The sequence below is a fragment of the Rhodococcus sp. KRD197 genome (assembly GCF_017168235.1).
In the GTDB taxonomy this organism is placed as follows: Bacteria; Actinomycetota; Actinomycetes; order Mycobacteriales; family Mycobacteriaceae; genus Rhodococcoides.
Genome location: NZ_JABFAO010000002.1, coordinates 516488 through 631830 on the forward strand (window position 1 = coordinate 516488; position 115343 = coordinate 631830).

The 115343-nt window shown below is 64.8% G+C and carries 107 protein-coding genes, 2 tRNA genes, 1 other RNA gene and 2 pseudogenes; 55 read left to right on the top strand and 57 right to left on the bottom strand.

What is annotated here, in order from left to right:
• The first annotated feature begins 7 nt into the window (after positions 1 to 7).
• Both J1M86_RS04625 and tgt read left to right on the top strand, forming a co-directional pair.
• Positions 8 to 1894, top strand: a complete 1887-nt coding sequence (locus tag J1M86_RS04625) for an ABC transporter ATP-binding protein (protein ID WP_206509148.1) — start codon at positions 8 to 10, stop codon at positions 1892 to 1894.
• A gap of 79 nt (positions 1895 to 1973) precedes the next feature.
• The gene (gene tgt, locus J1M86_RS04630) at positions 1974 to 3218 is read left to right on the top strand and encodes a tRNA guanosine(34) transglycosylase Tgt (protein ID WP_206508977.1); all 1245 of its coding nucleotides are present in this window, start codon (positions 1974 to 1976) and stop codon (positions 3216 to 3218) included.
• Here the strand turns inward: tgt and J1M86_RS04635 are convergent.
• The 7 genes and pseudogenes from J1M86_RS04635 to J1M86_RS04665 form a co-directional block, all read right to left on the bottom strand.
• The gene (locus J1M86_RS04635) at positions 3169 to 3915 is read right to left on the bottom strand and encodes a MerR family transcriptional regulator (RefSeq protein WP_206509149.1); all 747 of its coding nucleotides are present in this window, start codon (positions 3913 to 3915) and stop codon (positions 3169 to 3171) included. The genes tgt and J1M86_RS04635 overlap by 50 nt on opposite strands.
• A gap of 34 nt (positions 3916 to 3949) precedes the next feature.
• A complete protein-coding gene (locus J1M86_RS04640) occupies positions 3950 to 5458 on the bottom strand; it encodes an NAD(P)/FAD-dependent oxidoreductase (protein WP_206508978.1) in 1509 nt (502 codons plus the stop codon).
• Entirely contained in the window at positions 5455 to 6375 is a 921-nt protein-coding gene (locus J1M86_RS04645) for a reductase (protein ID WP_075838607.1), read from the bottom strand. Before J1M86_RS04645 ends, J1M86_RS04640 begins: the two co-directional genes overlap by 4 nt.
• Position 6376: 1 nt before the next feature.
• Positions 6377 to 7213, bottom strand: a pseudogene (locus J1M86_RS04650) (SDR family NAD(P)-dependent oxidoreductase).
• Between the two features lie 143 nt (positions 7214 to 7356).
• Positions 7357 to 8097 (bottom strand): queuosine precursor transporter, encoded by a 741-nt coding sequence (locus J1M86_RS04655; protein ID WP_075838608.1) that lies wholly within the window; start codon positions 8095 to 8097, stop codon positions 7357 to 7359.
• A 45-nt stretch (positions 8098 to 8142) separates the two neighbouring features.
• Positions 8143 to 9024, bottom strand: coding sequence for a tRNA glutamyl-Q(34) synthetase GluQRS (gene gluQRS, locus J1M86_RS04660; RefSeq protein WP_206508979.1), 882 nt, complete (start codon positions 9022 to 9024; stop codon positions 8143 to 8145).
• Complete coding sequence (locus tag J1M86_RS04665; RefSeq protein ID WP_230557359.1) at positions 9021 to 9971, bottom strand: LysR family transcriptional regulator; 951 nt, start codon at positions 9969 to 9971, stop codon at positions 9021 to 9023. The genes gluQRS and J1M86_RS04665 overlap by 4 nt, the downstream gene beginning before the upstream one ends.
• Before the next feature lie 134 nt (positions 9972 to 10105).
• On the opposite strand from J1M86_RS04665, the gene J1M86_RS04670 reads away from it, so the two are divergent.
• Both J1M86_RS04670 and J1M86_RS04675 read left to right on the top strand, forming a co-directional pair.
• Positions 10106 to 11497, top strand: coding sequence for an MFS transporter (locus J1M86_RS04670; RefSeq protein ID WP_206508981.1), 1392 nt, complete (start codon positions 10106 to 10108; stop codon positions 11495 to 11497).
• Positions 11494 to 12240, top strand: coding sequence for a 3-hydroxybutyrate dehydrogenase (locus tag J1M86_RS04675; RefSeq protein WP_206508982.1), 747 nt, complete (start codon positions 11494 to 11496; stop codon positions 12238 to 12240). The genes J1M86_RS04670 and J1M86_RS04675 overlap by 4 nt, the downstream gene beginning before the upstream one ends.
• A gap of 303 nt (positions 12241 to 12543) precedes the next feature.
• Here J1M86_RS04675 and J1M86_RS04680 read toward each other — a convergent pair.
• Positions 12544 to 12631, bottom strand: a tRNA-Ser gene (locus J1M86_RS04680).
• Positions 12632 to 12982: 351 nt separating this feature from the next.
• Between J1M86_RS04680 and ffs the strand changes: the two genes are divergently transcribed.
• An RNA gene (gene ffs, locus J1M86_RS04685) (signal recognition particle sRNA small type) lies at positions 12983 to 13077 on the top strand.
• 63 nt (positions 13078 to 13140) lie between these two features.
• On the top strand, positions 13141 to 14427 hold the full coding sequence (locus tag J1M86_RS04690; protein ID WP_206508983.1) for an aminotransferase class I/II-fold pyridoxal phosphate-dependent enzyme: 1287 nt from the start codon (positions 13141 to 13143) through the stop codon (positions 14425 to 14427).
• Positions 14428 to 14476: 49 nt separating this feature from the next.
• On the opposite strand, the gene J1M86_RS04695 is transcribed toward J1M86_RS04690, so the two are convergent.
• Positions 14477 to 15997 carry an MFS transporter gene (locus J1M86_RS04695; RefSeq protein ID WP_206508984.1) on the bottom strand — a complete coding sequence of 507 codons (1521 nt, stop codon included), beginning with the start codon at positions 15995 to 15997 and terminating at the stop codon, positions 14477 to 14479.
• 105 nt (positions 15998 to 16102) lie between these two features.
• Here J1M86_RS04695 and J1M86_RS04700 point away from each other — a divergent pair, with 105 nt between their 5' ends.
• Together J1M86_RS04700 and J1M86_RS04705 are read left to right on the top strand one after the other, a co-directional pair.
• Positions 16103 to 16783: a TetR/AcrR family transcriptional regulator gene (locus tag J1M86_RS04700; protein WP_206508985.1), complete on the top strand. Its 681-nt coding sequence runs from the start codon at positions 16103 to 16105 to the stop codon at positions 16781 to 16783.
• Positions 16784 to 16984: 201 nt separating this feature from the next.
• Positions 16985 to 18304, top strand: coding sequence for a lipase family protein (locus tag J1M86_RS04705; RefSeq protein WP_241259549.1), 1320 nt, complete (start codon positions 16985 to 16987; stop codon positions 18302 to 18304).
• A 24-nt stretch (positions 18305 to 18328) separates the two neighbouring features.
• On the opposite strand, the gene J1M86_RS04710 is transcribed toward J1M86_RS04705, so the two are convergent.
• A complete protein-coding gene (locus J1M86_RS04710; protein WP_206508986.1) occupies positions 18329 to 18658 on the bottom strand; it encodes a YnfA family protein in 330 nt (109 codons plus the stop codon).
• A gap of 134 nt (positions 18659 to 18792) precedes the next feature.
• Between J1M86_RS04710 and phoU the strand changes: the two genes are divergently transcribed.
• Genes phoU through J1M86_RS26805 form a run of 4 tightly spaced genes read left to right on the top strand, consistent with a single transcriptional unit; the run spans position 18793 to position 22695 of the window.
• Positions 18793 to 19446 (top strand): phosphate signaling complex protein PhoU, encoded by a 654-nt coding sequence (gene phoU / locus J1M86_RS04715; protein WP_206508987.1) that lies wholly within the window; start codon positions 18793 to 18795, stop codon positions 19444 to 19446.
• A 53-nt stretch (positions 19447 to 19499) separates the two neighbouring features.
• Positions 19500 to 20303, top strand: a complete 804-nt coding sequence (locus J1M86_RS04720) for a transglutaminase family protein (RefSeq protein ID WP_075838523.1) — start codon at positions 19500 to 19502, stop codon at positions 20301 to 20303.
• Positions 20304 to 20341: 38 nt separating this feature from the next.
• Entirely contained in the window at positions 20342 to 20917 is a 576-nt protein-coding gene (locus tag J1M86_RS04725) for an HhH-GPD-type base excision DNA repair protein (protein ID WP_206508988.1), read from the top strand.
• The gene (locus J1M86_RS26805) at positions 20914 to 22695 is read left to right on the top strand and encodes a helicase-associated domain-containing protein (protein ID WP_206508989.1); all 1782 of its coding nucleotides are present in this window, start codon (positions 20914 to 20916) and stop codon (positions 22693 to 22695) included. Before J1M86_RS04725 ends, J1M86_RS26805 begins: the two co-directional genes overlap by 4 nt.
• Here J1M86_RS26805 and J1M86_RS04735 read toward each other — a convergent pair.
• A complete protein-coding gene (locus J1M86_RS04735) occupies positions 22692 to 23126 on the bottom strand; it encodes a helix-turn-helix domain-containing protein (protein ID WP_206508990.1) in 435 nt (144 codons plus the stop codon). The two genes, J1M86_RS26805 and J1M86_RS04735, sit on opposite strands and share 4 nt — an antisense overlap.
• A 100-nt stretch (positions 23127 to 23226) precedes the next feature.
• Between J1M86_RS04735 and J1M86_RS04740 the strand changes: the two genes are divergently transcribed.
• The 5 genes from J1M86_RS04740 to J1M86_RS04760 all read left to right on the top strand — a co-directional run bounded on the left by J1M86_RS04740 (position 23227) and on the right by J1M86_RS04760 (position 29571).
• Positions 23227 to 23610 carry a nuclear transport factor 2 family protein gene (locus J1M86_RS04740; protein WP_206508991.1) on the top strand — a complete coding sequence of 128 codons (384 nt, stop codon included), beginning with the start codon at positions 23227 to 23229 and terminating at the stop codon, positions 23608 to 23610.
• A 126-nt stretch (positions 23611 to 23736) separates the two neighbouring features.
• Complete coding sequence (locus tag J1M86_RS04745) at positions 23737 to 25941, top strand: DNA polymerase III subunits gamma/tau (protein ID WP_307786523.1); 2205 nt, start codon at positions 23737 to 23739, stop codon at positions 25939 to 25941.
• A 154-nt stretch (positions 25942 to 26095) separates the two neighbouring features.
• Positions 26096 to 26809 carry a hypothetical protein gene (locus J1M86_RS04750; protein WP_241259649.1) on the top strand — a complete coding sequence of 238 codons (714 nt, stop codon included), beginning with the start codon at positions 26096 to 26098 and terminating at the stop codon, positions 26807 to 26809.
• A 36-nt stretch (positions 26810 to 26845) separates the two neighbouring features.
• Positions 26846 to 28927 carry a histidine kinase gene (locus J1M86_RS04755; protein ID WP_206508992.1) on the top strand — a complete coding sequence of 694 codons (2082 nt, stop codon included), beginning with the start codon at positions 26846 to 26848 and terminating at the stop codon, positions 28925 to 28927.
• Positions 28924 to 29571, top strand: a complete 648-nt coding sequence (locus J1M86_RS04760) for a response regulator transcription factor (RefSeq protein WP_206508993.1) — start codon at positions 28924 to 28926, stop codon at positions 29569 to 29571. The genes J1M86_RS04755 and J1M86_RS04760 overlap by 4 nt, the downstream gene beginning before the upstream one ends.
• Positions 29572 to 29573: 2 nt before the next feature.
• On the opposite strand, the gene J1M86_RS04765 is transcribed toward J1M86_RS04760, so the two are convergent.
• Positions 29574 to 29804 (bottom strand): hypothetical protein, encoded by a 231-nt coding sequence (locus J1M86_RS04765; protein WP_075838498.1) that lies wholly within the window; start codon positions 29802 to 29804, stop codon positions 29574 to 29576.
• Between the two features lie 227 nt (positions 29805 to 30031).
• On the opposite strand from J1M86_RS04765, the gene J1M86_RS04770 reads away from it, so the two are divergent.
• Positions 30032 to 31243: an acetyl-CoA C-acetyltransferase gene (locus J1M86_RS04770; protein ID WP_075838497.1), complete on the top strand. Its 1212-nt coding sequence runs from the start codon at positions 30032 to 30034 to the stop codon at positions 31241 to 31243.
• A gap of 8 nt (positions 31244 to 31251) precedes the next feature.
• Entirely contained in the window at positions 31252 to 33387 is a 2136-nt protein-coding gene (locus J1M86_RS04775; RefSeq protein WP_206508994.1) for a 3-hydroxyacyl-CoA dehydrogenase NAD-binding domain-containing protein, read from the top strand.
• 69 nt (positions 33388 to 33456) lie between these two features.
• Here the strand turns inward: J1M86_RS04775 and J1M86_RS04780 are convergent, their stop codons facing one another.
• The 14 genes from J1M86_RS04780 to J1M86_RS04845 form a co-directional block, all read right to left on the bottom strand.
• Positions 33457 to 34137 (bottom strand): GntR family transcriptional regulator, encoded by a 681-nt coding sequence (locus J1M86_RS04780; protein WP_075838496.1) that lies wholly within the window; start codon positions 34135 to 34137, stop codon positions 33457 to 33459.
• Between the two features lie 208 nt (positions 34138 to 34345).
• Complete coding sequence (gene mihF, locus J1M86_RS04785; protein ID WP_026347388.1) at positions 34346 to 34660, bottom strand: integration host factor, actinobacterial type; 315 nt, start codon at positions 34658 to 34660, stop codon at positions 34346 to 34348.
• 222 nt (positions 34661 to 34882) lie between these two features.
• Entirely contained in the window at positions 34883 to 35353 is a 471-nt protein-coding gene (locus J1M86_RS04790; RefSeq protein WP_206508995.1) for a hypothetical protein, read from the bottom strand.
• Positions 35350 to 36567 carry an MlaD family protein gene (locus J1M86_RS04795; RefSeq protein WP_206508996.1) on the bottom strand — a complete coding sequence of 406 codons (1218 nt, stop codon included), beginning with the start codon at positions 36565 to 36567 and terminating at the stop codon, positions 35350 to 35352. The genes J1M86_RS04790 and J1M86_RS04795 overlap by 4 nt, the downstream gene beginning before the upstream one ends.
• A complete protein-coding gene (locus J1M86_RS04800) occupies positions 36564 to 37586 on the bottom strand; it encodes an MCE family protein (RefSeq protein ID WP_241259551.1) in 1023 nt (340 codons plus the stop codon). The genes J1M86_RS04795 and J1M86_RS04800 overlap by 4 nt, the downstream gene beginning before the upstream one ends.
• Positions 37583 to 38647, bottom strand: a complete 1065-nt coding sequence (locus J1M86_RS04805) for an MCE family protein (protein WP_206508997.1) — start codon at positions 38645 to 38647, stop codon at positions 37583 to 37585. The genes J1M86_RS04800 and J1M86_RS04805 overlap by 4 nt, the downstream gene beginning before the upstream one ends.
• On the bottom strand, positions 38644 to 39621 hold the full coding sequence (locus J1M86_RS04810; protein WP_206508998.1) for an MCE family protein: 978 nt from the start codon (positions 39619 to 39621) through the stop codon (positions 38644 to 38646). Before J1M86_RS04810 ends, J1M86_RS04805 begins: the two co-directional genes overlap by 4 nt.
• Positions 39618 to 40634, bottom strand: coding sequence for an MCE family protein (locus J1M86_RS04815; protein WP_206508999.1), 1017 nt, complete (start codon positions 40632 to 40634; stop codon positions 39618 to 39620). Before J1M86_RS04815 ends, J1M86_RS04810 begins: the two co-directional genes overlap by 4 nt.
• On the bottom strand, positions 40631 to 41809 hold the full coding sequence (locus tag J1M86_RS04820; protein WP_307786526.1) for an MCE family protein: 1179 nt from the start codon (positions 41807 to 41809) through the stop codon (positions 40631 to 40633). Before J1M86_RS04820 ends, J1M86_RS04815 begins: the two co-directional genes overlap by 4 nt.
• A complete protein-coding gene (locus J1M86_RS04825; protein WP_206509000.1) occupies positions 41806 to 42654 on the bottom strand; it encodes an ABC transporter permease in 849 nt (282 codons plus the stop codon). Before J1M86_RS04825 ends, J1M86_RS04820 begins: the two co-directional genes overlap by 4 nt.
• Positions 42654 to 43463, bottom strand: coding sequence for an ABC transporter permease (locus tag J1M86_RS04830; protein ID WP_206509001.1), 810 nt, complete (start codon positions 43461 to 43463; stop codon positions 42654 to 42656). Before J1M86_RS04830 ends, J1M86_RS04825 begins: the two co-directional genes overlap by 1 nt.
• A 3-nt stretch (positions 43464 to 43466) precedes the next feature.
• Entirely contained in the window at positions 43467 to 45062 is a 1596-nt protein-coding gene (fadD5, locus tag J1M86_RS04835) for a fatty-acid--CoA ligase FadD5 (protein ID WP_206509002.1), read from the bottom strand.
• 143 nt (positions 45063 to 45205) lie between these two features.
• Entirely contained in the window at positions 45206 to 46003 is a 798-nt protein-coding gene (locus J1M86_RS04840) for an enoyl-CoA hydratase (protein WP_206509003.1), read from the bottom strand.
• Positions 46000 to 47013 (bottom strand): nitronate monooxygenase family protein, encoded by a 1014-nt coding sequence (locus J1M86_RS04845; RefSeq protein WP_206509004.1) that lies wholly within the window; start codon positions 47011 to 47013, stop codon positions 46000 to 46002. The genes J1M86_RS04840 and J1M86_RS04845 overlap by 4 nt, the downstream gene beginning before the upstream one ends.
• A gap of 199 nt (positions 47014 to 47212) precedes the next feature.
• Between J1M86_RS04845 and J1M86_RS04850 the strand changes: the two genes are divergently transcribed.
• The 4 genes from J1M86_RS04850 to J1M86_RS04865 all read left to right on the top strand — a co-directional run bounded on the left by J1M86_RS04850 (position 47213) and on the right by J1M86_RS04865 (position 51205).
• Positions 47213 to 48418 (top strand): TetR/AcrR family transcriptional regulator, encoded by a 1206-nt coding sequence (locus tag J1M86_RS04850; protein ID WP_206509005.1) that lies wholly within the window; start codon positions 47213 to 47215, stop codon positions 48416 to 48418.
• A gap of 64 nt (positions 48419 to 48482) precedes the next feature.
• Positions 48483 to 48911, top strand: coding sequence for a DUF4334 domain-containing protein (locus J1M86_RS04855; protein WP_241259652.1), 429 nt, complete (start codon positions 48483 to 48485; stop codon positions 48909 to 48911).
• A 2-nt stretch (positions 48912 to 48913) separates the two neighbouring features.
• Entirely contained in the window at positions 48914 to 50005 is a 1092-nt protein-coding gene (locus J1M86_RS04860; RefSeq protein ID WP_206509154.1) for an NAD(P)-dependent alcohol dehydrogenase, read from the top strand.
• Between the two features lie 57 nt (positions 50006 to 50062).
• Entirely contained in the window at positions 50063 to 51205 is a 1143-nt protein-coding gene (locus tag J1M86_RS04865) for an acyl-CoA dehydrogenase family protein (RefSeq protein ID WP_206509006.1), read from the top strand.
• Here the strand turns inward: J1M86_RS04865 and J1M86_RS04870 are convergent.
• Positions 51193 to 51807: a TetR/AcrR family transcriptional regulator gene (locus J1M86_RS04870; RefSeq protein ID WP_206509007.1), complete on the bottom strand. Its 615-nt coding sequence runs from the start codon at positions 51805 to 51807 to the stop codon at positions 51193 to 51195. The genes J1M86_RS04865 and J1M86_RS04870 overlap by 13 nt on opposite strands.
• Before the next feature lie 87 nt (positions 51808 to 51894).
• Here J1M86_RS04870 and J1M86_RS04875 point away from each other — a divergent pair, with 87 nt between their 5' ends.
• Complete coding sequence (locus J1M86_RS04875) at positions 51895 to 52722, top strand: oxygenase MpaB family protein (RefSeq protein WP_075838518.1); 828 nt, start codon at positions 51895 to 51897, stop codon at positions 52720 to 52722.
• 18 nt (positions 52723 to 52740) lie between these two features.
• Here J1M86_RS04875 and J1M86_RS04880 read toward each other — a convergent pair whose 3' ends face one another.
• Both J1M86_RS04880 and J1M86_RS04885 read right to left on the bottom strand, forming a co-directional pair.
• Positions 52741 to 53418: a serine protease gene (locus tag J1M86_RS04880; protein ID WP_206509008.1), complete on the bottom strand. Its 678-nt coding sequence runs from the start codon at positions 53416 to 53418 to the stop codon at positions 52741 to 52743.
• A gap of 417 nt (positions 53419 to 53835) precedes the next feature.
• On the bottom strand, positions 53836 to 54777 hold the full coding sequence (locus J1M86_RS04885; RefSeq protein ID WP_206509009.1) for a DUF808 domain-containing protein: 942 nt from the start codon (positions 54775 to 54777) through the stop codon (positions 53836 to 53838).
• 100 nt (positions 54778 to 54877) lie between these two features.
• Here J1M86_RS04885 and J1M86_RS04890 point away from each other — a divergent pair, with 100 nt between their 5' ends.
• Positions 54878 to 55939, top strand: coding sequence for a S9 family peptidase (locus tag J1M86_RS04890; protein ID WP_083667503.1), 1062 nt, complete (start codon positions 54878 to 54880; stop codon positions 55937 to 55939).
• Here J1M86_RS04890 and J1M86_RS04895 read toward each other — a convergent pair.
• On the bottom strand, positions 55889 to 56863 hold the full coding sequence (locus J1M86_RS04895; RefSeq protein ID WP_206509010.1) for an oxygenase MpaB family protein: 975 nt from the start codon (positions 56861 to 56863) through the stop codon (positions 55889 to 55891). The two genes, J1M86_RS04890 and J1M86_RS04895, sit on opposite strands and share 51 nt — an antisense overlap.
• Positions 56864 to 56866: 3 nt before the next feature.
• On the bottom strand, positions 56867 to 58363 hold the full coding sequence (locus J1M86_RS04900; protein ID WP_206509011.1) for an aldehyde dehydrogenase family protein: 1497 nt from the start codon (positions 58361 to 58363) through the stop codon (positions 56867 to 56869).
• Between the two features lie 265 nt (positions 58364 to 58628).
• Between J1M86_RS04900 and J1M86_RS04905 the strand changes: the two genes are divergently transcribed.
• Complete coding sequence (locus tag J1M86_RS04905) at positions 58629 to 59297, top strand: GntR family transcriptional regulator (RefSeq protein WP_206509012.1); 669 nt, start codon at positions 58629 to 58631, stop codon at positions 59295 to 59297.
• A 30-nt stretch (positions 59298 to 59327) separates the two neighbouring features.
• Here J1M86_RS04905 and J1M86_RS04910 read toward each other — a convergent pair.
• The 3 genes and pseudogenes from J1M86_RS04910 to J1M86_RS04920 all read right to left on the bottom strand — a co-directional run.
• A pseudogene (locus J1M86_RS04910) lies at positions 59328 to 61610 on the bottom strand (FdhF/YdeP family oxidoreductase); the annotation flags it as partial.
• 42 nt (positions 61611 to 61652) lie between these two features.
• Complete coding sequence (locus tag J1M86_RS04915; protein ID WP_075838484.1) at positions 61653 to 61913, bottom strand: acyl-CoA-binding protein; 261 nt, start codon at positions 61911 to 61913, stop codon at positions 61653 to 61655.
• 31 nt (positions 61914 to 61944) lie between these two features.
• Positions 61945 to 62523 (bottom strand): TetR/AcrR family transcriptional regulator, encoded by a 579-nt coding sequence (locus J1M86_RS04920; protein ID WP_206509014.1) that lies wholly within the window; start codon positions 62521 to 62523, stop codon positions 61945 to 61947.
• A 51-nt stretch (positions 62524 to 62574) separates the two neighbouring features.
• Between J1M86_RS04920 and J1M86_RS04925 the strand changes: the two genes are divergently transcribed.
• Positions 62575 to 63507, top strand: a complete 933-nt coding sequence (locus J1M86_RS04925; RefSeq protein ID WP_075838483.1) for an oxygenase MpaB family protein — start codon at positions 62575 to 62577, stop codon at positions 63505 to 63507.
• 69 nt (positions 63508 to 63576) lie between these two features.
• Here the strand turns inward: J1M86_RS04925 and J1M86_RS04930 are convergent, their stop codons facing one another.
• Positions 63577 to 64893 (bottom strand): class I SAM-dependent methyltransferase, encoded by a 1317-nt coding sequence (locus tag J1M86_RS04930; protein WP_075838482.1) that lies wholly within the window; start codon positions 64891 to 64893, stop codon positions 63577 to 63579.
• Entirely contained in the window at positions 64890 to 66326 is a 1437-nt protein-coding gene (locus tag J1M86_RS04935; protein ID WP_241259656.1) for an FAD-binding oxidoreductase, read from the bottom strand. The genes J1M86_RS04930 and J1M86_RS04935 overlap by 4 nt, the downstream gene beginning before the upstream one ends.
• A gap of 275 nt (positions 66327 to 66601) precedes the next feature.
• Here J1M86_RS04935 and J1M86_RS04940 point away from each other — a divergent pair, with 275 nt between their 5' ends.
• Positions 66602 to 67036 (top strand): SRPBCC family protein, encoded by a 435-nt coding sequence (locus tag J1M86_RS04940; protein ID WP_206509155.1) that lies wholly within the window; start codon positions 66602 to 66604, stop codon positions 67034 to 67036.
• Here the strand turns inward: J1M86_RS04940 and J1M86_RS04945 are convergent.
• On the bottom strand, positions 67033 to 67680 hold the full coding sequence (locus tag J1M86_RS04945; protein WP_230557336.1) for a hypothetical protein: 648 nt from the start codon (positions 67678 to 67680) through the stop codon (positions 67033 to 67035). The two genes, J1M86_RS04940 and J1M86_RS04945, sit on opposite strands and share 4 nt — an antisense overlap.
• A 210-nt stretch (positions 67681 to 67890) precedes the next feature.
• Here J1M86_RS04945 and J1M86_RS04950 point away from each other — a divergent pair, with 210 nt between their 5' ends.
• The 4 genes from J1M86_RS04950 to J1M86_RS04965 all read left to right on the top strand — a co-directional run bounded on the left by J1M86_RS04950 (position 67891) and on the right by J1M86_RS04965 (position 70695).
• On the top strand, positions 67891 to 68511 hold the full coding sequence (locus J1M86_RS04950) for a siderophore-interacting protein (RefSeq protein ID WP_241259555.1): 621 nt from the start codon (positions 67891 to 67893) through the stop codon (positions 68509 to 68511).
• A gap of 77 nt (positions 68512 to 68588) precedes the next feature.
• Positions 68589 to 68930 carry a YbaB/EbfC family nucleoid-associated protein gene (locus tag J1M86_RS04955; protein ID WP_075838479.1) on the top strand — a complete coding sequence of 114 codons (342 nt, stop codon included), beginning with the start codon at positions 68589 to 68591 and terminating at the stop codon, positions 68928 to 68930.
• A gap of 10 nt (positions 68931 to 68940) precedes the next feature.
• The gene (gene recR / locus J1M86_RS04960; RefSeq protein WP_206509017.1) at positions 68941 to 69558 is read left to right on the top strand and encodes a recombination mediator RecR; all 618 of its coding nucleotides are present in this window, start codon (positions 68941 to 68943) and stop codon (positions 69556 to 69558) included.
• A 114-nt stretch (positions 69559 to 69672) separates the two neighbouring features.
• Positions 69673 to 70695, top strand: a complete 1023-nt coding sequence (locus tag J1M86_RS04965) for a type IV toxin-antitoxin system AbiEi family antitoxin domain-containing protein (RefSeq protein WP_206509018.1) — start codon at positions 69673 to 69675, stop codon at positions 70693 to 70695.
• A gap of 18 nt (positions 70696 to 70713) precedes the next feature.
• On the opposite strand, the gene J1M86_RS04970 is transcribed toward J1M86_RS04965, so the two are convergent.
• A complete protein-coding gene (locus tag J1M86_RS04970; protein WP_075838476.1) occupies positions 70714 to 71424 on the bottom strand; it encodes a type 1 glutamine amidotransferase in 711 nt (236 codons plus the stop codon).
• A complete protein-coding gene (locus J1M86_RS04975; protein WP_075838475.1) occupies positions 71417 to 72682 on the bottom strand; it encodes a MurT ligase domain-containing protein in 1266 nt (421 codons plus the stop codon). The genes J1M86_RS04970 and J1M86_RS04975 overlap by 8 nt, the downstream gene beginning before the upstream one ends.
• Positions 72683 to 72776: 94 nt before the next feature.
• Between J1M86_RS04975 and J1M86_RS04980 the strand changes: the two genes are divergently transcribed.
• Positions 72777 to 73160 (top strand): nuclear transport factor 2 family protein, encoded by a 384-nt coding sequence (locus tag J1M86_RS04980; protein ID WP_075838474.1) that lies wholly within the window; start codon positions 72777 to 72779, stop codon positions 73158 to 73160.
• 28 nt (positions 73161 to 73188) lie between these two features.
• On the opposite strand, the gene J1M86_RS04985 is transcribed toward J1M86_RS04980, so the two are convergent.
• Positions 73189 to 74097, bottom strand: a complete 909-nt coding sequence (locus J1M86_RS04985; RefSeq protein ID WP_206509019.1) for an EamA family transporter — start codon at positions 74095 to 74097, stop codon at positions 73189 to 73191.
• Between the two features lie 72 nt (positions 74098 to 74169).
• Here J1M86_RS04985 and J1M86_RS04990 point away from each other — a divergent pair, with 72 nt between their 5' ends.
• Complete coding sequence (locus tag J1M86_RS04990) at positions 74170 to 75072, top strand: LysR family transcriptional regulator (RefSeq protein WP_075838473.1); 903 nt, start codon at positions 74170 to 74172, stop codon at positions 75070 to 75072.
• Here the strand turns inward: J1M86_RS04990 and J1M86_RS04995 are convergent.
• The 4 genes from J1M86_RS04995 to J1M86_RS05010 all read right to left on the bottom strand — a co-directional run bounded on the left by J1M86_RS04995 (position 75050) and on the right by J1M86_RS05010 (position 80592).
• Positions 75050 to 75427, bottom strand: a complete 378-nt coding sequence (locus J1M86_RS04995) for an SHOCT domain-containing protein (protein WP_075838515.1) — start codon at positions 75425 to 75427, stop codon at positions 75050 to 75052. The genes J1M86_RS04990 and J1M86_RS04995 overlap by 23 nt on opposite strands.
• Before the next feature lie 144 nt (positions 75428 to 75571).
• The gene (gene leuA / locus J1M86_RS05000) at positions 75572 to 77383 is read right to left on the bottom strand and encodes a 2-isopropylmalate synthase (RefSeq protein WP_206509020.1); all 1812 of its coding nucleotides are present in this window, start codon (positions 77381 to 77383) and stop codon (positions 75572 to 75574) included.
• Between the two features lie 176 nt (positions 77384 to 77559).
• Positions 77560 to 77787 (bottom strand): hypothetical protein, encoded by a 228-nt coding sequence (locus tag J1M86_RS05005; RefSeq protein WP_206509021.1) that lies wholly within the window; start codon positions 77785 to 77787, stop codon positions 77560 to 77562.
• Positions 77788 to 77919: 132 nt separating this feature from the next.
• Positions 77920 to 80592 carry a LuxR C-terminal-related transcriptional regulator gene (locus J1M86_RS05010; RefSeq protein ID WP_206509022.1) on the bottom strand — a complete coding sequence of 891 codons (2673 nt, stop codon included), beginning with the start codon at positions 80590 to 80592 and terminating at the stop codon, positions 77920 to 77922.
• Between the two features lie 391 nt (positions 80593 to 80983).
• Between J1M86_RS05010 and J1M86_RS05015 the strand changes: the two genes are divergently transcribed.
• Complete coding sequence (locus tag J1M86_RS05015) at positions 80984 to 82249, top strand: aspartate kinase (RefSeq protein WP_206509023.1); 1266 nt, start codon at positions 80984 to 80986, stop codon at positions 82247 to 82249.
• Positions 82250 to 82253: 4 nt separating this feature from the next.
• Positions 82254 to 83276: an aspartate-semialdehyde dehydrogenase gene (locus J1M86_RS05020; protein WP_075838514.1), complete on the top strand. Its 1023-nt coding sequence runs from the start codon at positions 82254 to 82256 to the stop codon at positions 83274 to 83276.
• Positions 83277 to 83327: 51 nt separating this feature from the next.
• Here J1M86_RS05020 and J1M86_RS05025 read toward each other — a convergent pair whose 3' ends face one another.
• Positions 83328 to 84404: an ABC transporter ATP-binding protein gene (locus J1M86_RS05025; RefSeq protein WP_075838513.1), complete on the bottom strand. Its 1077-nt coding sequence runs from the start codon at positions 84402 to 84404 to the stop codon at positions 83328 to 83330.
• A 238-nt stretch (positions 84405 to 84642) separates the two neighbouring features.
• Here J1M86_RS05025 and J1M86_RS05030 point away from each other — a divergent pair, with 238 nt between their 5' ends.
• The 10 genes from J1M86_RS05030 (at position 84643) to J1M86_RS05075 (ending at position 95856) form a co-directional block, all read left to right on the top strand.
• Positions 84643 to 86448, top strand: coding sequence for a multicopper oxidase domain-containing protein (locus tag J1M86_RS05030; RefSeq protein ID WP_307786535.1), 1806 nt, complete (start codon positions 84643 to 84645; stop codon positions 86446 to 86448).
• Positions 86449 to 86614: 166 nt separating this feature from the next.
• The gene (locus J1M86_RS05035) at positions 86615 to 87196 is read left to right on the top strand and encodes a TetR/AcrR family transcriptional regulator (protein ID WP_206509025.1); all 582 of its coding nucleotides are present in this window, start codon (positions 86615 to 86617) and stop codon (positions 87194 to 87196) included.
• Positions 87193 to 88680 (top strand): NAD(P)/FAD-dependent oxidoreductase, encoded by a 1488-nt coding sequence (locus tag J1M86_RS05040; RefSeq protein ID WP_206509026.1) that lies wholly within the window; start codon positions 87193 to 87195, stop codon positions 88678 to 88680. The genes J1M86_RS05035 and J1M86_RS05040 overlap by 4 nt, the downstream gene beginning before the upstream one ends.
• A complete protein-coding gene (locus J1M86_RS05045; RefSeq protein WP_206509027.1) occupies positions 88677 to 90380 on the top strand; it encodes a GMC oxidoreductase in 1704 nt (567 codons plus the stop codon). The genes J1M86_RS05040 and J1M86_RS05045 overlap by 4 nt, the downstream gene beginning before the upstream one ends.
• A complete protein-coding gene (locus J1M86_RS05050) occupies positions 90368 to 91018 on the top strand; it encodes an acetoacetate decarboxylase family protein (RefSeq protein ID WP_206509028.1) in 651 nt (216 codons plus the stop codon). The genes J1M86_RS05045 and J1M86_RS05050 overlap by 13 nt, the downstream gene beginning before the upstream one ends.
• A 55-nt stretch (positions 91019 to 91073) precedes the next feature.
• The gene (locus J1M86_RS05055; RefSeq protein WP_075838469.1) at positions 91074 to 91544 is read left to right on the top strand and encodes a Fur family transcriptional regulator; all 471 of its coding nucleotides are present in this window, start codon (positions 91074 to 91076) and stop codon (positions 91542 to 91544) included.
• Between the two features lie 91 nt (positions 91545 to 91635).
• Positions 91636 to 93177, top strand: a complete 1542-nt coding sequence (locus J1M86_RS05060; RefSeq protein ID WP_075838511.1) for a catalase — start codon at positions 91636 to 91638, stop codon at positions 93175 to 93177.
• Between the two features lie 28 nt (positions 93178 to 93205).
• Entirely contained in the window at positions 93206 to 93679 is a 474-nt protein-coding gene (locus J1M86_RS05065; RefSeq protein WP_075838468.1) for a Dps family protein, read from the top strand.
• An 85-nt stretch (positions 93680 to 93764) separates the two neighbouring features.
• Positions 93765 to 94442, top strand: coding sequence for an HAD family hydrolase (locus J1M86_RS05070; protein ID WP_206509029.1), 678 nt, complete (start codon positions 93765 to 93767; stop codon positions 94440 to 94442).
• Positions 94443 to 94536: 94 nt separating this feature from the next.
• Positions 94537 to 95856: a ClC family H(+)/Cl(-) exchange transporter gene (locus tag J1M86_RS05075; RefSeq protein WP_206509030.1), complete on the top strand. Its 1320-nt coding sequence runs from the start codon at positions 94537 to 94539 to the stop codon at positions 95854 to 95856.
• Between the two features lie 53 nt (positions 95857 to 95909).
• Here J1M86_RS05075 and J1M86_RS05080 read toward each other — a convergent pair.
• Positions 95910 to 95983: transfer RNA gene (locus J1M86_RS05080), tRNA-Pro, on the bottom strand.
• Positions 95984 to 96001: 18 nt separating this feature from the next.
• Entirely contained in the window at positions 96002 to 96940 is a 939-nt protein-coding gene (locus J1M86_RS05085) for a metallophosphoesterase (RefSeq protein WP_206509156.1), read from the bottom strand.
• Between the two features lie 146 nt (positions 96941 to 97086).
• On the opposite strand from J1M86_RS05085, the gene J1M86_RS05090 reads away from it, so the two are divergent.
• Positions 97087 to 97563 carry a GatB/YqeY domain-containing protein gene (locus J1M86_RS05090; RefSeq protein ID WP_075838466.1) on the top strand — a complete coding sequence of 159 codons (477 nt, stop codon included), beginning with the start codon at positions 97087 to 97089 and terminating at the stop codon, positions 97561 to 97563.
• Positions 97564 to 97666: 103 nt separating this feature from the next.
• On the opposite strand, the gene J1M86_RS05095 is transcribed toward J1M86_RS05090, so the two are convergent.
• Complete coding sequence (locus tag J1M86_RS05095) at positions 97667 to 100021, bottom strand: transglycosylase domain-containing protein (protein WP_075838465.1); 2355 nt, start codon at positions 100019 to 100021, stop codon at positions 97667 to 97669.
• Positions 100022 to 100381: 360 nt separating this feature from the next.
• Here J1M86_RS05095 and J1M86_RS05100 point away from each other — a divergent pair, with 360 nt between their 5' ends.
• Positions 100382 to 100705 carry a WhiB family transcriptional regulator gene (locus tag J1M86_RS05100; protein WP_075838464.1) on the top strand — a complete coding sequence of 108 codons (324 nt, stop codon included), beginning with the start codon at positions 100382 to 100384 and terminating at the stop codon, positions 100703 to 100705.
• 37 nt (positions 100706 to 100742) lie between these two features.
• Here J1M86_RS05100 and J1M86_RS05105 read toward each other — a convergent pair whose 3' ends face one another.
• The 3 genes from J1M86_RS05105 to J1M86_RS05115 are packed head-to-tail and all read right to left on the bottom strand — an operon-like array spanning position 100743 to position 104312.
• On the bottom strand, positions 100743 to 101873 hold the full coding sequence (locus tag J1M86_RS05105; RefSeq protein WP_206509031.1) for an ArsA family ATPase: 1131 nt from the start codon (positions 101871 to 101873) through the stop codon (positions 100743 to 100745).
• Entirely contained in the window at positions 101870 to 102877 is a 1008-nt protein-coding gene (locus J1M86_RS05110) for an ArsA-related P-loop ATPase (RefSeq protein WP_206509032.1), read from the bottom strand. The genes J1M86_RS05105 and J1M86_RS05110 overlap by 4 nt, the downstream gene beginning before the upstream one ends.
• 49 nt (positions 102878 to 102926) lie before the next feature.
• On the bottom strand, positions 102927 to 104312 hold the full coding sequence (locus tag J1M86_RS05115; protein WP_206509033.1) for a wax ester/triacylglycerol synthase domain-containing protein: 1386 nt from the start codon (positions 104310 to 104312) through the stop codon (positions 102927 to 102929).
• Positions 104313 to 104362: 50 nt separating this feature from the next.
• Between J1M86_RS05115 and J1M86_RS05120 the strand changes: the two genes are divergently transcribed.
• Together J1M86_RS05120 and J1M86_RS05125 are read left to right on the top strand one after the other, a co-directional pair.
• Positions 104363 to 104530, top strand: a complete 168-nt coding sequence (locus J1M86_RS05120) for a DUF4177 domain-containing protein (RefSeq protein ID WP_075838463.1) — start codon at positions 104363 to 104365, stop codon at positions 104528 to 104530.
• Positions 104527 to 104991, top strand: coding sequence for a RidA family protein (locus J1M86_RS05125; RefSeq protein ID WP_206509157.1), 465 nt, complete (start codon positions 104527 to 104529; stop codon positions 104989 to 104991). Before J1M86_RS05120 ends, J1M86_RS05125 begins: the two co-directional genes overlap by 4 nt.
• Here J1M86_RS05125 and J1M86_RS05130 read toward each other — a convergent pair.
• Positions 104944 to 105837, bottom strand: coding sequence for a Gfo/Idh/MocA family protein (locus tag J1M86_RS05130; RefSeq protein ID WP_206509034.1), 894 nt, complete (start codon positions 105835 to 105837; stop codon positions 104944 to 104946). The two genes, J1M86_RS05125 and J1M86_RS05130, sit on opposite strands and share 48 nt — an antisense overlap.
• Before the next feature lie 34 nt (positions 105838 to 105871).
• On the opposite strand from J1M86_RS05130, the gene J1M86_RS05135 reads away from it, so the two are divergent.
• Positions 105872 to 106654 (top strand): MBL fold metallo-hydrolase, encoded by a 783-nt coding sequence (locus tag J1M86_RS05135; protein ID WP_206509035.1) that lies wholly within the window; start codon positions 105872 to 105874, stop codon positions 106652 to 106654.
• Here the strand turns inward: J1M86_RS05135 and J1M86_RS05140 are convergent.
• Together J1M86_RS05140 and J1M86_RS05145 are read right to left on the bottom strand one after the other, a co-directional pair.
• Positions 106651 to 107325, bottom strand: coding sequence for a Crp/Fnr family transcriptional regulator (locus tag J1M86_RS05140; protein ID WP_019662947.1), 675 nt, complete (start codon positions 107323 to 107325; stop codon positions 106651 to 106653). The genes J1M86_RS05135 and J1M86_RS05140 overlap by 4 nt on opposite strands.
• A gap of 223 nt (positions 107326 to 107548) precedes the next feature.
• Complete coding sequence (locus J1M86_RS05145; RefSeq protein WP_075838459.1) at positions 107549 to 107800, bottom strand: hypothetical protein; 252 nt, start codon at positions 107798 to 107800, stop codon at positions 107549 to 107551.
• Positions 107801 to 107961: 161 nt separating this feature from the next.
• Between J1M86_RS05145 and nth the strand changes: the two genes are divergently transcribed.
• From nth to J1M86_RS05165, 4 genes are read left to right on the top strand one after another with little or no spacing between them, the layout of a single operon-like run.
• Positions 107962 to 108648 (top strand): endonuclease III, encoded by a 687-nt coding sequence (nth, locus tag J1M86_RS05150; RefSeq protein ID WP_241259664.1) that lies wholly within the window; start codon positions 107962 to 107964, stop codon positions 108646 to 108648.
• Positions 108645 to 109304: a TlpA disulfide reductase family protein gene (locus J1M86_RS05155; protein ID WP_206509037.1), complete on the top strand. Its 660-nt coding sequence runs from the start codon at positions 108645 to 108647 to the stop codon at positions 109302 to 109304. The genes nth and J1M86_RS05155 overlap by 4 nt, the downstream gene beginning before the upstream one ends.
• Positions 109305 to 109318: 14 nt before the next feature.
• Positions 109319 to 110044, top strand: coding sequence for a CoA pyrophosphatase (locus tag J1M86_RS05160; protein WP_075838508.1), 726 nt, complete (start codon positions 109319 to 109321; stop codon positions 110042 to 110044).
• On the top strand, positions 110041 to 111231 hold the full coding sequence (locus J1M86_RS05165; RefSeq protein WP_075838458.1) for a MarP family serine protease: 1191 nt from the start codon (positions 110041 to 110043) through the stop codon (positions 111229 to 111231). Before J1M86_RS05160 ends, J1M86_RS05165 begins: the two co-directional genes overlap by 4 nt.
• Before the next feature lie 48 nt (positions 111232 to 111279).
• Here J1M86_RS05165 and J1M86_RS05170 read toward each other — a convergent pair whose 3' ends face one another.
• The 3 genes from J1M86_RS05170 to acs form a co-directional block, all read right to left on the bottom strand.
• On the bottom strand, positions 111280 to 112227 hold the full coding sequence (locus J1M86_RS05170; protein WP_206509038.1) for an alpha/beta fold hydrolase: 948 nt from the start codon (positions 112225 to 112227) through the stop codon (positions 111280 to 111282).
• Between the two features lie 21 nt (positions 112228 to 112248).
• Positions 112249 to 112785, bottom strand: a complete 537-nt coding sequence (locus J1M86_RS05175; RefSeq protein ID WP_139318027.1) for a phage holin family protein — start codon at positions 112783 to 112785, stop codon at positions 112249 to 112251.
• Positions 112786 to 112919: 134 nt separating this feature from the next.
• Complete coding sequence (gene acs, locus J1M86_RS05180; protein WP_206509039.1) at positions 112920 to 114863, bottom strand: acetate--CoA ligase; 1944 nt, start codon at positions 114861 to 114863, stop codon at positions 112920 to 112922.
• Positions 114864 to 115343 lie beyond the last annotated feature (480 nt).

The following is a 115343-nucleotide window of genomic DNA, read 5'->3' on the forward strand; positions in this document are numbered from 1 at the left end:
CCCCAGCATCGCCCCCAAGGCGCCCGTGCCGGGTACGAGGGCACTGAACTTCAAGCCCTCGCTCAAACGCCTCCTCGGGTTGCTTCGCCCCGAGAAGGTGCTGCTCGGTGTGATTCTGGTGTTCGCCATCGCCAGCGTCGTGCTGACGGTCGCCGCGCCGTCGGTGCTCGGCCACGCCACCAACCTGATCTTCAACGGTGTGGTCGGCGAACAGCTGCCCGCTGGCTTGTCCAAAGACCAAGCGATTGCGGAACTTCGAGCGGACGGCCAGAACACCACCGCCGACATGGTCTCCGGCATGGATGTCGTTCCGGGCGTCGGTATCGACTTCTCCGCCGTCGGCTGGGTGCTGATCTTCGTGCTGGTGCTGTACGTGGCGTCCTCGCTGCTCGCGTGGGCGCAGGGTTATATGCTCAACATCGCTCTGCAGCGCACCATCCGCAACCTGCGTGCCAGCGTCGAGAAGAAGGTCCACCGACTGCCGCTGAAGTACTTCGATTCCCACACGCGCGGTGAGCTTCTCAGCAAGGTGACCAACGACGTCGACAACGTCTCCACCAGCCTGCAACAGACACTGAGCCAGCTGATCACCGGCGTGCTGACCGTGCTCGGCATCCTCGGTGTGATGATCTGGATCTCGCCGCTGCTGGCGCTGGTCGCGCTGCTGACCGTGCCGGCCTCGTTCGCCGTCACCGCGGTCATCGCCAAACGTTCGCAGCCGCACTTCGTCGACCAGTGGAAGCACACCGGCAAGCTCAACGGTCAGATCGAGGAAACCTACACCGGGCACGAGCTGGTCAAGGCGTTCGGCCGTCAGGCCGAGGTCGAACGCGAATTCGGCGAGCGCAACGACAAGCTGTTCCAGTCGAGCTTCCGTGCCCAGTTCATCTCCGGGATGATCATGCCGACCATCATGTTCCTCGGAAACCTGAACTACGTCATCATCGCGGTGGTCGGTGGCCTGCGGGTGGCGTCGGGCACCATCAGTTTGGGTGAGGTGCAGGCGTTCATCCAGTACTCGCGTCAGTTCACCCAGCCCCTCACCCAGGTCGGTGCGCTGGTCAACCTCGTCCAGTCGGGCGTCGCGTCCGCCGAGCGCATCTTCACGTTGCTCGACGCCGAGGACGAGAAGCCCGACCCTGCGGACGCGCGTGTTCCCGCAGTCGACACCGGCCGGGTCTCGTTCGAGAACGTTTCCTTCCGCTACCACGACGACCAGCCGCTGATCGAGGACCTCTCGCTCGTCGCCGAACCCGGACATCTCGTCGCCATCGTCGGCCCGACCGGTGCCGGAAAGACGACGCTGGTCAACCTGATCATGCGGTTCTACGAGATCGACTCCGGCCGTATCACCATCGACGGAGTCGACACCCGCGAGATGACTCGCGACGAGCTGCGCGAGCGAACCGGCATGGTGTTGCAGGACACCTGGCTCTTCGGCGGCACCATTCGCGACAACATCGCCTACGGCGACCCCAGCGCATCGGAGGAGGAAATTCTCGAGGCCGCACGGGTCAGCTACGTCGACAAGTTCGTCCACTCCCTGCCGAACGGGTACGACACCCTCATCGACGAGGAGGGCAACAATGTCAGTGCAGGTGAGAAGCAGCTGATCACCATTGCCCGGGCCTTCCTCGCCAAGCCGCTGATCCTCATCCTGGACGAGGCCACCAGCTCGGTGGACACCCGTACCGAACTGCTCGTGCAGAAGGCCACCGCGGCCCTGCGCAGCGACAGGACGAGTTTCGTCATCGCGCACCGGCTCTCCACCATTCGCGACGCCGATCTCATCGTCGTCATGGAGGACGGCCACATCGTCGAGCAGGGCGACCACGATTCGCTCCTCAGGAAGCGTGGGGCGTACCAGCGGCTGTATTCCTCGCAGTTCAGTTAGGCGCTCCGCGCATGTGCGCGGAAATACATGACCTGACACGTATTTCCGCGCACATGTGCGAAGCGCATAGGGTGGGCCCGTGAGCTCCCCGAACGACCCGTTCTTCAGTATCGACACCCGCCTCGACGACCGCCTCGGTCGCACCGGGACGATCCACACCCCGCACGGCGACATCGCGACCCCCGCGTTCATCGCCGTCGGCACCAAGGCGACGGTCAAAGCGGTCCTGCCGGAGGCGATGAAGGAACTCGGCGCCCAGGCCGTGCTCGCCAACGCCTACCACCTGTACCTGCAACCGGGTTCGGACATCGTCGACGAGGCGGGCGGTCTGGGTGCGTTCATGAACTGGGACGGCCCGACGTTTACCGACAGCGGCGGCTTTCAGGTGATGTCACTCGGGGTGGGCTTCAAGAAGGTCATCTCGATGGAGGTGGACCGCGTCGAATCCGACCACGTCATCGCCGAGGGCAAGGAACGGCTCGCACACGTAGACGACGACGGGGTGACCTTCAAATCGCATCTGGACGGTTCGCGTCACCGCTTCACCCCCGAGGTGTCGATGCAGATTCAGCATCGGCTCGGCGCCGACATCATGTTCGCGTTCGACGAGCTCACCACTCTGATGAACACCCGCGGGTACCAGGAGTTGTCGGTCGATCGCACCCAGGCCTGGGCGGAGCGCTGCGTGCTCGAGCACGAGCGGCTCACCGCAGAACGCGTCGGCAAGCCGTATCAGGCGCTGTTCGGGGTGGTGCAGGGCGCGCAGTACGAGGATCTGCGCCGCAAGGCCGCTCACGATCTCGAGACCATCACCGGGGAGACCGGGCGGGGTTTCGACGGCTACGGCATCGGGGGAGCGCTCGAGAAGCAGAACCTCGGCACCATCACCCGGTGGGTGAACGAGGAACTGCCCGAACACAAGCCGCGGCACATGCTGGGCATCAGCGAGCCGGACGACTTCTTCACTGCCATCGAGAACGGCGCCGACACCTTCGACTGCGTCAATCCCTCACGCGTGGCGCGCAATGCGGCAATCTACGTCCCGACGGGGCGGTTCAACATCAATACTGCCAAGCACCGCCGAGATTTCACGCCGATCGACGAGAACTGCGACTGCTACACGTGCGCGCATTACACCAGGGCCTACATCCATCACCTGTTCAAGGCGAAGGAGATGTTGGCTTCCACGCTGTGCACCATTCACAACGAACGATTCACGGTGAAACTGGTCGACGATATTCGAGCGTCGATCCAGCAGGGCAGTTTTCACGAGTTCAAGGACGAGTTTCTGGGCCGCTTCTATTCGACTCCATCGCTACGGTGAGGTAGTCGCCGAGTTCGCGCTGCAGGTTGTCGTCGAGGCTGCGCGCGAGGAGCGAGTTGACCGACCGCACCGCGAGTTCACGCAGCTGATCGAGCATGTCCGTCGTCGCGCCGACCTCGTCCTCGCCGGGTAGCCAACCGTCGCCGTGCTCGTCGACGATATGGCCCTTCGCGGTGGCGATCATGTCCTTGGCGATGCCGTCGATCGCACGGTGGATCCGCTCGTGCACATCGATGAGCGCTCCGATACGAAAGCCGAACTCGGACAGGGACATGATGCCTTCGAGGAGTTCACGGTCGGTGAACACACACGTCTGACCTTCCATGCGAACCAGACCGAGTGCCTCCAGACGTCCCAACTGCTCGCTCCCGCCGAGGAACTCATCTACCAGCGACATCGGAATCTCGAGCGAATCGTCGGTGGACCAATGCTCGGTGACGGCGTTCTGCAGCCCCAGCACCTCGGCTAGATCCTTGCCATTCTCCCACCCAGTGATGAAGTCGCCGATGTGTGAAGTGGTGAAACCGCGCTGCAGCAAGAGATCGATCAAACGCAGTCTGGCCAGGTGCGAGTCGCCGTAGATCCCCACACGGCCACGCTTCTCGGGCGGTGGCAGCAGGCCACGCTCGCGGTACGCGCGGACGTTGCGCGTGGTCGTGCCGGCGGCCTGGGCAAGTTCATCGATCCGATACTCCACCTGAAAAGGCCCTTCCGCCGGCACGACTGCTTTGCTACACGGTAGCGTCCAGGCGCGACGCCGACGTCGACGGTAGGTACTGCGTCACCGTGTAATCGTCGTAGTCGACCTCGGCGAGCTGGCCGACGTACTGGCTCGCGAAGCCGGGGAACATCGTCGCGTTGAATCCGTCCTCGGTGAGGTACCAGCTCGAGCAGCCCGAGTTCCACGTCGTCTTCTGCAGGCGTCGCTGCAGATCGGTGTTGTAGTCGAGTTGACGGTCCGCTCGCACGTCCAACACGGCCTCGCGGGCGAGTCCGTAGGAGATCGCGTCGACGAGATAGTCGATCTGGGCTTCCATGTACACCAGCGCCGAACTGTGGCCCGGTCCCGAGTTCGGGCCGAACGTGAAGTACATGTTCGGGTAGCCCGAGACCGCGATCGACTTGTAGGCCTTGGCGCCTGAGCTCCACTCGTCGGCGAGCACGCGCCCGTCCCGACCGGTGACGGGTACCGGCGTACCCGTCTTGGACACATCGAACCCGGTCGCGAAGACGATGACGTCGGCCTGATGCTCGATGCCCTCGACGGTGCGAATTCCCTTCGGCGCCAACCTGGCGATCGGCCAGGTCACCAACGTGCAGTTGTCCTTCTGCAGGGCGGGGTAGAAGGCGCTCGTCATGAGCAGCCGCTTGCACCCGGCACGGAAGTCCGGGGTGAGCTGGCGTCGCAGCCAGGGGTCCTTGACCTGGCGTCGGAGATGCATTTTCCCGACGCCTTCGACGACGCGGGTCAGTGGCGAATTCCAGACCACCCCGAGCGCGACGGACTCGTGTCCCCAGAACCAGGCCTTGCGGGCGAGCGTCTGGGTGGCGGGGAAGCGCCGGTAGATGTCCTTGGTGCGCTGGCTGGTTGCGAAATTGGTACGCGGCAGAGCCCAACCGGGCGTGCGTTGGAAGACTTTCACCGATTTCGCGACCTTCACGAGCTCGGGCACGATCTGGACTCCGGACGCACCGGTGCCGATGACGGCCACCTTCTTGTCGGTGAAGTCGTAGTCGTGATCCCAGCGGGCACTGTGGATCTTGTGACCCTCGTAGGATTCGATGCCGCGGATGGACGGGAAGCTCGCGTTGGCGAGCGGGCCGGAGGCCATCACCACCGATCGTGCTCGTACCGGGACCTGGTCGGTGAACGAGAGTTCCCACACCTGTTCGGCGTCGATCCAGCTCACACCGGTGACGTTGTGGCCGAGCCGCAGGAATGGACGTACGCCGAAGTCTTCGACCATGCGCTCGATGTACTGAAGGATTTCGGCGCTGCCGGAGTAGGTGTGCGACCAGTCGGGATTGGGTGCGAAGCTGTAGGAGTAGAGGCGGGACGGGATATCGCATGCCGCGCCGGGGTAGGTGTTGTCGCGCCAGGTCCCGCCGACGGCCGTTCCGCGCTCGAACACCGCGATGTTGTCGATGCGCTTCTGCTTGAGTCTGATTGCGGTGCCGATCCCGGCGAAGCCGCCGCCGATGATGGCGACCGAAAGCGGGAGTGGGCCAGTCTTGCTCATGCGACCGGCTCGTAGGTGAGTTCCTTGGACCAGGTCGGCTGGGGCCGCAGCATTCGCTTGGGATATTTGGCGGTGATCTTGACGAGGGAGTCGGCGAATTTGTGGTACGGATGTGCCCGGTTGATGACGACCCCGGAGTGCCAGCTGATGAAGCGGTACATCGGTAGGCGATTCGGGAATTCGCTTCTCTCGCCGACCTTCTTGAATCGACGCATTGCGGTGTAGAGGCGCTCCTCATCGACGCCCATGGCCACGATGTTGTCACGCATCTTGTTCAACAGTGGGATGTAGCGCAAGGTCCCGATGATCAGCGACGGATTCATCCAGGCGCCGGCGGTCTCGACCAGGATCTTGCGCATCTTGGCATGGCCGAGAAGCTCGATGACCTGGAAATCGACTGCGAGATGGCGAGATTCGTCGGAGTTGATCCTCTTGAATACTTCCTGACAGACGGGGTCGTCGATCTCGTCGACGATGAACTTCACCAATGCGCCGTCGAGCGCGACCTCGAGCATCGGGATGACGGTGCCGAGGACGGCCAGCGAGGTCTGGTCGGAGTACTTGTCCAGCCAGTCGATGACGAGTTTGACGTTGACGTTGGGCTGTGGGATCTCGTCGCCGTCGAGCATGCCCCACCGACGCATCAGCGCGAGTTCGGCATTGGCGTGCTTCTGCTCCTCGGCATGGAAATAGGTGTAGATCTCCTTGAGCGTGTCGGTCGGAGCCTTCTGTGCCATGGCCGCGAAGCCGCGCGCACCGACGTTCTCGATCCACATCAGGTCAGCCATGAACGGCTTGAGCTTGGTCCACAATTCATCACTGATGGTCTCGGCGCCCGGTGCGTCCCAGTCGATATCGGCCAACGCCCACTGCTTGTCCTTGATCTTGACGAGCATGTCGTCGAAATCGAACGCCATGTCAGACTCCTGCCTTCTCGGTTGATTCCTGTGGTGCGAACCGCCCCAGCAGCCCGAGGGTGCGGGTGTAGAGGGCCGGTGCGATGCGTTTGAGACGCCAGATGAGCTTGGCGTCGATCTGCGGGACGACATAGAGGCGTCCGCGGTCGTACTTGTTCAAGGTGTCCACGGCGATGCGTTCCGGGCTGAAACCGGTGCTCGCCATGAGCTTTCCAGCCAGCTTTGTTCCCGTGTCGGTGATCCGGCCGTCGATCGCGACATTGGTCTTGACGAACGTAGGGCACAGCACGGTGACGCGAATGCCGGTGCCGGACAGCTCGGCGGCCATGGTCTCCGACAGCGACATCACGCCTGCTTTGCCCACGTTGTACGGGCCCATCAGCGGGGCCGCGGCGAATCCTGCGGCGGAGGCGACGTTGATGAATCCGCCCTTCCCGGCGGCCCGCATGCCGGGGGTGAAGATCTCGCAGCCGTGGATGACGCCCCACAGGTTGATGCCGAGGGCCCAGTTTCAGTTGTCGAATCCGATGTCACCGACGGGTGTGCCGCCGATCCCGACTCCGGCGTTGTTGATCACCAGGGTGGGTGCCGCGCCGAAGGTCAGTTCGGCGAAGAGGGCGAGGTCCTCGACCTGTTCGCGAGAGGCGACGTCGCAGACGACGGGGTGGGCGGTGCCGCCGTTCTCGGCAATGAGTTGGACAGTTTCCTCGGCTCGGGCAAGGGAGATGTCCGCGCAGACGACCTCACCTCCGCGCTTGGCCAGTTCGAGTGCGAAGGCGCGGCCGATGCCGCTGCCCGCGCCGGTTACGACGGCGCGAGCGTTGTGGGACTCAGTCATGAGATCAGACTCACCCTAACCATGCCATTTGTCAATGGCGCAGTTTTCGACGGCGCCGTAATACGTGTCGGGGACGCGCGCTCGGGCGACGAAAAAGGGCCCGACCGGCTGTGCGGTCGGGCCCTGCTCGAAAGAGAAAGTGGTTACGCGTTCACGGGCTGCTGGTAGGTGGGCTCACGCTTCTTGATGTAGCCGATGACCTGGTAGGTGATGGGAAGCACGAGAATCTCGACGAGGGTCTTCCAGACGAATCCGACGATGACGTAGTTGATGAAGTCGTGCCACGTCGTGATGCCGATGACGCCCGCGGCAATGGCGCAGAAGATCAGCGTGTCAAAAAACTCGCCGACGATCGTCGACCCGATCAGGCGCGCCCACAGGTGCTTTTCCTTGGTGCGTTCCTTGATGGCAACGAGGACGAGCGAATTGAGCATCTGCCCGACGAAATAGCCCGCCAGGCCTGCAAGTACGAGGCGTGGCACGACCCCGACCACCGTTTCGAGGGCTTCCTGATTCTCGTAGAAGCCCGCCACCGGGAGTTCGATGACGATGAAGAAGCACACTGCCGTCAAGATGATCGACCCGAAGCCGAGATAGATCGCGCGTCGGGTCGCCTTGAAGCCGTAAACCTCACTGAGCACATCGCCGAGGATGTAAGCGAGAGGAAACAGGAAGAAAGCGCCGTCGGTATTGATCGGCAACACCTGGAACGGGCCGAGGAAGAAACTGGAATCACCGAAGAACGCGACGCCCTTGCTCGCCGTCACATTCGAGATGATGAGGACCGCCGTGAACAGGGCCACGAGCGTCGGATAGTAACCACGGCTGACGTGGGCGAATCGCGCCACGGCTCCGGGTGCGTCATCGAATTTCTGAGCTGTCACTCGCCAATCCAAGCACGACAAAACCCCAGGAGAGAATCGCGTCCTTTATGTCTCGATAATCCACGGGGTGCGGGGAAGTGCGGCGGGATCGAAGCGTCGCAGCAGCTGCTCAACCGTGACGGGCTCGTCCGGAGCAGCGAGCTCGAGCGACTGAGCCATGATCGAGAGCACGTCCCGAGGCCCCAATCCCAGCGCGGCTTGATCCTCGAGCGTGACTGCGCCGTCGCGCTTGGCAAGCCTGTTTCCCTGCGAGTTCAGCGCGAGCGGCACGTGCGCGTAGGTCGGAACCGTGATGCCGAGCAGCGTGGCCAGATATGCCTGACGCGGCGAGGACGACAACAGGTCGTCGCCGCGCACCACCTGGTCAACCCCCTGATCTCCGTCGTCGACGACGACAGCGAGGTTGTAGGAGGGCACGCCGTCTACACGGCGGAGCACGACATCGTCGACCTGCCCGTGAAACCTTCCGACCACGACGTCGTCGACGGCGAATTCGGTCACCTCGGCGCGCAGACGCAGGGCCGGCGGACGGGTCTGCGCTGATTTCTGCGCCTCGGTCAGATTCCGGCAGGTTCCGGGATAAGCCCCGGCCGGAGCGTGCGGAGCCGACGCCGCCTCGAGAATCTCCCGACGCGTGCAAAAACACTCGTACGTCAGGCCGGCTGCGGTGAGGAACGCGATCGCGTTCTCGTAGAGCGCGGTGCGCTGCGACTGACGCACCACCGGTCCGTCCCAGTCCAACCCGATTGCCCGCAGGTCCGCGAGTTGCCGGGCCTCGGAGCCCTCGCGGACGCGATCGAGATCCTCCATGCGCATCAGGAACCGACGGCCGGACGAACGCGCGAAGAGCCATGCCAGCAGCGCCGTGCGCAGGTTGCCCAGATGCAGGTCACCCGAGGGACTCGGAGCGAAGCGGCCTGACGTCACGACGGTGTCCTTTCCGGGTGGCCGAGTAGCGCGGACTGCTGCGCCGCCGCCGACGACCGAATGGCGTCGACGACGTGTGCCACCTCGGGTCGTCGTAGCGTCTCCGCTCGCGAGACCAGCCAGTAGTCCAACCGCACGGCCACCTCCTGTGGGAGCAAGCGGATCAGGTCGTCGTGGCGGTCGGCCATGAAGCAGGGGAGCAGGCCGATCCCGGCTGCCGCGCGGGTCGCCTCGACGTGGACGAAGACATTGGTCGAGGTCACCGATTCACGCATGAACGGCGCAAAACCGGGTGCGATATCGAGATCGTCCACCTGCAGCATCGAGTCGATGAAGTAGACCAGGGGATGGGCGCGTAGGTCGTCCTTGGATTCCGGCGTGCCGTTTTCGTCGAGGTAGGTCTGCGAGGCATAGAGGCCGAGGTAGTAGTCGCTGAGCTTGACCGCTTCCGCCCGGTGCACCTGTGGTTCCCCGACGACGATCTCGACATCCATTCCCGAGCGCTGCTGCGAGGCTCGTCGCGTGGTGGCGACGATCTCGACGGAAATCCCCGGATGACGACGCCTGACCTGCGCAACGGCCGGTGCGATCACGAACGCGCTGAAGCCGTCCGTCGCGGAGACTCGCACGACACCCTCGGCGTCTTCGTTCGGGCCGATCAACGATCGGACCGCCGCTTCGATGTTCTCGGCTGCGGTCAGCGCGTCTCGGCCGCGTGCGGTCAGTTCCCATCCGCTACCGGACCTGGCCAGGACGCGGCCACCGAGGCTCGTTTCCAGGGCGGCGATCCGTCGGGAAATGGTGGTGTGGTTGAGCCCGAGAATGTCGGCCGCGGCGTTGTACCTGCCCGTACGGCCGACAGCGAGCAGTATCAGCAGGTCGTCTGCGCTGGGTAGCCTGCCGGAATCTGCCTGACCGAAAGTCACGTGTGCATTCTTGCAGATCATGGGTGCGTTGTTGGTCATTGTGGTGCGCACTTGTATGCATCGATACTCGGGCTTATCGCTTTCGATGTGGGCGCGGTCACAATCGCCACGCCTGCGAATCCACATCACTGAAGCCACATCACTGAGGGAGCAGCATGAGCGTCGACCAACACACACCGGGAGGCCCGGACCCGGACGCCACCCCCACCGGGCTCAAGAAGGTCGTCGGGGCATCGATGGCCGGCACCATCGTCGAGTGGTACGAGTTCTTCCTCTACGGAACCGCCGCGACCCTGGTCTTCTCCAAGGTGTTCTTCGCAGCCGGCACCAGCGAGCTCGACGCCATCCTCGCCGCTTTCGTCACCTACGCCGTCGGCTTTTTCGCCCGACCGCTCGGCGGAATAGTCTTCGGCCACTTCGGTGACAAACACGGTCGCAAGAAGCTGCTCCAGTTCAGTCTCGTCCTCGTCGGCGGCGCAACATTCCTCATGGGCTGCCTACCGACGTTCAACCAGATCGGCTACTGGGCCCCCGCCCTCCTCGTGGCGCTCCGTTTCATCCAGGGCTTCGCGGTCGGCGGTGAATGGGGTGGTGCGGTGCTGTTGGTGGCCGAGCACAGTCCCAACAAATCACGTGGCTTCTGGGCCAGCTGGCCGCAGGCGGGCGTGCCCGCCGGCAACCTGCTCGCCACCGTCGTGCTGCTTGTCCTCACCGCCACACTGTCCGACGAGGCCTTCCTCAGCTGGGGCTGGCGCGTTGCCTTCTGGCTCTCCGCCGTCATCGTCTTCGTGGGCTACTACATCCGCACCAAGGTGACCGACGCCCCGATCTTCCTCGAGGCGCAGAAGCAGGCCGAGGTCATCAAGGCCGCGTCGTACGGCGTCTTCGAGGTGCTCAAGCGTTACCCGCGCGGGGTGTTCACGGCCATGGGCCTGCGGTTCGGCGAGAACGTCATGTACTACCTCGTCGTCACGTTCACGATCACCTACCTCAAGGTCGAGGTCGGGACGGATACCCAGACGATCCTGTGGTGGATGCTCGTCGCGCACGCAGTGCACTTCGCAGTCATCCCGCTCGTAGGCAAGCTGGCCGACCGCATCGGCCGACGACCGGTCTACATGTTCGGCGCCATCACAGCCGGCACCTGGGGCTTCTTCGCGTACCCGATGTTCAACAGCGGCCACAACGCCGTCATCATGGCCGCGATCATCATCGGCCTGGTCTGCCACGCCTTCATGTACGCCACGCAACCGGCGATCATGGCCGAAATGTTCCCGACGCGGATGCGCTACTCCGGGGTGTCCCTCGGCTACCAGGTGACGTCCATCGTGGCCGGTTCGCTCGCACCCATCATCGCGGTGTGGCTGTTGAACAGGTACAGCTCCGCGGTACCGATCGCGTGGTACCTGGCCGGGGCCTGCGCCATCACCGTAGTAGCCGTCTTCGCAGCGCGTGAAACGAAGGGCCTGGCGCTGGAGACGATCGACCTCGCCGACGCCAAGAACCTCGCAACCGAAGCCGAATTGTTGAACGCGGGCCTCAAGTGACGACCCTTTCCGGACGTTCCGCGCTGGTCACAGGCGGAGCGTCCGGTATCGGGGCCGCGTGCGCGCGCGAACTGGCTGCGCGTGGCGCGACGGTGACCATCGCCGACGTCGACGAGGTCGCAGCCAAAGAACTCGCGTCGGAACTGGGCGGTGACGCCTGGGCGGTGGACCTGCTGGAAACGGCCTCCTTGGAAGAGCTGACGCTCGACGTCGACGTCCTCGTCAACAACGCCGGGATCCAAACCGTCGCGCCGATAGTCGATTTCGATCCCGCAGCATTTCGACGAATCCAGACGTTGATGGTCGAGGCGCCGTTCCTGCTGATCCGGGCAGTGCTGCCTGGCATGTATTCGCGCGGGTTCGGCCGAATCCTCAATGTCTCCTCGGTGCACGGCCTGCGAGCCTCGCAGTACAAGGTCGCCTACGTCACCGCCAAGCACGCCCTCGAAGGACTGTCGAAGGTGACCGCCCTCGAAGGCGGCGGGCGCGGTGTCACAAGCAACTGCGTCAACCCCGGCTACGTCCGAACGCCTTTGGTGGAGAAACAGATTGCCGATCAAGCCGCGGCACACGGGATCGACGAGCATCAGGTGCTCGAGCAGGTCATGCTGACCGAGAGTGCGATCAAGCGACTCGTCGAGCCTTCCGAGGTCGCCTCCCTGGTCGGGTGGCTGGCGTCCTCGGATGCCGGGATGGTCACCGGAGCGTCGTACACCATGGACGGAGGGTGGTCGGCGCGCTGAGGTTCTGGCGTTGGCTGTTTGCCGGTTGCCGGTTCGCTGTTTGCCGTTTGCCGTTTGCCGCATGAATGGACCATTGCAACTGTCTGAGCGTTGTGATGGCACATTCATGCGGGTCTACAGACGGCGCGGCGCGCAGCCGGAACCGAATTCCGACAGCTTCCGTCCCCTGGCTGAAACTTGAACTGCCGGGCCTCGGGTTCGGGACCGCACGCTCGGATGCCGCCGCCGGTGACCGTCGACGCAGCCACCGACAAGAGCAGCGGATGAGAAAACCCCCGCAACTCGATGAGTTGCGGGGGTTTCTGGCGGAGGATAGGGGATTTGAACCCCTGAGGGCGTTAACCCAACCCGCGTTCCAGGCGAGCGCCATAGGCCACTAGGCGAATCCTCCGTGGATCACCATACCGGGTAACCCCCTCCAGATCCCAAATGGGCTCACCCGGCGACCGCATCGGTGCTGCTCGCGACCGCTTCGGGGGGTGCTCGCGACCGTATCGGGGGTGGCCGCGACCGTATCGGGGGTGGCCGCGACCGCATGAATGGTCCATTCATACGCCCAGACGGCTTGAATGTGCCATTCATGCGGCGGGGTGGGACTCATGCGGCGGGGTGGGACGGGTGCGGCGGGGTAGGACTCATGCGGCGGGGTGGGACGGGTGCGGCGGGGTGGGACGGGAACCGGCCCGGGTGCAGCCGCCGAGGGGGACCGATGAGCCGCGGGGAGAGGACGGCTACACTCTTCAATGGATCCCGCGCGGCGCGCATCCTGTGAACTCCCCCAGGGCCGGAAGGCAGCAAGGGTCAACGGGCTCTGCCGGGTGCGCGGGGTCCCCTTTACTTTCAGGGACCAGACGCTCAGGGGTCTGCACGAACTGCCCCGACACGGAAAGGCCGCTCCACATGTCAGCGCAAACCCAATTGGGGTTGATGAACCATGAGGAGCTCGCCTCGGAGCATGAGCGCCAGACGGCGAAGTACTCCCAGCTGAAGTCCGAGAACCTCGCTCTCGATCTCACCCGCGGCAAGCCCTCGCCGGAGCAGCTCGATCTCGCTGCCGACCTGCTGACGCTCCCCGGTGACGACTACCGCGACGGCAAGGGCACCGACTGCCGCAATTACGGTGGCCTCGCGGGTCTGCCGGAACTTCGCGCAATCTTCGGTGAGCTCCTGGGCATTCCCGTCGAGAACCTGCTGGCAGGCAACAACGCGAGCCTCGAGATCATGCAGGACCTCGTGGTGTGGGCGCTGCTACATGGCGTGCCCGACTCCCCGCGGCCGTGGTCGGCCGAACCGAACATTCGCTTCCTGTGCCCGGCCCCCGGTTATGACCGCCACTTCGCGATCACCGAGAGCTTCGGCATCGACATGATCCCGATTCCGATGCTTCCCGACGGTCCGGACATCGCCGAGATCACCACGCTGGTGGCGTCGGATCCGTTGATCAAGGGGATGTGGGCCGTCCCGAACTACGCCAACCCGACAGGCGCGGTGTACTCCGAGAACGTGGTGCGCACGCTGGCGACGATGCCCGCAGCCGCACCGGATTTCCGGTTGTTCTGGGACAACGCATATGCAGTGCACCCGCTGACCGAGGAATTCGCGCCCTCGTACGACATTCTCGGTTGGGCCGCCGAGGCCGGCAATGCCAATCGTCCATTCGTCTTCGCATCGACGTCCAAGATCACTTTTGCCGGCGCGGGCGTCAGCTTCCTGGGCGGCTCCGACGTGAACCTCGAGTGGTACCAGCAGCATTTGGGCAAGAAGAGTATCGGTCCGGACAAGCTCAATCAGTTGCGTCACTTGCGATTCTTCGGTGATGCCGAGGGTGTCCGTGCGCACATGGCCAAGCACCGCGAGATCCTGGCGCCGAAGTTCGCGCGGGTACTGGAAATCCTCGACGACCGCCTAGGTGCGTCGAAGATCGCCTCGTGGACCGAGCCGAAGGGTGGCTATTTCATCTCCCTCGACGTGCTCGAAGGCACCGCGACTCGGTCCATCGAGCTGGCGAAGGACGCCGGCATCGCGCTGACCGCGGCAGGCTCGGCCTTTCCGTATCGAAACGATCCCGAGGATCGCAATATCCGACTGGCTCCGAGCTTCCCGTCGCTCGATGAGCTCGAGAAGTCGATGGACGGGGTGGCGACCTGCGTGCTCCTCGCCGCAACGGAAAAGCTGCTCCGCATGTGAGTGGAAATACGTGTCCCACTGTGTATTTCCACTCACATGCGCGAAGCGCCTAGTGCCCGACGACCACTGCGCCCTCGGGGGCCTCAGGTAACAGTCCCGGCTTGAGGACGACGGCGGAGATGACAGCCCCGAGCAGGAAGATGCCGGTGGCCCACCAGAATGTGGTGGTGTAGCTGGCGATCTCGGCATTGGCCTGCAGCGCGAGCGCATCGGTCGCCGTCGCGACGTTGTCGGTGACGTAGTTCGCTGCCGCAGTGGCCCCGATGGTGCTCAGCAGGGCGGTGCCGATGGAGCCGCCGATCTGTTGCATCGTGTTGACGGTCGCCGACGCGACTCCCGAGTCGTCGGGGTCGACTCCCGAGACAGCGCCCTGCATGGCTGGTGCCATCGTGGCTCCCAGGCCGACGCCCATCACGACAAGGCCGGGCAGGATGTGCGTCGTATAGCTGCTGTCGACTCCGATCTGCGTCAGATATCCCATCCCGGCAGCCGCCAGGATGAGGCCGGTGGTCATCAGCACACGCGGTCCGAAGCGCGGTAGCACGATCGAGGTGGACAGCGTGGCGGTGATGATGAGCGAGACGATCATCGGCATGAAAGCGAAGCCGGTGCTGATCGGGGTGAAACCGAGCGTGTTCTGCAGGTAGTACGTGAGAAACAGGAACACTGCGAACATTCCTGCCCCGGTGACGAAGACGGCGAGGAACGACCCTGCGCGCGTCCGGTCGAGGATGATTCGCAGCGGCAGCAGCGGGTGCTCGACGCGCCTCTGAATGGCGAAGAACGCTCCGAGCAACACGACACCGGCGACCAGGAACGCGATGGTGACGTTGTTTGACCAGCCGTCGGATTCGGCGTGAGCGAAACCGTAGACGATGGCGAAGAGCGCGGCGGAGACGGTCACCGTGCCGGGGATGTCGAGCCGCGGACGGACGTCGACTTTGTGCTTGGCGAGCAGGATGAACCCGGCCACGAAAGCGAAGGCCGCGAAGAACAGATTGACGTAGAGGCTCCAGCGCCAGCTCGCCCATTCTGTGAGCATGCCCCCGAGCAGCAGTCCCAATGCACCGCCGCCGCCTGCGATGGCACCGAAAATACCGAATGCTCGTGCTCGTTCCTTCGGGTCGGTGAACGTGGTCGCGAGGAGCGAGAGCGCGGCGGGGGCCAGCAGAGCGCCGAAGACGCCCTGGCCGGCGCGGGCCGCGACCAACATGCCGAGGTTCACCGCTGCGCCGCCGGCCGCGGACATGATGGCGAAGCCCACCAGGCCGACGAGGAATGTGTTGCGGCGACCGAAGAGATCGCTCAGTCGTCCGCCCAGGAGCAGCAAGCTTCCGAACGCGAGGGCATACGACGTGACCACCCAGGATCGGTTGCTGTCGTCGAAGCCCAGATCGAGCTGAGCTGCCGGTAGCGCGATGTTCACGATGGTGGCGTCGAGCACCACCATCAGCTGGGCGAGGCCGAGGGTGGCCAGAATGAGCCAGCGGTTGCGGTGTGATTTGGCTGCGGTGGTGTCGTCCCCGGTGTGTTCCGACGACGACACATCGTCTGGTGTCAGTGCGGTCATGATGTCCCCTGATCGACTATTCGGAGGTGTACCCTCCGCTTATGCCACGAAGGTAGCAGCTAACCGGAGGAGACGCCTCCACTTATCGGATGAAACGGACATTCAATGACTGTGAGAGCGGACACATCGGCGATCGGTGTCGACAAGCCGCTGCGTGCCGACGCCGAACGTAATCGCCGACGCATCATCGACGCGGCACGCGAGTTGTTCGCCACGCGCGGCATCGACATCACGCTCGACGAGGTCGCGGCCCACGCCAAGGTCGGCGTAGGGACGGTGTATCGACGGTTCGCGTGCAAGGAAAACCTCATCGACGGTGTCTTCGAGCAGCGTCTCGAGGACGTGCTGCTCATCGCTCAGGAAAGCCTCGAGATCGACGACGCCTGGGACGGCCTCGCGATGTTGCTCGAGAGGGTCTGCGAGGGGATCTCGGCCGACCGGGGGCTCAACGACGTCTTGATGGGCACGGACGAGGGGCGCAAGGGTATCGCGAGGATGCGCGAACGTATCGACCCGTTCATCGAGAGAATCGTTGTTCGGGCACGTGAATCGGGTGCCCTTCGTGCGGATGTCGAGGTGAACGACTTCTTCGCGATCATCGCGATGGTGGCCGCCGCCGCCGAACTGAGCTTTGCGATCGAACCGTCGAACTGGCGGCGCTACTTCACGATCATGCTCGACGGTTTGCGCGCCGAGGCCGGGGTCGTCACTCCGCTCCCGGGGCGAGCGTTCACGAGCGAGGAGATTGTGGAGACCAAAGCTGCGATGCACGGCCGCCGTCGCTGATTGTTGTTCGGCACAGCAAGTGCGCCCGATCCTCGTCGTGCATGCCGCTCCCGTTGTGCACAGTCCCAACTGTGCTCAGTGCGGTCGTGATCGGCGCAACCTGGGCCTTGGCGCTGTGGGCTTCCTCACGTAATGTGCCTCCAGAGCGTTACTACTGCCCGGTAAGTCCGCGGGCGCCGAACAGAGATCAACGGGGGTTACATGCGAGTGTCACGGGTTCTTGGAGCAGCGATCGGTGCTGCCTTGCTTACGGCGACCATGGCGACGCCCAGCGCGCTCGCCCAGCCCCCGTCTGGATCGTCCACCGGCTCGACGGTGGAGTCGGATTTCTATCTGCCGCCGAGTCCACTGCCCGCAGGTTCACCGGGGGACCTGATCCGCTCGGAGCCATCGCACCTTGCGATCTCGCTACCCGCAATCGGCGGGACTTTGCCGGGGGTGGCAACCCGAATCATGTACCGCAGCAACGATTCCAATGGCGAAGCCAATGCAGTGACAGGCACATACATCGACCCGGCAGCCGAATGGACGGGTCCCGGGCCGCGTCCGCTCGTCGTGGTCGCGCCCGGCACGCAGGGGCAGGGCGACCAGTGTGCGCCGTCGAAGATGCTCAACCACCTCATCACCTACACCCCGCCGATCGGCCCAATGGTCGAGTACGAGGTGCTCGCCGCCTATTCGTTCCTCGTCCAGGGATACGGCGTTGTGATCACCGACTACGACGGTCTCGGCACCCCCGGCGCGCACACCTACGTCAACCGCGCGGCCGAGGCGCACGCAGTGCTCGACGCAGCGCGTGCGGCGCAGCGACTGTCGGGTACCAAGATCTCCGGGAACGGCCCGGTCGGCGCGTACGGCTACTCGCAAGGCGGCGGCGCCGCCGCAGCAGCCGCCGAGCTCGCCGATGAGTACGCTCCCGAGCTGGACCTCGTCGGAACGTACGCGGGTGCACCGCCTGCCGATCTGAAGAAGGTACTCGAACAGGTCGATGGCACGATCCTCACCGGCGTAATCGGCTACACACTCAACGGGCTGCTCGAATCGGATCCCCATCTGCGACCGTTGGTCGACGCAAACATCAACGACGCCGGCCAAGCGATGCTGAACATGGTGGCAAATCAGTGCGCCGGTGAGACGATTCTGACTGTCGGACTACGCCGTACGCAGCAGTACACCAACAGCGGCGAACCGCTGTCGGTCATCCTGGATCGCCTTCCGGAGGCGCAGGAGGTTCTCGCCAAGAACAAGATCGGCGAGCGCACTCCCAGTGCACCGGTGCTGATTCAATCGGGCACCTCGGACGATATCGTTCCCTTCGGTCAGGCCGAAGAACTCGCCGGAGCCTGGTGCGGTCAGGGCGCAACGGTTCAGTTCAGTGCCACCAACCTCCCGCCGCTCGTGCCAGGATCCGGTGCAGGCCATATCATTCCGGCCATTCCAGGGTTCCTCGGTATGGGAGAGGCGCAGGCCTGGATGAAGGACCGCTTCCACGGAGTACCTGCGCCGACCAACTGCCGATGACCCCCATGTACGGGTCGTGCGTTCTCAGCGCGGCCCGTACATGATCACTGCCACGCCGATCAGGCAGATCGAGGCACCGGTGATGTCCCACCGGTCCGGGCGGAAACCGTCGGCGACCATGCCCCAAGCAAGGGAACCGGCGACGAACACGCCACCGTAGGCCGCGAGAATGCGGCCGAAATTGGCGTCGGGCTGCAGGGTCGCGACGAACCCGTACAGGCCGAGGGCGATCACCCCGGCGCCGATCCAGATCCAACCGCGGTGCTCGCGCACACCCTGCCAAACGAGCCAGGCACCGCCGATCTCGAACAGGGCCGCCACGCCGAACAGCAGGACCGACTTCAGAACCGTCACAGGGCGCAATCGTCCCATATCTGCGCAAGGGGGTGTAGAAAGAGCGTGTTCCGGGTATGAGAGTGCGAACGCGCAACGATGAGGATCAACGACAATGCTGAACAACGCGAACGATCACGAGGTGGCTGGCCGCCGTGCGTGAGTCCTATACCCTTCAACTCGACGATCTGGCATCCGACCTGGCGCAGATGTGCCACTTGGCCGAGGTCGCCATGGCGTCGGCTACTCGCGCGTTGTTGACTGCCGACCTGGCCTTGGCCGAAGAGACCATCAGTAGCCGTGAACCGATCGACGTACTCGCCGTGGAGTGGGAGCAGAAGGCTTTTGCTTTGCTCGCACTCCAGGCTCCTGTCGCAATGGACCTTCGAAGCACCGTGAGCGGCATCCATATCGTCGCTGACCTGCAACGGATGGGTGGGCTCGCGATACACATCGCCGAGTTGGCTCGCCGTCGTCACCCCGCCCACGTGCTGCCGCCCGAGGTCGAGGGTGTGTTCGCCGAGATGGGCCGCGTCGCGGTCGACCAAGCGCACGCCACGCGCGCGGTGCTGCTCGGCCGCGATGCCGATCTGGCCGCCGAACTGCAGACCAAGGACGAGGCGATGGACGAGCTGCACCGCAGCCTGTTCATCCTGACCTCCGCGCCGGACTGGCCGCACGGGGTGGCGGCCGCGGTCGACATCACGCTGCTGGGGCGCTTCTACGAACGGTTCAGCGATCACACCGTGGAAGTGGCCAAACGCGTCATCTTTCTCGTCACCGGCGAGTTCCGTCCGGAGGAGTCGTGACCGAGGGGTCACTCGAACTGCACACAGAGCCCACTGGTGGCAGTATCAGCCAAATGAAACGTGACGTCTCGGCCTATCTCGACGTGGATGTCACCGAGGCCAGCACCCTCGAGTTCCAGATCGCCATCGCCCCGCATCCCGGAGCCGACGTGTGGGAAGCGCTCTCGTTCAGCCTCGATGGTCAGCCCGTCGACGCCCAGGAGATCAGTGGTGCGCACGGCACTCGCATCCACAAGCTGTACTGCGGTGTGGGCAAGCTCGAGGTCTCGTACTCGGCGACCATCTACGGCAACGCCGATCCGGCGCCCGTCTCCGACTACGACCTGTCGCTGTACCTGCGGCCGAGTCGCTACGCCGAGGCGGACAAGTTCTTCGGTTTCGCTGCAACAGAATTCGGATCCTACGAGCCGTCGGAGAAGTTGCTGGCCGAGGTGTCCTCGTGGGTCGGTTCACGGTTGAGTTACGTACCGGGCAGCAGTGATCCGATCGATGGAGCCGCCGACACGCTGCTCGCCGGTGCCGGAGTCTGCCGCGACTACACGCATCTGGTTGTCGCGCTGCTGCGCGCGGTGAACGTGCCGGCCCGGCTCGTGGCCGTCTACGCGCCGGGCTGTGATCCGATGGACTTCCATGCCGTCGCCGAGGCGTTCGTCGACGGTCAGTGGCGAGTGGTCGATGCCACGTGCCTGGCACCGCGTTCGACTCTCGTACGCATCGCGACCGGTCGCGATGCGGCCGACACGGCATTCCTCGACAACCACGGCGGGTCCATCATCCTCAACAGCGCCACCGTGGGAGCCATCGTCGACGGCCCACTCCCGTTCGACGACATCACCCAACTGGTGTCGATCACCTAGATCGACGGCAGTGCCGGAGAAGTGACATGATCGAGGTCATGTCTGTCACATTGCACCTGGTCGGCGACCCCGAGGCCGATGCGCTCCTCGCCGAGGATCCGTTCGCGCTGCTAATCGGGATGTTGCTCGATCAGCAGGTGCCGATGGAGTCGGCGTTCGCCGGCCCGAAGAAACTCGTCGACCGGCTCGGTGACCTGAAGGTGAACACCATCGCCGCGGCCGATCCGGAAGAGTTCGCAGCCGTGTGCGCCACAACGCCTGCCGTGCACCGATTTCCGGGGTCCATGGCCAAGCGGATCCAAGGCCTCGCCGAGTACCTGGTGGAGAACTACGACGGCAAGCCCGATCAGATCTGGCGTCGCGACGACCCCGATGGCGCAGAAGTGTTGAAACGTCTCAAAGCCTTGCCGGGGTACGGCGACCAGAAGGCGCGAATCTTCCTGGCACTGCTCGGTAAGCAGATGGGTGTCACACCGGAGGGCTGGCGCAGCGCCGCAGGTGCTTACGGTGACGAGGGAGCCCGCAGATCGATCGCCGACGTCGTCGACGCGCAGTCTCTGCTCGAGGTCCGGGAGTTCAAGAAGGCCGCAAAGGCGGCAGCAAAGAAGAAGTGACGACGTACGAGGATTGGCTCGCTGGTCTCGGTGCCGATCGGCTTGAAACGCTGCTGCGGCTGCGCCGGGATGTTGCGCTCGATCCGCCGCCCCGCACCTTCGACTCTCTGACGTATCTGCTGTACACGCCGCGGTCCATCACGGCAGCGCTGCGATCGGTCGACCGTAGCGCCTTGCTCGTGCTTGCAGCGTTGGAGGAGAACTGCACACGGGCCGAGCTCGGGGCCCGATTCGACGAGGGCGGCACCAACACCACCGAAGACATCGACCGGGCGCTCGCTGAACTCGTCGACCGCGGAATTGTCTGGCCCAGCGCCGCACACAGCTATCGGACCTCACCGCTGGATGGGCGCACGATCGATATCGACACGATCCCGCACCTGGCGCCGCCGCCTCTGCGGCCGATCCGGGTGTCCCCACCGTCCTCGCAACAACTGGCGCTCGCCCGATACTGCGATACCGCCGATGCGGTCCTCACCGAGGTGGATTCGGGTTCGGTCCCCGTGCTCAAATCGCGCGGAATCGGGGCCCGGGTGGTGAAGTCGCTGGCCAAGACCGTCAAAGACGATGAGCTCGTCGTCGAACTCGTGCTCACCCTCGGTGCGGCTGCCGGGCTGATCACCGCCGATGGCGACCTCGCCCGATGTACCACCTCGTTGGCTGCCTGGCGCGAATCGGAACGCGAGGTGAAATGGGCACGATCGGTGGCGCTGTGGTGGTGCTCGGGAGGATCGCCGACGAACAGGGCTCCGTCGAAGGACAAGGCAACCCCGGTGCTGCGGATGACCACCCATTGGCCGTCGACCACCCGTCTGCGACACCGAATGATCGCCGAGATGCCATCTGCCGGTGTCGGCTCGGAGCGCGAGGCGGCGGCGTACTTCGAATGGGCCATGCCCGATCTCGTCGACGAAGCCCAGCCCGGTGACGTCGCCGCGATCTGGCGCGAGGCAATGATCCTCGGAGTTCTGGTCGATGGGTGTCCGAGCGAACTGTCGTCGGAACTGGGGCGACTCGTTTCGGCGGACGTCGAGGACGTCGTGCTCGCATTGAAACCGGCGGCGCGGAGAATCGTCGACTCCTCGGCGTGCACGCTGCACCTGCTGCCTGACCTCACTGCGGTGGTGGCAGGCCCGGTGAGCGACCGGATTTCGGCCCTTCTGACAGCATCGGCCGAAGCCGAATCGAAGGACGCGGCGTCGACGTGGCGGTTCACCCCGACCTCGGTGCACCGATGCCTCGACGCCGGGGGAACCGCCGAAGGGCTACTGGCGGAGCTGTCCGACACCGCTGCAACGGTCATTCCACAGTCGCTGGAGTACTTGATCAACGATTGCGCGCGTCGCCACGGAATCGCCGAGGCAATGGTCGACCATGGTTACGCCCCGCTCACACGCTCGGCAGCTTCCGCGAGGGCGACCCCGAGCAGCTTCGCTGACCGATCCCTGTTGATCGAACGCACGGGTTTCGATCCGGCGACGTTGGCCGCCCACCTCGTGTCCGGAACGCCCGTCGAGGTCGATCTCGACCGCGTGGCACACAGGCTGCGGGTCGGGGCCGGGTTGCCGGCCCGCGATTGCGTCGCACTGGCCGGTGCGGTCTCGCACGGCGAACCTGTTGCCGTCGACCTCGTCGACCGAAAGTCGGGAATTGTCAGGGACGAGTTGCGTGATGCGGTTCTCGACGCAGGCGTCGTTCACGCATGGTCGCTGCGGGCGAACGGCCGACGCAGTATCGAACTGACGAGTATCCGGATGGTGCGGGCGCTGCGGTCCTAGGCATCCATCCGAGCCGACTCGCTCATCTCGCGTTCGAGTTCGGCGCGGATCTCGGCGATGTAAGCCCCGGGCGCGGAGCGGATACGGGTCATCGCCCGTTCCAGTGGTTGAGCCTGCGGTTCGTGTTCCATGCTCCACAAGACCATCTCGAAGAGCACCGGCAGCGCGTCGACAGCTCTTGGGGTCGGGACGTACTTGACCTGGTTGCGTTCGCTACCGCCCACTCGGTTTACCAGGTCGGCGGCTTCGAGTCGCTTGAGTCGATCCATCAGCACGCTGGTCGAGATCCGTTCGTCGGAGTCGAGGAATTCCACCGGACGTCGTTTGCCGACGAGCAGCATGTCGCGCAGCACCAGCAACGTCCACGGATCCCCGAATACCTCGAGAAACATGTTCATCGGGCACGTAGATTTTCCAACCGCGCGTTTCATGTCTTCCAGCATACCCGAAAACATTTGCATGATCAGAATGTTGAGATACGATTGTCGGCGAACCATCGACTACCCGCAGTTCTCGAACCAAGGAGTACTTATGCAACAGAACGTGATCGACACTGTCTCCGCGATGACCGCTGCCCTCGAACGCGGCGATATCGACACCGTCATGTCCTTCTACGTCGACGACGCGGTGGTGGCATTCGAGCCCGGCGAACCCGTACGCGGTGAGCAGCATCTGCGGGCCGGGTTCGCGGCCTTCGCCGCGGCAAAACCGGAATTCAGGTATGACGACGGACACGAGGTCATGACCACCGGCGACATCGCGGTGCACATCGCGCCGTGGACGATGAGCGGCACCGCCCCCGACGGCACACTGATCGTCGACAGCGGACTGTCGGTGGCTACCCTGCGCCGCCAGGTCGACGACAGTTGGAAGATCATGCTCGACAACCCCTTCGGAGCTCGCCTCATCTCCTGACCAGTGCGCCGAGAAAACTCGACACGGAACGGCCAGAGCCGGTGGGGCCGAGTGCGCGAGGCGGTTCTTTTCGGCTGTGCCGGGGCATCGCTGCCGGTGTCGGTGACCGCCGGTACCCTCTGACCCGTGGCTCTCTACCGGAAGTACCGTCCCGCGACGTTCGCCGAGGTCGTCGGTCAGGAGCATGTCACCGAACCCCTGTCCATCGCGCTCGACGCCCATCGGATCAACCACGCGTACCTCTTCTCCGGGCCCCGGGGATGCGGAAAGACCTCGTCGGCACGCATTCTGGCGCGATCGCTCAACTGCTCGGAAGGCCCGACGTCGACGCCCTGTGGCGTCTGCAACTCGTGCGTGGCACTCGCCCCGGGCGGCCCGGGCAACTTCGACGTCGTCGAGATGGACGCGGCCAGCCACGGCGGCGTGGACGATGCCCGCGATCTCCGCGACAAGGCCGTGTACGCACCGGCTGAATCGCGCTACGTCATCTTCATCATCGACGAGGCCCACATGGTCACGACGGCAGGCTTCAACGCTCTGCTCAAGGTCGTCGAAGAGCCGCCGGAGCATCTCGTCTTCATCTTCGCCACGACGGAGCCCGAGAAGGTGCTGCCGACGATTCGGTCCAGAACGCATCACTACCCGTTTCGTCTGCTGCCGCCGTCGACGATGCGAGGTCTGCTCGAAAAGATCTGCGCGCAAGAGGCCGTGGCGGTCGAAGATCCGGTATTTCCGCTGGTCATTCGGGCGGGCGGCGGGTCACCGCGTGACTCGCTCAGTGTGCTCGACCAGTTGCTCGCAGGTGCTGGCCCGGAGGGCGTGACCTACCCGCGGGCCCTTTCGCTGCTCGGTGTCACCGACGTCGCCCTCATCGACGAAGCCGTCGACGCACTGGCTGCGGGAGACGGTGGGTCGCTGTTCGGAACCATCGACAAGGTCGTCGACGCCGGTCACGATCCACGACGGTTCGCCACCGACCTTCTCGAACGGCTCCGCGATCTGATTCTGCTCAGAGCGGTTCCCGACGCGGGAGAGCGCGGACTCGTCGACGTGCCCGGTGACGTGCTCGAGCGGTTGCACGAGGAGTCGCAGCGCATCGGTTCGGCGACCTTGGCGCGGTACGCAGAGATCGTCCATTCGGGGTTGGGGGAGATGCGCGGTGCGACTGCCCCGCGCCTGCTGCTCGAGGTGATGTGCGCGCGTATGTTGCTGCCCTCGGCTTCCGATGCCGAATCGGCCGTGTTGCAACGCCTCGAGCGGCTCGAGCGTCGTCTCGACGTCACCCTGCCTGCTGGTGAACAGGCTGCCGTGGACCGGGTAGCAGACGATCGCGTGGCCCCGCCGCGGCAGCCCGAGGTGGCTGCGCCCGCCGCCGACGCGCCCCCTCCGAAGTTCGTGCGTCCCTCACAGCGGCCCGCGGCCGAGCCGGAGCCGACGCCGGAACCGACACCCGAGCCGAAACCTGCGCCCGAACCAAAGCCCGAACCACAGCCCGTGGCGACGCCCGAGCCCGAGCCTGAACCCGCGCCGGAGCCGGTGCCCGAATCGACCCCTGAACCTGAACCTGAACCTGAACCGACACCCGAGCCCGTGCCGGAACCTGAACCGACACCCGAGCCCGTGCCGGAACCTGAACCGACACCCGAACCGGAACCGGAACCGACACCCGAGCCTGCACCGGCGGCCTCCACACAGCCCGATGCGGCCGCTGTGCGCGCTGTCTGGTCGGAGGTCCGGACAAAGGTCCGTGAGCGCAGCCGCACCGTCGAGGTGATGCTCTCCGGCGCATCCGTGCGGGCCGTCGACACCGAAACCATCACGCTCGGCCACGACTCGGCGCCGCTGGCCAAGCGACTGCAAGAACCCCGCAATGCCGATGTCATCCGGGATGCGCTGCGTGATGTATTCGGCGTGGACTGGGCGGTGACGTGCGTGGTCGGAGCAACTGCTCCAGCCGAAGAAGCCCCGGTGGTCAAGTCAGCCACCGAGGCCGCGAAAGCGCCCACAGCGAAGTTCTCTCGTCCCAGTCAGAGCAGACCGGCCCGCAGCACCGACGACGCGTTCGGCTCGGCTGGAGATGGTTCCGGCGGCGGGGCGGCCAGCGGCGTCCGATCCAGCGACGCCGACGACGACATTCCGCCACCCGAGGCGCCGGACTATCCGGACGAGTCCGAACCGGCGGGACCGCCGCCACCGGAAACGCCAGAGGACGAGGAAGAGCTGCTCAAAGCGGCAGCGGAACCAGCGGACCCCTCGGTCCGCCGTGACCCGGAGACCGTCGCGATGGAGCTGCTGCAATCTCAGCTCGGCGCCACACCGCTCAAGGAGTAGGTCAGCAGCGGAGTTGACCTCGGGAACCGACGGGACCTGTGTCCCTGGTGCCCGGGACGGTGGGCACCGCACAGTGTTTCGCGAGCGGTCACTCCGCCCCGCTGAGCAGCGCCACACAAGGGTGCGCTGTCAGCGGCGAATCTCAGGAACGCGCATGAGCACTCTCGACATCCCCGACTCCCATGGCCTTGGTCCCCGAATCCACGAGCACACCGATCCGAATCGATCACCCCGAACGTGGGCGCTCGTCGGCATGGCTGCAGGACTGGCGGGGATCGTCGGGATTCAGGCCAGCATGACCGTCGACGCCGTCTATGTCCAGGACGGTGTCGCCGACGCTGCGTCGATCACCGCCCGGTTGGCCGAGCAGCGCACGAACATGCTCGTCGAGCACACCGCACTCATCCTGTCGAGCTTGCTGTTGCTCGTTTTCGCGGCGGGACTACGACGGCACCTCTCACGTGGTGTGTCGCCGGACAGTCTCGTACCGTGGGTCGCAGCGGGCGGCGTGATGCTGACGTCGGTGGCGTGTCTGCTCGGCTCGGGTTTCACCACCGAGATCGTATTCGGACTCGGCGACACCGATCTCATCGTTCCCGAGTTCGCGGTCATGGTCGGGCACTGGATGGGGACGATTCCGTGGTTGTGGGTCGGAGTCGGTGTGTCCGGCATCGCGGTTGCAGTTGCCTCGCTCAAACATCACGCCACGCCGCGGTGGATCGGCTGGACCAGTGCTGTGCTCGGCGGAATCACGACGCTGTTCGGGATTTCTCCACTGCAGTACATGGCGGGATTCACCGGGCCCGTGTGGGTTCTGGTGGTTTCGATCGGCTTCTTCTTCGGCGCACGCCGCACCGAGCAGGCATAATTTTTCGAACCTGTCGCTGTTTCGAGGAGGGCGCCGATGAGCAGCACGACCGAGACGCCTACCAGCGAAAGACTTGTGGGCGGCTTCTCGGCTGGCACGTCGGCAGGAGCACAGCAGAACCGCGCGAGCACCGGTGGACTGCCGGTGCTCGCCGCTGTCATCGCAGTGACATCGTGGTCCGTTGCAGTACTCGCGTTGGTCGCGTTCTTCGCCTCCGACGCACCGCTGGACTCCGATCGACTGTTCTTCTTCGTCGACATCTCCGCCGCGGCGGTCTACGGAACGGTCGCGGGAATTGTGCTGTCCCGACGCATACATATCGTTCCGTTGGTGTTGGCGACCACTGCGCTGGGATGCGGGCTGGCAGCCCTCGGTTACGGGTACGAGCAACTCGTGACGGCCCAACCGGGGCTCCCTCGGATCGAACCCCTGTTTCACCTACAGAACACGGCCTGGATTCCCGGCACGCTTGCCCTGTTTCTCGTCGTACCCTGGCTCGTTCGGATCGGGCCCACGACGCGTTACGCCATTCTCGGAGCATCCGTCGGCACCGTGGTGACGACCTACTTCTTCGTCGTTTCGGTACTCGGGTGGCGAGAGGAGAGCAACCTCGATACGACGATCGCTCTCGCGGTGATAGTGGCGGTCGGCACCGTCAGCACCGTGAACGTGGTGTGGCGGTGGCGCCGCGGACCGGCCGAGGAGCGGACGGGAATGGGTTGGTTGGCGTTGGGAACGGCGCTGATGACGGCATCGTTCGTACCGCTCATCGTTCCGGACATCGCGCCCTGGCTGTGGGTCGCAACACCGCTCATGCACCTGGCCGCGCAGGCGTTCTATCCGGCGACCATTCTGATCGTCATTCTGCGGCAACGCATGTGGGGGCTCGATCTCGTTGTCAGCCGTGCCGTTGTCGCCGGAACTCTGACCGTGATGCTGGTGCTGCTCTACGCGGCGATCGCGACCGCACTCGCGGCCCTGCTCCCGGAGGTGGGAGCAGGGTTCGTCGCAGCAGCAGCCGTAGCCGTGGCGGTGCAGCCGTCTCGGTTGTGGGTGCAACGACGCGTTCGGCTACTCGTCTACGGCGAGGGCACCGACCCGTCGCGGGCGGTCCGGCTGCTTGGCTCCCAGTTCGGTAGCGCGGAAACGGTCGAGGACTTGATGGCTGGCCTCGCTGCCGGCGTCGGAGATGCTCTTCGTTTGGAATCTGTCACCGTGCGGCGCGGGGTCGATCAGTCACAGGGCGATGAGGCACAGGGCGACGCGGCGGCGGTGGTGGCGACATGGGGAGAAGCCACCGGGCCGCCCCGAACGGTGCCGCTCGTGCACAGAGGTGCAATGGTCGGATCGCTCGATGTCACCGCGCCGCCAGGTGAATCGCTGGGCGGACGGTCGATGAAGTCGCTCGCCGAACTCGCATCCGTTGTCGCCGCCGGCATCGCGCTGCAACAGGCATCGGCGGACCTTCGCGACGCCCGGGACCGGCTGTCCTCGGTGCGCTTGGAGGAGCGGCGCGTGATCCGACGCGAACTCCACGACGGACTCGGGCCGTCACTGGCAGGTATCCGACTCGGACTTCAGGGGGTACGAAACCTGCTGCCGAACAATCCTGCTGCTGCGGCCGAACTACTGGAGTCCCTGCAACGCGAACTCGACTTTTCGGTCGACGGCGTCCGATCGCTGTCGCGGACTCTGTTCCCACCCGTGCTCGAGGAGCTGGGCCTGGGCGCAGCTTTGGCGGAACTGTCGAACGCTCACGGCCGCAGCGGATTCACGATCGACGTTCACTGCGAACTCACGAATCCGGGCTTTTCGGGGCGTCTCGATCCGGCCATCGAGGCGGACGCCTACGGCATCATCTCCGAAGCCGTCAGCAACGTGCGACGCCACAGCGGTGTCGACCGTGCCGTCGTCGGCGTGCGGTACCAACCTGGATCAGGACGACGACCGACCATTGTGCTGACGGTGACCGACGCAGGTAAGGGAATCGAACCCGACGCGAAGGCGGGAATCGGAACCCGATCGATGCGTGAGCGTGCCGAAGGACATGACGGTTCGCTCGAGATCGGTCAACGCGAGGGCGGCGGAACGGTCGTCCGGGCGGAGCTCGGGCTGTGACCGACATCAGGATCGCCGTCGTCGACGATCATCCTGTGTTTCGGCTGGGACTGGCTGCGCTGCTGTCCACATTGAGCGGTATGACGGTTCTCGTGCAGGCGAGTTCGGCGACGGAGGCGTTGGCGTCCATAGATGACAACATCGACGTCGTTCTCATGGATCTGGAACTGGGTGATGGTTCCGGCATCGAGGTGACCAGGTCGCTTTCGAAGCGTCACCCGGCGCTGCGCATTCTGGTGTTGACGATGCACGAGGATCACGAGTGGCTGGTCGCGTCCATACGCGCCGGGGCGCGCGGCTACCTCGTCAAGGGAGCCGAGCCGGACGAGGTGGAACGCGCGATTCGCGCGGTCGCGTCCGGGGGAATGATCGTCGGAGCCTCGGTTGCCGCCACGGCCATGAGTGCGTTCGCGCCGACGCCAAATGGACCGGCAACCGAGTTGTTTCCACAGTTGACGCAGCGTGAGCGCGAAGTACTGGCTTTGGTGGCGGATGGACTCGACAATGCGGCGATCTCGCGACGTCTGTTTCTCAGCCCCAAGACCGTTCGCAACAACGTCTCGAACATCCTCGGCAAGCTCGGCCTGCCCTCCCGCGCCGCGGCTGTCGCGGACGCACAGGAGCTGCGAAATCGAAGTATCTGATTTCAGGCAGGCTCGACGTCGTCCGGATCGACGAACACCAGCCGACCGTCGTCGAGCGCGACGGCGTAACGGTGGGCACGAGCCCAGGTGCGATCGGTTACTGCGGCTTGATCGCCGAAGTCCTCCTTGACCACGCCCGATTCCTTCGGCCACTGATCCCGGGGGAGTTCCGGGTCGGAGCTGTAACGCACCTTGACGGGGGCGCCTATCGTGAACGGCTGTCGGGTGTCCATCGCTTCATCTCCTGCTTTTGCGCCAATGTCCCCCCACGGGTCGATGATATATACCCGGGCGCGTTTGTTCCCAAACAGCCATGCGGTCACGGACCACGCTCGTTTGAGTCCTTCTCCCGCCCGTGCAACACGTTCTAGGCTGTGACGATCCGAGGTGTAATCCTCGTGTCATGCGGCGTCGGTGAGCGTCGCCGCCGAAACGAAGTACGTGGAAGGAACTACCCGCTGTGACTACAGAGGCGTTCATTTACGAAGCAATCAGAACACCGCGCGGCAAGGGAAAGAACGGGTCGCTGCACTCGGTCAAGCCGATTTCGCTGGTCACAGGATTGATCGACGAGCTCCGCCGTCGATTCCCCGACCTCGACGAGAACCGGATCTCCGACCTCATCCTCGGCGTCGTCTCGCCGGTGGGCGACCAGGGCGCCGATATAGCGCGCACCGCGGTCCTCGCTGCGAAGATGCCCGACACCGTCGGCGGATTTCAGCTCAACCGCTTCTGCGCATCCGGCCTCGAAGCCGTCAACCTGGCCGCACAGAAGGTGCGTTCCGGCTGGGACGAGGTCGTCATCGCCGGCGGCGTCGAGTCGATGTCCCGTGTCCCCATGGGCAGCGACGGCGGCCCCTGGGCCATGGACCCGGCGACGAACTACGACACCTATTTCGCTCCTCAGGGCATCGGCGCCGATCTGATCGCGACGATCGAGGGCTTCTCCCGCGAGGACATCGACGCGTACGCCGTGCAGTCGCAGGAGCGCGCCGCAGCCGCATGGTCAGGTGGATACTTCGCCAAGTCGGTCGTCCCGGTCACCGACCAGAACGGGCTGCTGATCCTCGACCACGACGAACACATGCGTCCCGGCACCACAGTCGAATCCCTCGGCAAGCTCAACCCGGCGTTCACCGGTATCGCCGCAATGGGCGGGTTCGACGACGTCGCGCTGCAGAAGTACCACTGGATCGAGAAGATCGACCACGTCCACACCGGCGGCAACAGCTCAGGCATCGTCGACGGCGCGGCTCTGGTCCTGGTCGGTAGCGAGCAGGCCGGCAAGGATCTGAACCTGGTTCCGCGCGCCCGCATCGTCGCCACCGCCACCAGCGGAGCGGACACCACGATCATGCTCACCGGCCCGACGCCGGCATCGAAGAAGGTGCTCGCCACCGCCGGACTGACCGTCGACGATATCGATCTGTTCGAGCTCAACGAGGCGTTCGCGTCCGTCGTGCTCCGCTTCCAGAAGGATCTGCAGATCCCGAACGAGAAGCTCAACGTCAACGGCGGCGCCATCGCCATGGGTCACCCGCTGGGCGCCACCGGCGCCATGATCACCGGAACCGTGCTGGACGAGCTCGAACGACGCGGCGGCCGGTACGCCCTCATCACCCTGTGCATCGGCGGCGGCATGGGCGTTGCCACCATCATCGAGCGAGTCTGAGGAACACTATGTCGAACAACATGATCAATTGGGAAAAAGACGCCGACGGCATCGTCGTACTCACGATGGACGACCCCAACCAGGGCGCCAACACGATGAACCAGCTCTACAAGGAGTCGATGGGTGCCACCGTCGACCGCCTCGAGGCGGAGCTGGACAGCATCACCGGTGTTGTTCTCACCTCGGCGAAGAAGACCTTCTTCGCCGGCGGAGATTTGAACAACCTTCTGGCTGCTCGTCCCGAGGACGCACAGCTGATCTTCGACGAGGTGCAGGGAGTCAAGGCTCAGCTGCGTCGCATCGAGAAGCTCGGCAAGCCGGTCGTCTCCGCCATCAACGGCGCGGCGCTCGGCGGCGGACTCGAGATCGCCCTCGCGACGCATCACCGCATCGCGGCCGATGTACCCGGTGTCCAGATCGGTCTGCCCGAGGTCTCGCTCGGCCTGCTGCCCGGCGGCGGCGGCGTTGCCCGCATCACGCGACTGCTCGGCATTCAGAACGGCTTCATGACCGTCCTCGCGCAGGGCACTCGGTTCCGTCCGTCGAAGGCCCTCGAGATCGGTCTGATTCACGAACTGGTCGGCAGCATCGACGAATTGGTGCCCGCCGCGAAGGCGTGGATCAAGGCCAATCCGGAGGGCGGCGTCGCACCCTGGGATGTCAAGGGTTACAAGATCCCCGGCGGAACCCCGTCGAACCCGAAGCTCGCGCAGGTCCTGCCGGCGTTCCCGTCCAACCTGCGCAAGCAGATCAAGGGCGCACCGATGCCGGCTCCGCGCGCGATTCTCGCTGCGGCAGTCGAGGGTGCGCAGGTCGACTTCGACAATGCGTGCACCATCGAGTCGCGTTACTTCACCGAGTTGGTCACCGGCCAGGTCTCGAAGAACATGATTCAGGCGTTCTTCTTCGATCTGCAGGCCATCAACGCGGGCAAGTCGCGTCCGGACGGCATCGAGAAGACGAAGTTCACCAAGGTCGCAGTCCTCGGCGCCGGGATGATGGGCGCAGGCATCGCCTACGTCTGCGCCAAGGCCGGCATCGAGGTCGTGCTCAAGGACGTTGCGCTCGAGTCCGCTCAGAAGGGCAAGGCGTACTCCGAGGCCATCGAGGCCAAGGCAATCTCGCGTGGCAAGACTACGCAGGAGAAGTCCGACGCTCTGCTCGCCCGGATTCACCCGACCGCGGACGCCAAGGACGTCGAGGGTGCCGACCTCGTCATCGAGGCAGTCTTCGAGTCCGAGGAGCTCAAGCAGAAGGTGTTCCAGGAGATCGAAGACCTGGTCGATCCGACCGCGCTGCTCGGTTCCAACACCTCGACGCTGCCGATCACGAGCCTCGCTCAGGGCATCAAGCGCCAGGAAGACTTCATCGGAATCCACTTCTTCTCACCCGTCGACAAGATGCCGCTGGTGGAGATCATCCGCGGCGAGAAGACCTCCGATGCTGCGTTGGCGAAGGCCTTCGACCTGGTGCAGATCATCAAGAAGACCCCGATCGTTGTCAACGACAGTCGCGGGTTCTTCACCTCGCGCGTCATCGGCACCTTCATCAACGAGGCCATCGCGATGCTCGGTGAGGGCGTCGAGCCGGCGACCATCGAGCAGGCAGGTCTGCAGGCAGGCTACCCGGCAGCGCCGCTGCAGCTCTCCGACGAGCTGACGCTCAACCTGATGCAGAAGATCCGCAAGGAAACCTACGACGCGCTCGTTGCTGCGGGTCAGACCCCTCCCGAGGATCCGGCGGGTGCGGTCATCGACAAGATGGTCGACGAGTTCGAGCGTCCGTCCAAGGCGAAGGGCGCGGGCTTCTACGAGTACGCCGACGGCAAGCGCACCGGTCTTTGGCCCGGACTGCGCGATGCCTTCAAGTCGGGTTCGGCGGACGTTCCGTTCGAGGACCTCATCGAGCGGATGCTGTTCATCGAGGCCATCGAGACCCAGAAGTGCTTCGACGAGGGTGTGCTGAACACCACGGCCGATGCCAACATCGGCTCGATCTTCGGTATCGGCTACCCGGCGTGGACGGGCGGCGTGCACCAGTACGTCGTTGGTTACAAGGGTGGTCAGGCGGGGTTCGTCGCGCGCGCTGACGAGCTCGCAGCCAAGTACGGCGAGCGTTTCACCGCGCCGGACTCGCTCAGGTAGGCGACTTCGTCACATGTGCGCGGAAATACATAGCCTGCTATGTATTTCCGCGCACATGCGCGTAGCGCCTCACATGTTGCGGTACGCGATCAGACGTTCGGCGCCGTCGGTGAATTGTTGTCGCATCAGCGTGCAGGCGAGCTCGACGTCACCGGCGCGCAGGGCGTCGATCAGCTTCTCGTGATTGCGCACCGTGGATCGACCCCAGTCGGGGTCGGCAGCGTACAGCCGCTTCGGGGTGTAGCGCGTTGCGTTGTTGAGGAACCAGGCGAGCTTGTTCGCCTCGGTCAGACGGTTCAGGACGCGATGAAACTCGAACTCGTAGTCCTCGACCCCGTCGGCTTGCCCCGCGTCCACCGCAGCCGACAGCGACGCGTTGAGCGTCGTCAGTTCGGCGAGTACGGACTCGGTGATCAGCGGTGCTGCCCGCCGAACGAGTTCGACGGCAATCTGCCCCTGTAACCAGAAGATGTCGACGATGTCCTCGACCGTCAACGGTGACACGACGTAACCGCGGTGCGGGACGAGTTCGACCATGCCCTCGCCACGCAAAGTCAGTAGTGCCTCACGCACCGGGGTGACACTGACGCCCAGCTCGGCTGCCGTCTCGTCGAGCCTGATGAAATCACCCGGCCGGATCTCCCCGGACATCACGAGGTGCCGCACATGATTGGCGACGTCCTCGCTCAGCTGAGGCCGCCGGCGCAGCGCGGATGCGGCCGCCTGGGCGGGTTGACGTCTCACAGCCATCGGACCAGCAAATCACATCACCGACCTGACGGTGGACGCCCAGGTGGAACACCGGGGCCGAGAACAGAAAAATCGAGCAATGAGTTACGGCGCGCCGAGCGTGTTGCTCGGCGCCGCCGTTTCCTCATTGCTCGAAGTCACTCGACGCCCGTACGGCATCGTGATCGTCCTCGTGCGAAACGGTGTGTTCCTACACGCGCCAGCGGTGTCAGGAAGCGACAGCAGCTAGCAGCGCTTCGCGCTGGTTTGCGCCGAGGCCACCGATGCGGCGGGTGTCTGCGATGGACAGCTGCTCGAGCAGCTGAGCGGCGCGCACCGAACCGACACCCGGGAGTGCCTTGATCAGGGCGGACACCTTGGTCTTCTTGACGATTTCGTCGTTCTCGGCTTTCGCGAGAACGTCAGCAACGCTGAGCTCGCCGGATTTGACGGCGGCCAGCAGCTTCGACCGCGCGGTGCGCGCCTCGGCCGCCTTGGCCAACGCTGCGGTGCGCTGTTCCGGAGTCAGTACTGGTAAAGCCATGGCCTTATCTCCTCGATAGTTTCGACCCGTCGCTCGTTGACATGGTCTTCGACCCTCTTGCATCGTGCACGGTGGCTCGGACAATCTTTTCGAACGACACGGGTGTCATTCGACCCCGGCCACCGATCCTTCCACGCCAGGCTACGTCCTGCGCGATTCGGGGTGTGCCCCGACCAGGAGTTGGGCGTGCTCCGGCGAGGTGAGACCATGCCCGCGCACCTGTCATTTCGGTTCCGCGGAGTCGAGCAACCACCGGTCGTCGACGCGGGCGAGGCCGATCAGCATTCGCGAGGAGTCGGTGCGTCCGTCGGGCACGGTCAGGTTGCGGACCTGCTGGTCGAGGAACACCGCGACGACGGCATTGCTGTCGTCGAGCTCGACTATTCCGGCGGCGGTGACGTGCCCGGTCGCCTGTCCCTGTCCGCTGGTCAGCAAGTCCTGCAGGCTCGCCGATACCTCGCGGTACGTCCCGGCGAATTCCTCGGTCGACGTCGACGTCACACGGTCGAGATTGGCGTCCGGGTCGTCGAAGTCGTAGGTGGCGAGACCTTCCGTGTAGGTGGTCGCCGATTCCAGCGCCGAGAACCTGAGCCGGTCGAGTTCGCGGTGCTCGGCGTAGGACACTCCCAGCCAGGCCAGCGCAGCCGCGACCAGAATTGCAGCCGCGGCGACGGCGCCTCGTCTACGCGTCATCCCTGTACTCCTTCCAACAGCGTCGTCCAGTAGTCGAGCGCCTCCACTGCGGTCGGGATCAGCAGCGGATCCTCGGCCATCGGCGGTCCGGTCACGTTCCCCGGCTCGCTCGCGCCCGAGCGGCCCAGCTCGTTCGGGCGCGGCGCGTTCTGTGCACCGCGCTGCTCGAGATCGGGCCCGGGTGGGCAGTAGAGGTTCAGGTTCGGCTCGCGCGGCGACTCGTCGCCGACGCTTCGACGTGCGGTGTCGTACCAGCACACCGGCCCCTGAGTGCCGACCAGAGTGAAGTTGCCGCGGTCCCCGTCGACAATCGAGGTCAACTCCCCGAGGGTGTCGGGTAGCGCCACGAGAAGCGCCGACAGGGCCGGTGTGCGATCGCCGAGGACACTGCTGACGGACACCATGTTGGTCATCAGCGCCCCGACGGTCCCGCGGGTGTCGTCGAGTAGGGCACTCGTGCGTGCGAGCGCGTCGGGGGAGCGGTCCACCAGGTGGATCAGCGAGGGTTCCTGCGCGAGCAGCTGTTGGGTGATCTCGCGCGCCGCACTCGCCGACCCCGGAATGGAGTCCGATCGCGCGGCGAAGGCGTCGAGCATGGGGGTGCCCGTTTCGACGATGTTCGCGAGCGCGGGGGCGTGTGCGTCGAGCATGCGGGAGAGTGTTTCGGCGTCGTCGATGAGCCCCGCCAGTGCGTCACCGGTGCCGGCGAGCGCGCTGGACATCGTCTTCGAGAGGTCGGCGACGGAGTCGGGGTCGATGGACTCCGTGAGAGTCGAGGCCTGTAGGAGGAGCTCGTCGAGGCTGCGTGGCTGCAGATCGGACGGCACGTCGAGTCGGTCTCCGTCGGTCAGGTACGGGCCGTCGGCGGTCGTGGGCATGATGTCGAGTGTCTGGATGCCGAGGGCGTTGTTGTTGGTCACTCTCGCCACGGATCCGACGGGTACCTGTGTGCCCGGGTCGAGGGTGAGGTGAAGGTCGGCGCCGAGGGCCGTCTCGGAGATCGAGATATCGGTGACGGAACCGACGGCGACGCCGCGGTAGGTGACGCCCGAGCCGACGGCAAGATTCACCGCGTCGTCCATCTGCGCAGTCAGTGTGAGCGAGCCGCCGAAGATCTGCGTACCCGGGCCCAGCACGTAGCCGACTCCGACGATCGCCGCGACCACCGCTGTGATGACGAACAGCGACAACTGAATCAGGACGGGTCGTCTCATTCTCCGGCCCCCGTGGGTAGCTGCTGCTGCAGCGTGGACGGCACGTCCGCGAGACGGTCGCCGGTCATGAGCTCGGCGATCGTCTCGGGCAGATCGAGAGCTCCGTCGAAGACGAGGTAGTCACCGTGGACAGCGCCGGTGAACCCGTCGATGAACCCGTTCATGTTGTCCAGAGCCGGGGTAACCGACTCGTTGAATCCTCGGATCGATTCGATGATGTGCGTGAGTTGGTCGACACCGCTGACCAGTTGATCCTCGTGGCCCGCGAATACGTCCTCTGCGGTGGCGGCGAGCGAGGCGCTGCGCTCGACGAGGGAAGCGATGTGGTCGCGTTGTCGGACCAGTAGTTCCATCGTCGGCGCGGCGACTGTGAGGCCCTCGTCCAGTCGCTCGCGGTTGTCTGCGAGCGCGCGGGACACCGAGCCTGCCGCGGTGAGTACGCGGTCGACGTCCGCGCGATGGGCGGCCGCGGCGGCCGTGATGCGGTCGGTGCGTAGAAGCAGTTCGCGGATGTCGGGACCGCGGCCACCGAAGGCCGCGTTCATCTCGGTCATGATCGACTCGAGTTGGTCGAATCCGCTGCCGTTGAGCACCAGGCCGAGGGCAGCGAGCGAGGATTCGAGTTCGGGCCCGATCTCGGTGTCCTCGATGACGTCGCCGTCAGCCAGTATTGCGTCGGTTGGTATCGGTGACGGGGCGGAGAGTTTCACATACGGCTCACCCAGCGCGGAGGGAAGTTCGATTGCCGCGGTGACGGTGGCGGGCAGCTCGATCGACTGGGACAGGCTCAGTCGTACCTGGGCTGAACGTCCGTCGGTGGAGAGGTCGTGGACGCGTCCGAGGAGTTGTTGACCCATTCGTACCTCGGTACCCGGTCGGATTCGATCCGCGCGGACGAAGTGTGCGGTGACGAGATAGTCGGCGCCGTCGGCTGTGCGCCCGATGGGAAGTTGTCCCAAACCCACACTGCAGCCGGACAGTAGTAGACACACGCCGAACAGGAGCAGTGCGCGCATCATCGGCCGCCTTCCATCAACTGTGCGAGGCCGAGAGGATGGGAGGTGCTGAGCGGGACCGGTATCGGATTGGTGATGCCGGCCCCGGTGCAGATGGGCAGTGCGAGATCGCGGCACAGTGGGACCGCGGTAGCGAACTGGTTCAGATCGGTCGAGACGTTCAGCCTGATCCGGGCGCGGCGGTCCTCGCCGATGGTGTTTCCGATGTTCTGCAGCATCAGCGGCACGGTGTCGACCAGTTCGGCGAACTGTGCCTCGTTCGCCGCGAGCTGCCCCGTCAGAGCGCTGGCATTCTGCAGCACCGCGCGGATGTCGTCCCCGCGGTCCGCGAGCAGTTGATCGAGTCGGTCGAACATGTCCCGCAGTGCCGCAATGGGTTCGCCGATCTCGAGATCCTGCCGACGGATCTCCTCGCCCAGATCGGCCAAGGAGTTCGTCATCGACGCCACCGCGCCTTCACGTGCCGCGACCGCGCTGATCAGTCGATTCACGTTCTCGATGAGCATGCCGATCTGCTCGCTGTTGCCGCCGACGACGGCCGTCGCCGAGGACACGGCGAGGATCGCGTCGTTGATGTCCGGGCCGAGGCCCCTCGTGCTCTCGGCCAGGACGTCCACTGCGCCGCCCACATTCGCCTGCTCCGGACCGAGGGCACCGGCGATGGTGTTCACGCTGTCGAGCAGTTGGTCCCAATTGATCGGAGCGTGGCTGCGTGAGACCGGAATGACGTCCTCGCCGAGCGTCGGGCCGCCGTCGTACGCGGGTCCGAGCTCGACGAACCGGTCACTGATGACGGAGGGGTTCATCACGAACGCCTCCGCGTCGGCGGGGATCTCTACATCGGCGGAGACCGACATGGTCAAGCGCACGGACGGACCCTGCGGGGTGACGGTCTCGACGGTGCCCACGGGGACGCCCAGCACGTGCACCGGACTGCCGGGGTAGACGCCGTTGATGTAGGCGAAGTCTGCTGTGACAGTGCGGGCATCGTCGGTGGCGAAGAAGACGAACCAGGCGCCCGCGGAGACGACGGCAAGGACGGCGGTGAGCGCGAGCATCTTCATCGGCCGCACCCCTGTTGGACACCGATCGCGCACAGCAGGTTGTCGGGCAGGGGCCCTGCCGGCGCGGAGACATCGACCCAGTTGCCGTTTCCGGTGGCGTCGGTGACGGCGCGAATGCCCGCCGGCAGTGTGGTCAGCAACTCGTCGATGTTGCGGCCGTTGCGATCGAGGGTGTCGGTCACTGAGCGCATGTTCGTCAGCAGGTGATCGAGCTCGGCGACGTTGTCGCCGAGGAACGCCGAAGCCGAGGTGATCAGAGTCCGTAGGTCGGTCACGAGAGAACCGAGCGCAGTTCGGCGGTCGGCGAGAGTGCCGAGCACGAGCTCGGCGTTGCCGACGAGAACCGCGATGGACTCGCTCTCGGCGGCGATGGTCGTCGACAGTGCTTTCGTGGTCTCGAGCAGGCTCGCGATCTGCTCCTCGTTGCGCGCCAACATCGATGATGCTGCGGTGACCCCGGCCAGCGCATCGGTCACGACGGTCCGGTCGGTGGGTACCGTCTCGCGCAGCGTGCTCACCATCTCTTCGAGGGCGGGTACGTCGAGTTCGGCTGCCGTTGTGCTTGCCTTTCCAGCTATCTCGTCGAGGGAGTACGGCACCGAGGTGCGATCGATCGGAATGGTCCGATCCGGCCCGACCGGGCCACTGCCAGCAGGGGTGATCTCGAGGTATCGCTTGCCGAGCACGGTGCGCAGTTTGACGGCGGCCCGGGTGCGGTCGCCGAGGGACTGTCGATCGTCGAGACGGAACCGCACTTGGACGCGGCCGGCGGCCAGTTCCACGCTGTCGACGCGTCCGGCTGGAACTCCCGCCACGTACACGGGGTCGGCCGCGGTGAGTCCGCCGGCATTGGCGAACACTGCGCTGTACGCCCCTGTCCGTACCAGGTACCAGCCTTGCGGAACGGCCAGTGCTGCCAACAAGAGTGCACCGATCAGCGCTATGCCGACCACGCCGAGCCTCGCCGTGGTCATCGGCAGATCTCCGTGTAGCTGTCCCCGAAGATGTTCACTTCCTGGTCGCCCGCCTTCACCGTGAAATTGCAGGTGTACAAGTTGAGCCAGCTTCCGTAGTCGCCGAGATGATTGATGGACCGCGCAAGGGTTGGAAGCAGCGTCATCGTGCGCTCGAACTGCGTGGTGTTCGCGGTCCACGCATCCGCCATCTCGTTGACGCGATCCACTGTCACATCCAGTGGTTCGGCCGTGCCGGTCATCAGCGTGGTCAGCGCAGCGACAGCGCCTGCGCCGTCGTCGAGGACGGTGATCACCGAGGCATTCCGGTCGGCGACGACCTGACTCATCTCCGTCAGTCCCGTGATGAGACGCGAGATGTCATCGCCGTGTGCCGTCATCGTCTGCAGTACCGCGTCGAGGTCGGCGATCAGATCGGAAATGATCCGGTCGTTGTCGGCGAGCCCCCTCGTCACGGTGGCCACATGGGAGAGAAGCGAGTCGATGGTGGCTGCCTCCCCGCTGAACGCGTCGACGATGGACCGGGCCAGCGTGTCGACCTGTTCCGGCTCGATGGCGTCGAACAATGGTTTGAAGCCGTTGACCAGCGCGGTCAGATCGACCGGTGGGGTGGTTCGATCGAGTCCGATCATGCTGTCCGCACCGAGCGTGCCCGACGGCTCGATCGGGGAGACCAGCGCAAGATAGCGGGCACCGAGCATGTCGCCGTATCGGATCTCGGCCGTGACGTTGGCGGGTATCGGCACCGCCGACTGCACCGAGAATCCCACGACGGCAGTACTCGTCGATCCGGCAGTGCTGAATTCGACGTCGTCGACTCGGCCGATCCGAACCCCGGCGAGCGTCACGTCGTTGCCGCTTCGGAGACCCTCGACCCCGGTGAACTCGGCAGTGTGGCTCACCGTTGTGCCTTGGACGGGAACGCTGAGCGTATTGACCACGAGAACGGCCGAGATCGCTCCGGCCACCGCGAACGCGGCGAGCTGTGTGAGGGGGCGGCGTAGCGAGGTCATCGGATCGCCACCTCGGTGCCGCGCAGAATCGGTGCCAGCAGCATGGTGCTCGCGGGGTTCAGCGGGCCGGGCGCTCCCGCTGCCTCCTGCACTTCCGCGAGCGCGCAGTTGGGCCCGTCCAGACCGGGATACTGCGGGCAGTCGGCCGCTGTGTAGGGCAGGGGCTCGGAGAAGTCGGGTACGGCGGTGATGTCGAAGCGCCCGCTGGCGAAGATCCGCGTACCTGCGGCGCCGAAGGGTGCGAACCGATCGAGCGCGGTTGCCAGACCGGAGGCGTTGCCGGCGACGGTGTCCAATGCCGGTGCGCCGCGCCGAATCACAGCGACGGCGTGGGCACGGTTTTCTGACGCGATGTCATCGGCGGACGAAGCCAGCACGGCGGCGCTGGTCAACAATGCTTCGACTCCGCCGGAACGGTCGAGCGCCATCTGCGACAGGGACGTAGCAGCATCGAGGGTGGCGATGACGTCCGGTGTGGCAGCGTCGAAAGCTTCTGTCACCTGGCGTATCTCGGGAAGGCGTGAGATCGCGGCATCGACGTGTGGTTCGAGCAGGGCGGTTGTCGACGAGAGGCGGTCGATGGTGGCGCCGATGTCCTCACCCCGGCCGAGCAGGGCGGTGCTGATCGCGGTCAGCGCGGTTTGGAGCTCGGCGGGTTCGAGCCGGTGCAGGAGGTCGGTCACCTTTCGGTAGACCTCGCCGAGTTGAATCGCTTCCTCGGAACTGTCGACGGCGAGCCGATCGCCGGCCTGGAGCGTCGCGGATGCACCAGGTATCGAGGTAGGTGCGCCGGGATCGGGAATCAGTTGAATGTAGACGTCACCGAACAGCGTTCGCGGAACTATGCGCACGAGGGCCGAGGCGGGAACGCGGTCGATCTCGTCGGCGTCGATGCGCATCCTCACCCGTGAGATCTCTACGCCGCTGTCGATCCCAGCGACCGTACCGATCTGCACTCCCCGATGTGCCACACCGATCTCGCCGACGAGCAGACCGGCCGAGGCGGGTACGTCGGCGAAGACCACGGGGTCCTCGTCCAGCGCGCCGCTGCCGTAGACGACGCTGGCGGCGGCGGTTGCCACGAGCAGGATCATTGCGGCGAGACCACGGGCGGCGAGCATGTTCGGGCTCGGACCGAGGCGACGCGGTGGCGTCGTCGAGCGGGCGGCGGTCACGACACACCGAGCCCGGGCACGGTCGGAACGATGCCCCACAGCGCGACGGTGAGGAAGACATCGGTGATACCGATCGCGAGGATGCTGGTGCGCAGTGCACGCCCGGCCGCGCGGCCCACGCCCTCGGGGCCACCCGAGGCGTGAAAGCCGTAGCAGCAGTGCACGAGTGCGACGATGACTGCGAAGACCACGGCCTTGGTCATCGAATAGACGAGATCCCCGGGTGTCAGGGCAAGGTGGAAGTAGTAGTCGTAGGTGCCCGCGGAGCTGCCGCCGAAGTTCACCACGACCAACCGCGTGGCGACGAACGCAGCGATGAGCCCCACGAGATAGATGGGGATGATGCAGACGACGGCGGCAATCAATCGGGTGGTGGCGAGGAACGGAATCGACCGCACCGCCATCGAATCCAGCGCATCGATCTCGTCGGAGATGCGCATCGCGCCGAGTTGTGCGGTGAAACCGGTGCCGACCTTGGCCGCGAGGGCAATGCTGGCGATGACCGGTGCCAGTTCACGGGTGTTCACGATCGCGGACAGCAGCCCGGAGAGCGAAGTCAGGCCGATCAGGTCCAGGCCGCGATAGGTTTCGACGCCCACCATCATCGCCGCGACGGCGGACATGGCGAAGACGATGCCGATGGTGCCACCACCCGCCAGCAGTGATGCGTACCCGAAGCTGACTTCGCCGATGTGGTGTGCGATGTGTTTGGAATATCTTCGGATAGTGAAGGGAATGGCTGCGACCGTCTCGGCGTAGAACGTCACGTGACGGCCGAACTCGGTGAATATGCCCGTCGCTCTTCGGCTTCGACGCCGCAGACGATGAAGGTTGTCCGAGACCATCAGTACGTCCCCACTGCGGGGACCACGACTGCATACAACTGGGACAGCACAGTGTTGACCACGAACACCATCACGAACGCCAGTACGACTGCCTCGTTGACGGCATCGGCGACGCCGCTGGGTCCGCCCTTGGCGTTGAGCCCCTTGTACGAGGCGATGAGCGTCGATGTCACGGCGAAGCACACCGATTTCACCATCGCCATCGTGAAGTCGGAAACCCGTCCGTACTCGCTGAACGTGGTGAGGAAGGCGCCGGCGGACTGGTCGGCGACGAACACCTGGTAGAAGAAGCACGCACCGACTCCGACGACCGTCACCATGGCGCAGACCGCGACGGCGACGAACATCGATGCGATCAACCGCGGCACGACGAGCCTGTCGATGACGTCGAGGCCCATCACCTGCATCGCGGCGATCTCCTCGCGAATGGTGCGCGAGCCCAGATCGGCGCAGATGGCCGAGCCCGCCACGCCCGCCATCATCAGGGCGCACACGAGTGCGGCTGCCTGCCCGACCACCACGAACGCCACCACGGCGCCGGAATAGGCACCGGCGCCGAGCCTTCCGGCGAGCGAGCCGACCGACACCGCGATGAGCACGCCGATGGGGAGCATCAGCAGCAGTGCCGGCACCGTGCAGACGCGCGCGATGAACAGTGCCTGCAGAACTGTCTCTGTCAGGGACAGTCTCCTGCGCGCGAGGGTGAGCACGGTACGCGTGAGTGCCGTCACCGAGAACGCGATGAGCCCTCCGACCTGATTCGCGAGGTCGCGTCCAGGGCCCTTCGCCACGGGCAGTTCGACGTTCACCTGCTAGGCGGGTGTCGGCGAATATGTCTTGCGCAGAGCAACTTTGACGACCTTGCCGCTTGCGTTTCGAGGGAGCGCATCGACCACGACGAGTTCCTTGGGGTGCTTGTATCGCGCCAGACGTTCGCCGAGCCAGGTGGTGAGTTCCTCCAGCGTCAGATCAGCGCTTTCGCTGTCGTGGAGAGCGACGACAGCGACGGGGACTTCTCCCCACCTGTCGTCGAGGCGTCCGATGACGGCGGCTTCGAGGATGCGCGGGTGTCCGAACAGGACGTTCTCGACCTCGGCGCAGTAGATGTTCTCGCCGCCGGAAATGATCATGTCCTTCTTGCGGTCGACGACGAAGACGAAACCCTCCTCGTCCTGCCGCACGAGGTCACCGGAGTGGAACCAGCCGCCGGCGAAGGCGTCCGCCGTCGCCGAGGGGTTCTGCCAGTACCCCTCCATCAATGTCGGCCCCCGGTAGACGATTTCGCCGATCTCGCCCTGAGCGACGTCGTTCATCTCGTCGTCGACGATCCGCGCGGCGATCGTCGGGATGACTCGTCCGACCGAACCCAGCTTGCGGAGAGCATCCTCGCCGTCGAGAACGCACGTGATGGGCGACATTTCGGTTTGGCCGAATACGGCGACGTTCAGGGCGTCCGGGAACGTCTCCGCCATGGCTTTCAGGACCGTGTCCGACGCCGGTGCCGCGCCCCAGGAGATGACCCGCAATCGCAACTTTCGTGGATGGCGGGACTGTTCGGCGCACATGGCCTGCCACTGGACCGGGACGAGAAACAGGGTGGTCACGCCCTCGGCTTCGAGCACGTCGAGCAGCGCTGCCGGGTCGAATGCGCCCACCGGGTACACCACGGTCGGTATGCCGAGTTGCAGGCTGGGCGCGAGACTGCCGAGGGCCGCGATGTGAAACATCGGCGATGCGCAGAAGCCGACCTCGTCGACGCCGCGCATCTGCAGCGCACGGATGCACGTCAGTGACTGGGCTGCCATGTTGGAGTGCGTGAGCACTGCCCCCTTCGGCCTACCGGTCGTCCCCGAGGTGTACATGATCAGTGCGGGTGCGCTGTCGGGGACGTCCACGGGTGACGCCGGTGTGGATTCGGCCAGCAGGGCCTCGTAGGTCTCGCCGACAGTGATGATCTCGTAGAGTGAATCGGTCCGATCGGCAACGGCTCCCGCCAACGGGGCCAGCGTCTCGTCCGTCACCATCAGGGCGGCGCCGCTGTTCTCGGCGAGAAAGGAGACCTCCGGGGGCGTCATTCTGAAGTTGACCGGTACGGCAAGGGCGCCGAGTGCGTTGATTGCGAGCACCGCTTCCAGGTACTCGGGTCGGTTGAGCATCAGGATGAGTACGCGGTCTCCGAAGCCGACCCCTCGACGGCTCAGGACACCCGCGAAGCGGTCTACTCGATCGGAAAGCTGGCTCCACGTGATGGAAGCGCCCTCGAAGCGAAGCGCGAGAGCGTCGGGCTGCATCAACGCGTGGCGTCGCACCTGGTTGTTCCAGTTGTTTCGCGTCGATCGCTCTGGTTCGTTGACGTCGGGGGCTGCGGTTTCGGGGGATGAGGTTTCGAGGTCCGAGTGAGCTGCCATCGTGGGGTTCCTGTCTGTCTGCGGGCGGGGACAAGTGTGAGCCAGCTTACAATCGCCGCGTCCGATCCGAAGCCAGAATGGCAACGGCTGATTACGGTTTGCCAAGTTCATCTGTGCATGTGAAAACGTGGATAAGTTTGTCGCTATTCGCGTGCAAACTCCGGTCTTCTCCGCTCGAGCACTGCCGCGATACCCTCGCGGAAATCGGGCGAGGTCAGCAGTTCGATCTGTCCCTCGGCTTCGCGGCGGAGTGCGTCTTCGAGCAGCGCCAGCGTCGAGGCGGTCATCGCGCGTTTGGTCAGTTCCAGTGCTCGGCGTGGGCCGCGTGCGAGCTTTCGAGCGATCTTCTGCACCCGTTCTTCGAGGTCCGCAGCGGGCAGAACCTCGTTGATCAGTCCGGATCGGGCGGCGTCGGTAGCGCTCATCGGTTCGGCCAGCAGTGTCATCGCGTTGGCGCGTGCACGGCCGATCGCCGCGGGCACCAGCAGGCTACTGCCACCGTCGGGCATCAACCCCACGTTCGTGAACGCAAGCAGGAAGACTGCTTCCTCGGCCGCGTACACCAGGTCCGATGCCAGTGCAAGAGAGGCGCCGACACCCGCCGCGATACCGTTGACCTGAGCGATGACCGGCACGGGTAGTTCGATGACGGCGCGGATCAGAGCATTCCCCGTGCGCATCGTCTCGGTCGCGTTCGCTGTCGATTCCTCCGGGGAGGCAGGAGCGGCCGAGGACAACTCGGTGATATCGGCACCGGTGCTGAAGGCGCTACCGGTTCCGGTGATCACGACGACACGCACGTCGGGCCGGTCGGCGAGACCGGTCAGCGCCTCGGTCAATGCGTTCGCGGCGGGACCGTCCAACGCATTCATCCGGGCCGGCCTGTCGATGCGAATTGTCGCAATGCCGGCGGTGACGTCGGTGCCGACGCCCGTGGTCATCGTGCTCCCACCGTGGTTGGCGAACAGTGGGCGGCCTGCCCGTCGAGAAGCGGCGACAGGCGTTCGGTGACAATAGATTCGGCTCCGGAGATCATGCGTGAGACCAGCTCCTGCACCGTCGGAATGTCGTCGATGAGTCCCTGACTCTGACCGACGGTCCATATCCCGGCGTCCATGTCGCCGTCCTCGAAAACCTTGCGTCCACGGGCGCCCTTGACCAGATGGGCAATGTCCGTGAACTCACATCCGAGGCTTTCCTTGGCCACCACCTCGGCGCTGACCGCGTTCTTGGCGACCCGTGCGGTGTTGCCGAGTGAGCGGAAGATCAGTGTCGTGTCTTTCTCACTGCCGGCGACGATGGCCTCCTTGACCGCGTGGGAGACCGGCGACTCGACGGTGCACATGAACCGGGTACCCATGTTGACCGCATCGGCGCCGAGCGCGAGCGCGGCGACGAGGCCGCGGGCGTCGGCGATGCCCCCGGAGGCGATGACCGGAATGCGCAACCGCGACGTGGTCGCGGGGATGAGGACAAGGTTCGGCACGTCGTCCTCACCCGGATGACCTGCGCACTCGAACCCGTCGATACTGACGGCGTCGACGCCGGTGAGTTCGGCTTTGACCGCATGCCGGACGCTGGTGCATTTGTGGATGACCTTGATCCCGGCATCCTTGAAGTACGGAAGATGTTCGACGGGGTTGGATCCGGCGGTTTCGACGATCTTGATGCCCGAATCGATGATGGCCTGGCGGTATTGCGCATACGGCGGCGGGTCGATCGAGGGCAGGATCGTCAGGTTCACGCCGAACGGGCGATCCGTCAGCTTCCTGCAGCGCGCGATCTCCTCGATCAGAGCCTGCGGGGTCGGTTGGGTCAGGGCGGTGATGAAGCCCAGGGCCCCTGCGTTGGCGACGGCTGCCACGAGCTCGGCGCGACCGACCCACATCATGCCGCCTTGCACGATGGGGTGGTCGACTTCGAACATGCGGGTGAACGAGGTGTGCAACATCTCTTGGCGACACTTCCGATCGGATCGTTGGCCTGCCGGGCGTCAGATGGCGCCACTTCAAGCTCAATTAGGCGAATTGCCGCTAACTTAACATTGGGATTCGGCTGCCTGTCAAGGGTGGAGCAATATCCTCAATGTCAACACAAGGTGCGAGCTACGGTTAATATGATGGAAATTTCCACAAGCATCGAGGACGGCAATGACTGACACGGCGGCAGCTGGCAACGACGCAGCACCTCGTCGTCGGCGACCGAAAAACCGCAAGGCCCAGATTCTGAGTGCCGCTGCCGAGGCATTCAGCGAGCGGGGGTATCACGCGGTCGGTGTCGATGACATCGCGGCAGTCGTCGGAATCTCTGGGCCCGCGCTCTACCGGCATTTCCCGACCAAGTACGCCCTGTTCACGCACGCGGTCATGCGTCTCGCCGACACTTTGATGGCTGCGACCGATCCGGCACTGACGACGGAGTCCGATCCGGAGTCGACGCTGGACGCCGTCGTCCTCGCCATCATCCGCACCACGATCGACAACCGTCGGACGGGCGGTCTGTACCGATGGGAGGGGCGCTACCTGATCGGCGACGACAAAATCGCGCTCCGAGACGCGGTCTTCGAACTCGGTGAGCGTGTCCGTCGACCGTTGCACCGGCTCCGCCCGGAATTGTCCGAAGCGGATACAGCGATGCTCTCGACGGCGGCGATCAGCGTGATCGCCAGTATCACCGCGCACCGATCGGCGTTGTCCGCAAAGCAGATCGAAGCGTTGATGTCCAGCGCTGCCTGGTCGATTCTTCGAGCGGACCTGCCGCCGGATTCGCCGACAACCACGGTGGCCGAGGCGCCCCGTCGTGCGCCGGTGTCCAAGCGTGAAGTACTGCTACACCAGGCTATTGCGCTGTTCTACGCTCGCGGCTATCACGAGGTGAGTATCGAGGAGATCGGCGCTGCGGCCGGGATCAACGCTTCCAGCGTGTACCGGCACTTCCCGAGCAAGGCGGAGTTGCTGGCGGCAGCGTTCCAGCGAGCCAACGAGCGGCTGACCGTTGCGCTCGGCGACGCGCTCGCGGAGTCCGAATCCTCGGTCCAAGCCATCGAAGCCCTCGCGCGTCTCTACACCGAATTGTCCTTCGAAAGAAGCGAATTGCTCGCGGTCTACTTTGCCGAGATCGGCAACGTACCGGCCGATCAGCGAACCACGCTCCGCAACGTGCAGCGACTCAATGTCGAGGAGTGGGCACATCTGGTGCGTGAGGCACGGCCCGAACTCACCGGCGTCGGGGCACGTTTCCTGGTTCACGCCGCCCTCGGATTGGTCTTCGACGTCGGACGCGTCGTTCGCTTCGATCGCAGTCCGAGCACGATCCGCAGGGTCCAGCACCTGATGACCACCGTCCTACTGGGATAAAACGACTCTAGGAGTACACATGTCAGACACTGCAGCACCAGAACGGCTTCGCGAGCTACTCGCGATGGAGTCCGGCGTGGAGACTACCGAGCTGGATCAGCTTTGGTCTCGCCTCGACACGGTCCGGGCGGAGGATATCCTCGGCTCCTACAAGGGCAGTGCGTTTGCGACGGGCCATGGACTGTGCCGGGCCCTGCCGGCAAGCAACTGGTACGGCAAGGACTTTCGCTCGATCACCGATGCCAAGCCGCTGATCTGCCGGGCCGAGGACGGAACGCTGTTCTCGAATGTCGAGTTGGGTCAAGGTGAAGCCTCACTGTGGAACATCGAGTTCCGCGGCGAGGTCACCGCCACGATGGTCTACGACGGCAAGGCCGTTTTCGATCACTTCAAGAGGATCGACTCGAAGTCATTGATGGGAATCATGAACGGCAAACCGGAACTGGTCCTCTCACGCGGCGAGTTCTTCTACTTCGCGCTGGAACTGTGCTGATGGTGCGTACCGATGCGCTTGTCTCGCGTGATCCACGCGAGCCGTTCACCGTCGAGCAAGTCGACGTCGAGGAGCCGCGCGCCGACGAAATCCTTGTCCGACTCGTCGCCACCGGTATCTGTCACACCGATCTCGTCGCCCGAGGAGCTGGCGCAGTGGATCGGCCCGTGCTGGTCGGCCACGAAGGCGCCGGCATCGTCGAACGCGTCGGATCAGAGGTGACGAAGGTTCGGCCGGGTGACCATGTGATTCTGACCTTCCGGCACTGCGGTGCCTGCGCCAACTGTGCCAAGTCCAGGCCTGCGTACTGCCAGAGCGGCACGGCGCTGAATCAGTTCGGGGCACGCGCGGACGGGACCAGACGCGTGAGTCTCGACGGGGCTCGGATGCGGGACGGATTCTTCGGTCAGTCCAGTTTCGCTGGCTACGCCGTCACCACCGAGGACAACACAGTCGTGATCGACGCCGATATCGACCTCGAGACTGCCGCCCCGCTCGGCTGCAGCGTCCAGACCGGAGCCGGCGCAGTACTCAACGCTCTGCGCCCGGGACCGCAGGACAGCATCGTCGTCTACGGTGTCGGCGGAGTAGGAATGGCTGCCCTGCTGGCCGCCGTAGCAGTCGACGTGGGAACCGTTGTCGTGGTCGAACCGTCACCGATTCGTCGCGCATTGGCCTCGGAGCTCGGCGCCCACCACGTCGTGGATCCTGGCAGTGACGACGTGCTCGCGGCGGTACGAGAGACGACGAAGGGCGGGGCCAGTCACGCGCTGGACACCACCGGCAACTCCGCCGTGATCGCGCAGGCGTTCGACGCCCTGGGAATGGGCGGAGCATTGGTCACCGTGGCCCTCGGCAAGGGACGACTGGATCTCGACCTTCTCGATATCGTGTTGAAAGGCAAGACCATTCGAGGCTGCTTGGAAGGCGACTGCGTGCCCGCGACATTCGTGCCCGAACTGCTTCGCATGTATTTTGCTGGAGCCTTCCCCATCGACCGTCTTGTCACGCGGTATCCGTTCGCGGACATCAACGTTGCGCTCGAAGACAATCGCCGCGGGGACACGGTCAAGCCGGTCCTGCTGTGGACGTAACGCGCTCTCGCGCATGGCCGTCCGGCCCCTCACCCCATTGATCAGGAGAGAATTTCGATGAGTATCGATTTCACCCAGGAACAGCGTTCGTTCGCCGAGGCTGTCGCCGCGTTCTGCAAGCGTGAGGCAGGCACGCGCGAACAACGCGATGCCCTCACCGAACACGGTACCCACACCCACAACCAGGCGCTTTACGAGAAGATGGCCGAACTCGGCTGGCTCGGATCGACCATTGCCGAGGAGTTCGGCGGCGCCGACGGCGGGGCAGTCGACATGTGCATCCTCCTCGAGGAAGCAGCCAAGGGCATGGCGCCGATCGGCGGAATCGGACCGACGCTGATCACCGGAGCGGCGTACGCCAAGTTCGGTACCCAGGCCCAGAAGGAATCGGTACTCGGGGGCATCGTCGAGGGCAAGAGCTATTCGATCTCGATGTCCGAGCCCGAGGCCGGATCCGACGTCGGTAACCTCAGCTGCCGCGCCGAGAAGACTGCCGGCGGTTGGTCGATCAACGGTCAGAAGACGTGGTGCTCCAACGCGCATTTCGCCGACCGCATCCTCCTCGTTGCCCGGACGGGGAGAGGCGAAGGCAAGCACGAGGGACTGACGATGTTCGACGTGCCCGCCGACGCCCCGGGCCTGTCCATTGTTGGCATCGACACGATGGGTGGCAAGGAGGTCAACGATCTCTATTTCACCGACTGCCTCCTTCCCGAGGATGCCGTGATCGGTGTGGAGGGCCAGGGTTGGGGACAACTGATGACCGGCCTGAACATCGAGCGGCTGATCCTGGCGGCCATGATGCTCGGCACCGCGCAGCGAGCATTCGAAGACACGCTCCAGTTCATCACGCAGCGAAAGCAATTCGGACGCCCGGTCGGGACGTTTCAGGCACTTCGGCACCGTGTCGCCGATCTCGCGACGGAGATCGAATGCGGTCGACTGCTCGTTTATCACGTCGCCCGCCTCGTGGACGAGAACCCGGCCAAGCTCTTCCCGCGGGAGGCGTCGATGGCGAAACTCAAGCTCACCGAGACCGCCAAGAAGGTTGCACTCGAGGGCATGCAGATGATGGGTGGCTACGGCTACGCGACCGAGTTCGACATGGAGAAGCACGTCCGCACCACGCTGGTGTCTTCGATCTACGGCGGCACCAACGAGATTCAGCGTGACATCATCGGCAAGACCTACGGATTGTGACCGCCGGCCGCCAATAACAGTTCGGAGCAGTGCTCGACGACCGCATTCTGGTCGAGATCGAGATAGCCGTTGAGCCAGGCCGTCAGTACCTGCGCGACGCCACCGACGATGAAGTGGGCCGTCAGCTCGAGGTGCGTGTCGGCTTCGGTGCCGTAGAACTCACTGGCTTGGGCGGCGAGCAAGCCGGCGAACATGCGGGTCGACTCGGCGCGTTTGGCGGCGAGCGCGTCGTCCGACACCGTGGCCGCGAACAGAAGCCGTCCGCGGCGTGGGTCCTCGGCAACTGCTTCGACGACGGCGGCGACGGCGGTACGGACGCGTTCGCTCGCCGAATCGCCGGAGGCCGCGAGTGCGGCGAGGGTGGTTGTGGTGATCTCACCGATCACGTGGTCGTACACCGCTTCCACCAGTGCATTCTTGTCGGCGAAGCTCTCGTAGAAGTACCGCGATGCGACGCCTGCAAGGCGGCACACGCCTCGCACGCTCAGCTCGGGTTCGCTGGTGCCGAGCAGGTCGAGGCCGGCCTCGACGAGGGTGCGGCGGCGTTCGGCGACACGTGCCGAGCCGTCCACTCCGCCGTATGTCCGAGGGGATGGATCCATGGAGACATCTTGACATCGTTCTTCCCGCGCGCCTAGCGTAATCTGCACACGCATGTACTCAGATGGCCGAATTCGAAGGAAGTGGCGATGACCGCCCACACGGAAGACAACGCACTACTGCGCAAATCCATGTCAGGGTTCGGGCTGCTCGCCGGCGGGGCAAACGTCATCATGCAGCTCGCCCACCCCGCCGTCGGCTACGGCGTCTACGAGAGCACCGTCGAGACCGGACAGATCAACCGTCACCCGGTCAAGCGAACCCGCACGACGCTGTCCTACCTGGCCGTCGCGGGCATGGGTGCCGAGGATGTCAAAGCCGCGTACCGGAAGGCCACCAACAGATCTCACACTGCGGTCAAGTCGACGGCAGACAGTCCGGTGAAATACAACGCGTTCGACCCCGACCTACAGCTGTGGGTCGCGGCCTGCCTGTACCGCGGCTTCGAAGATGTTTACTATGCCCTCTACGGCGAACCCGACGCGGACTTCCTCGACGAGATGTACCAACGCTGCCATGTGCTGGGCTCGACGCTGCAGATGCCACGCGAGAAGTGGCCGTCGAACCGCCTCGCATTCGAAAACTACTGGAACACAGCGCTCGACGACGTGCACATCGACCCGACCATCAGGAAGTACCTGTACGGGATCGCGTCGGCGACGTTCGTCAAACCCCATGTCCTGCATCCGCTCATCGGGCCGTTCATGCGCTTCGTCACCACGGGCTTTCTCCCCGAGCGGTTCCGCGACGAGATGGAACTGCCCTGGGATCCGGTCAAGCAGCGGCGATTCGACCGACTCGTCCGGGCACTCGCAATGGCCAATCGAGTGACGCCGACCGTGCTGCGCCAGATGCCGTTCAATATTCTGCTCTGGGACGTGCGGACCCGAATGGTGCAGGGACGCAGCCTGGTTTAGGCAAGTTCGGTGCGCGGGTCAGTTGCCCACGCCGTTCTGCTGAAGAAAGCGATTCAGATCGCGCGTATCGGTGATGAAGTTGAAGGCCTGCTCTTCACCGCTGATCGTGAAGGAGTTGACCCCGATTACTTCGCCGTTTGCATTGACTGTCGGTCCGCCCGACATGCCGCCGCTGATGTCAGCGTTCACCTCGAGACCTGCGACGCCCCGCTCGGATATCTGCCTCGATGACACTGTTCCTGTCTTGAACGATGGATTCGGAATTACCATTTCGTTCGAAACAGCGCTGACGCTCGACGGGAACCCTATCGCGGTTACCGGATCGCCACTTTCCGCTTGCTCGCTTGCAACTCTGAGAGCAGGAGTATCACCATTGACGCCGTTTGCGCGGAGAAGCGCCAGATCGCCGTCTTGGGATTTGATCAGATCCACCAATTGAACGGGCATCCAATCGTTGATAACTTGGCCTTCGATGTTCGGCTGCTTGATTGTCAGGACGACGTCCAGCGGCGCGCCCGCGTCGAACCCTTCGACTTTCCAGTTCGAGATGGCATCATTGGCCAGGTCTATTGCGCCTTCGTAGTCGAGGAACTCCTGAATTATTCTCTTTCGCGCCTCCTCGGGGTCGACACAATGTCCGGCGGTGACGATTTCTCCCTCGGATCCGGCGAACCACCCCGTGCAACCCGAAGTCACAGTCCACTCGTCGGACCACTCGAGGCCACCGTCCGTCGTCGGATACTGGACGTATCCCGAGGTTTCGATCTGAAGAAACACGATCGAGTCGTCGATCACCTTGTTGTCGCTGACGGCTCCCGAGGCGTCCGTAGCGGCCGCGGGCGCGGCGTCACCACTTTCGGATTCCGTCGTCGAATCAGAACTGGAGCAACCCGCCACAAGCGCAATGGCAAGCACGGGTAGCGATAGCAGTGACACCACACGAGATTTCATAGTGTTCTCCGGTGTGAGTACGACGTCCCCGACGTTTCTCTCAGTTTTACTCTTGTCGAGGCGTTTTCACTAGACGTCGGGATCGAGAAGATCCTGCGCACAAGTTAGATGCGGTAGGAAACGACCGGAGAGAATTGGGAACTATCGACCTACGACGACGCCCTAGTGCTCCGCTTTTCGCTTCTTCAGCAGCCTCGAGACGCCGAGCTGCGCCGCGACGATGATGGCGCCGACGATCAGGCCGAGCAGAGCCGACGCGAGAGTGTTCACGATCCACGCGAGCACACCACCGATGCCGGCGACGTCCCCGACGAGTTCCTCGCCGTGATGGACCACGTCGTAGATGGGGTGGAAACCCAACTCGTCGATACCGACGAGGAGGATGTGGCCACCGACCCACAACATCGCAGCCGTGCCGACGACGCTGAGCACCGACATCACCTTCGGCATCGCCTTGACGAGTCCGCGGCCGAACTTCTCGACGACACCGGACCTGGTATCTGCCAACTGCAACCCGATGTCGTCCATCTTCACGATCAGTGCGACGACGCCGTAGACGACGATGGTGATGACCACCGCGACCACCGCGAGAATGATCAGCCGACTCCAGAAGCCCTCGCCGGCGATGGTGTCGAGGGCGATGACCATGATCTCGGCGGACAGGATCAGATCGGTGCGCACAGCGCCGGAGACGACGGTGTCCTCGTCCTTCGGTACGTCCTCGGCGGCCTCGTGGTGAGCACCGTGGCCGAAGACCGCGCCCCAGATCTTGTGCACCGCCTCGTAGGCGAGGTAGCAGCCTCCGAGCATCAGAATCGGCGTCAACAGCCACGGGAGGAACTGGCTGAGCAGCAGCGCGATGGGGAGGATGATGATGAGTTTGTTGCGCAGGGACCCGATCGCGATGCGCTTGATGATCGGGAGCTCACGCTCGGCGGCGAGGCCCCGGACGTACTGCGGCGTCACCGCGGCGTCGTCGATGACCACACCGGCAGCTTTCGCCGTCGCCTTGCTCGTTGCCGCACCGACGTCGTCGATCGAGGCCGCCGCCAAACGCGCAAGCGCGGCAACGTCGTCGAGAAGAGCGACAAGTCCACCCGCCATGGAGTCCTCCTGAGATCGGTCCGGTCGCCATGACCAGAACTCAAGATACCGCGCCGCTCGCCACCCGAAACCAGACCAAGAAGGCTGTTACCATCCTCCCGTGTTGCTGACGAGACGAGTAATTGCCGCACTGTCCGCCTCGCTGCTGCTGATCGGGGGATCCGCTGCTGCTGCGCAGGCCGCGCCGATCAACGTTCCGTGGTCTCCCGACGCAGTCCTCGATTCCGAGGTGGAGTTCACCTCGGGAGATGTGACGTACTACGGAAGCTTCCGCGCGCCCGTCGGCGAGGTTCGCGGCGCCGCACTGCTGCTCCCCGGCAGCGGGCCGACCGACCGGGACGGCAATCAGGACGGCATTACCCCGAACACACTGGCCTATACCGCTGATGTCCTCGCCGAACGCGGCGTCGCCACGCTGCGGTACGACAAGTTCGGCAGCGGCCGCACCGGCATGGCCGGCCTCGATCCCACAGATTCGCTCGGCTACACCGACCAGGTCGACACGGCCGAGGCTGCGCTGAACGTGCTGCGGGAACGCACCGGGGTGGCGTCGGAGGATATCGCGGTCCTCGGCCACAGTGAAGGATCGTTGACGACGCTGTCGTTGAAGGACCGTGGTGTGGACTTCGGACCCGTCGGATTGCTCGCACCGCCGGCACTGAGGTACTTGGACTTGATGTCGCTGCAGCTCAACGCGGCTTTCGATCGTGCGGTCGCCGGCGGTCAGATGACGCCCGAGGCTGCGAGTTCGGAGCGAGCGCGGCTCGCCGTGAGCATCGAGGCGCTGCGAGCCGGCCAGCCACTGCCGTATCCGGAAGATCCCACGCTGGCCCCGCTCGGCATCAATCCGATCAACGCCACGTTCCTCACCGAGATCGACGCCGTCGAACCCACCGCGATCGCAGCCACGCTGGCCCCGTCGACCGACGTTCTGCTGACTTGCTCAGAGAAAGACCTCAACGTCTCCTGCGATCAGATCGACGGACTGCACGATGCGTTGGCAGGAACGGACGTCGAATATGCCCGGTTTGCCAACGCATCGCACACCCTCGGTGAGCTCGGCCCGCTTCCTGCTACGGGTGTCGATCTCTACCTCCCGCTGCCGCTGTCCTCAGAGTTCCGCGGTGCGCTCGGCACGTGGGCGGAGAACACCTTCAGCTGAATCGGTGCTGCTGGAGCCGGCTGTGGGGAAGGGGCATCGCGGCGGATCGGCGAGAGCGCCGAGATCTCGCGGACGGTAGTTCGCGGGGTAACCCGGGTACGTCCGGTTCTTGCCGTCGTCGGTGCTCTTGGACCGCTTTCTCGTCGGCATGAGCCGCACCGCTCGGGCTTTGGCGCGCAGTGCGATCTCGGCCAGGCGCTGGACCGTCGGCGATCCGGTCGGAAAGCCGAAGGCACGTGCCATCCGATCGTCCATCAGTGCGTAGACCCCGCGCCGGACGGCGGGGTGCATTGCCTCGGGGAACCACGAGCAGAACAGTTCGAGCGTGTACGTGCCGACCCGGTGATTGTCCTCGGTGTAGTGGAACGTCAGTTCCTCGTAGTCGAGCTTGAACTTCGCGAGCTCGGTATAGGACTCCGGTATGTTCTTGATTCCCATTCGGATGCCGATCTGCCGATAGAAATGGAACGCGGCGAGGCGTTCCTTCGGGAGAAGCCGGCGCCAGCCGTACCTGTCGATCCAGTCGATGGGCTCGTAGATGAAAGTGCTGAGCACGTACAGCATGTCGTCGTTGGAGATGTCGTACTTGGCGTGCATGCGATTGACGGTGCGTAGCGCCTCGACCCCGCGCTCGGACTCGTAGCCGTGTTCGAGCATCTCCGCCATCAACAGTGCGGTGTCGTCGTACCGTTTCTGCGGCCGGTTGGCGAACTCGCCCGTCTTCTCCAGCAGATTGGAAATGGTTGGCACGCAGTATGTCCGGAACAACGCGAACTCCAGCGCACGCTGATAGTCCCACGGGAACTCGAAGCCGGCGGTGATGCGGTGAATCGCGTGACAATCACGCTCCGTGTCGAGTTCTTCGATGCGTCGAACCCACCCGTACCGGCCGCGTCGGGGCTTCGATTCCACTGCGTTGGCCATCGCTCAGCTTCTTCCGTGTCGCAGCTTGAGCATCAACGCCGAGACCTTCAGGTCGCGTGCCTTGCGCTGCATCGTCAGTAGATTCATGGGTGCGGCAAACTTCTGCACTGCAAGCGATTTGACGGTGCTGAACTCTCGAAGGCCGTCAGCGCCGTGGATGCGGCCGAATCCCGAATCGCCGGTGCCGCCGAACGGGAGCGCGGGAATGCCGGCGAAACCGAGCACCGAATTGACGGTGACCACACCGCAGTCCAGCTTTTCTGCAGCGCGACGTCCCTCGCCTGGATCCTTGGTGAACACCGAGGCACCGAGGCCGTACACCGAAGCGTTCGCGCGCTCGATGCCCTCGTCGAGATCGCGCACCTTGTTCACCACGACGGTCGGCCCGAATGTTTCCTCGGTGATCGCCGTCGAATCCTCTGGCACGTCCGTGAGGATGACGGGGTCGATGTACGGGCCGTGCAGCGAATCCAGCCCGCCCAGCACTGCCCGTCCGCCCTTGGCCAACGCGTCCTCGATCTGCGCGCGCACGATGTCGCTCTGCTTTCCGAGCGTCATCGGTCCGTAGGAGGAGGTCTTGGCGCCGCCCGGCTTCAGTGCCGACACCGCGGCGGTGAGCTTTTCGACGAAATCCTGGTAGACGGGCTCGGCAACGTAGATCCGTTCCACACCCGCGCACGTCTGACCGGCATTGCCCATCGCACCGAACGTCGCGAACTCGACTGCCGCGTCGAGGTCGGCATCCTTGTCGACCAACATGGCGTCCTTGCCGCCGCACTCGGCGACCAGCGGTGTGAGGCGCTGCGCGCAGGTGGCCATGACCTTCTTGGCGGTTGCAGTCGAGCCGGTGAACGCGATCTTGTCGACGCCCGACTTGCACAGCGCGGCTCCGGTCGATCCGTCACCGGTGATGGTCTGGAACACCGGATGCGCCGCAGCGAGTGAGTTCCACTTGTCCGCGAGCCAAACACCGACACCCGGTGTCAGTTCGCTGGGCTTGAACACGACGGTGTTTCCGGCGGCAAGTGAGTATGCGATCGAGCCCATCGGGGTGTAGAGCGGGTAGTTCCACGGCCCGATCACTCCGACGACTCCGAACGGGCGGTAGCCGACGTAGGCACTCTGATTGAAGCTGATCAGGCCGGAGGAGACCTTGCGCTGCTCGAGGATCTTCTTCGCGTTGCGGGCGGCCCAATCGATGTGTTCGACGCCCAACATGACCTCGAGTAGCGAGTCCTCGTCGGGTTTGCCTGTCTCGGCGGCGATGACTGCGGCGAGGCTCTGGGCGTCCTTCGCGATTGCGGCCTTGTATTCGAGAAGCCACCGCTTTCGTCCGGTGAAGCCCTGGCTGTCCCACCATCGCGCCGCGGAACGGGCGCGCTCGACAGCGGCGCGGACCTCGTCGGCGTCGGCAACGGGATAGCTGGCGAGAGCCATGCCGGTCCGTGGGTCGAGACTGTCGAAGGTACGAGCTTTCGTCTGTACGACCTGGTCCGTCATGGGCAACCCTTCAGCTGGAGGTAATTCGGTCACTCACACAAATCGCATCACATATATTTGATGTGATTTACTGTTGTTCAGCTCACACTATGCGGTGCGCGCCCGCTCGACAAGTCGTTCACATACCGACTCGCACAGCGGGCCGTAGGGCCGGTGCGATCGCCTCGATTACAGGAGCATCCTTCGTGACGAGTATCGACTTCACCCCGGAGCAGGCAGCTCTCGCTCGCTGGGTTACACCCGTCGTCGGCACGACCGACGGACCGTGACGGCGACCGTGCTGCTTCGCAGGCCCCAACTGTCCGAGGAAGTCGCGGGGCACCTCCGCAGTCAGATCATGTCCGGCGCGCTGCGCCCCGGCTCGTTCGTCCGAATCGAGGACACCGCAGCCGAACTCGGCGTCAGCGCAACCCCCGTGCGGGAGGCGCTGGTCACCCTGCGTGGTGAAGGGCTGGTCGAGCAGATCCCGCGGCGCGGCTATCGCGTGGGCGAGCTACGCCGCGAGGATGTCGAGGACATCTTTTGGCTCCAGGGCACCATCGCCAGCACGCTGGCACGTCGCGCGGCGCGGGTCATCACCGCGGCCCAGATCGAGCAGCTGTCGGGTCTCAACGACCGCGTCCGCGAGGCCGTCGCGAGAGCAGACGCGGACGCCGTCGAATCCTGCGAGTTCGAGTTCCATCGCTTCATCAACAGACTTGCCGGTGGACCGAAACTCGCGTGGTTCCTCTTCGGCGCGATCCGATACACCCCGGCGAGGCTGTACGCCGCGGATCCGGCGTGGGGCCGCGAGTCCGTCCGCAATCATGACGCCCTGCTCTCGGCATTCACGCGCGGTGATCACGGCGCAGTCGGTGAGCTGATGCGTAGCCAGTTCACCGACGGAGCCGAGCGCTTGATCGCCCACCTCGAACAGACGGGCGTCTGGACCTGATCAGTCCGAGTCGGCGGAACGGGAGGGAACCATCTCGATCACCACGGACTTCGACGTAGGGCAGTTGCTACCGACCGCAGTCGAGTCGAGCGGGACCAGTGGGTTGGTCTCCGGGTAGTATGCGGCGACGCACCCGCGTGGAGTGTCGTACTCGACAATCCGGAACCTCGACGCGCGTCGTTCGAGCTTGTCGCCCTCCCACCTGGTGACCAGATCGACCATCTCGCCGTCACGCAAACCCAGCGCGGCAATGTCCTCGCGGTGGACGAACACCACGCGCCTACCGCCCTCGATCCCGCGGTAGCGATCGCTCAGACCGTAGATGGTCGTGTTGAACTGATCGTGGCTTCGCAACGTCTGGAGCAGCAGATGCCCCTCCGGCACATGAAGCACCTCGATCGGCGAGGTCGTGAATTCAGCCTTGCCGGAGGCGGTGTCGAACGTGCGTGAGTCACGGGGCGGATGCGGAAGCACGAACCCGCCGGGGCGTCGCACGTTGACCTCGTAGCCATCGCAGCCCTTCACCACTCGCGAGATATGTGCGCGGATGCTCCGGTAGTCCTCCCGCATGGCTTTCCAAGCAATGCCGTGGCGGTCACCCAGCGTTGCCTCGGCGATGCCGGTGACAATAGCGACCTCGGACTTCAGATTCTCGCTCGCAGGCTTCAATGGCCCGCGTGAAGAATGCACCGAGCATGTCGAATCCTCCACGGAGATCCACTGCTCGCCGGACTTCTGCACATCCTTCTCGGTGCGTCCCAGCGTCGGCAGAATGAGCGCGGTATCCCCGGTGACCAGGTGCGAGCGATTGATCTTTGTGGAAATGTGCACCGTCATCCGCAGGCCACGCATCGCGTCGAACGTGACATTCGAGTCCGGTGTCGCCTGCACGAAATTGCCGCCCAGGCCGAGAAAGAACCGCGCCTTGCCGTCGCGCATCGCCCGAATCGAATCCACGGTGTCGAGACCGTGCTCGCGAGGTGGGTCGAATCCGAACTCTTTCTCCAGGGCGTCGAGGAAATGTTTCGGCACGCGCTCCCAAATACCCATCGTGCGGTCGCCCTGCACATTCGAGTGCCCCCGAACCGGGAGCAGCCCTGCGCCGCGCTTGCCGATGTTGCCCTGCGCGAACGCGAGATTGGTGACTTCCTTGATGGTGGCGACGGCGTTGCGGTGCTGTGTCAGCCCCATCGCCCAGCAGAAGACTGTGGCCGTGGACTCGCGCAGCATCTGCGCGGCTTCGGTGATCTGTTGCCGGGTCAGCCCTGTCGATGTGGTGACGACGTCCCAGTCGACGGCGGTGACATTGGACCGCCATCTCTCGAAGCCCGTCGTGTACTGCTCGACGAACTCGTGATCGATGGCGTCCCACTCGACCAGCAGTGACCCGATGGCCTGGAACAGAGCGAGGTCACCGTTGCCCCTGATCGGTAGGTGAAAATCGGATAGATCGGTTCCGGGACCGACCATCCCACGCGGAGTCTGAGGATTCTTGAAATTGACCAGTCCGGCCTCGCGCAGCGGATTGATCGTCAGAATTCTCGCGCCGTTCTGCTTCGCCTTCTCGAGAGCGGACAGCATGCGGGGATGATTGGTGCCCGGATTCTGGCCGGCTATGACGATGAGCTGGGCGTCGTAGACATCGTCCAGGGTGACGCTGGCCTTGCCGATTCCGATGGTTTCCTGCAGTGCAACCGAGGTCGACTCGTGACACATGTTGGAACAATCCGGCAGATTGTTGGTCCCGAACGCGCGAGCGAAAAGCTGGTAGACGAACGCGGACTCGTTCGACGCCCGCCCGGAGGTGTAGAAAATTGCCTCGTCCGGACTGTCGAGGGCCCGAAGCTGATCACCGATCAGGGAGAACGCATCTTCCCATGCGATGGGTTCGTAGAAGCGGCCGCCGGGGCGTTTGACCATCGGATGCGTGATGCGTCCCTGCTGGCCGAGCCAGTGTTCGGACCGCGCGTCGAGATCGTCGATGCTGTGTCGCGCGAAGAACTCCGGCGTGGCCCGCGTGGTGGTTGCTTCCTCGGCGACTGCCTTGGCGCCGTTCTCGCAGAACTCGGCGGCGTGGCGGTGGCCCGGGTCCGGGTCGGGCCACGCGCAGCTCATGCAGTCGAAACCCTCGGCCTGATTGAGATCGAGGAGTGTCCTCGCGGTGCGCAGCGGGCCCATGTGGCCCAGTGCCCGCTTGAGCGAGACGGCAACGGCGACGGGCCCCGCAGCGTGCGTCTTGGGCTTCTCCACGCGCAACCGGGCCTCGTCGCCGGACCCGCTTTGCGCAGAGTCGGCCTCGTCGTGAATGCGCATACCGATCCTTTTCGAGTCCGGGTCCGCGCGCAGTGGCCCTGCTTACTTGCCGAGAAGGCCAGTAACCAGGTCGATGTACGACTGCTTGGCGGAATCTTGGCTCGTACCTTCGAGTTTCGCCCAGGCGTCGTACTTGGCGCGGTTTACCATGTCCAATCTACCCGGCCGTTTGCCGTCGACATCGCCTTTCGTGCCCTGCTTGAACAACGAGTACAGGCGCAGCAGATCGTCGTTGCTGGGCTTGGACGTCAGGGTCTTGACGTCCACCTGTGCCTGCTGGAAAGCCGCGTCGAGATCGGACATGTGTGTGCTCCTTGAGTGTCGGGTGTGTCGATCATGGCACGGAGGTCGATGGACGTGCACCGGCGTCGGCGACGAGTCGCACGCAATGCGCGAGAAATTTCTCGCGCGCGGTGGTGATGGTGCCGTCGAGATAGCCGACGAACAAAGCCGTCAGGGCGCCGACGACACCGACCGCGACGAGGTGTCGCTCGTCGTCGTCACCGGCACTCAGGTGTGGTCGCACCAGTTCGACGAAGCTGGGAACCAACGCGAGGCCGCTGCCTCCGATGGCGGGCTCGGTCAGCGGTGCCAACAACAGGACACGTCCGACGCTGGGGTGATCGAGGACCAGTTCGACGAATGCGCGAACAGCGGCCTCGGGGATATCGGCCGGTTCGCTTGCAGCGGCAGCGGCGATGGCGGTGCGAGCCTGTTCGCCGACGTGGGCGTAGACGGCGCGAACGTAGGCGTCGCGGTCGGCGAAGCTCTCGTAGAAGTATCGCTCGGTGAGCCCGGCGCTGCGGCATGCCGCGCGGACGGAGACCGACGGTCCATCGCTGGCTCCGAGCAAGGCCACACCCGCGGTGAGCAGTGCTTCGTGTCGTCGTTGTCGTCGTTCGTCGAGATTCACCGTTCTCCCAAGCCATTGACTACAGGTGTTGTCAGATCATAGTCTGACAACATGCGTAGTCAGTCGGGTGGCGAGCGACCGGTGCCTCTGGGGCCGGAATCGCTGACATGGAAGTACTTCGGAGACTGGAGGGGGATGCTGCAGGGCATCTGGGCTGGGTCGATGCAGAACATGCACCCCGGCCTCGGAGCCGGCGTCGAGCAGCACTCGATCTTCTTCGACGAGCGGTGGCAACGGCTGTACCGATCGCTGTATCCCATCGGGGGAGTGGTGTTCGACGGCGATCGAGCGGAGCAGACAGCCCTGCAGGTACGTGGCTACCACGACAACATCAAGGGCGTCGACGCGAAGGGGCGGCGCTACCATGCGCTCGATCCCGACACCTTCTACTGGGCCCATGCCACATTCTTCATGGGCACGATCCTCACCGCCGACCACTTCATGGGAGGCCTCACCGAGGCGCAGAAACGGCAACTGTTCACCGAGCACATCCAGTGGTACCGGCTCTACGGCATGAGCATGAAACCGGTGCCACAGACCTGGGAGGATTTCCAGGAGTACTGGAGGCACATGTGCACCGAGGTGCTCGAGGACAACAAGGCCACCCGCGACGTGCTGGATCTGTCGAACCTGGGCCCGCCGCCCTATGCGTTGTGGATGCCCGAGCGCGTGTGGTCCGTTTTTCGCAGGCCGATCGCCCGAGGGTTCGTCTGGCTCACCGTCGGGTTGTACGAGCAACCGGTGCGCGATCTGTTGGGCTACACCTGGACCGCGCGCGACGAGCGGTTGTTCCGTATCACCGGCAAAGTGGTCGATGCGATCTTCAAGCTGGTGCCGCCGCGCTACCGCATGCATCCACGCGGCCGGGCAGGTTGGGATCGAGCGCTCGGCCGAGTGGCCGCCGACTCACCGCTGCCGCAGACGCCCGCGCGCAATCTCCCGCCGCTGGCCTCACGCAACGATCCGAAGCACTACAGCCCTTAGGCGCTTCGCGCATGTGAGTGGAAATACATAGCCAGCTATGTATTTCCGCTCACATGCGGCGGAGCCGCCTTACCCCTCCCACCAGGGGCGCAGTGGCAAATCTGCCTCGCCCTTGCTGCCGAGCTTGACGCCCAGCACCTGGTGCAGCTGAACGACGTTGCGTTCGAATCCGAGCCGCGATCCGGCCATGTACAGACCCCACACACGTGCGGTGCCCACACCGGCTTCGGCGACGCAGGCGTCCCAGTTCTCCACCAGGTTCTCGCACCACGCTTTCAGGGTGAGCGCGTAGTGCTCGCGGAGATTCTCCTCGTGCCGAACTTCCAGCCCCACATCCTGCATCTCGGTGATGATGCGACCCGAGCCCGTGAGCTCACCATCGGGGAAGACATATCGGTCGATGAACGATCCGGCGCGCGCATGGGCACGGTTGTCCGGGCGGGTGATGCAATGGTTGAGCACCCGGCCACCGACCCGAAGCTTGGACTTGATCGACCCGAAATACGCCGGGTAGTTGTGCACGCCGATATGTTCGGTGAGTCCGATGGAGGAGACCGCGTCGAACTCGGTCTCGGTGACGTCGCGATAGTCCGAGAAACGAACCTCGGCCAGATCTGACAGCCCTTCGTCCGCGATGGCCTTCTGCGCCCACGCCGCCTGCTCCTTCGACAGCGTGGCACCGATCGCCCGAACCCCGCGACGTGCGGCGTAGCGAACCATTCCGCCCCAGCCGCAACCGATATCGAGAAGTCGATCGCCCTCCTTCAGGCCCAGCTTCTCGAAGACGAGTCGATACTTGTTCTCCTGCGCGGCCTCGAGAGTGTCCTCGGGGGAGGTGTACGTCGCGCAGGTGTACGTCATCGACGGCCCGAGCACGTACTCGTAGAAGGTGTTGGAGACATCGTAGTGATGCGAGATCGAATCGGCGTCACGAGTCTTGGAGTGGCGCAGGCCTTCCGCGATCCGACGCCACCGCGGTACCACCTCCTGCGGCGGTGGTGCGATGGGCCGAAGCAGATCCCACCCGAGCGACCGAGTGATCGATGCCAACGTCAGTGCACCGGGGCGTCGAAAGTGCAGTTCGTCGCTGATCAGTCGCAGCATGTCGTACGGGTCGCCGGGGTGAACTCCGACGGGTTCGAGGTCGCCGGAGACGTAGGCCCGCGCCATGCCGAGATCGCCGGGTGCGGTAACGAGGTAGGTCGTCCCGCGTGGGGAATTGAGGTTGAGGCCGATAGCGGCGTCCTCGGGCCCGGCGGCGCTACCGTCGTACGCGGTGAAGCGCAGGGGGATGTTGCCCTCGGAAAGGGTTTCGAGAATCTCCGAGATGGTGAGCTTGTGGGCGCGGGTCACATCTCGTGCAGTGGGTTCTTTGAACGTCGTCATTTTCTTAGCACCGCCTTTGCATACATGGTCGATAACCGTGAATGAGGGTCGTACCTTTTCTTCAGCTCCGCGCTTCTTTCGCCGCCGTACAGTTCGGAGAATTCCGCCTCGGTGTAATACGCATCCGAGTAGAGCGACTTGTGTCCGTCGAAATGGGTGACCTTGTGTTCGATGGCCCGGTTGGTGGCGCCTTCGGGTTCACCGGCAACGACGGGGACCGAGGACCAGAACCCGATATTGACGTAGGTTCGTTTCGGTTCGAGGGGGTAGAGGGGCCACGGGCGTGCGGCGTCGGCGCCCGGCGGCGCCGGTTCGCGAAGCCTCAGCGGGCACAGCCACAGCGGTTCGATCGGAACTTCGTCGAGGAACCACCGCAGGAACGATGCGGTGTTCTCGATGGGCACCTCGACGTCCTGGACGACGCGCTCACGTGGCGGGTTGCCCTTGCGGGCCTCGAGGCGGTCGGCGATGTCGTACTTCCGGTCGAGCGCAACGAGTTTCCAGTAGAAGCTCGACCGGCGATACTTGGTGGGCCAGAAGCGTCGAATTCTGGGGTTCTGGGTGCCGAATGCGCGCGAGCACCAGAACCAGTCCGTGTCCCACCGCCACAGGTAATCGTGGATTGTCAGACGGTCCGTCTTGGGTGCATTGCCGTCGTGCTGAATCGAGCGGTAGTAGATCTCGGATCCGGAGCGATAATCGGACACGGGACCCGTCGCGGCGGTCTGGATGCCGAGCGTCAGGTAGCTCTCGCTTTCCGAGAAGACCACGCCGTCGAGGTAATGGACGTCGACGCCGTCGTAGGACCGGTCCGAGGCGATCTCGTCCATCGCCTGCTGCATGCTGTCGAGATCGTGAAACCGGAGGTGTCGCAGTGCGACATACGGCAGCACAGGTTCGAGTCGGATCTTCAGCCGCGTCGCGTATCCGAGCGTGCCGTACGAGTTGGGAAAGCCCCAGAACAATGCGGAGTGGTCGCCGTCGGGTGTCGCGGTGACGATCTCTCCACTACCGGTGAGCACGTCCATCTCGAGGACCGATTCGTGTGGAAGTCCGTTACGAAAGGACGTGCTCTCGATTCCGAGGCCGGTAACGGCGCCGCCGAGTGTGATGGTCTTGAGCTGGGGTACGACGAGTGGAGCCAGACCGTAGGGGAGGGTGGCAGCGACGAGGTCCTCGTAGGTGCACATGCCGGCGACGTCGGCGGTCCTGTTCTGGGCATCGACCGCGATGACCGTCGTCAGCCCCGATACGTCGAGCCCAGGTGCGGTCGGTTCGGCGCGGGCGCGAAAGAGGTTGGATGTCTTCTTCGCGAGCCGGACGGTTGCGTCCGCCGGGATCGCTCGGTAACTGTCGAGCAGCCGTTCGACGCCGGCGCGATGCGCGGCGAAGCCGCATTCGCGAGGAGCGGATCGTCGTCTCGGTAGTGCCAATGCAGGAGCCACAGGGAGACGCTATCGCCGCTGCCCGGTGCGGGCTACCGAGAATGTGCGACGGCGAGCGAAACTTCACCCAAATGTTGTTCGAGACTCCGTGTAGAAACGGACATTTGATGCGCAGATGCATGAAACATGCAAGTCATTTGCACTGCTAAAAATATTTGGTGAAGCATGTCACACCCACTCGCCTGCTCGGTTTCCGCTCTGCCACGAGAAGGGCAGGATGGACGCAGAACCAACAGCAGCACACGATCTAGGGAGACATGTCAGTGGGAAAAGTTACGGCCAGCACGTCGAAGACCATTGCTCAGGCACCGGACCGAGTTCTGGCGGCGCTCGCAGACTACGAGACCGTTCGTCCCCGCATCCTGCCCGAGCAATACCGTGATTACGCCGTCGTGGAAGGCGGGCAGGGATCCGGAACTGTCGTCCAGTGGATTCTGCAGGCCACCTCCAAGCGTTCGCGAAACATGAAGATGTCCGTGACGGTCGAGGGTATGCAGATAGTCGAACGGGACGCGAACTCGTCCCTGGTCACCACCTGGACCGTCGCCCCGTCGGGTTCAGGAAGCGAGGTCACCGTGCTGACCGAATGGGATGGTGCGGGCGGTATCGGGGGCTTCTTCGAAAAGATTTTCGCGCCGCGCGGACTGAACGCGATCCAAGCGCAGACGCTGACCAACCTGGAAAAGCACGTCCACTAATAGGTTGCGAACCGCGGGTGGCCGATGACGACCGCGGTACCCATGATGACGGCACGCATCGACCACTCGAACTCCGTGTCCGAGTCGCGTACCTTTCCGTCGACGGTCAACGGAATGAGCGTCAGGTCGGTGCGCGCCAACATGGCTTCGCTGTCCTCGGATCGCCGGTTCGGTGTGTGAATCATCTCGGCCAAGGCGATCGCGTGTTCGGACACCGTGCTCACCGCCCAACGCGCCTGCATCGGATTCAACTCGAACAGGGTGGCGTACCGCTGCTCGACGGCATCTATTCGAGCCAGCGCGTTGGGTGAGTCGGCATCGAGGTCTAGCAGGTAGCGGGCGATACCAGGATTGCGGTGCACGAGAGCCCGCAGCTCCACGCTCATGTGCATCAGCGCCTCTTCGAGCGTGTCGGCCTCGGTAGGCATGGGAAATTGCCAGCGCGCCAGAATTTCCTCGGCGATGAGCGTGCGGAGCGTCTCGACGCCCTCGATGTGGTTGTAGATCGCGACGATGCTCACGCCGATCTTCTCGGCCATGGCCTTGACGGTGACCTTCGGCAGGGTGAGTTCGATCCCCGCCTCGATGAGGCTCTCCGGAGTCACCCGACGACGCGACGCTCGGAGCGGCTTCGGGTCGTGCATACACGCAGCATACGACGGCAGGCCTCATCGCGGCCTTGTCGAGTGAACCCCGCGGGCGCGAGCAGTTCATGGCAAGCTTCAATGGTGCTCGAGCGAGCGGTCCGCGAACCGAGGGGGGCCAGTATGGAGCTGCCCGATCGGTCTGCCGAATCAGCCGTGCCGACACTGCAGACACTTGCGATGCACCGACCGCGACCAGGACTGGTACGGATGACGTCCATGCTCACCTCGGTGACACTGGAACCGAGCTGGGACGAAGAGGCCATCGCGACGTGGCTGCATTTTCCGGGTTGTTCTCGTGTCGACTACACCGTTCGTCGCTACGACGCCGAACGTGGAATCCTCGAACTCGATCTCACTCCCGGCCCCGAGAGCACGATCATGAACAAGTGGCTCGATTCGGTCGAGATCGGATCCCGGACGCGTCTTGCCCAGCCCGATGTGGGATACATGCCGAACTTCGCCGACGGACGTCGAGTGCTGATCTTCGCCGACGAGTCGTCGATCTCCGCAGTTCGCGCGATCCTCGCCCAGTGGCCGGCAGGGGTGCCGGGCACGATGTGGCTGGACACCCGGGACCCCCGCCATATCGCCGATCTGCCCGTCGTGGCCGGAGTCGGGGTCGTCAGCTTCCATGTCGACATGGGTTTCGACCCGCTCGTCACCGCGGCGCGCCGAGTGGAACTGGACTCGAGCGCCACCGTCTGGGCTGCCGGAGAGACCCGCAGGATGGACGAGATCCGGGCAACGTGCCTCGCCGCAGGGCTCCCCGAGTCCGACACGAGGGTCTTCGGATACTGGGCGGACAACGCCGGCCAGCGGCGCAGTTAGGCTGGTGCTCACGCGTGCGGGCGCCCCGAAAACGGTGGGCGGCGTAGCGAGCGAACTACCGACCGAGAGGACCACCAGTGCAACCCGGTGACCAGCAGCCCGACATGGCGTCCATCATGGCGCAGGCGCAGCAGATGCAGCAGCAGTTGATGGCGGCACAGGCCGAGATCGCCGGCACCGAGGTGACCGGGCAAGCAGGCGGCGGACTGGTCTCTGCGACGGTGAGGGGAACCGGCGAGCTCGTCGGACTTTCCATCGACCCCAAGGTGGTCGACCCCGACGATGTCGAGACCCTGCAGGACCTGATCATCGGAGCAGTGGCCGACGCATCGAAGTCGGCATCAGCATTGGCTGCTGAGAAGCTGGGTCCGCTGGCGGGTGGGCTCGGCGGGGGTTCGCTCGGCCTTCCCGGCTTCTAGGGCGCACCGCGTGTACGAAGGTCCTGTTCAGGATCTGATAGACGAACTCGGCAAGATGCCGGGTGTAGGCCCGAAAAGCGCTCAGCGCATCGCCTTTCACCTCCTGGGCGTAGAACCGCCGGAGGTCGAGCGGCTGATCAAGGCGCTGCAGCGAGTGCGGGACGGCGTCCAGTTCTGCACCATGTGCGGCACGGTATCGGACAAGGAGCTGTGCCGGATCTGCGCCGATCCGCGCCGCGACCGCAGCATCATCTGCGTCGTGGAAGAACCCAAGGACGTTCAGGCAGTGGAACGCACGCGCGAGTTCAAGGGCCGCTACCACGTGCTCGGCGGCGCGCTCGATCCGCTGAACGGAGTGGGGCCTGATCAACTCCGCATCCGAGAACTGCTGATCCGACTCGGAAACCAGGACGACGGGGTAGATGTCGCGGAGGTCATCATCGCCACCGATCCCAACACCGAGGGTGAAGCGACCGCCACCTATCTCGTCCGGACGATGCGCGATTTCCCCGGGCTGTCCATCACCCGACTCGCCTCCGGTCTGCCGATGGGCGGCGACCTCGAGTTCGCCGACGAGCTCACCCTGGGCCGGGCATTGACGGGTCGTAGGCCGCTCCGCGGCATGTGAGTGGAAATACATAGCAGGACAAGTATTTCCACTCACATCCGGTTATCCACAGGCTGTGGATAACCGGCGATTTGCGCCCTCGGGCGGCCCGCCCGTCGGGCATGCTGTGCCTTCATGGACACCAGACCGAGCGGCCGCTTGCAGGAATATCTCGACGAGCAATGCGGCATCCTGACGACCCGGCAGCTCTACGGTCTGGGCGAGAACCGTGAGTCGATCAGACACGCGGTCGAGACCGGCCAATGGCTGCGAGTCTTCCGGGGAGTCTTCGCCGTCACGAACGGCCCGCTGACGCGCGAGATGCAGTTGTCGGCGGCTCTCCTCTACGCGGGGCCGAGAGCACTGTTGAGCCATGACACCGCAGCCGAGGCATGGGGGATCTCACGACCGACGGAGGGGCCGGTACACGTGACGGTCCCGTACGGCTGCTCCGCGATCAGTCAGCCGCCGACGTTGCGCCACGCAGATCGAAGATTCACAGCCACTGCGCACGAGGTCATCCATCCGGGCGTCGAGGTGCACAGGTCGCGAGCCATGGCACACATCGGAGCCGACACGAACCCGCTGCGAACTGGCAAACCCGATACCGTCCTGGACCTCGCGGTGGCCCAACCGACAGCCAGAGAGGCGATGATCTGCATGGTGTCGGCGATGGCCTCGGGTGCTGTGTCGGTGGACCTCATGCGCCGCAAACTCGAGCTTCGTCGGCCTCGGCGCTACCGGCGAGCGCTGTTCGACACTGTCGTCCTGCTCGGCGAAGGGGTGCATTCCGTCCTCGAACACAGGTATGTCCTCGACGTCGAACAGGCGCACGGACTTCCGACGGCGACGCGTCAGGCGCCCCATCATGTCGATGGCCGCGTTCTGTTCGAGGATGTGCTCTACGAGCAGTTCGGGCTCATCGTCAGGCTCGACGGCCAGGCCTTCCACAGCGCGAAGCAGCGAAGATTCCGAGACCGCAGGCGGGACAACTCAGCCGAGTTGCGCAACCTTCCGCGCCTGGCCTACGGCTGGGACGACGTGACGAAGGATCCCTGCGCGGTCTACGGGGAGGTCCGGGCAGTGCTCGTGCGGGAGGGATGGAGTGATGTGTCTTTTCCCTGCAGGCGCTGCGCGCATGTGAGTGAAAGTACATAGCGGGCTATGTACTTCCACTCACATGTGGCGGAGCCGCTCCCTCCGGAGCTGGGTTACCTCCGGCAGATCAAGGGGCGCCAACCGGGTGCCCAGGGCCTTCTCCAGCAGGTAGTCCGCCAGTTCCGGATTCCGCGCGAGCACGGGGCCGTGCATGTACGTGCCGATCACCGACCCCTGCACGACGCCCTCGCGTCCGTCGCCGACGCCGTTGCCCACACCGGAGGTGACCTTCGCCAGCGGAGCTGCGTCGAGGCCGAGAGTGGTTCCACCGCGGTGGTTCTCGAACCCGGTGAGCTTTGCGCTCAGACCGTCGAGGAAAGGTTCGCTCACGACCTCCCCGATGGATCGCTTCTCCTGCGGTGCGGTGGTGACATCGAACATCGAGATGCCGTCCACGCGTTCACCCGCGGAGGTCTCGTACCAGTGCCCGAGTACCTGGATCGCCGCGCAGATCGCGAGAACCGGAACGCCCCGCTCCGCCGCTTTCTGCAGCCCGGGATACTTCGTCAGGTGGCGGGTGGCCAGGCGTTGCGCTGAATCCTCGGCTCCGCCCAGGGTGTAGACGTCGCACGATTCCGGAACCGGATCGTTGAGCGTGATGTGCACGACTTCGGCGTCGATATCGCGCATGCGCAACCGCTGGCGCAGGATCAGGGCGTTGCCGTTGTCCCCGTAGGTACCCATGACGTCGGGTAGCACGAGACCGATGCGGACAGTGGACTCAGACATCGCTCACCTCGCGTGCGAGTGCGCGCCCGAGGTCGCGGAACGCGGTGTAGTTGGCCAAAACCTCGACGCGTCCCGGCGGACAGGATGCGATGGCAGCGAGCGGGTCCGCGACGGTGGTGTGCGGCGAACCGGCGTAGAGCAACCGCACGCCGAGATCGGTGGCACGCTCACCGGAGGCGACGACGGCCACGTTCTCGAAGTGCTCGAAGCGCACGTCCCACAACCACGACAGATCCTCCCCGTCGGGGACCTGCCCGTTGACGGCGATCACGAGACCGTCCACGGTGGGGTCGATCATCGACAGGGCCTCCTGCCACCCGGCGGGATTTTTCGCCAGGAGCAACCGCACCGAGTGCGATCCGTATTGAACTGTGGAGTATCGGCCCGCGACTTCCTCGACGCCTGCTGCGGCCGCGACGGCATCGGACGGCGCGGTGCCGAGCGTCACTGCGGCGGCGACGGCCTGGGCTGCGTTGCCGCGGTTCGCCCGGCCCGGCAGCGCCAATGTCATCGGGATCTTCAGCCCGTCGGGGCCGTAGAGATAGTCGTCGTCGAGCCACCAGTCCGGTTCCGGCCGCTGGAAATCCGATCCGGTGCTGTACCAGTGCGCGCCGTCCCAGACGATGGGTTCGCCGGTGCGCGGGCAGCTGACCGAGTCGCCGGCCCAGCCGCCACCGGCCGCCACCCAGACGACATTGGGGGCGTCGTAGGCGGCCGAGGTGACCAGGACGTCATCGCAGTTGGCGATGACGACGGTCTCGGGGTGCCGCGCCAGCCCGGCGCGGAGCTTCCGTTCGATCATGTTGATCTCGCCGACACGGTCGAGCTGATCGCGGCTGAGGTTGAGTAGGACGACGGCCGCGGGTGAGACGGCGTCGCACACGTGCGGTACGTGGAGTTCGTCGACTTCGAGCGCGGCGAGCGGTGCGTCGAAGTTGGCGTGCAGAGCCGCGACGATGCCGGCATCCATGTTCGCTCCGTCGGCCTGCGTGGCGACCTCGCCGAGCGTGGCGAGTGCGGCAGCGGCCATCCTCGTCGTCGTCGATTTGCCGTTGGTTCCGGTGATGACGACGGTACGACGCCCCGATCCGAGCCCGGTGAGGATGTCCGGGTCGATTTTGAGGGCGACGAGGCCGCCGATCATCGATCCTTTGCCGCGTCCCGCCTTGCGTGACGCCCACCTCGCTGCTTCCGCCGCCCGCAGCGCCAATCGGCCGCGCGCACCGATTGCCGCTCTGCGCTCACCCGTTCGAACCATGCGCCGAGTCTGGCACAAACATCCGGCTCGACTCTCCTCGTAATGTGGCGCCACCCGCTATGTTGACTGAAACAGGTTCTAGAAAGGAACTCGCATGGTCCCAGCTGCCGATGTCGTCCGTAAGACCGTCGACGCCTATGTCCAGGCCGTCGCGCACGGGACCGTCGATGACATTCTTGCCCTGTACGCCGATGGAGCGACCGTGGAAGATCCGGTCGGTACCGAGGTCAGGACGACCGAGCAGGCGATCAGGGAGTTCTACGCGGTTCTGGAGCCCTTGGAGCAGTCGGCGGAACTTCTCGCGTGCAAGATCGCTTCCAACTCTGCGGCTTTCCACTTCAGGCTGGTGTCCAAATTCGGGGAGAACACGTTCGAAGTGGCGCCCATCGACGTGATGGAATTCGACGACGACGGCAGAATCACATCGATGCGGGCGTATTGGTCGCCCGAGGATCTGGTCCAGCTTTCTGGAAACTGACGGAACGCCCAGATCGCAGTCAGCGACATCACACCCGCAGTGGCTCGGCCAACGGCGCGGGGGCTGCGGCGGCGCGCCTGCTTGCCATTCCTCCCACGCTTCCGACGATGACGACGGCTGCCCCGATCAGTGACAGCACGGTGGGTATCTCGGCCAGGAATATCCACGCCGCCCCGATTCCGACGACGGGGACCAGCAGTGAGAACGGTGCGACGACTCCAGCGGGGTTGCGGCTGATGAGCACGGTCCACAGGCCTGATCCAGCGATGGTGCCCACGAGCACGATGTAGGCCAGTCCGGCAAGCGCGGGCCACCCGGTTGCGCTGAACGACTCTGCGAGCGCGCGCCACCCCGTTGTCGGTCCCTCGGTGGCTGCGGACAGGGCGAGCATCGGGATCGGCGGGACGACGCACATCCACAACATCAGTCGCATCGGTTCGGTCGACTTCGCCAGGCGGTTGCCCAGGTTGCCGAAAGCCCAGCCCAGTCCCGCGAGCAGCGTCAGGACAACGGGAACGAGTGAGGCTGCCTGCGAGCGGTCGTATCCGATGAGACACATACCGGCGATGGCGATGGTGATACCGAGGATCTGGCGTCGGCTCACGTGTTCCCGCAGTAGAAGCGCGCCGAGAACGATGGTGAACGGTGCCGAGGATTGCAGCACGAGGGAGGCGAGACCGGTGGGCATGCCGGCGTTCATCGCGGCGAAGAGGAATGCGAACTGGGCGAATCCGAATCCGAAGCCGTACAGCAGCAGCCACTTGATCGGGACGTCGGGGCGTCGCACGAAAAGGAGTACGGGGACGGCGATGACCAGGAAGCGCAGTCCAGCGAAGAAGAACGGTGGGAAGTGGTCGAGTCCGACGCGGATGGCGAGGAAGTTCAGTCCCCACAGCACGGCGACGGTCAGTCCGAGGAGGCGGTCGCGTGTGTTCACGTGATCCATGGTGGATGCCAGCATGCATCAGGACAATCGAATAAAAGTGCAATGACACTTAAGATTCTCTACATGAACCTCGAGCGTCTACGCATCCTGCGCGAGTTGGCCGACCGCGGCACCGTGGGCGCGACGGCCGCAGCACTGTCGTTGACACCGTCGGCCGTGTCGCAGCAACTCAAGCTGCTAGCCAAAGAGGCCGGCGTGAAGTTGCTGGAACCGGACGGTCGACGGCTGCGACTGACCGACGCCGGTCGAGCGCTCGTATTGCGTGCCGACGAGGTTCTCGCTGCGCTCGATCGCGCGGCTGCCGAGATGGCCTCCTACAGCGCCTCACCTCGTGGACGCGTGCGCGTGGCACTCTTCCCCTCGGGTGCGGCCCTGTTGCTGCCGGGCGTGTTCGAGCGACTGCTGGGCAGCGAGATCCTCCTCGACGCCAGCGACGAGGATGTGCCCGCCTCTGCCGTCCCGGTCTTGCTCGCCGATTACGACGTCGTACTGACGCATCGAGACGAGCGTGCGCCCGCCACCGCTGGTCCCCGAATCGAGGTGACGGCGCTGATGCGGGAGCCGATCGATCTCGTGCTCCCTGCGGGTCATCGCCTGGCCGGCCAGGATTCGGTCGATGTACGCCAGCTCGCCGACGAAAGGTGGATCAGCGTTCGCGGCGGATTCCCCGTCGACGACGTCCTGCTGTCGGTCGCCGCAGCGACCGGCGTCGCACCGCGGGTGGTGCAGCGTATCAACGACTTTCGTGTCACCGAGGAGCTCGTTGCGCGCGGACACGGCGTAGCGCTGTTGCCGCGCTACGCCGTGGTGCACCCCTCGCTGGTGCGGCTGCCGCTGTCCGGAGTGCGGGCCGGTCGGATCTACGAACTGGCGACCCGGCCCGGTGCGCGTGCACTCCCGGCGGTGTCCGCGGTGATAGAGGCCTTTCGTGGTGAGGTGGCCGCTACTGCAACGCCTTTGCCTTGAGCTGTCCGAATTCCTCTTCGGTGATGGTTCCCTTGTCCAGCAGCGTCTTGGCGTGCGCGATCTCCTCGGCCGACGTGCGTCCCGCGACCTGCCTGATGTACTGGTCCTGCTCGTCCTTCGCTTCCTGCATGGCCGCGACCTGACGCTTGGACATGCCGTCACCCTTGGCGATGAGGTAGATCAACGCGGTCAGGAACGGAGCAACAATGAGGAAGAACACCCAGATGGCCTTGACCCAGCCCGAGCTCTTGTGGTCCCGGAACAGATCGCCGATGATCGAGAAGAGCACCATGAGGTACGCGATGAACGCGAAGCTCACGATGATGAGCCACAAAAAATCCCAGAACGAGTCCACGATGACAGCTCCATTTCCGCTGGTGAAAGATCCAGCGCAATAGTCGCACCGTGGCGGGGTCAAGATCATCATCCGAAACAGGTGAGATCGAGGTTGTGCTGTGTTTCCGGCGACTATCCGTGCACAACCTCGATCTCGGCGGGGCTACTTCAGGGCGCGGTTGACGGCCGACACCACGGCCCGGAGCGAGGCGGTGGTGATCGACGTCGCGATACCTGCCCCCCACACCGTGACTGCGCTGCCGTCGGGCCCGGTGACCGATGCTTCGACATAGGCGGCCGCCTGCGCGTCGTCGCCCGCCGACATGGCGTGCTCCGAGTAGTCCAGAACGCTGACGCCGTAACCGACGGTGGAGAGTGCGTCGACGAACGCTGCGAGCGGGCCGTTGCCGGAACCGGAAATGTCCTGCTCGACGCCCTCGAGCTTGACCGTCGCGACGATGGAGTCGGTGCCGCCGTCGGTCTCCGCAGCCGTGACGCGCTGTTTGATGCGTTCGAGCGGACGAATGGGGCTCAGGTATTCCTGGGCGAAGACGTCCCACATCTCCTTCGGCGAAACCTCGCCACCCTCACCGTCGGCGATGCGTTGCACGGCTTGCGAGAACTCGATCTGCAGCCGACGCGGCAGCGCGAGGCCGTGGTCGGACTTCATGATGTACGCGACGCCGCCCTTGCCGGACTGCGAGTTGACGCGGATGACCGCCTCGTAGGTGCGGCCTACGTCCTTCGGATCGATCGGCAGATACGGAACCTGCCACGTGATCTCGGAGACATCCGAATCTTGTTCGTCTGCAGTCGCTTTCATTGCGTCGAGACCCTTGTTGATCGCGTCCTGGTGGCTACCGGAGAACGCGGTGTAGACCAGATCGCCGCCGTAGGGGTGGCGTTCGGGCACCAGCAGCTGGTTGCAGTACTCGACGGTGCGCCGTACCTCGTCGATGTTGGAGAAGTCGATCTGCGGATCGACGCCGCGCGTGTACAGGTTGAGTCCCAGCGTCACCAGGCACACGTTGCCGGTGCGCTCGCCGTTACCGAACAGGCACCCTTCGATGCGGTCGGCGCCGGCCTGGTAACCCAGTTCCGCTGCGGCCACGCCAGTTCCGCGGTCGTTGTGCGGATGCAGCGACAGGATGATGCTGTCGCGGCGATCGAGATTGCGGCTCATCCACTCGATGGAGTCGGCGTACACGTTCGGGGTTGCCATCTCGACCGTCGCCGGCAGATTCAGAATGATCGGCTTGGCCGGAGAGGGATCGATGACGTCGACCACCGCGTCGCACACCTCCTTGGCGTACGCCAGCTCGGTGCCGGTGTACGACTCGGGGGAGTACTCGTACCGCCACTCCGTATCCGGGTAGTTCGCCGCGACCTCGAGGCACTTGCGTGCGCCGTCGGTGGCGATCTTGGTGATGGTCTCGCGTTCGGCGCGGAAGACCACCCGGCGCTGCAGGATGGACGTCGAATTGTAGAAGTGCACGATGACGCTGCGTGCGCCCTCGCAGGCGAGGAAGGTGCGCTCGATGAGCTCCGGTCGGCACTGCGTCAGCACCTGGATGGTGACGTCATGGGGAATGGCGCCGTCCTCGATGATCTCGCGGACGAAGTCGAAATCGGTCTGGCTGGCCGACGGGAAGCCGACCTCGATCTCCTTGTAACCCATGCGCACGAGCAGGTCGAACATCCGGCGTTTGCGGGCCGGACTCATCGGGTCGATCAGGGCCTGGTTGCCGTCCCGTAGGTCTACCGCGCACCACTGCGGGGTGCGGTCGATGATTTTGTCGGGCCACGTGCGGTCGGCCAGCGTGACTGGCTCGACCTCCTCCGCGAACGGGCGGTAGCGGTAGGTCGGCATCGAGGAATTCTTCTGCGTGTTCCACACGGGCTGATCGCTCGGTGCGGGACGCGAGGGTGGGGTGATGGTGCGCGATCCGGATGTGAATGCGTCGGCTGGTGACATTGGCTTTGATCTCCGAGGTTATTACCTGAAATGGTTATCGACCGGCGCGAAGAACCCCGCGACGGGAAGCCAGTCTGTGTCAGACCCCGTCGCGGCGATCGAGGAGGAGCGCGCGCTGCATAACGCCGAGTGTACTACCGCACACACCCTCCGCACCCGTGGGTTGACCGAACCGGTCAGTCCGGCAACCTGCGCAGTTCGACGACGGTCAGCCCCAGGGCGTCGAATCGCGCCAGCATGCCGCGCAGCGCCGTGTCGTCCTCGAGCGGCCCGAACAATCGCGTGCAGGGATACGGCGTCCTTGCCACGGCCAGATCGGGGAATGCGGCTTTGGTGCGGTCGGTCATGTCGCCTTCGACGACGAACTCGTAGCGCACCGGATGTGTGTCGGCGGGCTGAGCCATGGTCGTGCTCCTCGTCGGGTCCGCAAGGATCGTGATTACTTGGGGCCGGGCTACCGGCGTCACTATCAGCGTCCATCCACCGCGCCCGGTCGGCATCACCCGCAGGAGATGAGTAATGCGGGGCTGCTGTGCTCAGAGCAGACCAAGTTCGTGTGCCGTGGCAATGGCGTCACGACGAGAGCGCACCTCGAGCTTGCGATAGATCCCTCGTAGGTGTGTCTTGACGGTGTTCACCGATACGAAATGGTCGGCAGCGATCTGCTCTGCGGTTCGCCACGATGGCAGTTCCCGGAGTAGTTCGAGCTCCCGGCGAGTCAATGCTCCCGAGGTTCGGCGAGCGGTCATGTTCGCGTCCTGCGGGACCGCGGCGCGCGCGAGGTCCGCAAAGGACTCGAGGGCGCCGAAGCGCCCATGGTTGTGCGAGAGAATGTCGCGAATGGGCCGGCCGGCTTCGGCGAAGGGCAGAAGAATGTTCTCCGGTTCCGCAATCGCCAAAGCCCGCACCACCGTGTCGAACGCCCGAGTGGGATGCGCACGCGCTGCTGCCACGCACGCCGAGGCGAGGAGTGCGCGCACGAGCGTGACCTGGTTGAGGCAGCGGCGGCTGCCGGTGATCACCGCGTTCAGTTCGGTATCGGCGGCGTCGAGTCGGCCGTTGAAGCGATGCACCTCCGCGGCGAGCACCGAGACCTCCCCGACTCGTCCGAGCCGCCGAGCCGTGAGTTCGACCAGTTCGGTGGCGCGATGCACCTGCCCGGACGCCAGGTAGCGGTGGGCGATCATCGGAACCAGCAGACCCTCGAAGGCAGGAACGACCGGAAGATCGAACTCGAGCCTCTCCCGGTCATGACGCCCGTGGTTCTCACCTGCAGCGAGGGATGCCTCGCGCGCGTTCGACGCCCGCGCTGCCTCGACAACCCAGTGCGCACGGCGTCCGTACTCTGCGACTGCGGGAACGGGTGATCCGGTGAAGGCTGCCCAGACGTCCTCCGGATTCGGTGTCGATGTCGGATCCAGCCGCACGGCCGCAACGATCAGATCGATCGACTGGTTCATTGCGTATACGGGTGAATCGAGGAGGCGGTACTTCAGTGCGTACTTCCGGCCCTGTTCTGCGGTGCCCAACGCATCGCTGAGGTGCCCGGCCAGAAACTGGCATCCGGCCTCGAGCGTCAGGCAGGCCAGGACGGTGAGGTGGAGGTTGCCGGCCCTGGCATTGGCCGCTGCGTCCGACAAGGACTGCTGTGCGGCGGTGAATCGACTCAGGTGCAGGTGGGCCAGACCTACCACCATCAGCGTGTACGCATCGAGTTCGGGTGAACCGGACGCTCCCACGTCGAGTTGCTCGAGGCGGTCCAGCGCTGCCGAGGTATTTCCGGCCCCGAGAGTCGCATGCAGCTCGAGTGCCCGACGCAGCATCTCGGCATCGCGATCTCCGTGCGGCGTGTAGTTCGCGCGTCGGAGTGCGGACAGTATCGACACCGCCGGGGCAGTGTTGCCCTCGGCCATCAGAGCCGCCGCGGAAATCAGCGACGCGGTGGGGTCGCGTCGGACGTCGACGGGGCTGTGCTCGATGGCGCTGAGTACCTCGGCTGAGTTGCCGCGCAACACCATCCCGAGTCCGGATTCGACCAGGATCGCCAGAATCGCCGGGCAATCGCCGGCGTGAACGCTGTGCGAGAGCGCTTGCAGTGGTTGCCGATAGTCGTTGAACCAGGACGACGCGACGCGCTCGAGGTTGCGTATCTGAGCTGCACCGAGGCGCGCGATCTCGGCGCGCAGATACTCGCGCATCAGCGGGTGGTATCGATAGACGGGCTCCGATTCGGGGATCCGGTCGAGGAGAAAATTCTGCGCGATGAGGTCGTCGAGGATGTCCTGTGCATGCGGGTTGCCGGTGAGTCGCTCCGCTAGATCGGTTGTGAACCATTCCGGCACAGAGGTTTCCAGTAGAAATGTGCGAACCTCTGCGGTCAGGTGCGACAGAATCTCGCCGACGAGATAGTCGGCCACGCTGTGCTGCGAGCCGGTGAATGCCTCGATCACTTCCGGTGGGCGCTGTGAACCCGTGAGCGCCATTGCTGCCAGGCGCAATCCCGCCGCCCAGCCTTCGGTTCTGTTCATCAGCTTGGCGGAGTCACTCGGATCGAGCTCGATAGCCGACCGCGCGAACAGCTGTGAGGCCTCGTCCTCGGTGAAGGCTACGGCCGAGGGTGAGATGTCGTGCACGAGGCCGTCGAGGCGCAGCTTCTGTAGTGCCAGTGGTGGCTCGAACCGGCCCGCGACGATGGTCCGGACATTGCGCGGCGGCCAGCGCAGGAAGTTGCCGAGGACGGTGAGCATGTCGTTCTCGTGCAGGAGGTGGCAGTCATCGAGAATCAGCGTGATGTGCTCGTCGACGGATTCGAGCGCATCGACCAGAGCGGCGGTGAAATTCGCGTACGACGGATCGTCGGCGGTGGGCAGTGACTCGACGGCCGCGGCCAGGGCGGCCGATCCGGACTGTGAGAACGTCGAGACGATGACCTCGCGCAGATGCGCGAGGTCATTGTCGGATTCATCGACAGTGAGCCATGCGATCGCCTCGGCGTCGAGCGCGCGGCTGGTGGCAGAGCGGCGTGCTGCTACCCAGTCGGCGAGCAACGTCGTCTTGCCTGCACCGGCAGGCGCCGTCAGCAGCGTGACCGTACTGGCAGTGTCGGCGCGGTCGAGGAGATCGAGCAAGCGTCGACGTCGAATGGTGGACCGGCCGGGCGCCGGCACGCGACTGCGCAGCGTGGGCGTGGAGTAGGGCAACGTGGTCATACGCAACCCTCTCCCGACTGACAAGGCGCAAGCGATGTGGCGGACGGCCCAATAGTATTACGTTCCTTACGGTTTGGGGTGCCAACACTGTAAATCGGGTGGCCCGGTCTGTTTTGTCGAGGCTTGTGTGTTCTCGATGCCGGATTCGTTGGCCTTTTTCGCATCTGGCGCCCGGGAAATGGCGTCCGAAGCGGACGGGGCCTCGGAATCGCTTCGGGTCTCTTTGTTCGAACGGGCCCAGGATTTCGAGTCGGGAGCGTCTGTGCCGGAATCGTCGCAGGTCAGAGGTGGTGCCGGTGTACCCGCGGCGCGGATCGGACCCGGAACTCGGTAAGGTAGCCAGGCCAGATGCACCAGCAATCGCACCCGAAAGCAGCGGAGGTACACACGCGTGGCTCTCATCGTCCAGAAGTACGGGGGATCGTCGGTGGGCACCGCCGAACGTATCCGACGCGTCGCTGAACGAATCGTCGAGACCAAGAAGGCCGGCAACGACGTCGTCGTCGTGGTCTCCGCGATGGGTGACACCACCGACGAGCTACTCGATCTCGCACAGCAGGTGTGCCCGGCGCCACCGGCGCGCGAGATGGACATGCTGCTCACCTCCGGCGAGCGTATCTCGAACGCACTCGTAGCGATGGCGATCGCCTCGCTCGGCGCCGAGGCGAGGTCGTTCACCGGCTCGCAGGCCGGCGTGGTCACCACCAGCGTGCACGGCAACGCCAAGATCATCGACGTCACACCGGGTCGTGTTCGGAGCGCCCTGGACGAAGGATCGATTGTGCTCGTCGCCGGTTTCCAGGGCGTCAGCCAGGACAGCAAAGACGTCACGACGCTCGGTCGCGGCGGCTCCGACACCACCGCCGTTGCGCTCGCGGCCGCGCTGAACGCCGACGTATGCGAGATCTACACAGATGTCGACGGCATCTTCACCGCCGATCCGCGCATCGTGCCCAACGCACGTCACCTCGACACCGTCTCGTTCGAGGAGATGCTCGAGATGGCTGCCTGCGGCGCCAAGGTGCTCATGCTGCGCTGCGTCGAATACGCGCGTCGCTACAACGTTCCAGTACACGTTCGGTCGTCGTACACCACCAAACCCGGAACCATCGTCTCCGGATCTATGGAGGACATTCCCGTGGAAGAAGCAATTCTCACCGGCGTCGCACACGATCGCAGCGAGGCGAAGGTCACCGTCGTCGGCATTCCCGACGCGCCCGGCTACGCGGCCAAGGTCTTCCGCGCCGTCGCCGACTCGGAGATCAACATCGACATGGTGTTGCAGGGCGTCTCCAAGGTGGACACCGGCAGGACCGACATCACGTTCACGTGTCCCAGGTCCGACGGCCCGACCGCCGTGGAGAAGCTCACCAAGCTCCAGTCGGAGATCGGCTTCACTCAGGTGCTCTACGACGACCACATCGGCAAGGTCTCGCTCGTCGGTGCCGGCATGAAGAGCCACCCGGGTGTGACGGCGACGTTCTGTGAAGCACTCGCCGACGCCGGCATCAACATCGACTTGATCAGCACCTCGGAGATCCGAATCTCGGTGCTGTGCAGCGATACTCAGCTCGACGACGCGGTCCGCGTGCTGCACGAGGCCTTCGACCTCGGTGGCGAGGACGTCGCGGTCGTACACGCAGGAACAGGACGGTAGAAAAATGACCACAGTTGCAGTAGTAGGTGCCACCGGCCAGGTCGGTGCCGTCATGCGAACACTGTTGGAGCAACGTAACTTCCCCGCCGACACCGTGCGATTCTTCGCCTCGGCTCGGTCTGCGGGCAAGAAGCTGCCGTTCCGCGGGGAAGAGATCATCGTCGAGGACGCATCCACCGCGGACCTCTCCGGCATCGACATCGCGCTGTTCTCCGCGGGGGCGACCCTCTCGCGTGAGCAGGCGCCACGCTTCGCCGAGGCCGGGGCCGTCGTCATCGACAACTCGTCGGCGTTCCGCAAGGACCCCGACGTGCCGCTCGTCGTCAGCGAGGTCAATCCGGAGGAGGCGAAGAATCCCCCGAAGGGCATCATCGCCAACCCCAACTGCACCACCATGGCCGCCATGCCGGTGCTCAAGGTGCTGCACGACGAAGCAGGCCTGACGCGTTTGATCGTCTCGAGCTACCAGGCGGTGTCCGGTAGTGGCCTCGCCGGTGTCGACGAGCTCGCCACCCAGGCACGCGCCGTCATCGACGACGTCGAGAAGCTGGTCCACGACGGTTCCTCGGTGGATTTTCCGGCTCCCGACAAGTACGTCGCGCCCATCGCGTTCAACGTGCTGCCGCTCGCCGGCGCCATCGTCGACGACGGATCGGGCGAGACGGACGAGGATCAGAAGCTCCGCAATGAATCACGCAAGATCCTCGGTCTCCCGGATTTGCTGGTCAGCGGCACCTGCGTGCGCGTACCGGTGTTCACCGGACACTCGCTCTCGATCAACGCCGAGTTCGCTCGGGAGCTGACCGTCGAGCGAGCCCGAGAGTTGCTTGCGTCGGCCCCCGGCGTGGAACTGACCGACGTGCCCACCCCGCTCCAGGCCGCGGGCAAGGATGTTTCTCTCGTCGGCCGTATCCGTCGGGACCCGGGTGCACCCGAGGGCCGCGGTCTCGCACTGTTCGTCTCGGGCGACAACCTGCGCAAGGGCGCGGCGCTGAACACCATTCAGATCGCCGAACTGCTCGTTTAGGCGCCTTCGGCGCATGTGAGTGGAAATACATAGCCCGCTATGTATTTCCACTCACATGCGCGGAGCGCCTTCGCCCGACCCGTCGAAGACGTGCGCATGTGCCTCGTCGAACCGCACGGCCACCACATCGCCCTTCTGGGGTGGGTCACGCCAATCCGCACGCGCGACGATGGTCTGCGTCCGACCGTTGATGTCGGCGCGACCGAAGACGAAGGCCTCCGAACCCAGCTCCTCGACCACATCGATCTCGAGCTTCAATCCCGACGAGACGATCTCGACGTGTTCCGGCCGAATGCCGAACATCACCTCGGAGCCACTGCAGCGGGCGAGGACATCGCGCGGAATCGGAACGACCTGGTCGCCGATCCGCACTCCGCCGTCGGTGATCGGGGCACTGAACAGGTTCATCGACGGGGATCCCATGAACCCGGCGACGAAGACGTTCGCGGGAGTTCGGTACAGCTCGCGCGGTGAGGCGCACTGCTGCAGCGTTCCGCCTTTGAGTACCGCGACGCGGTCGCCCATGGTCATCGCCTCCACCTGATCGTGCGTGACGTACACCGTGGTGGTGGCCAGCCTGCGCTGCAGCTGCGCGATCTGCGTGCGGGTCTGAACTCGGAGTTTCGCGTCCAGATTCGACAGCGGCTCGTCCATCAGAAAGACCTGCGGCTGACGGACGATGGCCCGGCCCATGGCCACGCGCTGGCGTTGCCCTCCCGAGAGCGCCTTCGGCTTCCGATCGAGGTAGTCCTCGAGGTCCAGGAGCTTCGCGGCTTCGAGGACGCGTGTTCGGATCTCCTCTTTGCCGGCTTTGGCGAGCTTGAGCGCGAAGCCCATGTTCTCGGCGACGCTCATGTGCGGGTAGAGCGCGTAGTTCTGGAACACCATCGCGATGTCGCGGTCCTTGGGTTCGGAATGCGTGACGTCCGAGCCGCCGATGAGAATGCGACCGCTGTCGACCTCCTCGAGGCCGGCGAGCATGCGCAGAGATGTGGACTTGCCGCAGCCCGACGGGCCGACGAGAACGAGAAATTCGCCGTCGGCGATCTCGAGGTCGAGGGCGTTGACCGCGGGCACCTCAGAGCCCGGGAAAAGCCTGGTGGCGCGGTCGAACGTGATAGATGCCATGGGTATGTGTGATCCCTCCACCGGCAGGAACGTGCCGGACGATCCGAGTGACGGGTGTCGACGGGTGTCGACGAGGCAACATAGTATGGCGGCGGGAGTGGAGCCTGCGGAACGACCCTGGGTGAAGCTTGCAGTGGAGCCTGCGGAACGACCCTGGGTGAAGCTTGCAGTGGAGCCTGCGGAATGCCGCTGGTATCCATGCCACGGTCTGGGATGGGGAGGGTACGGCTTGAACGAGGTGTCTCGCAGGTCGGCCTTCCGTGCGGCCGGTGTCATGGCGCTCGTTGCGGGGGCGGCAGCGCTCCCGTCCAGTTCTCGGGCTCGCCACGCGTTCGCTGACGACATCTTCGGCGGCAACAGTCCGCTGCTGTTCCACTCTCCGCCGTTGCAACCGTTCCGGGACGAGCTGCCACGGCTGCCGATGCTCACCGGCACCGACCTTTCGCTCGAGGCGCGCAGCAGTGTGCATCGCTTCCATGCCGATCTGCCGGAGGGGCCCACGTTCGGGTACGGCGAATGCAACTACCTGGGCCCGACGATCGAAAGCGTGCAAGGCCAGCCGTGGACGCTGCGGTACACCAACAGCACCGAGGGCAATCCACTCGCCGCCGACGTCGACACCTCCTTGCACGGCCTGAGCGAGCGCGATCGCGAGCAGACAGCGACCACGCTGCACCTGCACGGCGGAATCACGTCGCCCGAGAGCGACGGTCACTCGGAGATGCTCGTGCAGCCGGGGGAGTCCCTCACGCACAAATTCTCGGGGCTCAACGAATCCGCTGGTCTGTGGTACCACGATCACGCTATGTCGATGACGCGCATCAACGTCTATGCCGGTCTTGTCGGTGTCAATCTTGTTCGTGATCAGTTCGATTCGGGTTCGGCAGACAATTCGCTCGGTCTACCGTCCGGTGAATTCGAGGTACCTCTGGTACTGCAGGAAAAGATCATGAATCCCGACGGCAGCATGAGCCTGCGTACCAACATCACCGTGCCGCAAGGCAAGTGGGAAGGTGGCGGTACCGGCGACGTGGGCGTCGTCAACGGAAAGATCTGGCCGACGATGGAAGTCGCGCGAGGGATGTACCGCTTCCGTATCGTCAACGCAGGTTCGTACAGTGTGTGGAATCTGTTTCTCAGCAATCGAATGACGTTCTGGGTCATCGGAAACGACGGCGGTTTGCTCGACGCCCCCGTCCGGACCGAGAGCATCCGCCTGGCTCCCGCTGAACGCGTTGACGTGTTGGTGGACTTCGGATCGGTCGAGCCGGGTGAGGTGATCGAGCTCCGCAACGACGAGCCGCCGCCCGCACAGGCCGCGTCGCTGGGCGCGGTACCGATGCCGCTGTTCTGTCAGTTCAGGGTGGCGTCGGGACGCGGTTTCGCAGGAGAGATCATGACGATGTATCGCGGCGGCAAGGGGCAACCGGCTTTGCTCCCGGAGATACCCCTCGCGCAGGTGCAGCGGACCGTGACGGTCAATCAGCCGTCGGCGGGACTGTCTTTGGCACCGCCGATGATGACACTGAACAATCTTCGCTACAGCGACCCCGATATCGAGATGCCGGCGCAGGGCGCCGTCGAGCAGTGGAACATCGTCAACACCACGCTCGAGCCGCACCCGATCCATCTGCATCTGGTGCACTTTCGCACCCTCGGCCGCGCTCCGGTGGATCTCGCGGCGTACATGCGTGATCACCCGCGGCCCGATATCGGCGTCAAGTGGGCGCCGGAGGTCGAACGCTATGTCACCGGTCCGCTCGCACCGCCGCCGGCGTGGGAAGCGGGGGCGAAGGACACCGTCAACACATACCCCGGCACGGTGACGCGCATTCTGGTGCGTTTCCCGACCGGCGATGAGCTCGGCTTCGATCCCGATGCGACGTTCACGGCGCCTTCCAGCGGCAATCGCTCGAGCCACGACATGGGCCACGGCGCGGGGCACGATATGGGCGCAGGGGCCGAGCTGCAGGGTTACATGTGGCACTGTCACATGCTCGACCACGAGGATCACGAGATGATGCTGCGGTACCGGGTGGTCTGACCCTCTGGGGTCGCGCGGCTTTTCGCACACTTTTCGGCTGTCCGCGCGTGTTGCAGCCTGTGCGAACGACTGAAACCTGCGCGAACAGCCATGCGACCCGCGCTCGCGCACAGCTCACTTACAAGCAGTCTGGACTGTTTGTTGATTTGACGCTATGGTCGCAAGTGTGACCCAAACCACCGAGGTTCCAGAGAGGCGAACCCAAGCCGAACGTACGGCCGGTACGCAGGCGAAACTGCTCGACGCCGCGATCGACTGCCTCGTCGAACTCGGCTTCGCCAAGACCAGCACTCAGGAGATCGCCCGCCGCGCCGGAGTATCGCGCGGCGCTCAGCTGCACCACTTTCCGACCAAGGAATCGCTGGTGACCGCAGCCGTCGGACACCTCGTCGAGAAGCGCCTCGCCGAGATCCTCGAGGCCGATCCCGATCCCGATCGCGGCGTCGAGGTGCTCAGCGAGGCATTCTCCGGCCCACTGTTCTACGCGGCGCTCGAGCTGTGGGTGGCAGCGCGGACCGACCCGGCGCTGCACGAGGCCATGGTCCCGCTGGAGCGTCGGGTCTCCGAGGCGATCATGGGCGGCGCGACCGCGATCATGGGCAGCCGCATGACGAACGAATCGATCGAACTCACCGTCGAATTGGCCCGCGGACTCGCGGTCTCGGCACTCTTCCGCACGCCCGACGCCGATGCTGCGCTTCGGGCCCGACTGCTCCCTGTCTGGGAGTCGAAGGTGGTCACCTCATGACAGTTCCAGAATCGGTACGCGTACTCGTCGTCGGAGCGGGCTTCGCCGGCATCGCCGCCGCAGCACGCATTCTCGACGACGATCCCAGCGCGGACGTGTTGATCATCGAGCGCGCCTCGGAGGTCGGCGGCACCTGGCGAGACAACACCTACCCGGGTTGTGCCTGCGATGTGCCGACCTCGCTGTATTCGTTCTCGTTCGCCCCCAGCCCCGACTGGACGCACACCTTTGCGCGCCAACCGGAGCTTTTCACCTACCTGCGCGGCGTCGTCGATTCGCTCGGCCTGCGTAGCCGGATCGTCTTCGACTGCGAGCTCACCTCCGCGGTGTGGAATCCCGAGCGATCGCACTGGAACGTCGAAACCTCGCAGGGACCGGTGAGCGCCGAAGTACTCGTCGCGGCCACCGGCGCGCTCTCGACACCGAAACTGCCCGATGTTCCGGGCCTCGACATCTTCGGCGGCACCATGTTCCACTCCGCAACGTGGAATCACGATCACGATCTCACCGGGGAACGGGTCGCGGTGATCGGGACCGGCGCCTCGGCGGTGCAATTCGTGCCCGAGATCGTCGACCGGGCCGAGCGGCTCACCGTCTTCCAGCGGACCCCGGCCTGGGTGGTGCCCCGCCTCGACCGAACCCTCGGCAGGCTCGAAAAGGCCATGTACAAGCGGTTCCCGTCGACGCAGAAGGCAGTGCGCGGCGTCATCTACGGCTACCGCGAGGCATATGTCACCGCCCTCGCACATCATCCCAAGGTGCTGCCGCTGATCTCGAACGTCGCGAAGATTCACCTGCGTCGACAGGTCAAGAACCCGGTCAAGCGCGCCGCGTTGACGCCCGACTTTCTTCTCGGCTGCAAGCGCATGCTGCTGTCCAACGACTGGTTGAAGACGCTCGATCGAGACGACGTGGACCTCGTGGCCAGCCGGTTGACCCGGATCACCGAGGACTCGGTGATCGATGCGGACGGTAACTCGTACCCAGTGGACACGATCATTTTCGGCACGGGATTCACCCCCACCGAACCGCCGATTTCGAACGCCCTGGTCAGTACGGACGGTCGCACGCTGGCCGAGCACTGGGGTGGCAGTCCCAACGCTTTCCGCGGCACCACCGTGCACGGATTTCCCAACCTCTTCCTGATGTACGGCCCCAACACCAACCTCGGGCACAGCTCCATCGTCTACATGCTCGAGTCGCAGGCCAACTATGTGGTCGATGCGCTGCGCCGGATGGCCGATCACCGGCTGGCATCGGTGGAGGTCAGCGAACATGCGCAGCAGCAATACAACTCGTGGATTCACGACTCGCTCGCGGGGACGGTGTGGAACTCCGGTGGTTGCTCGAGCTGGTACCTCGATGCTCAGGGGCGCAACCCGGTGATGTGGCCCACGTACACCTTCAAGTTCCGCAACTCGACACGCACATTCGACCTCGGGCACTACGAGGGCGCACCGGCGAAAGAAGGTCAACAGGTATGAGCGACTTCGATGTCCTCGTCATCGGATCTGGATTCGGTGGCAGTGTCGCGGCACTGCGTGCAGTCGAAAAAGGTTACAGCGTTGGAGTTCTCGAATCCGGTCGCCGCTTCACCGACGAGGAGCTACCCAAGACCAGCTGGCGGCTGCGCAAGTATCTGTGGGCACCTGCGCTGGGATGCTATGGACTCCAACGCATTCACCTCCTGCCGGACGTCCTTGTCATGGCGGGAGCGGGTGTCGGCGGCGGATCGCTGAACTACGCCAACACCCTGTATCAGCCGCCCAAGCGATTTTTCGAGGATCCGCAGTGGGCCTCGATCACGGACTGGCACCGCGAACTCGGACCGTACTACGACCAGGCGAAGCGCATGCTCGGCGTCGAGACCAATCCGTCGATCACCCCGTCGGACAAGGTGATGAAAGAGGTCGCCGAGGACATGGGCGTCGGCGACACGTTCGTCAGTACACCGGTCGGCGTCTTCTTCGGCACGCCCGGACAGCCGTCGAAGGACCCGTTCTTCGGCGGCGTCGGTCCCGAGCGGACCGGCTGCACCGAATGCGGGTCGTGCATGACCGGATGCCGCGTGGGTGCGAAGAACACCCTCGTCAAGAACTACCTGTATCTCGCCGAACAGGCAGGGGCCGAGGTGATGCCGTTGACGACCGTCACAGGCGTCCGTCCTGCTCCGGGTGGCGGATACGAGGTGATCACGCGCCGAACCGGTGGAAAGCTACGGCGTAAGGAGACGGTGCTGACGGCCGATCAGGTGGTGTTCGCGGCCGGCACCTACGGAACGCAGAAGCTGATGCTGGCCATGAAGGAAGACCGGATGCTGCCGAAGTTGTCCGATCGAATCGGCAGCAAGGTTCGTACCAACTCCGAGGCCGTGCTCGCCGCGACGGCCCGCGGACGCGAGATCGACTACACCGAGGGCGTGGCAATCACCTCCTCGTTCCATCCCGACGACCACACGCACATCGAACCGGTGCGATACGGCAAGGGCAGCAACGCGATCGGGCTGCTGCAGACCGTTCTCAGCGACGGCGGCGGCCGCACTCCCCGAGTGGTGAAGACCATCGGTGTGGCACTGCGACATCCGGGAGCCGCGTGGCGGAGTCTGTCCGTGCGGCGCTGGTCCGAACGCACCGTCATCGCGCTGGTGATGCAGACCGACGACAACTCCCTCGAACTGGGCTCTAAGAAGGGACTGTTCGGACGACGTCTGACCAGTAAGCCGGGCGCCGGTGACCCGCCGCCGTCGTGGATTCCGCAGGGCCACGAGGCAATCAGGCTCCTCGCCGACAAGATCGGCGGTGATCCTGGTGGGTCCATTGCCGAGATCGTCAACATACCGATGACCGCCCACTTTCTCGGGGGCTGCGCGATCGGCGAAACCGCCGAGCAAGGCGTCGTCGATGCGTATCACCGGGTGTACGGGTACGACGGACTTCACGTCGTCGACGGTTCGGCCATCAGCGCCAACCTCGGTGTCAACCCGTCGCTGACCATCACCGCCCAAGCCGAACGCGCCTTGGCGCTGTGGCCGAACAAGGGCGAGCAGGATCTGCGGCCCGAACTCGGGTCCGCGTACCGTGAGATCCTGCCGACGCCTCCCCGTCGGCCGGTGGTTCCCGCAGCGGCTCCCGGCGCGTTGCGTCTGCCGCTCACAGTGAAAGGAAGCTCGACATGTGGAGCGTGACCGAATCGCAGTCCGAGCGTGTCGAGTGGCCGCAGAGCCCGCCGCCGCCCTGGCCTGCGGATGTTCGAGCGACCATCTGGTTTCACCGCGCGACGGTGTCGGGGCGAGCGTTGCTGCCGACGTCCTCCATCCCGGTGACCATGGTGATGGTGGTCGACTATCTGAGTTCACCGGTTGGCCCGTATCGGGAGATTCTCGCGAGCCCGGTGCTCCGACGCCCCGGTTCCGGCCTGGGGGTGATACCGAGGATGGCAGTGCCGTTCATCGCGGTCGATTCGGAGGAATCGGTGCACGGCGGCCGGTCGCACTGGCATCTGCCGAAGGTGATGGCGGACTTCGACGGCGATGTCCTCGGCGATTTCTCGGCCACGGGTGAGACCTGGGAGGTCCGGACGAGTTCGCGCGGTATCGGTCCTACCTGGCCCATCATGGGTGCGATGGGATTCGCGCAACCGAATGATTCAGTGCTCGAGTTGGGCGGGGCGAAGCTGAAGGGCAAGGCGAGGCTGTGCCGCGTCGATGTCACCGCGAGCGGCCCGACGCTGGGTTCGTGGGTGAAAGCCGGAACCCATTTCGGTCTGCAGATCGTCTCGGGCTCGATGTCCACCGGCCCTGCGACGCAGGTCGACGCGAGGTAGCCACTCCCATGCCCCTTTTCTTGACTTAGTCCAGAAAAGGGGCATACTGGGGAACATGCCCTTGGACGATGTGACTGCGGACCCGGTTGCGCTGCTGCGCTCCGTCGGGTTGCGCGTCACGGGTCCTCGTGTAGCGGTGTTGAACGCGGTTGCAGCCCGACCGCACTCCGACGCCGACGACGTGGCTGCCTCGGTGCGATCCGAGGTCGGTTCGGTGTCGATGCAAGCGGTGTACGACGTGCTGCGCGCCTGCGTGAATGCCGGACTTCTGCGTCGGATCGAGCCGGCAGGCTCACCGGCGCTGTACGAAAGCCGAACCGGCGACAATCACCACCACCTGGTGTGCCGTCAGTGCCACAGGGTGGTCGACGTCGATTGCGTTCTCGGTGCCGCGCCATGTCTGGATCCGTCGGATTCGCAGGGTTTCGTCGTCGACGAGGCCGAGGTGGTGTTCTGGGGCGTCTGTGCCGAGTGTGCGTCCGGACAGGATTCGGCAAGCTCCGTTTCGGTTATATCCACCGAGTAGCACGACACCGACGCACAAGCGTCAATGAATTCTGCCTCTCGAGCCAGCCCCTCGACAGGCTCCAGTGAAGTGATTTTAGGAGGCTTTGCTCATGACCGAGCCGACCACCCAGCCGAAGACCACTCCGGCAACCACGAGTAACTCGGGTATCCCCGTCCCCAGCGACGACCAGTCGTTGACCGCTGGCACGCAGGGCCCGATCCTGCTCCACGACCACTACCTCATCGAGAAGATGGCGCAGTTCAACCGTGAGCGTGTCCCGGAGCGCGTCGTGCACGCCAAGGGTGCGGGCGCATTCGGTGAACTCGAAATCACCGGAGACATCAGCAAATACACCAAGGCCAAGGCGCTACAGCCCGGCGCGAAGACCGAGATGCTCGCGCGTTTCTCCACCGTCGCCGGTGAGCAGGGCAGCCCGGATACCTGGCGCGACCCGCGCGGTTTCTCGCTCAAGTTCTACACCGAGGAAGGCAACTGGGACCTCGTCGGAAACAACACCCCGGTCTTCTTCGTCAAGGATCCGATCAAGTTCCAGGACTTCATCCGCAGCCAGAAGCGCATGCCCGATTCCGGCCTGCGCGACCACAACATGCAGTGGGACTTCTGGACGCTCTCTCCCGAGACCGCGCACCAGGTCACCTGGCTGATGGGTGACCGCGGCATCCCGAAGTCGTACCGCCACATGGACGGATTCGGCTCGCACACTTACCAGTTCATCAATGAAGCCGGTGAGAAGAACTGGGTCAAGTTCCACTTCAAGACCGATCAGGGTATCGACTTCCTGACGCAGGAGAAGGCTGACGAGCTCGCCGGCACCTCGCCCGATCATCATCGACAGGATCTGTTCGGCTCCATCAAGGAAGGTAACTTCCCCAGCTGGACGCTGAAGGTGCAGATCATGCCGTACGAGGACGCGGAGGGCTACAAGTTCAACCCGTTCGACCTCACCAAGGTCTGGTCGCAGAAGGACTACCCGCTGATCGAGGTCGGCAAAATGACGCTCAATCGCAACCCGGAGAACTTCCACGCGCAGATCGAGCAGAGCTCGTTCGAGCCGTCCAACCTGGTTCCCGGAATCGGCGTCAGCCCGGACAAGATGCTGCTCGGCCGCATCTTCTCCTACGCTGACGCGCACCGCTACCGCATCGGTGCGAACTACGCGCAGCTGCCGGTCAACGCGCCGAAGTCGCCGGTGAACTCGTACTCCAAGGACGGGGCGATGCGCTACTCGTTCAACTCCCCGCAGACGCCGGTGTACGCACCCAACTCGTACGGTGGCCCGCACGCGGACACCGCGAAGTACGGCAACGACGGGTCGTGGGACTTCGAGCCGCGCTTCGTCCGCACCGGTTATGTCGAACACCCCGAGGACGGCGACTTCGTCCAGCCCGGGACGCTCTACCGTGAGGTCATGGACGACGGCCAACGCGAACGCCTCGTGGGCAACATCGTCGGGCACGCGCTCAACGGAGTGACCGAGCAAGTCCTGGCGCGAGTGTTCGACTACTGGAAGAACGTCGACGCCGATCTCGGCAAGAAGGTCGAGGAAGGCGTCCGGGCAGGGCAAGGCAATGTCGCACCCACGACAAGCCAGTCGCCGACCACACCCGGAGACGAAGCCGAACAAGTCTAAAGTAGTAACCCCTTACGAGGAGGAATCAATGACCAATCCCATCACCAGCACACTCGACGCCGGCCAGCAGAAGATAGCCGGAGATGCCCTGCAGGGCACCGTCGTCGACCTCATCGACCTGTCCCTGATCGCCAAGCAAGCGCATTGGAACGTCATCGGAAGGAACTTCCGATCGGTTCACCTCGCGCTCGACGAATTAGTCACAGCGGCACGTGAATTCACCGACAGCGCGGCGGAGCGGGCAACCGCGATCGGTGTCAGCCCAGATGGTCGTTCGGCTACGGTTTCCACCACTGCCGGCACCAAAGGGTTCGGCGAAGGCTGGACCAAGGACGATCAGGTGATCGCCGCGGTCGTCGACAACCTGGCGGCCGTGATCGACCGTCTCCGGAGTCGAATTGCCGACACCGAGGCGGCAGACCCGGTCACCCAGGATCTGCTGATCTCCATCACCGCGCGGCTCGAACAGCTGCACTGGATGTGGCAGGCGCAGGTCGACTGAGTCGAAACGTTCTTGGAAAGGGCCCCTCGTTCGCGAGGGGCCCTTTTCGACGTTTCCCCTCCGCTTGGCGGGGTAAGCGACCGTAATGACTTCCGGTTCAGGTGCAGTCCTGTTCGACATCGACGGCACGTTGGTCGACTCGAACTACGTTCACGTCGATACCTGGTCGCGCGCATTCGCCGACGCAGGCATCACGGTGCCGTCGTGGCGTATTCATCGTTGCATCGGAATGGACGGCGGCAAACTGCTCGAGGAACTCGTCGGATCCTCCGACAGTGCGGCCGCGCTGGAAGCGAAGGAGCTGCACAGCTCCTATTACGCCGAGGCGAGCAAGCGCCTGCAGATACTTCCTGGATCACGGGAGTTGTTGCAGCGCATCGAGGATCTGGGCTTGACCGTGGTGCTGGCGACCTCAGCGCCCGAGGACGAGCTCGCCACCCTCCGGGACCTGCTCGATGTCGAGGAAATCGTGTCGGTGGTGACCTCGTCCGAGGATGCGGAGGTCGCCAAGCCGAGTCCCGAGATCATCGGTGTCGCACTCGAGCGTGCAGCAGTGGGCGCCGAGGACGCGGTCATGATCGGCGACAGCGTCTGGGACGTCGAGGCGTCGCGACGCGTCGGCGTGCGCTGCATCGGTGTGCGGTCCGGCGGAATCTCCGAGGCCGAATTACGCGAGGCCGGCGCCGTGGCCGTCTACGACGATCCAGCGGCCATCATCGCCGATCTCGAAGCCGGCCCGATCTGGAGCTTGCCGCGCGCATGAGTCGGATCGAGGGCTGCGTCAGCGGGTTGAAAGCACGCAACACCTGAGATAGTGGATGCCGACGGTATTGGCTTCGTCGGCGTCCAGGAGCGAGATGAACCATGCGGCACGGCACCAGGCCGAGGACAGTCCGGACGCACTCGGCATGTGGCGGCTGTGCTGGGTGGCAGTGGTCTGTGGAGTGGTCATCGGCTTTGTCGGTGGGGCATTTCGATGGTGTCTTCGGCAAGCGGACGAGCGCAGGCTCGAACTCCTCGAGTGGGTGCATTCGGCCCCGGCCCCCGCGCTGTTGATTCCCGTTGCGGTCACCGCTGGTGGAGCGGGATTGGCGGCCTTGATCGTCAGATGGACGCCGCTGGCGGCAGGGAGCGGAATTCAACACGTGGAGGCTGTCGCCAGGGGAGAGTCGCAGGCGCCGCCGCGCAGTGTGCTCCCGGCGAAGTTCATCGGCGGACTGCTCTCGATCGGTTCGGGCCTGGTGCTGGGTCGCGAGGGGCCGACAGTGCACATGGGAGCTGCCATCGGGGCCGAAGCAGGTAGGCGAGCGCGGCTCAGCAGCGCCGACTCCGCATCGATGCAGTCCTCGGTTGCGGGTGCCGGGCTCGCCGTGGCGTTCAACGCCCCCATCGGGGGAGCGGTGTTCGTCTTCGAGGAGGTAACGAAGTCCTTTCGTGCGCGGACCGTGCTGCCCACCCTTATCGCGGTAGCAGTCGGAGTCGGTTGTTCGCGAATGATCAACGGAGACAGGCCCGATTTCTTTGCAGGGGGCGTCGACGCGCCGTCGATTGCGCTACTGCCGTACTTCGTCGTGTTCGGGCTGACGGCAGGAGTCCTCGGCGTTCTGTACAGCAAGATGATTCTCGGCGCGGTCGACGTCGCGGAGAGGTTCGACAACGTTTCTCCCACGGTCCGCGCGGTGCTCATCGGCGCGCTCGTAGGGGCCCTGATGACGTTGGATCAGGGTTACGCCGGCGGCGGAGACGCGGTGGTGCAGTCGCTGATCGGGGGCGGCAATCCGGTTGTGCCCGTCGTCGCCGGGTTTCTCGTCATCCGTTTGATCACCGGGCCTCTGTCCTACGCCTCGGCCACTCCCGGAGGGCTGTTCGCGCCGCTGCTTGCGCTCGGCGCCCTGTGGGGTGCCCTCGTCGCGGGGGTCGGCGACGCTGCCCTGCCGGACATGAACACGCCATCGTTGCCTGCGATGGTCGTCGTCGGAATGGCCGCGCTCTTCGGTGCGGTTGTGCGAGCGCCGATTACCGGGATCGTGATAGTCGTCGAAATGACCGCAGTCACTTCGGTGACAGTCCCCATGCTCGCCGCTACCGCGGCAGCCGTCCTCGTCGCACACCTGGCAGGGTCGCCGCCGATTTACGACAGCCTGCGTCACCGAATGCTCGGCGACGGTCGAAGATGAACGAAAAAAGACCCGCCCGAAGAGTCAGGCGAGTCTTTGTTTCGATCTTGCTGTCGGGGTGGCGGGATTCGAACCCACGACCTCTTCGTCCCGAACGAAGCGCGCTACCAAGCTGCGCCACACCCCGTGTACCGCCTGGAGCAGTCTAGCTCACGACTGCCTCGGAACGCGAAACGGTCTCGTCCGACCCTTCTCGGGGACCCTTGCGTGGTGCAGCGGTGAGTGTCAACAGCGTCGCCTCGGGTCGGCAGCAGAAACGCGCGGGCGCGTAGGGCGATGTGCCGACGCCGGCCGAGACGTGGAGCTGTGTGTGGGCGCCCCACTTCGACGGTCCCTTCACACGTGAGCGGTCGATCTGGCAGTTGGTCACCAACGCGCCGTAGAACGGCAGGCACAGCTGTCCACCGTGGGTGTGACCGGCCAGCACGAGGTCGTATCCGTCGTCGGCGAACTTGTCGAGAACCCGCGGCTCCGGTGAGTGGGTGATACCCAGCCGCAGGTCTGCCAACGGATTGGGTTGACCGGCGATGGTGTCGTAGCGGTCGCGCTTCAGATGCGGATCGTCGACGCCGGCGGAGGCGATGCGCACACCCGCAACCTCGAGCTCGCGGCGCACGTGCGTCACGTCGTGCCAACCGCGCTCGGTGAACGCGGCGCGCAGGTCCCGCCACGGTAGGGACTCGCCGAAGACACGCTTGTGGTCCTTGTTGAAGTACTTCAGCGGGTTCTTCGGCTTCGGGGCGAAGTAGTCGTTGCTGCCGAAGACGAACAGGCCCGGCCGGGACAGCAGCGGCCCGAGCGCCTGAACGACGGCAGGTACCGAACGCATGTGGGACAGATTGTCGCCGGTGTTGACCACCAGGTCCGGTTCCAGGCGGTCCAGCTCGCGGAGCCAATTCTGCTTCAGGCGCTGGCTGGGCATCATGTGCAGGTCGCTGATGTGCAGGACGCGCAGCGGCGACGAGTCGGGATCGAGGACGGCCATCGACGTCTCGCGCAGCGTGAAGGCATTGCGCTCGATGAGGGTGGCATATCCGACGCCCAGTGCGGCGGCGCCGGCCGTGGCGAGGGCGGCGCTCTTCATCGGTGAATCGGCTGCCCCAGCGCGAGCCTTGCCGGCGGCCGCGAGAAGTGCCGAAGCGTTGTTTTTGACGAACACGCTCACCACGATACGGCAGGGTGGGGAATCGACGTGCGGTCTCGGGCCGCGCCCGCGTAGCGTTCTGTCACATGTCAGAACTCAAGCCCGAATTGAAGACCAGGCTCCGATCCGACCTCACCGCGGCGATGAAGGCCAAGGACAAGCTGCGTTTGGCCACATTGCGCATGCTTCTCGCCGCGATCCAGACCGAGGAGGTATCCGGCAAGGAGGCGCACGAACTCACCGACGAGCAGGTGCTGAAGGTGCTCGCCAAGGAGTCGAAGAAACGCGGTGAATCGGCCGAGATCTACACGCAGAACGGACGCGGTGAGCTCGCGGCCACCGAGCACGCGGAAGCCCGGATCATCGACGAGTATCTCCCGACGCCGCTGACGGACGCCGAGCTCGCCGACGTCGCGGACACCGCCATCGCTCAGGTGGCCGAGGAGCTCGGTGAGCGCCCGGGAATGAAGCAGATGGGGCTGGTCATGAAGGCCGCCTCGGCGTTGGCCGCGGGCAAGGCCGACGGCTCTCGTGTGTCCAAGGCGGTCAAGGACCGCCTGTAGGCGCTGACGCGCATGTGCGCGGAAATACACTGTGCACCTGGGTCACTCCGCAGGCTGCGCTCCTGACCCTCCATGTATTTCCGCGCACATGCGGCGAAGCTGCCTACCGGGGCACGGTCAGCCCGGGAATCGCCGGTATCTGAATCGGCGGCAGCTCCGGGAGCTCGATGTCGGGCCGTGCCGGGTTGGCCGGTGCGGGAGGAGCCTCCCGCACCGATCCGTCGCTGACGTAGATCGTGATGGTGGATCCAGGGATCGCCGAGCCGGAGGGCGAGATCCCTGTGACGGTTCCCCGTGAGGACGAACTGGCCGTCATCACGGCTGTCACCTGGAAGCCTGCACCCTGCAGCGTCGAAGTTGCCGAGCTCTGGGTCTGACCGGTGACGTCGGGGACCTGCCCGTTGGCCGAACCACGGACGTACTTCTGATCCACCGGCGGCAACTCGACCGAACCGAAGTTGTTCGCGACGGGGTCAATGGCCTGGAACCAGGTACGAGCGGGCTCGTTACCGCCGAAGAGGTTGCCCGAGCCGCACGGTCGTAGTGGGAACGAGCAGATCTCACCGGGCGTCGGTGAGTCGCCGTAGGTGTACACCGCGGCGGCATAGCGATTGGTGAAGCCGAGGAAGCCGGAGGACATGTGCGACTCGGTGGTACCGGTCTTGCCGCCCATCGGCAGTGTCCAGCCGACCGAACCGGCAGCCGACGCCGAGGTGCCGCCCGCTTGATCGTCCTTGCTCATTGCGTTCATGAGGGTGTTGGCCAGGCCGGGCTCGACGACCTGCTCGCAGGGCTGCTGCGTGAGGGGCACGGGCTGGCCTTCGCGGTCGTAGACCGAATCGATGGGGGTGGGTGGGCACCACTTGCCGCTCGAGGCCAGCGTCGCAGCCACGTTCGACAGCTCCAGCGGGTTCACCCATGTCGGCCCGAGGGTGTAGGAACCGAGGTTCTGCGACTTCTGGAAGTCCGCCATGGACTGATCGTCGAAGCCCGAGGTGCCGGGGTTGGCGTAGGACCGCAAGCCCAGCCGTACGGACATGTCGACCACAGGGCTGACCCCGACCGACTCGATGAGCTTGACGAATGCCGTGTTCGGGGATTGGGCGAGGGCATCGGTGATGGACAGCGACGCCGGGTAGTTGCCGGCATTCTCGACGCAGTAGGTGTTGGCAGGGCACCCCGGTGCGCCACCGTCACCGAGACCCTTCACCTCGGCGCGACGCGGCACCTGCAGCGTCGCGCTGGTACCGAGGCCGCGCTCCATCGCTGCAGCCGTGGTGAAGACCTTGAAGATCGAGCCGGCACCGTGGCCGACGAGTGTGTAGGGCTGCGGCTGCACCGTCTCGTTGGTGTCGGCGTCGAGGCCGTACGTACGGCTGCTGCCCATGGCGAGAATCCGGTGCGAGTCCTGGCCCGGAGCGATGACGTTCATGACGGTCGCGACGCCGTTGAGGGTGGGGCTGGAATTCCCCACGAGCGCGGCCTTGGTCGAATCCTGGACCGCCGGGTCGAGGGTGGTGCGGATCAGGTAGCCGCCCTTGTCGATCTGTTCCCTGCTGATGCCGGCGTCGGCCAGGTACTGCAGTGCGTAGTCGCAGAAGAAGCCGCGGTCCCCTGCGGCGATGCAGCCGCGGGGGAGTGTCTGAGGAACAGGGAGCACGCCGAGCGGCTCGGTCTTGGCCTGCCTGAACTCGTCGGCTCGTTCCGGAATGTTCTCGATCATCGTGTCCAGCACGACGTTGCGTCGTTCGGTGACGCCCTGCTCGTTGGTGTACGGGTTGAGCGCCGAGCTCGACTGCACCATGCCCGCGAGCATCGCCGACTGCTTTGCGTCGAGGTCGCTGGCGTCGATGCCGAAGTAGGTCTGTGCGGCGTCCTGGATGCCGAACGAGGCGTTGCCGAACGGTACGAGGTTCAGGTACCGGGTGAGGATCTCGTCCTTGGTCAGTTCCTTGTCCAGCGTCAGCGCCATCCGGATCTCGCGGATCTTGCGAGCGGGAGTCGTCTCGATGGCGGCACGTCGCTCGGCGTCGGTCTTGGCGACGACGAGTAGCTGGTAATTCTTGACGTACTGCTGGTCGAGGGTGGACGCACCTTGCTCGACCTGACCGCTCGTGGTGTTGGTGAGGAAGGCGCGCAGCGTGCCCTGCCAGTCGACGCCCTGGTGCTCGGCGAATCGCCGGTCCTCGATGGAGACGATCGCCAGTTTCATCTGATTGGAGATCTGATCGCTCGGGACTTCGAATCGGCGTTGCTCGTACAACCAGGCGATGGGATTGCCCGCCGAGTCGACCATCGTGGACACGGCAGGCACCGTGCCCTCGACGAGTTCGGCCGACACATTGTCGACGGTGTCCGCCGCGCGGTTGGAGGCGTAGCCGAACCCGCCTGCCAACGGAAACATCACTCCGGCCAACAGCGCACCCGCAAGTGCGGAACATCCGGCGAGCTTCGCCACGGTTTTTCCAACTGACACGTAGGACAGCGTACGTGGGCCCCTGCGGGTCTCCCACGAATCGGGTCGTTCAGTCGGCTCGAGGACTGCCGTGCTGATTCTCGCGAGGGGTCCCGCTCATCTGAGCGGAGTCGGTCTTCGGCGTCGAACCGCAGGTCGAGACGGTCGTACCAGAAATTTGCTCATCTCGTCTTGCGTTCGACGCTCAATTTCCCTAAATTATGGACACGGTGTGATTCACATAACACTTGTATATGAATGTGGGGCAGCTCCTAGATCCATGTGCTTCAAGCAGTGGAGAACAGGGTTTTTGAGCTTGTGGAACGTTCAGCGAGAACGTTCGAATTGCAAAGGGGATCCGCAATGCACACAACGGCAGCACCTACGCGGCTAGATGTGGAAGAAGCAGAAGCACGCATTGCGTGGGTGACACAGGCTCGGTGCAAGGGCACGGACCCGGACCAGCTTTTCGTTCGGGGGGCAGCGCAGCGCAAAGCTGCAACCATTTGTCGACACTGTCCAGTTTTGATGCAGTGCGGAGCCGACGCGCTCGACAACCGCGTCGAGTTCGGGGTGTGGGGTGGAATGACCGAGCGTCAGCGGCGGGCGTTGCTCAAGCAGCACCCGGAGGTCGACTCCTGGTCGGAGTTCTTCGAGTCGCAGCGCCAGCAGCAGACCGCTATGTGACCCTTTCCCAGCGCAGCTGGGCCCAGCGAGGCGGGCGTCAGGCCGACCGGGTCAACTGGTCGGCCACCGCACGCAGGGCATGCAGATCCGACACCTCGAACGGTAGCGAGGGAACTCCGACGATCGGAACCCTCGGATGGGCAGAGGTGAACCGGCGGAGCATACGAAGCTCGCGTGCGGCTGTGACCGCGCGGGCCGCGTGAATGCGCAGTACGGCGGCGGTGAGTGCGGCGCCGGAGGTATCGGTTTCGTCGAGCAGATCGGCGGCCGTGACTGCGTGGTCGGCAGGCAGGTCCGCCAGGGTGGGGTGCGTCCGGTTCAGAACCAGGCCCGCCAGCGGCATGCCCTCGGAGCTGAGTCTGTCGACGAAGAACGCGGCCTCACGCAGCGCATCCGGTTCGGGTGCCGCGACGACGAGGAAGCTGGTCCCGCTCTGGCGCAGAAGCTGGTAGGTGTGGGTCGCGCGTTCCCGGAAGCCGCCGAACATCGAGTCCAGCGACTGCACGAACGCCGACGCGTCGGAGAGCATCTGGCTGCCGATGACCGTCGAGACTCCACGCAGGGCCAGGCCCATCGCGCTTGTCACCAGCCTGGTGAGCCCGCGACCGGGTGCCATCAGTAGTCGAATGAATCGGCCGTCGAGGAACGATCCGAGCCGCTGCGGGGCGTCGAGGAAGTCCAGCGCATTGCGCGAGGGCGGGGTGTCGACGACGATCAGATCCCAGGTCGAATCCGCGGCGAGCTGTCCGAGCTTCTCCATCGCCATGTACTCCTGCGTGCCCGAGAACGACGAGGCCACAGTTTGATAGAACGGATTGGCCAACACCTGCTCGGCCTTCTCCGGCGTCGAGTGCTCGATGACCATCTCGTCGAACGTTCGACGCATGTTGAGCATCATCGCGTGCAGCTCGCCCGTTGTGCCCTCGGGAAGTTTCACCGGCTGAGGCGAATTGTCGAGCTCGTCCACCCCCAGCGCCTGAGCGAGTCGACGCGCAGGGTCGATGGTGAGAACGACAACCTTGCGGCCGCTTTCAGCGGCGCGCAGCGCCATCGACGCAGCCGTCGTCGTCTTTCCGACGCCGCCGGCGCCACACACGACCACGATGCGAGAGGACTCGTCGAGCAGAATTTTCTCGATGTCGAGTACGGGAGCTGCAGTACGCGTCATTTCACACCCTGTTCCTTCAGTTCGGCTGCGAGCTCGTAGAGTCCGCCGAGGTCTACGCCGTCGGCGAGCATCGGCAGGTACAGACGCGCGGTGTCGAGTTCGTCGAGTTGGGCCCCGCTGTCCACCTGCGCGGCGAGTGTCGAGGCGTGCTCGATGGTCTCGGTCAACAATCCCGCGAAGTCGTTGTCCGAGAGTGTTATCCCGGACTTGTCCAGTCCACTCCGAATGGCCTGAGCGTCGAGCGAACCTTGGGCGGCCTCTTGGAGTTCCTCCGGTGTGAGGTACGTCGGCTCGGTCCGGTTGACGATGACGGTGCCCAATCGCAGGTCAGCTGCCTCGAGTTCACGCGCAGCGTCGGCGGTTTCCTGAACGGGCAACGCCTCGAGCAACGTGACGAGGTGCACGACGGTGTCCGCCGAGTGCAGCAAACGCACGACGCCTTCGCTCTGCGAACGCACCGGCCCCCCCTTGGCGAGATCTGCCATCGCCTTGGTGACGTCGAGGAAGTTTCCGATGCGTCCCGTCGGCGGAGAGTCGACGACGACTTCGTCGTAGACCCGCGATCCGAGCTGGTCGGTGCGGACGACGCATTCTTTGACCTTTCCGGTCAACAGCACGTCGCGAAGCCCCGGCGCGATGGTCGTCGCGAACTCGATGGCCCCGATCTTGCGCATCGCTCGACCGGCGAAGCCGAGGTTGTAGAACATGTCGAGATACTCGAGAAAGGCGGTCTCGATATCGATGGCCAACGCGAAGACCTCGCCGCCACCTTCAGCGGAGGCCACACGAGTCTCGACCGGCGGGAGCGGCGGTACGTCGAAGAGTTGGGCGATGCCCTGTCTTCCCTCGACCTCCACGAGCAGGACGCGCCGGCCGTCGGAGGCCAGCGCCAGTGCCAGCGCGGCGGCAACCGTCGACTTGCCTGTCCCACCTTTTCCGGAGACGAAATGCAGTCTCGCCGCTTCGGCCTTGTCCGGCCAGCCATGAATCCTTGGTGTACCCACATCACGACCATATAGACGAATCAGTCACCGGCTTGCCAGGAACATGCATTCAGTTCGGCACCGTGGTTGCCTCCAGGACGTCTGCCACTGCTTTTTCGAGAAACTCCACATAGCGCGCGTGGTCGGGGAAGGTCTCAGGGCAGGCGGTGACGCATGCCGTCACCGTGTTCCCGATCCCGTAGAAGCCGTGCGAGAGAGACCTGGCGGGCCCGAGCATCGGAAAACCGGCCGTCATTATCGGCCGAGCACCGCACAGTTCGATCCCTGCGTCGCCACGATCGACGCTGACGACGGTGACATTGGTCAGTACCGCCTCGGGCAGGTCGTGGCTGGGTCTTGCGTGCTTGGCTCCGCGCCTGCGGAACGCGAGGAAGATCGGCGCGGGAATCTTGTTCTCGGCTCTGATCCACCTCGTCAGCAGCGGATCTACCACTGCGGTGCGGGCAGCGGACAGTGACGCGCGGATCGCCCCGGCTCGCTCGGTGAGATCGTCGATCTCGACGTGCAGATCGACGCTGCCGTTGACGATCCGGTTGACGGCCGGCCACCGAACTTCCTCGGGAAGCGCCATCGGAACCAGTGCATTGAGCGAGTCCGGGGTCGTGTCACCGGCGTCGGCGAGGTATCGATCCGTCGCCAGGGATACCGCGGTGAGTGCGCATGTGGTGACCGAGAAGCTCGCGCGCCGGAATGCACCTGGCGGACAGGCGATCATGTGGACCACGCGGCTGCGCATCGGTGCGGCGTTGCCCCGGACGGCGGGCCTGGCCGCGTCGCGGCTCGTCGGCTCGACACCGTGGGCGCGAACGAATGCGCGGCGCGCTCGCGCGGCCCCCACCCGCGCGGCGAGGAGGCGGTACGGCAACTCGAGAAGCGAGGACACCGCGTGCGGAAGCTGCGTTCCGGGCGCGGCGGCAACAGACCCGGTGGTGGGTCCGCTGGGGAGCGTCGGTGTGAACAGCAACCGCGCCAGACGCGAGGCACCACGGCCGTCGGTCAACGCATGGCTGACCTGAAACACCACAACGGCAGCTTTCCCGTCGGCATGGGGAACTCCCTCGACATCGCACGCAACATGAACGCGCCAGGGTGCTTCGGCGGCATCGACGGGGATCTGCACCAGGCCCTCGACCGCCCGGGGAACGTCTTCCCACGTCTGCGAGGGCAAGTCGACCACCCGAGAACGCAGCGATGCACCGTCGTGAATTCGATCGTCGTGAACCCACCGTGGGTAGTCGAGGTTGCCGGGCACCTCCTGCAGCCGGGTGAGGAGTTCCGGAACGCGAGCGGCGCGGGAGCAGACGAACTCCGCGATCTCCTCGAACGAGGCCGGCGCATCCCCGGGCCAGCCGAACGCCAACAGAACGTACTGGTCTCGGGAAAGGTCTTTCGATGCGTAGTGGAATGCGGCATCGATGATGTCGAGACGGCTCACAGCCCCGACCCTCTCACAGTGAAACTGCCGCCCGACTAGGCTCACGGTTCATGAGCGAAAAAGTCATCTGGGAGTACTTCTCCGCACCGGTCCTGATTCATGCCACCAAGCAGATACTCGACAACTACGGTTCCGAGGGCTGGGAGCTGGTGACCATCATGTCGGGACCCAACGGCGGCGACTCGTTGGTGGCCTACTTCAAGCGCCCCAAGTCCTGAGCGCCGTGACCAGCTGGAGCGAGCGACTCACCGAGCTCGGCATCGAACTGCCTGCCGTAGTCCCGCCGTTGGCCGCATATGTTCCCGCAGTGCAGACGGGTTCGCTGGTGTACACGGCCGGTCAGCTACCGATGGTGGCGGGCAAGCTGACGCACTCAGGAAAAGTCGGTGCCGATGTCACGGCCGAGGACGCGGCCGACGCGGCACGTATCTGTGCGCTCAACGCGCTGGCTGCAATCGACTCTCTCGTCGGGGTCGACGCGATCAAACGTGTGGTCAAGGTGGTCGGCTTCGTGGCGTCCGCTCCCGGCTTCACCGGTCAGCCCGCGGTGATCAACGGGGCGTCGAACGTTCTCGGCGACATCTTCGGTGATGCAGGCAAGCACGCACGCTCGGCCGTGGGCGTGGCCGAACTACCGCTGGGCGCGGCAGTCGAGATCGAGCTCATCGTCGAGGTGTAGACGACACGCGTGCAGTACCTCTTGCAGGTGCAGACCCCGCTGGACGGAACACGGGTGATCGACACCAGCGGCGACCGAGGCGAGAAACTCGTCGAGCAGCACGCGGAAACATTCCGTGGACGATGCGGGACGGTCGGTCAACGAGAGCACCCCGGCCGTGCCGCTGAGTTCGACCCTGAACAGGGATGGTCGCACTGGTGTCGCGAGGGACAGGTGCGAGGTACTCATCGCGCCGTTCGAGTGTTTCAGCACCACCGTCCACGCATCGGCGGACTCACCTCGATGACAGAGTGCGACGTCGACGATCGGCCCCAGGGTGAGATCGAGTAGGTCGAACATGTGCGGGCCGATATCGAACAGTGCGCCCTCGCGGTGTCGCCACGGCGAATTCGAATACTCCCCACCCAGCACCGAACCGGACAGCCAGGTGCCCGAGCCTGCGCTCCAATCGCCAGCACGGGCCCGGTCCAAGAAAGCACGCGTTTGCGGTGCGAACCGCAGCGTCAGCGTCACCATCGAGCGCACATCTGCCCTCGCGACTGCGTCGGCAAGGTGGGAGGCGTCCTCGAGGGTCGCAGCGATCGGCTTGTCGAGCAGCACGTGCTTGCCCGCATCGGCAGCTGTGACGGCCATCCCCGCCTGCACCTCGGGCGGAACGGCGAAGGCGACGGCCTCGACCTCTTCCAGCATCGCGTCATAACTTTCGAACACCGGCGCCCCCATGCTCGCGGCGGCATCGGGTCGGCGTGCCCACACCCCGGCGAACTCGATATCCGGATGAGCCTGCAGCGACGGTGCCTGCGTGGCACGCGCCCACGGCCCCGCGCCTACCAAACCGACCCTCATGTCCCTAGGGTACGACTATGACTCTGGAGCGATCATGACTCTCGCGCACCCGGCCTACGGTCGGCTCCGGCAGGTAACGGACACTGCGGCAGTGCTACTGGCCGACAACCCGGGCAGGATGACCCTGGACGGAACCAACACGTGGGTGCTGCGGGCGCCGGGCAGTGAGGACTGCGTCGTCGTCGATCCCGGTCCCAAGGAATCCGGCCACCTGGACGCGGTGGCCGCGACGGGCAACGTTGCACTGGTGCTGGTCACCCACCGGCACCGCGACCACACCGCCGGGCTGAAACGGTTTCATCGCAAGACCGGCGCGCCGATCCGCGCGCACTCCGGGGAGTTCCTGCACGGCGACACCGATCCGCTCGTCGACGGCGAGGTGATCGACGCGGCGGGAGTGTCCATCACGGTACTTTCGACGCCGGGGCACACCGCCGATTCACTGAGCTTCGTACTCGACGACGCCGTCCTCACCGGTGACACGATTCTCGGACGCGGTACGACGGTGCTCGATCCCCAGGACGGCTCCCTCGGCGACTATCTGACGTCGCTGGACCGCCTGGAAGAAGCCGGGGCCGGGAAGATGGTGCTACCGGGGCACGGCGCGGAGGTGCCCGATACCGCCGAGGTGGTGCGCTTCTACCGATCGCACAGGCTCGAACGCCTGGCGCAGGTTAAAGCAGCACTCGACGAGCTGGGCGAGGACGCGAAGCCCATGCAGGTGGTCAAGCACGTCTACGCGGATGTGGACAAGAAGCTGTGGCCCGCTGCACGCATGTCCGTCAAGACGCAGCTGGCCTACCTCCGTCAGAACTAGCGCGCTCGGCGGGCGAGTCGCTCGGAGTCGGAGATGAGCACGCTCTTGCCTTCGAGCCGGAGCCAGCCACGGTGCGCGAAATCGGCGAGGGCCTTGTTGACCGTCTCGCGTGAAGCACCCACCAACTGGGCGATCTCTTCCTGCGTGAGATCGTGCGTGACGCGCAGTGACCCGGCTTCCTGGGTGCCGAAGCGCTGAGCAAGCTGCAACAGCGCCTTGGCGACACGACCGGGAACGTCGGTGAAGATGAGGTCGGCGAGATTGTTGTTGGTACGACGAAGCCGACGCGCGAGGACACGAAGCAGCTGCTCTGCGATCTCAGGGCGCTGATCGATCCAGGCCTTGAGGGCGTCGCGGTCCATGCTGACCGCGCGGACCTCGGTCACCGTGGTGGCGGTGGACGTACGGGGCCCGGGATCGAAGATCGACAGTTCACCGAACATGTCCGACGGACCCATGATGGTCAGCAGGTTCTCGCGACCGTCCGGAGAGCGGCGTCCGAGTTTGATCTTGCCGGAGACGATGATGTAGAGCCGATCACCTGGCTCGCCCTCGTTGAAGACCACATGGCCTCGGGGAAAGTCCACTGGCTGCAACTGCTTGGTCAGTGCTGCAACCGCAGAGGGTTCGACTCCTTGGAAGATGCCGGCCCGTGCCAGGACGTCGTCCACTTGCGCTCCTTTAGGGGGATGTCGCCGCCGCAGTCACCTGCGCCGACGAAAGGCGTTTCTCGCAACGCGAACCTCGAGACTCTCGACTCGTGGAACACGCGTGTATTCAAACATGACCAATATCTCGGTGAAGTCTACGTCGCGAAGGTCGAATCCGAGTGATCGACGCCACGGGCGCGCAGGAACATATCGAACGCAATGCCTGCGGTCGGCTCGAAAACGGTCAACTCGCGCGCTGATCAGCCATCTCGTCGATGGTGGCTACGCCACGCTTGCGGTTGTTGAAACGATCGAGAGCGTGCGGGAAACCTTCGTTGGCGAGTGTCGCGACCTCGGACGTGCTGGCCTTGTCGAGGAACTCCTGAACCTCTTGTTCGCGGACCCCGAGCTTGCTGAGGCGGAACTCCACTCGCTCCATGGCGAGGGAGAACAGCATCAGCAGTACTGGAAAGAGCACCACGGCGAGTCCTTGCATACCGAGCAGTAAACACCGGAAAGGTCTCGATAAGAACACAGCGCCAATTCGTTGCAGATTCTTGTCCGTACAGTTGTGGGGTGAAATCGACCGTCCCTCCTGCGCGCGAGGTGCGCAAACGCGAAGAGACGAAACTGGGGCTCGTCCGCCGAGCCCGACGCATGAATCGTGAGCTCGCGCGGGCATTTCCGCATGTCTACTGCGAACTCGACTTCACGACGCCGCTCGAACTCGCCGTCGCGACGATCCTGTCTGCGCAGTGCACCGACAAACGCGTCAACATGGTTACGCCAGCTCTGTTCGTGAGATATCGCACTGCCCGCGACTACGCCGAAGCCGACCGCACCGAGCTCGAGGAGTACATCCGCACTACGGGCTTCTACCGCAACAAGACCAACTCGCTCATCGGACTCGGTTCGGCGTTGCTCGAGAAGTTCGGCGGCGAAGTACCAGCGAATCTGAAGGATCTCGTCACCCTGCCGGGAATCGGCCGAAAGACCGCCAACGTCGTCCTCGGCAACGCCTTCGATGTCCCCGGCATCACCGTCGACACGCATTTCGGCCGGCTCGTGCGGCGCTGGCAATGGACGGACGAGGAAGACCCCGTCAAGGTCGAACACGCGGTCGGGGCGCTCATCGAACGCAAGGAATGGACCCTGCTCTCGCATCGGGTGATCTTTCATGGCCGACGCGTGTGCCACGCCCGCAAACCGGCCTGCGGCGTATGCATCCTCGCCAAGGACTGCCCGTCGTACGGGCTCGGCCCCACCGACAAGGCTGCCGCGGCGGCCCTGGTGAAGGGACCCGAAACCGACCACCTCCTGCAACTGGCAGGAGTGGACTCGTGACCGGTTCCGCGGCTCGGTGGTCGCTGGCGGCTCTGCTCGTCGTCGTCGCGCTGATCTTCGCGATCTGGCCACGCGGGGAAGATCCCGGGACAGCCTCCCCGGAGATGGGCCGAGGCGCCCCGATAGTGGAGGAACGGCGCGCTGCCGACACCTCCGAGGCTCTCGCGCCGCTGCGTGAACGCGCGGATCTGTCTGCGTGCCCGACACCGACCAGCGCTGCGGCGAACGACGGTCCGCTGGCTGGACTCGTGCTCGAGTGCATCGGTGACGGCAGTTCGGTGGATCTGGGGCAGGCCCTCGCTGGGCGCCCGGCTTTGATCAACCTGTGGGCGTACTGGTGCGCTCCGTGCGCCGAGGAACTGCCCTACCTGCAGGATTACGCCGCGCAGATGGATGGGCGCCTGACCGTGCTCACCGTGCATCAGGACCGAAACGAGGCCAACGGGCTGGCGAAACTCGCCGATTACGGTATTCGTCTGCCCGGCGTGCAGGACGGTACCGGGCGTACGGCATTGGCCGTCGGCGCGCCCAGTGTCCTCCCGGTGTCGATTCTGATCGACGCGGATGGCACTGTCGTTTCCGTGCTGCCTCAACCGTTCCGCAGTGTCGACGACATCGACGATGCTGTCCGAACCAACCTGGGAATTGCGCTGTGACCCCTCCGGTGTGGCTGCGGCAGGTCGTGGACTCGGTGGGCGGTGAGCAGGGACTGATCGATCCCAACGGCACCAACCCGGTGCTGCAGCGGACCGCCGCCGACGGTGAGCTCACGCGCCACGCATCTGTCCTCGTCCTGTTCGGTGGATCGCGGGAGCCCCATCAGCTCGCCCGCGGTGGCCTACCCGAGGATGCGGACGTCCTGCTGACCCAGCGGGCGTCGACGTTGCGTCAACACAGCGGTCAGATTGCCTTCCCCGGCGGCGCCACCGACCCCGGAGACGAATCGCCCATAGCGACAGCGCTGCGAGAAGCGCAGGAAGAAACCGGTCTCGACCCTCGCGGCGTGCAGCCGCTCGCGACGTTGCCGGGCATCTATGTGCCACCGTCGAGGTTCGACGTCGTTCCCGTCCTGGCCTACTGGCGTGAACCCAGTGCCGTCGGCGTCGTCGACGCGGCCGAGGCCGATCGGGTGATGAGGGTACCGATCAGGACACTGCTCGACCCCGACAACCGCTTCCAGGTCCGCCACCCCCGCGGCTACCAGGGCCCCGCCTTCGCTGTCGACGGGATGCTGGTGTGGGGATTCACCGGCGGTATCCTGGCGGGTCTGCTCGCGGTTTCCGGCTGGGAAACCGAATGGGACACGAGTGATGTGCGCGATCTGGAGGCCAGCTTGGCAGCAGTGGACCAATCAGGAAGTCGTTCGACAGGCTTCCTGACGGGACTGGACCGGTGACGGGCTCCACCTGGGTGGACATCATCGTCATCGGTGTCGCCCTCCTCGCGGCCTCGTCCGGATGGCGGCAGGGTGCGGTGGCGTCGGCGATGGCGTTTCTGGGTGTGGTACTCGGTGCGGTCGCCGGAATTCTCATCGCGCCGCACGTCCTCGACTACGTCGACGGCACGCGACTGCGGGTGATCGTGGGCATCTCGGTGATCATCGCGCTCGTCATCATCGGCGAGGTATCGGGGATGGTGCTCGGGCGGGCGCTGCGCAGCAGTATGCACTCCCCGGGGGCCAGATCCGTCGACAGCGTCATCGGCGCAGGGCTGCAGGGCGTCGCGGTGCTCGCGGCCGCGTGGCTCCTCGCGATCCCGCTGACATCGTCCTCACAGCCCGAGTTGGCCGGCGCGGTTCGCGGGTCGCAGGTGCTGAGCAAGGTCGACGAGGTCGCACCGCAGTGGCTCCGCGAGATACCCAAGGAATTCTCCGCGTTGCTCGATACATCCGGGCTGCCGGATGTCATCGGGCCGTTCGGGCAGACCCCGGTGGCCGATGTCGCACCACCCGACCCGGTACTGCAGGCCAGCTCTGTTGTCGGGCAGCTGCAGCAGAGTGTCCTCAAGATCAGCGGCGTCGCCTCGAGCTGTCAGAAGGCGCTCGAAGGATCCGGTTTCGTCGTCGCCCCCGAACTCGTGATGACCAATGCCCACGTCGTCGCCGGGACCGATGGCGTCACCGTCGACTCCGTCGGCTCGGTGTTCGACGCCGAGGTCGTGCTCTTCGACTCGGAGGAGGACGTGGCGTTGCTGCGAGTCCCCGGACTACGGGCCCCGGTACTGAATTTCCGCGCTGACCCGGCAGCACCGGGCGAGGGCGCGATCGTGCTGGGCTACCCGGGCGGCGGACCGTACACCGCAAGCTCGGCGCGGGTCCGTGAGACGCTCAACCTCAGCGGCCCGGACATCTACCAGACCGGCACCGTGCAGCGGGAGGTCTACACCGTCCGCGGCACCGTCCGGCAGGGCAACTCGGGAGGGCCACTGGTTGCCGCGGACGGGCAGGTACTCGGACTGGTCTTCGGCGCTGCCGTCGACGACCCGGACACGGGCTTCGTCCTCACCGCCTCCGAGATCGCCGACGAGCTCGAGCGCGGAATCTCCAGCCCGGTGGCTGTCGGAACCGGCGCCTGCATCCTGTAAGGCGGCTCCGCCGCATGTGAGTGAAAGTACATAGTGGGCTATGTACTTTCACTCACATGCGCGAAGCGCCTTCAGTATCTGGGCACTGACCTCGTCCGGGGCTTCCTGATGCGCGTAGTGCCCGGCTCCGAGGACGGTGTGCAGCCGCCGCCTCGGTGCCCAGTGCGCGTCCGCCTCGACAGTGCGAGGGAGTATGTACCGATCTTGTTCGCCGCGAATCTGCACCACCGGGATGCTCAGCTCGGTGTCCATCGCCTGCATGAAGCGTCGCCCGTCGGAACGAAACTGGCTGCGGAAGGCCCAGCGTTGATATTCGAGTGCGCTGTGCGCGGCGCCGGGGATACGAATGGCCGAGCGCATCTGCGTCGCGACATCGTCGAACTCCGCGGTGCCGTGCCAGGACGCGCCGGTCCGCAACCGCAGCAGCCGCTCCACCTCGTCACCGTTGTTCTTGGTGAGACCGCGCTCGGGCACGAGGGGAACCTGATAGCTCAGCAAGTGCGACAGCAGTGCGCGCCGCTGTGCTTTGTTCCGCAGGACGGCGCGCCGTAGCGCGATCGGGTGCGGAGAACTGACGAGCGCGATCGAACCCACCATGCGGGGGTGCAGCGCGGCCGTCGCCCAGCACACCAAGCCGCCGTCTGCATGCCCGACGAGGGTGGCCTGGCCGTAACCGAGCGCTCGAATCAGCCCGACGACGTCGCCGGCGAGCGTCCAACCGTCGTAGCCGCGTGGTGGCTTGTCGGAGTCCCCGTAGCCACGTAAATCCACCGCCACCGCGCGGCAGCCCGCCGCCGCCAAAGTCGTCAGTTGATAACGCCACGACCACCAGAAATCAGCGAAGCCATGCAGCAGCACGACGAGCGGCGCGTCGGCGGGGAGGTCGGCACCGTCGGCGGCTGCCTCGACGACGTGAAATCTGATTCCGTTCGCATGGATGTCGCGGTGCTGCCACGGCCCGGCGAAGCGGACCGTGGATGGATCCGGCGCAGTCATGAGGTCCCGAAGCGGAGGGGTCTACTGCTTGTAACCGGGAATTCCCGGAACGGATTGGTGCTGATTCGGCAGCACACTCGACGTCTGCTTGAGCGAATCGATCGTCTTCTCCGGCTTGCGCAGCTTCTTCACTCGCAGATAGCCGAGGAATCCGAGAAGGGCCGCCACCAGCACCATGAACACGAAGACGATCAGGAAAGCCGCCCAGCGCGGCAACCAGATGTCCAGCGTTTCGGCGAGGAAGAAGAAGAAGAAAAACGCACTGAAGGCGAGGACAGCGAGTGCGAGCGCGAAGAAGAGGCTGCCCTGCAGACCCTTCTTGATCTCCCCGGTGACCTCGGCCTTGGCGAGCTCGACCTCGGCGCGCACCAGCGTCGAAACCTGGGTTGTCGCGTCCTTGACGAGGCTTCCGATGCTGCCGGTGCCTGGAGCTCGGTAGTCCGCGTCCGACAACGGGATGGAGGAGATCGTGTGAGGAACTCCGTCCGGGTAGTCAGCTTTACCGTTGCCACGTTTGGTCTGGCTCAACTTCTCGACCCTCCAGTTGCTGATGCTCATCGATTCTCGTCCGGGCTTCGCAATAAGACTAGTGCCGACCCGAGTCGCAGTGCTTCAGGGAGGCGGATTCGACGCCTGTGCGCGGAAATACGACAGTGACCTCGGGTCACTGTCGTATTTCCAAGCACGTGCCGCTAGCGGCCCTTCTTGATCGACTCGAACACCTTGGGATCGACGAGGGTGGAGACGTCGCCGAGCTCGCGGCCCTCGGCAACATCACGCAGCAACCGTCGCATGATCTTGCCCGAGCGGGTCTTCGGCAGCTCGGGCACGATCGAGATCTCGCGCGGCTTCGCGATCGGTGAGATCTCTGTCGACACCTGAGCCTTGAGCTCGGCAATCAACGCGTCACCGGTGTTCTCGACACCGGCGCGCAGGATCACGAATGCCACGATGCCCTGCCCGGTGGTGTCGTCCGCGGCGCCGACGACAGCCGCTTCGGCGACACCGTGGTGGGTGACCAGAGCGGACTCGACCTCGGAGGTGGAGATGCGGTGGCCGGAAACGTTCATGACGTCGTCGACGCGGCCGAGCACCCACAGTGCGCCGTCCTCGTCGTACTTGGCGCCGTCGCCGGCGAAGTACCAGCCCTCTTCGGCGTAGCGGGACCAGTAGGTGTCGCGGTAGCGGTCCATGTCGCCCCAGATGCCGCGCAGCATCGACGGCCACGGCTCGTCCAGGACGAGGTACCCGTTGCCGCCATTGCCCAGCGGCCTCGCCTCGTCGTCGACGATCTTGGCCGAGATACCCGGCAGCGGGGTCATGGCCGATCCCGGCTTGGTGGCGGTGACGCCGGGGAGCGGGGAGATCATGATCGAACCGGTCTCGGTCTGCCACCATGTGTCGACGATGGGGGCGGTTCCGCCGCCGACGACATCACGGAACCAACGCCAGGCCTCGGGGTTGATCGGCTCGCCGACGCTGCCGAGCAGACGGACCGAGGACAGGTCGTGTGCGTCGGGAATCTCCCTGCCCCACTTCATGAACGTGCGCACCAGGGTGGGGGAGGTGTAGTAGATCGAGACCTTGTACTTCTCGACGATGTTCCAATGACGGTGCTCGTCAGGGGAATTGGGGGTCCCCTCGTAGACGACCTGGGTGGCGCGGTTGGAGAGCGGGCCGTACACGATGTACGAATGCCCGGTGACCCAACCGATGTCGGCGGTGCACCAGTAGACATCCTTGCCGGGCTTGTGGTCGAAGACGTTGTGGTGGGTGTAGGAGGTCTGTGTCAAGTATCCGCCGGAGGTGTGAATGATGCCCTTGGGCTTACCGGTGGTGCCTGAGGTGTAAAGGATGAACAGGGGGTGCTCGGCGTCGAACGCTTGCGCCTCGTGCTCCTTCGATGCCTGCGCGACGGTGTCGTGCCACCACAGGTCGCGGCCCTCGGTCCAGGAGACCTCGGAGTCGGTGCGCTTGACCACCAGCACGTGTTCGATCGAACCGGCCCCGTCCACGGCCTGGTCGACGGTGTCCTTGATGGGCGCGGCCTTGCCGCGGCGCCACTGGCCGTCGGTGGTGATGACGAGTTTGGCTTCGGCGTCGTCGACGCGTGAGCGCAGCGCCGTGGCCGAGAAACCGGCGAAGACCACCGAATGCGTCAGCCCGAGGCGTGCGCACGCGAGGATGGAGACGATGGCCTCGGGGATCATCGGCATGTAGATCGCGACGCGGTCACCGGGCACGAGCCCGAGGTCGGTGAGGGTGTTGGCGGCCTGGCTCACTTCGGCGAGCAGGTCGGAGTAGGTGACGTCGCGGCTGTCGCCGGGCTCGCCCTCCCATGCGATGGCGACCTGGTCGCCGTAGCCGTCCAGGACGTGGCGGTCCACGCAGTTGTAGGCGACGTTGAGCTTGCCGTCCGCGAACCACTTGGCGACGGGTGCGTCGGACCAGTCGAGTACCTCGGTGAACGGAGTGTGCCAGTGGAGTCGGCGCGCCTGCTTGGCCCAGAATGCCAGTCGATCCTGCTCCGCCTCGGCGTAGAGATCTGAGGTTGCGTTGGCCTGGGCGGCGAACTCCGCCGTGGGCGGGTAGGAATCTGCCGCAGTCTCCGGTGCTCCGGATGTACTGGTCGTCATCTCGAATAGCTCTCTCTCGTCCGTCGATCTCGCTCGTTGGCCCCGTCACGTCACCCGCAGAACACACCGGCGAATCCGGGCTGAGCCGGTCGGCCAAGGTCCCCTGCGGGAGCTCTTGTGAGGGTAGTCACATGTGAGCGTCATCGCACCGTTGCAGCGCCCTGCAACCCTGTGATCTGCGGCGATCGGTAGCTTCTGCGCGGTGGACGGTAGGAGGGCTCTAGTCCCCGACCCGCTGTCGTGCCGTGAACTCCGAAGCCACGAAAAACAAGTTGCCGAAAAGTTTCGGCCGTGTTTCGGCTCGTTCGTCGTGCGTGCGAATGTCGGGGGAGTTCGCATGCTCGGTTCGCGATGTGTCTAAAGTCCCTTCCATTGGATCGTTCCGTGGCTTCACCGAGCCACGGTTTGCGATCGCCCACCGATCCTGAGGGCGTCGCGCCCGAGGGACTGAGCACGGTGACCCTGTGCTCACATCTAGAT

Bases quoted from the DNA above. Each gene is read 5' to 3' on its own strand.
- J1M86_RS04640 (WP_206508978.1), bottom strand. From the start codon at position 5,458: ATGAGCAAGACTGGCCCACTCCCGCTTTCGGTCGCCATCATCGGCGGC.
- J1M86_RS04645 (WP_075838607.1), bottom strand. From the start codon at position 6,375: ATGGCGTTCGATTTCGACGACATGCTCGTCAAGATCAAGGACAAGCAG.
- J1M86_RS04665 (WP_230557359.1), bottom strand. From the start codon at position 9,971: ATGATCTGCAAGAATGCACACGTGACTTTCGGTCAGGCAGATTCCGGC.
- J1M86_RS04670 (WP_206508981.1), top strand. From the start codon at position 10,106: ATGAGCGTCGACCAACACACACCGGGAGGCCCGGACCCGGACGCCACC.
- J1M86_RS04690 (WP_206508983.1), top strand. From the start codon at position 13,141: ATGTCAGCGCAAACCCAATTGGGGTTGATGAACCATGAGGAGCTCGCC.
- J1M86_RS04695 (WP_206508984.1), bottom strand. From the start codon at position 15,997: ATGACCGCACTGACACCAGACGATGTGTCGTCGTCGGAACACACCGGG.
- J1M86_RS04700 (WP_206508985.1), top strand. From the start codon at position 16,103: ATGACTGTGAGAGCGGACACATCGGCGATCGGTGTCGACAAGCCGCTG.
- J1M86_RS04705 (WP_241259549.1), top strand. From the start codon at position 16,985: ATGCGAGTGTCACGGGTTCTTGGAGCAGCGATCGGTGCTGCCTTGCTT.
- J1M86_RS04720 (WP_075838523.1), top strand. From the start codon at position 19,500: ATGAAACGTGACGTCTCGGCCTATCTCGACGTGGATGTCACCGAGGCC.
- J1M86_RS04725 (WP_206508988.1), top strand. From the start codon at position 20,342: ATGTCTGTCACATTGCACCTGGTCGGCGACCCCGAGGCCGATGCGCTC.
- J1M86_RS04735 (WP_206508990.1), bottom strand. From the start codon at position 23,126: ATGAAACGCGCGGTTGGAAAATCTACGTGCCCGATGAACATGTTTCTC.
- J1M86_RS04740 (WP_206508991.1), top strand. From the start codon at position 23,227: ATGCAACAGAACGTGATCGACACTGTCTCCGCGATGACCGCTGCCCTC.
- J1M86_RS04750 (WP_241259649.1), top strand. From the start codon at position 26,096: ATGAGCACTCTCGACATCCCCGACTCCCATGGCCTTGGTCCCCGAATC.
- J1M86_RS04755 (WP_206508992.1), top strand. From the start codon at position 26,846: ATGAGCAGCACGACCGAGACGCCTACCAGCGAAAGACTTGTGGGCGGC.
- J1M86_RS04765 (WP_075838498.1), bottom strand. From the start codon at position 29,804: ATGGACACCCGACAGCCGTTCACGATAGGCGCCCCCGTCAAGGTGCGT.
- J1M86_RS04775 (WP_206508994.1), top strand. From the start codon at position 31,252: ATGTCGAACAACATGATCAATTGGGAAAAAGACGCCGACGGCATCGTC.
- J1M86_RS04780 (WP_075838496.1), bottom strand. From the start codon at position 34,137: ATGGCTGTGAGACGTCAACCCGCCCAGGCGGCCGCATCCGCGCTGCGC.
- mihF (WP_026347388.1), bottom strand. From the start codon at position 34,660: ATGGCTTTACCAGTACTGACTCCGGAACAGCGCACCGCAGCGTTGGCC.
- J1M86_RS04790 (WP_206508995.1), bottom strand. From the start codon at position 35,353: ATGACGCGTAGACGAGGCGCCGTCGCCGCGGCTGCAATTCTGGTCGCG.
- J1M86_RS04795 (WP_206508996.1), bottom strand. From the start codon at position 36,567: ATGAGACGACCCGTCCTGATTCAGTTGTCGCTGTTCGTCATCACAGCG.
- J1M86_RS04800 (WP_241259551.1), bottom strand. From the start codon at position 37,586: ATGATGCGCGCACTGCTCCTGTTCGGCGTGTGTCTACTACTGTCCGGC.
- J1M86_RS04805 (WP_206508997.1), bottom strand. From the start codon at position 38,647: ATGAAGATGCTCGCGCTCACCGCCGTCCTTGCCGTCGTCTCCGCGGGC.
- J1M86_RS04810 (WP_206508998.1), bottom strand. From the start codon at position 39,621: ATGACCACGGCGAGGCTCGGCGTGGTCGGCATAGCGCTGATCGGTGCA.
- J1M86_RS04815 (WP_206508999.1), bottom strand. From the start codon at position 40,634: ATGACCTCGCTACGCCGCCCCCTCACACAGCTCGCCGCGTTCGCGGTG.
- J1M86_RS04825 (WP_206509000.1), bottom strand. From the start codon at position 42,654: ATGGTCTCGGACAACCTTCATCGTCTGCGGCGTCGAAGCCGAAGAGCG.
- fadD5 (WP_206509002.1), bottom strand. From the start codon at position 45,062: ATGGCAGCTCACTCGGACCTCGAAACCTCATCCCCCGAAACCGCAGCC.
- J1M86_RS04840 (WP_206509003.1), bottom strand. From the start codon at position 46,003: ATGACCACGGGCGTCGGCACCGACGTCACCGCCGGCATTGCGACAATT.
- J1M86_RS04845 (WP_206509004.1), bottom strand. From the start codon at position 47,013: ATGTTGCACACCTCGTTCACCCGCATGTTCGAAGTCGACCACCCCATC.
- J1M86_RS04850 (WP_206509005.1), top strand. From the start codon at position 47,213: ATGACTGACACGGCGGCAGCTGGCAACGACGCAGCACCTCGTCGTCGG.
- J1M86_RS04855 (WP_241259652.1), top strand. From the start codon at position 48,483: ATGGAGTCCGGCGTGGAGACTACCGAGCTGGATCAGCTTTGGTCTCGC.
- J1M86_RS04865 (WP_206509006.1), top strand. From the start codon at position 50,063: ATGAGTATCGATTTCACCCAGGAACAGCGTTCGTTCGCCGAGGCTGTC.
- J1M86_RS04870 (WP_206509007.1), bottom strand. From the start codon at position 51,807: ATGGATCCATCCCCTCGGACATACGGCGGAGTGGACGGCTCGGCACGT.
- J1M86_RS04875 (WP_075838518.1), top strand. From the start codon at position 51,895: ATGACCGCCCACACGGAAGACAACGCACTACTGCGCAAATCCATGTCA.
- J1M86_RS04885 (WP_206509009.1), bottom strand. From the start codon at position 54,777: ATGGCGGGTGGACTTGTCGCTCTTCTCGACGACGTTGCCGCGCTTGCG.
- J1M86_RS04895 (WP_206509010.1), bottom strand. From the start codon at position 56,863: ATGGCCAACGCAGTGGAATCGAAGCCCCGACGCGGCCGGTACGGGTGG.
- J1M86_RS04900 (WP_206509011.1), bottom strand. From the start codon at position 58,363: ATGACGGACCAGGTCGTACAGACGAAAGCTCGTACCTTCGACAGTCTC.
- J1M86_RS04915 (WP_075838484.1), bottom strand. From the start codon at position 61,913: ATGTCCGATCTCGACGCGGCTTTCCAGCAGGCACAGGTGGACGTCAAG.
- J1M86_RS04925 (WP_075838483.1), top strand. From the start codon at position 62,575: ATGCGTAGTCAGTCGGGTGGCGAGCGACCGGTGCCTCTGGGGCCGGAA.
- J1M86_RS04930 (WP_075838482.1), bottom strand. From the start codon at position 64,893: ATGACGACGTTCAAAGAACCCACTGCACGAGATGTGACCCGCGCCCAC.
- J1M86_RS04945 (WP_230557336.1), bottom strand. From the start codon at position 67,680: ATGCACGACCCGAAGCCGCTCCGAGCGTCGCGTCGTCGGGTGACTCCG.
- J1M86_RS04950 (WP_241259555.1), top strand. From the start codon at position 67,891: ATGACGTCCATGCTCACCTCGGTGACACTGGAACCGAGCTGGGACGAA.
- J1M86_RS04965 (WP_206509018.1), top strand. From the start codon at position 69,673: ATGGACACCAGACCGAGCGGCCGCTTGCAGGAATATCTCGACGAGCAA.
- J1M86_RS04970 (WP_075838476.1), bottom strand. From the start codon at position 71,424: ATGTCTGAGTCCACTGTCCGCATCGGTCTCGTGCTACCCGACGTCATG.
- J1M86_RS04975 (WP_075838475.1), bottom strand. From the start codon at position 72,682: ATGGTTCGAACGGGTGAGCGCAGAGCGGCAATCGGTGCGCGCGGCCGA.
- J1M86_RS04980 (WP_075838474.1), top strand. From the start codon at position 72,777: ATGGTCCCAGCTGCCGATGTCGTCCGTAAGACCGTCGACGCCTATGTC.
- J1M86_RS04990 (WP_075838473.1), top strand. From the start codon at position 74,170: ATGAACCTCGAGCGTCTACGCATCCTGCGCGAGTTGGCCGACCGCGGC.
- leuA (WP_206509020.1), bottom strand. From the start codon at position 77,383: ATGTCACCAGCCGACGCATTCACATCCGGATCGCGCACCATCACCCCA.
- J1M86_RS05005 (WP_206509021.1), bottom strand. From the start codon at position 77,787: ATGGCTCAGCCCGCCGACACACATCCGGTGCGCTACGAGTTCGTCGTC.
- J1M86_RS05010 (WP_206509022.1), bottom strand. From the start codon at position 80,592: ATGACCACGTTGCCCTACTCCACGCCCACGCTGCGCAGTCGCGTGCCG.
- J1M86_RS05020 (WP_075838514.1), top strand. From the start codon at position 82,254: ATGACCACAGTTGCAGTAGTAGGTGCCACCGGCCAGGTCGGTGCCGTC.
- J1M86_RS05025 (WP_075838513.1), bottom strand. From the start codon at position 84,404: ATGGCATCTATCACGTTCGACCGCGCCACCAGGCTTTTCCCGGGCTCT.
- J1M86_RS05040 (WP_206509026.1), top strand. From the start codon at position 87,193: ATGACAGTTCCAGAATCGGTACGCGTACTCGTCGTCGGAGCGGGCTTC.
- J1M86_RS05045 (WP_206509027.1), top strand. From the start codon at position 88,677: ATGAGCGACTTCGATGTCCTCGTCATCGGATCTGGATTCGGTGGCAGT.
- J1M86_RS05050 (WP_206509028.1), top strand. From the start codon at position 90,368: ATGTGGAGCGTGACCGAATCGCAGTCCGAGCGTGTCGAGTGGCCGCAG.
- J1M86_RS05055 (WP_075838469.1), top strand. From the start codon at position 91,074: ATGCCCTTGGACGATGTGACTGCGGACCCGGTTGCGCTGCTGCGCTCC.
- J1M86_RS05060 (WP_075838511.1), top strand. From the start codon at position 91,636: ATGACCGAGCCGACCACCCAGCCGAAGACCACTCCGGCAACCACGAGT.
- J1M86_RS05065 (WP_075838468.1), top strand. From the start codon at position 93,206: ATGACCAATCCCATCACCAGCACACTCGACGCCGGCCAGCAGAAGATA.
- J1M86_RS05070 (WP_206509029.1), top strand. From the start codon at position 93,765: ATGACTTCCGGTTCAGGTGCAGTCCTGTTCGACATCGACGGCACGTTG.
- J1M86_RS05075 (WP_206509030.1), top strand. From the start codon at position 94,537: ATGAACCATGCGGCACGGCACCAGGCCGAGGACAGTCCGGACGCACTC.
- J1M86_RS05085 (WP_206509156.1), bottom strand. From the start codon at position 96,940: ATGAAGAGCGCCGCCCTCGCCACGGCCGGCGCCGCCGCACTGGGCGTC.
- J1M86_RS05090 (WP_075838466.1), top strand. From the start codon at position 97,087: ATGTCAGAACTCAAGCCCGAATTGAAGACCAGGCTCCGATCCGACCTC.
- J1M86_RS05100 (WP_075838464.1), top strand. From the start codon at position 100,382: ATGCACACAACGGCAGCACCTACGCGGCTAGATGTGGAAGAAGCAGAA.
- J1M86_RS05105 (WP_206509031.1), bottom strand. From the start codon at position 101,873: ATGACGCGTACTGCAGCTCCCGTACTCGACATCGAGAAAATTCTGCTC.
- J1M86_RS05120 (WP_075838463.1), top strand. From the start codon at position 104,363: ATGAGCGAAAAAGTCATCTGGGAGTACTTCTCCGCACCGGTCCTGATT.
- J1M86_RS05130 (WP_206509034.1), bottom strand. From the start codon at position 105,837: ATGAGGGTCGGTTTGGTAGGCGCGGGGCCGTGGGCGCGTGCCACGCAG.
- J1M86_RS05135 (WP_206509035.1), top strand. From the start codon at position 105,872: ATGACTCTCGCGCACCCGGCCTACGGTCGGCTCCGGCAGGTAACGGAC.
- J1M86_RS05145 (WP_075838459.1), bottom strand. From the start codon at position 107,800: ATGCAAGGACTCGCCGTGGTGCTCTTTCCAGTACTGCTGATGCTGTTC.
- nth (WP_241259664.1), top strand. From the start codon at position 107,962: ATGAATCGTGAGCTCGCGCGGGCATTTCCGCATGTCTACTGCGAACTC.
- J1M86_RS05170 (WP_206509038.1), bottom strand. From the start codon at position 112,227: ATGACTGCGCCGGATCCATCCACGGTCCGCTTCGCCGGGCCGTGGCAG.
- J1M86_RS05175 (WP_139318027.1), bottom strand. From the start codon at position 112,785: ATGAGCATCAGCAACTGGAGGGTCGAGAAGTTGAGCCAGACCAAACGT.
- acs (WP_206509039.1), bottom strand. From the start codon at position 114,863: ATGACGACCAGTACATCCGGAGCACCGGAGACTGCGGCAGATTCCTAC.